General features: G+C 40.8%; 96 protein-coding genes (1 of these 96 running past the window's edge). 48 read left to right on the plus strand and 48 right to left on the minus strand.

Translation table 11 applies throughout. The annotated features are described in order from the left end of the window. Window positions 1-35: 35 nt before the first annotated feature. On the plus strand, window positions 36-764 hold the full coding sequence (locus U2718_RS13225; RefSeq protein ID WP_342000261.1) for an HAD family hydrolase: 729 nt from the start codon (window positions 36-38) through the stop codon (window positions 762-764). Window positions 765-807: 43 nt separating this feature from the next. Here U2718_RS13225 and U2718_RS13230 read toward each other — a convergent pair whose 3' ends face one another. Further along, window positions 808-1215, minus strand: coding sequence for a DUF4112 domain-containing protein (locus tag U2718_RS13230; protein WP_342000263.1), 408 nt, complete (start codon window positions 1213-1215; stop codon window positions 808-810). A gap of 259 nt (window positions 1216-1474) precedes the next feature. Continuing rightward, window positions 1475-1870, minus strand: coding sequence for an arsenate reductase, glutathione/glutaredoxin type (gene arsC / locus U2718_RS13235; protein WP_342000265.1), 396 nt, complete (start codon window positions 1868-1870; stop codon window positions 1475-1477). A gap of 240 nt (window positions 1871-2110) precedes the next feature. Here arsC and U2718_RS13240 point away from each other — a divergent pair, with 240 nt between their 5' ends. Next, complete coding sequence (locus U2718_RS13240; RefSeq protein ID WP_342000266.1) at window positions 2111-3121, plus strand: ArsJ-associated glyceraldehyde-3-phosphate dehydrogenase; 1011 nt, start codon at window positions 2111-2113, stop codon at window positions 3119-3121. A 38-nt stretch (window positions 3122-3159) separates the two neighbouring features. Beyond that, a complete protein-coding gene (arsJ, locus tag U2718_RS13245) occupies window positions 3160-4422 on the plus strand; it encodes an organoarsenical effux MFS transporter ArsJ (protein WP_342000267.1) in 1263 nt (420 codons plus the stop codon). Between the two features lie 129 nt (window positions 4423-4551). Here arsJ and U2718_RS13250 read toward each other — a convergent pair whose 3' ends face one another. Next, complete coding sequence (locus U2718_RS13250; RefSeq protein ID WP_342000269.1) at window positions 4552-5016, minus strand: ArsI/CadI family heavy metal resistance metalloenzyme; 465 nt, start codon at window positions 5014-5016, stop codon at window positions 4552-4554. A 96-nt stretch (window positions 5017-5112) separates the two neighbouring features. On the opposite strand from U2718_RS13250, the gene U2718_RS13255 reads away from it, so the two are divergent. After that, entirely contained in the window at window positions 5113-5460 is a 348-nt protein-coding gene (locus U2718_RS13255; protein ID WP_342000270.1) for a metalloregulator ArsR/SmtB family transcription factor, read from the plus strand. A 211-nt stretch (window positions 5461-5671) separates the two neighbouring features. Here the strand turns inward: U2718_RS13255 and arsB are convergent, their stop codons facing one another. The 5 genes from arsB to U2718_RS13280 all read right to left on the minus strand — a co-directional run bounded on the left by arsB (window position 5672) and on the right by U2718_RS13280 (window position 10885). After that, a complete protein-coding gene (gene arsB, locus U2718_RS13260) occupies window positions 5672-6826 on the minus strand; it encodes an ACR3 family arsenite efflux transporter (protein WP_342000272.1) in 1155 nt (384 codons plus the stop codon). Between the two features lie 30 nt (window positions 6827-6856). After that, complete coding sequence (locus U2718_RS13265; RefSeq protein ID WP_342000273.1) at window positions 6857-7930, minus strand: PstS family phosphate ABC transporter substrate-binding protein; 1074 nt, start codon at window positions 7928-7930, stop codon at window positions 6857-6859. Window positions 7931-8039: 109 nt separating this feature from the next. Then, the gene (locus tag U2718_RS13270; RefSeq protein WP_342000274.1) at window positions 8040-8363 is read right to left on the minus strand and encodes a metalloregulator ArsR/SmtB family transcription factor; all 324 of its coding nucleotides are present in this window, start codon (window positions 8361-8363) and stop codon (window positions 8040-8042) included. A 31-nt stretch (window positions 8364-8394) separates the two neighbouring features. After that, the gene (locus tag U2718_RS13275) at window positions 8395-9606 is read right to left on the minus strand and encodes an aspartate aminotransferase (protein ID WP_342000275.1); all 1212 of its coding nucleotides are present in this window, start codon (window positions 9604-9606) and stop codon (window positions 8395-8397) included. A 94-nt stretch (window positions 9607-9700) separates the two neighbouring features. After that, window positions 9701-10885 carry an iron-containing alcohol dehydrogenase family protein gene (locus U2718_RS13280; RefSeq protein ID WP_342000277.1) on the minus strand — a complete coding sequence of 395 codons (1185 nt, stop codon included), beginning with the start codon at window positions 10883-10885 and terminating at the stop codon, window positions 9701-9703. A 271-nt stretch (window positions 10886-11156) separates the two neighbouring features. Between U2718_RS13280 and U2718_RS13285 the strand changes: the two genes are divergently transcribed. Continuing rightward, entirely contained in the window at window positions 11157-11645 is a 489-nt protein-coding gene (locus U2718_RS13285) for a peptidoglycan-binding protein (protein WP_342000278.1), read from the plus strand. A 147-nt stretch (window positions 11646-11792) separates the two neighbouring features. On the opposite strand, the gene U2718_RS13290 is transcribed toward U2718_RS13285, so the two are convergent. The 7 genes from U2718_RS13290 to U2718_RS13320 all read right to left on the minus strand — a co-directional run bounded on the left by U2718_RS13290 (window position 11793) and on the right by U2718_RS13320 (window position 20665). After that, entirely contained in the window at window positions 11793-12314 is a 522-nt protein-coding gene (locus U2718_RS13290; RefSeq protein WP_342000279.1) for a Ycf51 family protein, read from the minus strand. Window positions 12315-12518: 204 nt separating this feature from the next. Continuing rightward, window positions 12519-13640 (minus strand): saccharopine dehydrogenase family protein, encoded by a 1122-nt coding sequence (locus tag U2718_RS13295; RefSeq protein WP_342000280.1) that lies wholly within the window; start codon window positions 13638-13640, stop codon window positions 12519-12521. A gap of 186 nt (window positions 13641-13826) precedes the next feature. Continuing rightward, entirely contained in the window at window positions 13827-15521 is a 1695-nt protein-coding gene (crtO, locus tag U2718_RS13300) for a beta-carotene ketolase CrtO (protein ID WP_342000528.1), read from the minus strand. A 270-nt stretch (window positions 15522-15791) separates the two neighbouring features. Then, window positions 15792-17522 (minus strand): beta-carotene ketolase CrtO, encoded by a 1731-nt coding sequence (gene crtO / locus U2718_RS13305; protein WP_342000531.1) that lies wholly within the window; start codon window positions 17520-17522, stop codon window positions 15792-15794. 399 nt (window positions 17523-17921) lie between these two features. After that, window positions 17922-18659 (minus strand): DUF2993 domain-containing protein, encoded by a 738-nt coding sequence (locus tag U2718_RS13310; protein WP_342000281.1) that lies wholly within the window; start codon window positions 18657-18659, stop codon window positions 17922-17924. Between the two features lie 126 nt (window positions 18660-18785). Then, window positions 18786-19892, minus strand: coding sequence for a DNA topoisomerase IB (locus U2718_RS13315; RefSeq protein WP_342000282.1), 1107 nt, complete (start codon window positions 19890-19892; stop codon window positions 18786-18788). A gap of 146 nt (window positions 19893-20038) precedes the next feature. Beyond that, window positions 20039-20665 (minus strand): hypothetical protein, encoded by a 627-nt coding sequence (locus tag U2718_RS13320; RefSeq protein WP_342000283.1) that lies wholly within the window; start codon window positions 20663-20665, stop codon window positions 20039-20041. Between the two features lie 70 nt (window positions 20666-20735). Between U2718_RS13320 and psbP the strand changes: the two genes are divergently transcribed. Beyond that, window positions 20736-21281 carry a photosystem II reaction center PsbP gene (gene psbP / locus U2718_RS13325; protein ID WP_342000284.1) on the plus strand — a complete coding sequence of 182 codons (546 nt, stop codon included), beginning with the start codon at window positions 20736-20738 and terminating at the stop codon, window positions 21279-21281. A gap of 179 nt (window positions 21282-21460) precedes the next feature. Beyond that, a complete protein-coding gene (locus U2718_RS13330; RefSeq protein ID WP_342000285.1) occupies window positions 21461-22057 on the plus strand; it encodes a nucleoside triphosphate pyrophosphatase in 597 nt (198 codons plus the stop codon). Window positions 22058-22171: 114 nt separating this feature from the next. Here U2718_RS13330 and U2718_RS13335 read toward each other — a convergent pair whose 3' ends face one another. Then, the gene (locus U2718_RS13335) at window positions 22172-22477 is read right to left on the minus strand and encodes a DUF4090 family protein (RefSeq protein WP_342000286.1); all 306 of its coding nucleotides are present in this window, start codon (window positions 22475-22477) and stop codon (window positions 22172-22174) included. Window positions 22478-22701: 224 nt separating this feature from the next. Here U2718_RS13335 and U2718_RS13340 point away from each other — a divergent pair, with 224 nt between their 5' ends. Continuing rightward, complete coding sequence (locus tag U2718_RS13340) at window positions 22702-23085, plus strand: hypothetical protein (RefSeq protein WP_342000287.1); 384 nt, start codon at window positions 22702-22704, stop codon at window positions 23083-23085. 249 nt (window positions 23086-23334) lie between these two features. Here the strand turns inward: U2718_RS13340 and U2718_RS13345 are convergent, their stop codons facing one another. The 3 genes from U2718_RS13345 to U2718_RS13355 all read right to left on the minus strand — a co-directional run bounded on the left by U2718_RS13345 (window position 23335) and on the right by U2718_RS13355 (window position 27149). Then, window positions 23335-23589 carry a hypothetical protein gene (locus tag U2718_RS13345; protein ID WP_342000288.1) on the minus strand — a complete coding sequence of 85 codons (255 nt, stop codon included), beginning with the start codon at window positions 23587-23589 and terminating at the stop codon, window positions 23335-23337. Window positions 23590-23738: 149 nt separating this feature from the next. Next, a complete protein-coding gene (gene ppc / locus U2718_RS13350) occupies window positions 23739-26810 on the minus strand; it encodes a phosphoenolpyruvate carboxylase (RefSeq protein ID WP_342000290.1) in 3072 nt (1023 codons plus the stop codon). Window positions 26811-26912: 102 nt separating this feature from the next. Next, the gene (locus U2718_RS13355; protein WP_342000291.1) at window positions 26913-27149 is read right to left on the minus strand and encodes a hypothetical protein; all 237 of its coding nucleotides are present in this window, start codon (window positions 27147-27149) and stop codon (window positions 26913-26915) included. A gap of 208 nt (window positions 27150-27357) precedes the next feature. On the opposite strand from U2718_RS13355, the gene U2718_RS13360 reads away from it, so the two are divergent. From U2718_RS13360 to U2718_RS13400, 9 genes are all read left to right on the plus strand, one after another. After that, complete coding sequence (locus tag U2718_RS13360; RefSeq protein WP_342000293.1) at window positions 27358-30333, plus strand: DUF1574 family protein; 2976 nt, start codon at window positions 27358-27360, stop codon at window positions 30331-30333. A 119-nt stretch (window positions 30334-30452) separates the two neighbouring features. Further along, entirely contained in the window at window positions 30453-31955 is a 1503-nt protein-coding gene (locus tag U2718_RS13365; RefSeq protein ID WP_342000295.1) for an MBOAT family protein, read from the plus strand. Window positions 31956-32177: 222 nt separating this feature from the next. Continuing rightward, complete coding sequence (gene psbA, locus U2718_RS13370) at window positions 32178-33260, plus strand: photosystem II q(b) protein (protein ID WP_342000297.1); 1083 nt, start codon at window positions 32178-32180, stop codon at window positions 33258-33260. Between the two features lie 473 nt (window positions 33261-33733). Next, a complete protein-coding gene (psbA, locus tag U2718_RS13375; protein ID WP_342000299.1) occupies window positions 33734-34816 on the plus strand; it encodes a photosystem II q(b) protein in 1083 nt (360 codons plus the stop codon). Between the two features lie 277 nt (window positions 34817-35093). After that, on the plus strand, window positions 35094-35564 hold the full coding sequence (locus U2718_RS13380) for a hypothetical protein (protein WP_342000302.1): 471 nt from the start codon (window positions 35094-35096) through the stop codon (window positions 35562-35564). 429 nt (window positions 35565-35993) lie between these two features. Continuing rightward, entirely contained in the window at window positions 35994-37574 is a 1581-nt protein-coding gene (locus U2718_RS13385; RefSeq protein WP_342000303.1) for a type II CAAX endopeptidase family protein, read from the plus strand. 1097 nt (window positions 37575-38671) lie between these two features. After that, window positions 38672-38947 (plus strand): TM2 domain-containing protein, encoded by a 276-nt coding sequence (locus U2718_RS13390; protein WP_342000306.1) that lies wholly within the window; start codon window positions 38672-38674, stop codon window positions 38945-38947. Window positions 38948-39680: 733 nt separating this feature from the next. After that, window positions 39681-42095, plus strand: coding sequence for a heavy metal translocating P-type ATPase (locus tag U2718_RS13395; protein WP_342000308.1), 2415 nt, complete (start codon window positions 39681-39683; stop codon window positions 42093-42095). Between the two features lie 698 nt (window positions 42096-42793). Beyond that, on the plus strand, window positions 42794-43297 hold the full coding sequence (locus U2718_RS13400; RefSeq protein ID WP_342000310.1) for an FHA domain-containing protein: 504 nt from the start codon (window positions 42794-42796) through the stop codon (window positions 43295-43297). Window positions 43298-43401: 104 nt separating this feature from the next. Here the strand turns inward: U2718_RS13400 and U2718_RS13405 are convergent, their stop codons facing one another. Then, window positions 43402-43764 carry a hypothetical protein gene (locus U2718_RS13405; RefSeq protein WP_289793843.1) on the minus strand — a complete coding sequence of 121 codons (363 nt, stop codon included), beginning with the start codon at window positions 43762-43764 and terminating at the stop codon, window positions 43402-43404. Between the two features lie 176 nt (window positions 43765-43940). On the opposite strand from U2718_RS13405, the gene U2718_RS13410 reads away from it, so the two are divergent. Then, the gene (locus U2718_RS13410) at window positions 43941-44861 is read left to right on the plus strand and encodes a TIGR01777 family oxidoreductase (protein ID WP_342000313.1); all 921 of its coding nucleotides are present in this window, start codon (window positions 43941-43943) and stop codon (window positions 44859-44861) included. A 314-nt stretch (window positions 44862-45175) separates the two neighbouring features. Here the strand turns inward: U2718_RS13410 and U2718_RS13415 are convergent, their stop codons facing one another. The 3 genes from U2718_RS13415 to U2718_RS13425 form a co-directional block, all read right to left on the minus strand. Next, the gene (locus U2718_RS13415) at window positions 45176-45421 is read right to left on the minus strand and encodes a hypothetical protein (protein WP_342000315.1); all 246 of its coding nucleotides are present in this window, start codon (window positions 45419-45421) and stop codon (window positions 45176-45178) included. 102 nt (window positions 45422-45523) lie between these two features. Then, window positions 45524-45946 (minus strand): hypothetical protein, encoded by a 423-nt coding sequence (locus tag U2718_RS13420; protein ID WP_342000317.1) that lies wholly within the window; start codon window positions 45944-45946, stop codon window positions 45524-45526. Window positions 45947-46011: 65 nt separating this feature from the next. Further along, the gene (locus U2718_RS13425; RefSeq protein ID WP_342000319.1) at window positions 46012-46371 is read right to left on the minus strand and encodes an iron-sulfur cluster assembly accessory protein; all 360 of its coding nucleotides are present in this window, start codon (window positions 46369-46371) and stop codon (window positions 46012-46014) included. Window positions 46372-46726: 355 nt separating this feature from the next. Between U2718_RS13425 and U2718_RS13430 the strand changes: the two genes are divergently transcribed. From U2718_RS13430 to U2718_RS13445, 4 genes are all read left to right on the plus strand, one after another. Beyond that, the gene (locus tag U2718_RS13430; protein WP_342000321.1) at window positions 46727-48379 is read left to right on the plus strand and encodes a DUF6930 domain-containing protein; all 1653 of its coding nucleotides are present in this window, start codon (window positions 46727-46729) and stop codon (window positions 48377-48379) included. Window positions 48380-49967: 1588 nt separating this feature from the next. Then, entirely contained in the window at window positions 49968-50138 is a 171-nt protein-coding gene (locus U2718_RS13435; protein ID WP_289793836.1) for a CopG family transcriptional regulator, read from the plus strand. Window positions 50139-50356: 218 nt separating this feature from the next. Beyond that, the gene (gene zds / locus U2718_RS13440) at window positions 50357-51796 is read left to right on the plus strand and encodes a 9,9'-di-cis-zeta-carotene desaturase (protein WP_342000324.1); all 1440 of its coding nucleotides are present in this window, start codon (window positions 50357-50359) and stop codon (window positions 51794-51796) included. 37 nt (window positions 51797-51833) lie between these two features. Beyond that, the gene (locus U2718_RS13445; protein WP_342000326.1) at window positions 51834-52283 is read left to right on the plus strand and encodes an SRPBCC family protein; all 450 of its coding nucleotides are present in this window, start codon (window positions 51834-51836) and stop codon (window positions 52281-52283) included. A gap of 71 nt (window positions 52284-52354) precedes the next feature. Here the strand turns inward: U2718_RS13445 and U2718_RS13450 are convergent, their stop codons facing one another. The 3 genes from U2718_RS13450 to U2718_RS13460 all read right to left on the minus strand — a co-directional run bounded on the left by U2718_RS13450 (window position 52355) and on the right by U2718_RS13460 (window position 55158). Next, window positions 52355-52594 (minus strand): 2Fe-2S iron-sulfur cluster-binding protein, encoded by a 240-nt coding sequence (locus U2718_RS13450; RefSeq protein ID WP_342000327.1) that lies wholly within the window; start codon window positions 52592-52594, stop codon window positions 52355-52357. Window positions 52595-52606: 12 nt separating this feature from the next. Next, a complete protein-coding gene (gene cobQ / locus U2718_RS13455) occupies window positions 52607-54085 on the minus strand; it encodes a cobyric acid synthase CobQ (RefSeq protein WP_342000329.1) in 1479 nt (492 codons plus the stop codon). Between the two features lie 668 nt (window positions 54086-54753). After that, window positions 54754-55158: an Npun_F0494 family protein gene (locus tag U2718_RS13460; protein ID WP_342000331.1), complete on the minus strand. Its 405-nt coding sequence runs from the start codon at window positions 55156-55158 to the stop codon at window positions 54754-54756. A 179-nt stretch (window positions 55159-55337) separates the two neighbouring features. Between U2718_RS13460 and U2718_RS13465 the strand changes: the two genes are divergently transcribed. Continuing rightward, window positions 55338-55775, plus strand: coding sequence for a peroxiredoxin (locus tag U2718_RS13465; protein ID WP_342000333.1), 438 nt, complete (start codon window positions 55338-55340; stop codon window positions 55773-55775). 171 nt (window positions 55776-55946) lie between these two features. On the opposite strand, the gene U2718_RS13470 is transcribed toward U2718_RS13465, so the two are convergent. The 4 genes from U2718_RS13470 to U2718_RS13485 form a co-directional block, all read right to left on the minus strand. Further along, complete coding sequence (locus tag U2718_RS13470; RefSeq protein WP_342000335.1) at window positions 55947-56336, minus strand: hypothetical protein; 390 nt, start codon at window positions 56334-56336, stop codon at window positions 55947-55949. A gap of 46 nt (window positions 56337-56382) precedes the next feature. Then, entirely contained in the window at window positions 56383-57279 is an 897-nt protein-coding gene (locus U2718_RS13475; protein WP_342000336.1) for an ABC transporter permease, read from the minus strand. Window positions 57280-57406: 127 nt separating this feature from the next. After that, complete coding sequence (locus U2718_RS13480) at window positions 57407-58426, minus strand: ABC transporter ATP-binding protein (RefSeq protein WP_342000341.1); 1020 nt, start codon at window positions 58424-58426, stop codon at window positions 57407-57409. Between the two features lie 105 nt (window positions 58427-58531). Then, window positions 58532-59377, minus strand: coding sequence for an Rpn family recombination-promoting nuclease/putative transposase (locus tag U2718_RS13485; RefSeq protein ID WP_342000343.1), 846 nt, complete (start codon window positions 59375-59377; stop codon window positions 58532-58534). A 640-nt stretch (window positions 59378-60017) separates the two neighbouring features. Between U2718_RS13485 and U2718_RS13490 the strand changes: the two genes are divergently transcribed. The 5 genes from U2718_RS13490 to U2718_RS13510 all read left to right on the plus strand — a co-directional run bounded on the left by U2718_RS13490 (window position 60018) and on the right by U2718_RS13510 (window position 74882). Then, a complete protein-coding gene (locus U2718_RS13490) occupies window positions 60018-66677 on the plus strand; it encodes a HAMP domain-containing protein (RefSeq protein WP_342000345.1) in 6660 nt (2219 codons plus the stop codon). Window positions 66678-67003: 326 nt separating this feature from the next. Further along, a complete protein-coding gene (locus U2718_RS13495; protein ID WP_342000347.1) occupies window positions 67004-70663 on the plus strand; it encodes a response regulator in 3660 nt (1219 codons plus the stop codon). A gap of 330 nt (window positions 70664-70993) precedes the next feature. After that, the gene (locus tag U2718_RS13500; protein WP_342000533.1) at window positions 70994-71818 is read left to right on the plus strand and encodes a protein-glutamate O-methyltransferase CheR; all 825 of its coding nucleotides are present in this window, start codon (window positions 70994-70996) and stop codon (window positions 71816-71818) included. 106 nt (window positions 71819-71924) lie between these two features. Further along, window positions 71925-72509, plus strand: coding sequence for a chemotaxis protein CheB (locus tag U2718_RS13505; RefSeq protein ID WP_342000535.1), 585 nt, complete (start codon window positions 71925-71927; stop codon window positions 72507-72509). 171 nt (window positions 72510-72680) lie between these two features. Continuing rightward, entirely contained in the window at window positions 72681-74882 is a 2202-nt protein-coding gene (locus U2718_RS13510) for a response regulator (RefSeq protein ID WP_342000349.1), read from the plus strand. Between the two features lie 136 nt (window positions 74883-75018). On the opposite strand, the gene ald is transcribed toward U2718_RS13510, so the two are convergent. Then, complete coding sequence (gene ald, locus U2718_RS13515; RefSeq protein ID WP_342000351.1) at window positions 75019-76107, minus strand: alanine dehydrogenase; 1089 nt, start codon at window positions 76105-76107, stop codon at window positions 75019-75021. A gap of 397 nt (window positions 76108-76504) precedes the next feature. Here ald and U2718_RS13520 point away from each other — a divergent pair, with 397 nt between their 5' ends. The 5 genes from U2718_RS13520 to U2718_RS13540 all read left to right on the plus strand — a co-directional run bounded on the left by U2718_RS13520 (window position 76505) and on the right by U2718_RS13540 (window position 80788). After that, window positions 76505-76675 (plus strand): chlorophyll a/b-binding protein, encoded by a 171-nt coding sequence (locus tag U2718_RS13520; protein WP_289789473.1) that lies wholly within the window; start codon window positions 76505-76507, stop codon window positions 76673-76675. Between the two features lie 236 nt (window positions 76676-76911). Then, window positions 76912-77205, plus strand: a complete 294-nt coding sequence (locus U2718_RS13525; RefSeq protein ID WP_342000353.1) for a hypothetical protein — start codon at window positions 76912-76914, stop codon at window positions 77203-77205. 267 nt (window positions 77206-77472) lie between these two features. After that, window positions 77473-78432, plus strand: a complete 960-nt coding sequence (locus tag U2718_RS13530; RefSeq protein ID WP_411813280.1) for a WD40 repeat domain-containing protein — start codon at window positions 77473-77475, stop codon at window positions 78430-78432. Between the two features lie 246 nt (window positions 78433-78678). Next, on the plus strand, window positions 78679-79860 hold the full coding sequence (locus U2718_RS13535; RefSeq protein WP_342000358.1) for an aldo/keto reductase: 1182 nt from the start codon (window positions 78679-78681) through the stop codon (window positions 79858-79860). 142 nt (window positions 79861-80002) lie between these two features. Then, entirely contained in the window at window positions 80003-80788 is a 786-nt protein-coding gene (locus U2718_RS13540; RefSeq protein ID WP_342000359.1) for a superoxide dismutase, read from the plus strand. Window positions 80789-80871: 83 nt separating this feature from the next. On the opposite strand, the gene rsmG is transcribed toward U2718_RS13540, so the two are convergent. Together rsmG and U2718_RS13550 are read right to left on the minus strand one after the other, a co-directional pair. Further along, entirely contained in the window at window positions 80872-81624 is a 753-nt protein-coding gene (rsmG, locus tag U2718_RS13545) for a 16S rRNA (guanine(527)-N(7))-methyltransferase RsmG (RefSeq protein WP_342000361.1), read from the minus strand. 32 nt (window positions 81625-81656) lie between these two features. Then, window positions 81657-81869 (minus strand): hypothetical protein, encoded by a 213-nt coding sequence (locus U2718_RS13550; protein WP_342000362.1) that lies wholly within the window; start codon window positions 81867-81869, stop codon window positions 81657-81659. Between the two features lie 144 nt (window positions 81870-82013). On the opposite strand from U2718_RS13550, the gene U2718_RS13555 reads away from it, so the two are divergent. Further along, entirely contained in the window at window positions 82014-83657 is a 1644-nt protein-coding gene (locus U2718_RS13555; protein WP_342000364.1) for a glycosyltransferase family 39 protein, read from the plus strand. A gap of 106 nt (window positions 83658-83763) precedes the next feature. On the opposite strand, the gene U2718_RS13560 is transcribed toward U2718_RS13555, so the two are convergent. Continuing rightward, window positions 83764-84879, minus strand: coding sequence for an LptF/LptG family permease (locus U2718_RS13560; RefSeq protein WP_342000538.1), 1116 nt, complete (start codon window positions 84877-84879; stop codon window positions 83764-83766). A 724-nt stretch (window positions 84880-85603) separates the two neighbouring features. Here U2718_RS13560 and U2718_RS13565 point away from each other — a divergent pair. Further along, a complete protein-coding gene (locus tag U2718_RS13565; RefSeq protein WP_342000366.1) occupies window positions 85604-88345 on the plus strand; it encodes a glycosyltransferase family 39 protein in 2742 nt (913 codons plus the stop codon). Here the strand turns inward: U2718_RS13565 and U2718_RS13570 are convergent. Continuing rightward, a complete protein-coding gene (locus U2718_RS13570; protein WP_342000368.1) occupies window positions 88335-88607 on the minus strand; it encodes a hypothetical protein in 273 nt (90 codons plus the stop codon). The two genes, U2718_RS13565 and U2718_RS13570, sit on opposite strands and share 11 nt — an antisense overlap. A gap of 32 nt (window positions 88608-88639) precedes the next feature. Next, the gene (locus tag U2718_RS13575) at window positions 88640-88804 is read right to left on the minus strand and encodes a hypothetical protein (RefSeq protein WP_342000370.1); all 165 of its coding nucleotides are present in this window, start codon (window positions 88802-88804) and stop codon (window positions 88640-88642) included. A gap of 110 nt (window positions 88805-88914) precedes the next feature. On the opposite strand from U2718_RS13575, the gene U2718_RS13580 reads away from it, so the two are divergent. From U2718_RS13580 to U2718_RS13590, 3 genes are all read left to right on the plus strand, one after another. Continuing rightward, the gene (locus tag U2718_RS13580; protein WP_342000372.1) at window positions 88915-90132 is read left to right on the plus strand and encodes a lipid-A-disaccharide synthase-related protein; all 1218 of its coding nucleotides are present in this window, start codon (window positions 88915-88917) and stop codon (window positions 90130-90132) included. Window positions 90133-90311: 179 nt separating this feature from the next. Next, entirely contained in the window at window positions 90312-92048 is a 1737-nt protein-coding gene (locus U2718_RS13585; RefSeq protein ID WP_342000374.1) for an ABC transporter ATP-binding protein, read from the plus strand. Between the two features lie 185 nt (window positions 92049-92233). Next, window positions 92234-92554 carry a hypothetical protein gene (locus U2718_RS13590; protein ID WP_342000376.1) on the plus strand — a complete coding sequence of 107 codons (321 nt, stop codon included), beginning with the start codon at window positions 92234-92236 and terminating at the stop codon, window positions 92552-92554. A gap of 236 nt (window positions 92555-92790) precedes the next feature. Here U2718_RS13590 and U2718_RS13595 read toward each other — a convergent pair whose 3' ends face one another. From U2718_RS13595 to U2718_RS13605, 3 genes are all read right to left on the minus strand, one after another. Then, window positions 92791-93219 carry an NUDIX hydrolase gene (locus U2718_RS13595; protein ID WP_342000377.1) on the minus strand — a complete coding sequence of 143 codons (429 nt, stop codon included), beginning with the start codon at window positions 93217-93219 and terminating at the stop codon, window positions 92791-92793. Window positions 93220-93227: 8 nt separating this feature from the next. Next, entirely contained in the window at window positions 93228-93680 is a 453-nt protein-coding gene (locus U2718_RS13600) for a DUF3531 family protein (protein ID WP_342000379.1), read from the minus strand. A 184-nt stretch (window positions 93681-93864) separates the two neighbouring features. Continuing rightward, on the minus strand, window positions 93865-94803 hold the full coding sequence (locus U2718_RS13605; RefSeq protein ID WP_342000382.1) for a Sll0314/Alr1548 family TPR repeat-containing protein: 939 nt from the start codon (window positions 94801-94803) through the stop codon (window positions 93865-93867). A 311-nt stretch (window positions 94804-95114) separates the two neighbouring features. Here U2718_RS13605 and U2718_RS13610 point away from each other — a divergent pair, with 311 nt between their 5' ends. From U2718_RS13610 to U2718_RS13635, 6 genes are all read left to right on the plus strand, one after another. Then, entirely contained in the window at window positions 95115-95798 is a 684-nt protein-coding gene (locus U2718_RS13610; protein WP_342000384.1) for an energy-coupling factor ABC transporter ATP-binding protein, read from the plus strand. 99 nt (window positions 95799-95897) lie between these two features. Continuing rightward, window positions 95898-96035, plus strand: coding sequence for a hypothetical protein (locus tag U2718_RS13615; RefSeq protein WP_342000386.1), 138 nt, complete (start codon window positions 95898-95900; stop codon window positions 96033-96035). A 110-nt stretch (window positions 96036-96145) separates the two neighbouring features. Further along, window positions 96146-96880, plus strand: coding sequence for a phycocyanobilin:ferredoxin oxidoreductase (locus tag U2718_RS13620; protein WP_342000388.1), 735 nt, complete (start codon window positions 96146-96148; stop codon window positions 96878-96880). 993 nt (window positions 96881-97873) lie between these two features. Next, the gene (locus U2718_RS13625; protein ID WP_342000389.1) at window positions 97874-99169 is read left to right on the plus strand and encodes an HlyD family efflux transporter periplasmic adaptor subunit; all 1296 of its coding nucleotides are present in this window, start codon (window positions 97874-97876) and stop codon (window positions 99167-99169) included. 85 nt (window positions 99170-99254) lie between these two features. Beyond that, entirely contained in the window at window positions 99255-100412 is a 1158-nt protein-coding gene (gene devC / locus U2718_RS13630) for an ABC transporter permease DevC (protein ID WP_342000391.1), read from the plus strand. A gap of 252 nt (window positions 100413-100664) precedes the next feature. After that, window positions 100665-101396: a DevA family ABC transporter ATP-binding protein gene (locus U2718_RS13635; RefSeq protein ID WP_342000393.1), complete on the plus strand. Its 732-nt coding sequence runs from the start codon at window positions 100665-100667 to the stop codon at window positions 101394-101396. Window positions 101397-101485: 89 nt separating this feature from the next. Here U2718_RS13635 and U2718_RS13640 read toward each other — a convergent pair whose 3' ends face one another. Continuing rightward, on the minus strand, window positions 101486-102262 hold the full coding sequence (locus U2718_RS13640) for a hypothetical protein (protein WP_342000395.1): 777 nt from the start codon (window positions 102260-102262) through the stop codon (window positions 101486-101488). Window positions 102263-102656: 394 nt separating this feature from the next. After that, complete coding sequence (locus tag U2718_RS13645) at window positions 102657-103490, minus strand: photosystem II manganese-stabilizing polypeptide (RefSeq protein ID WP_342000397.1); 834 nt, start codon at window positions 103488-103490, stop codon at window positions 102657-102659. 543 nt (window positions 103491-104033) lie between these two features. Here U2718_RS13645 and U2718_RS13650 point away from each other — a divergent pair. From U2718_RS13650 to ftsZ, 3 genes are all read left to right on the plus strand, one after another. Then, the gene (locus U2718_RS13650) at window positions 104034-104372 is read left to right on the plus strand and encodes a hypothetical protein (RefSeq protein WP_342000399.1); all 339 of its coding nucleotides are present in this window, start codon (window positions 104034-104036) and stop codon (window positions 104370-104372) included. 1087 nt (window positions 104373-105459) lie between these two features. Beyond that, entirely contained in the window at window positions 105460-106305 is an 846-nt protein-coding gene (locus U2718_RS13655) for a cell division protein FtsQ/DivIB (protein ID WP_342000401.1), read from the plus strand. Window positions 106306-107360: 1055 nt separating this feature from the next. After that, complete coding sequence (gene ftsZ, locus U2718_RS13660) at window positions 107361-108650, plus strand: cell division protein FtsZ (protein WP_342000403.1); 1290 nt, start codon at window positions 107361-107363, stop codon at window positions 108648-108650. 708 nt (window positions 108651-109358) lie between these two features. Here the strand turns inward: ftsZ and gshB are convergent. From gshB to hflX, 4 genes are all read right to left on the minus strand, one after another. After that, a complete protein-coding gene (gene gshB / locus U2718_RS13665; RefSeq protein ID WP_342000405.1) occupies window positions 109359-110339 on the minus strand; it encodes a glutathione synthase in 981 nt (326 codons plus the stop codon). Between the two features lie 112 nt (window positions 110340-110451). Continuing rightward, window positions 110452-110724 (minus strand): glutaredoxin 3, encoded by a 273-nt coding sequence (gene grxC / locus U2718_RS13670; protein WP_342000407.1) that lies wholly within the window; start codon window positions 110722-110724, stop codon window positions 110452-110454. Window positions 110725-110895: 171 nt separating this feature from the next. Beyond that, window positions 110896-111624 (minus strand): hypothetical protein, encoded by a 729-nt coding sequence (locus tag U2718_RS13675; protein WP_342000409.1) that lies wholly within the window; start codon window positions 111622-111624, stop codon window positions 110896-110898. Between the two features lie 252 nt (window positions 111625-111876). Then, entirely contained in the window at window positions 111877-113622 is a 1746-nt protein-coding gene (hflX, locus tag U2718_RS13680; protein ID WP_342000540.1) for a GTPase HflX, read from the minus strand. A 165-nt stretch (window positions 113623-113787) separates the two neighbouring features. Here hflX and U2718_RS13685 point away from each other — a divergent pair, with 165 nt between their 5' ends. After that, a complete protein-coding gene (locus U2718_RS13685) occupies window positions 113788-114417 on the plus strand; it encodes a Uma2 family endonuclease (RefSeq protein ID WP_342000411.1) in 630 nt (209 codons plus the stop codon). A 40-nt stretch (window positions 114418-114457) separates the two neighbouring features. On the opposite strand, the gene U2718_RS13690 is transcribed toward U2718_RS13685, so the two are convergent. The 3 genes in view from U2718_RS13690 to U2718_RS13700 are tightly spaced (at most 15 nt apart) and all read right to left on the minus strand, a layout consistent with a single transcriptional unit that may run on beyond the window. Beyond that, entirely contained in the window at window positions 114458-114811 is a 354-nt protein-coding gene (locus tag U2718_RS13690) for a type II toxin-antitoxin system PemK/MazF family toxin (RefSeq protein ID WP_342000413.1), read from the minus strand. Next, window positions 114804-115130, minus strand: a complete 327-nt coding sequence (locus U2718_RS13695) for a DUF2281 domain-containing protein (RefSeq protein ID WP_342000415.1) — start codon at window positions 115128-115130, stop codon at window positions 114804-114806. The genes U2718_RS13690 and U2718_RS13695 overlap by 8 nt, the downstream gene beginning before the upstream one ends. A 15-nt stretch (window positions 115131-115145) precedes the next feature. Further along, window positions 115146-115343, minus strand: the 3' end of a protein-coding gene (locus tag U2718_RS13700; RefSeq protein ID WP_342000417.1) for a tetratricopeptide repeat protein. Its footprint extends 1176 nt past the window's final position; 198 of the gene's 1374 nt are visible here — the last part of the coding sequence; the start codon falls outside the window, past its right edge — the gene reads right to left on this strand; its stop codon occupies window positions 115146-115148.

The raw sequence follows: 115343 nt of genomic DNA on the forward strand, positions 1-115343 counted from the left end.
AACTAATCCAAAATAAATTTATAAGGAGTAATATCTTGGTATCTATTAAGTGCAGAAACGTAACATTCTCAAATATTCAAGCTATTTTGTTTGACAAAAACGGTACTTTAGAAGACTCTGAGGCTTATTTGCGATCGCTTGCCCAAAAAGCAGCACGACTTTTAGATGCACAAGTTCCCGGAATTGGAGAACCATTGTTAATGGCTTTTGGCGTTAATGGTAATAACCTCGATCCTGCGGGTTTGATCGCGGTAGCAAGTCGTCGCGAAACAGAAGTTGCTGCTGCTGCATATATTGCCGAAACAGGAAAGAGTTGGTTCGAGTCATTACAAATGTCGCGTCAAGCCCTAGAAGAAGCAGAAAAGTATATTGGCAAAACCCCTTCACCTCTTTTTGTCGGTAGTTTGGAAGTCTTGAAGAACTTGTCGGAAGCTGGGCTTAAACTTGGTATTCTTTCGGCAGCAACGACTACTGAAGTACGTGAATTTGTAGCAACTCACCAATTGAGTAATTATATTCAACTAGAAATGGGAGTAGATGAAGGCCCAAGTAAACCAGATCCAATACTATTTTTGCAGGCTTGTGAAAGACTGGGAGTTGAGCCATTAGCCACACTCATGGTAGGAGACTCAGTGGGTGATATGCAAATGGCACGTAAGGCCAAAGCTGCTGGTTGTATTGGTATAACTTGGACAGGTAAGTCAGATAACGTTTCAGGTGCTAATGTGATAATTAACCAACTTGATGAAATTCAAATTTGTTAAACAAGTAAATTAAGTTAATATTGCTTTTGTTTTCTTTTAATTTTTAAGAAACACTAACAGGAGTAGCAACCTCAGATACTTCTGTTTGCTCGGATATCTCTGGCTCAACTACCACCAAATGCTTCTCCAAAATAGCCAAATTGCGAATATTAGATTTATAAAACGCATCAAACAAATCACCTACAAAAGGTACCGCACCAACTGCTGTTTCTAAAGCAACGTTAAATATCATTTGCTTTAAGTCTTGGCGCGGTATACCAAGACGAGTAGCTAAATAAATAATATAAGCTGAAAAGCCTGTACTGATTAAATCGCCAGCACCTGGAATTAAACCAATAATTGGATCTAGTCCAAAGCGAAAACCAATTACTGGAATACGTATAGATGTATCCATCAAGCGGCTAAGTTTGCGAATGCGGTTAAGAGTAGCAAGACGTTCAGCAGTATTCATAATTCATAATTGCTCTACTACTTTATAAATTGCACTATTGTTAGGCTTTCGTCTTGTACCGCAAGAAAGACTGACCAAAGAGGTATATTTAGACTCGTACCATTCTTAATAACCTTAGGGTGGACACTGCTAGTAACTTAAAAATAAAGGTTTGAACAAAAGCTTAAAAGTACCCATCTTACACAATTAAGGTCGTCATTAGTTATTGGTCATTAGTCATTAGTAAGAGTTCAGTAAGAGTTCCATTAAAATCTTTAACTTAACTAAGTGATGCGATTAATTTCACAACTCGTTCTTTGACTTGATCGCGAACACGACGAAATATTTCAATTGATTCTCCCTTTGGATCTTCAAGTTGCCAATCTTCAAATACTTCTCTGATTACCCATTCTTCTGGTAAATTCACTCCACAACCACATAAAGAAATTACTGCATCAAAATCTTCTGGTTGAAAATTGCTTAAAGGCTTAGAAGTTTGATTACTGATATCAATACCCACTTCTGACATCACCTGAACGGCAAGCTGATCTACTTGAGAAGCTTCTAAACCAGAACTCACAACAGCAATTTTTCCCTCACCCAATATTTTTGCAAATCCCTCTGCTATTTGGGAGCGGCCGGAGTTTCTCTTACAAACAAACATGACTCTTTTCATAATTTTATTTAATGTTAGTAATTGAATACTTGTGACTTTCAATTATTAATTTATTATCTGAATCAATAATTTGCAATCAAAAATTGCATACCAAAAACACTTTACCGCCAGAAATCTAGCAGCAACTAAATAATTTGTTACGGGTGATAGTGATTATCTTAGCCGTGATTGGGTTGACAAATCAAGTTTTTTTGAAATGATAGATTTATACACCTACAAATTTTGAGCGGAAGTATAAATATGAGGATTCGCGTAGGTATTAATGGCTTTGGCAGAATGGGGCGCTTGGGTTTGCGAGCTGCTTGGGGATGGCCAGAAATAGAATTTGTTCACATCAACGAAATTAAAGGCGGGCCAGTCACAGCAGCGCATCTGCTCAAGTTTGATTCGGTTCATGGGCGTTGGGGAATGGATGTAGAAGCTGAAGGAGATCAGATTTGTATCGAAGGAAAATATCTGAGTTTCAGTGAATATTCCAATCCTGGTGAAGTACCTTGGGAAGAATTCGGCGTTGATGTGGTCTTAGAATGCTCCGGTAAATTCCGAACTCCGGAATCACTTGCTCCTTACTTCAAGCAAGGTGTACGTAAAGTAATTGTGGCTGCGCCAGTCAAACAAGGTGCTTTGAATGTTGTCATGGGTGTAAACGATTATCTCTATAACCCACAAGAACACCATCTTTTGACAGCAGCTTCTTGTACCACTAATTGCCTTGCTCCGATAGTCAAAGTAATTCATGAAGGATTGGGTATTCGTCATGGGTTAATTACTACAATTCATGATGCAACGAACACTCAAACTGTTGTAGATGCACCTCACAAAGACTTACGACGAGCTAGGGCTAATAGTTTATCTTTGATTCCAACAACAACAGGCTCTGCAACAGCAATTGGGCTGATTTACCCAGAACTCAACGGCAAGTTAAATGGATTAGCTGTGAGAGTACCCTTACTAAATGCTTCCTTGACTGACTGTGTATTTGAGGTAGCAAAACCTACTTCTGTAGAAGAAATCAATAGTCTTTTCAAGACAGCTGCACAAACTTCACTTCAAGGCATTTTAGGCTACGAAGAACTTCCTTTAGTTTCTGTGGACTATAAAGACGATCCTCGCTCTTCTATTGTCGATGCGCTTTCCACTATGGTGATAGACCAAACCCAAGTGAAAATCCTGGCTTGGTATGACAATGAGTGGGGTTATGTCAATCGCATGATGGAATTAGCTCGTAAGGTTGCTCTGAGCTTGAATTGAATCTAAATCTTTACTCTTCACTGTAAATATTCTCAATTATGGCTATTTCTACTGCCTCAAGCGCGAATTTCAAGAATTACGTGCTGGTAACGCTTGCTTATTGGGGGTTCACCATCACTGATGGTGCTCTGCGAATGCTAGTGTTGCTTTATTTCAACAACATTGGTTATACACCTCTGCAAATCGCTTTTCTGTTCTTGTTTTACGAGATTTTTGGAGTTGTCACTAACTTTTTAGGTGGCTGGATTGGTTCCCAATTGGGGTTGAAGGTAACACTCTATTCAGGAATAGGATTGCAAGTTTTTGCTCTAGTAATGCTGGCGCTGCTCAATCCAAATTGGGCGCAGTGGTTTGCAGTTTTGTATGTGATGGTGGCACAGGCTTTCTCAGGTATTGCGAAAGACTTAACTAAAATGAGTTCCAAGAGTGCCATTCGGTTAGTTGTACCTCAAAATGCTCAGTCTTCTTTGTTCAAGTGGGTAGCAATACTGACAGGATCTAAGAATGCTCTCAAAGGAGTTGGCTTCTTTATTGGTAGCGCATTGTTAGCTTCTGTTGGTTTTGTGAATTCTTTGTTGATTATGGCAGGTGGATTATTCCTGCTGATGTTCTCAGGGTTAATGCTGCCAAAGGGTATGGGCAAAATCAAAGCTAAGGTTAAGTTTACCCAACTCTTTTCTAAGAGTAGAGAAATCAATATTCTTTCTGCTGCTCGTTTCTTTCTATTCGGTTCTAGGGATGTTTGGTTTGTCGTGGGATTACCTGTTTTTCTGCGGAGTGTTTTAAACTGGTCTTTCTATGAGGTAGGAGGATTTCTGGCTTGCTGGGTGATTGGCTATGGTGTTATTCAATTTTTGGCTCCAACTTTAATCCAACGTTTTGGTTCTAATCGTCCTCCTCAAGCGAAAACGATTCAGTTTTGGACATTTACTTTAACTGTAGTTCCAGCAGCGATCGCTCTGGCTTTGCAGTTAGGCGCACCCCCTAATACCGTGATTGTTGTTGGGTTAATTATCTTTGGTATTGTCTTTGCTTTCAATTCTGCCGTTCATTCTTATTTGGTGCTTGCCTTTACGGATGACGACAAAGTGGCACTCAATGTAGGCTTTTACTACATGGCTAACTCTGGCGGAAGATTAATCGGCACAGTCTTATCAGGATTGGTTTATCAGCTATTTGGGCTTATTGGCTGTCTGTGGACTTCTATGTTTTTTGTATTGGCAGCAGGATTAGTATCGCTCAAGCTACCCGATCCTCAACCAACAAAAGCGATCGCATGGAAAGGTGGAGACGGAGATTGAGATTGGGACACAAAGACGCGGAGATTCAAAATTTGCCAATTAAAAAAGCCTGCGAATATGTAAAGCAGGCTTTTATGTTCAGCGTTTCACAAAACCACCGAAAAGTCGCCATGTCGAGCTAAGGGTAGTTTACGCGCAACACGGTTTTTTCAAAGCTGTGGCAACTGCACTAGCATCATCAGAATTAACTGTAGTACTCAGATTTTGCTCAGGTGTTGTATCTGCAACTTTCACTACAAACACTTCCCATTGATTCCCATCTGGATCGGTTACCCATACCTTGTCTTGCAAGGCATAACAGCAATCGGTATTTTCCTCTGTAAATAAATTCAAGCCTGCATCCCCAAACCGCTTAATTGCAGCTTTTACATCTTCTGTGCTCTCAACCTGCACCCCTAAGTGAGACAATGCACCTCCAGAAACCACGCTCGTAGCCAAGTTGAGCGTCAGATTTAACGGTGGGCTGGCAATATCAAACTTGGCATAGTCAACTTTATGTTTCATCGGTTCTACGCCAAACATCGCTTGATAGAATTCAATCGACTTTTCTAGATTTGTAACTTTCAAAGCCACATGAGTTTTCAGAGTAGCCATATCATTTTGCTCCTTTTTGACTTATATTGATTAACATCAATATTTACCTATATCAATATATTGCCAGAACATATTGATGAATGTCAATATATAAATATGAAATTAACTCAACAAATTTCCAGTTGTTGTCCGTCGCTGCTTTCAGGAGCAATTGATTCCGAGCAAGCAGCGCAAATGGCAGCGATATTTAAAGTTTTGGGAGAGCCTGCCCGATTGCAGGTGCTCAGTTTAATCGCTGCTCAACCCGCAAAAGAAGCCTGCGTTTGTCAGTTAACAGAACCTTTAGGACTATCTCAGCCTACTGTTAGTCATCATTTGAAGGTGCTGTACGAAGCGGGTTTATTACAAAAAGAACGACGTGGCACCTGGATTTTCTATCGTTTGGTGCCTGAGCGAATAGAAGCTTTGCGAAATGCTTTGGCTCTCCCTATGCAGACGCATTAATTTGCTGTTCTGACAAAGCGCGATCGGTAAAAAAATCCGCTCGGAAGATGGTGTTACACGAGCGGTAGAAATTTTGCAGCAGTAACGAAAAGTAAACCACAAAGGACACAAAGAATATAAAGAAATAAGAGTTTGAGAGAGTTTTTGCGTAAGTCCTGGAGCGGTAGAAATTTTGCAGTAAACAATGAATACGGGATAATCTTAGATAATATTATTTGAATGGACTAATACAGCGCGGATCTCTTAAAGTCGCTTTTTCTGGTTCTCGTGGAAACCAAGCTGCCGTGCGCTTACAATACTCTACCAGCATCAACATGACTGGCACTTCGATTAAAACCCCTACTACTGTGGCAAGTGCTGCACCCGAATTTAAACCAAACAGCATGACAGCGGTGGCAATTGCAACTTCAAAATGATTGCTAGCCCCAATTAATGCAGCAGGTGCGGCATCTTCATAAGACAGATTTAGCTCTAATGCTGCTACATAACTAATCAAGAAAATAAAATTAGTTTGGATAAACAACGGCACAGCAATTAACAAGATGTGCAAGGGATTGTTAACTATTAGTTCACCTTTAAATGCAAATAGCAGTACCAAAGTTAACAATAGAGCGGTAATGGCAACCGGACTTAGATACTTCAAAAATCGTCTTTCAAACCACTCTCTACCTTTGTGTTTGAAAATCCAGTAACGGCTGTACATTCCCGCCACCAAAGGTAAACCGACATAAATCAGAACTGACAAAACAATTGTTTGCCAAGGTACTGTTAAATCATTCGCTGCTAATAACCATCTACCCAACGGAGCATACAAAAACAGCATCGCCAGAGAATTCACTGCTACCATGACCAAAGTGTGTCCTTGGTTGCCATAGGAAAGATACCCCCACATCAGCACCATTGCAGTACAGGGTGCAATTCCCAGCAAAATAGTACCAGCAATGTAGGAATTAGCTAGTGTCACTTCAGTACCGCGAATGATTTCACTACCAGCAATTAAAGGACGAAATAACCATCCTAAGAAAAACTGGGCAAATGCCACCATCGTAAATGGCTTAATTAACCAGTTCACTACTAAAGTGAGAATGACGGGTTTGGGGGCGCGGATCGCGTTCGCAGCTTGGGTGAAGTCAATCTTTACCATAATGGGGTACATCATGAAAAACAAACAGACTGCGATCGGAATGGATACTTGATACACACTCATTGCATCCAGTGCCACCGCTACTCCAGGGAAGAATCTACCCAGGGCAATGCCTACCAAAATACACAAAAACACCCACAGGGTAAGATATTTTTCAAAAAAACTCAGCTTACTCCCAGCTTGCACCCGATCTGTATTGGTTTGCGAATGATTTTTTGGCATCGATATAGTTCTGATTTCAAAAGTCAATCGCTAAAACTTTGCTTGTTTGCGTAACAACTCTCCAAGAGTCAGGTTTATCTGTGCTTCTCCTTCAAAAACTGTTCCTACTTTGCCTCTATTGAAGTGAACTTTAGTGAGGTGATACCCTTCTTCCGATAAAGGTACGTAGCCTATGGAACTTACTATCGTTGGTGCTTTTTCAATGTAGAAATCAACGAAATTTTTGACTGCTGCTTTATTTTGAGCAGATTGAGCATTTACATAGATAAATAATGGTCGAGAAAAAGGCTGATACGTATTTTTTTCTACTGTTTGCCGCGATGGCGAGACAGCTCCTTGTCCGTTGTTAACAGCTAATGCTTTTAATTTATTTTGGTTTTCTTCAAAGTAAGCGAAACCGAAGTAACCCAAAGCATTTGGGTCTTTACTGATACCATTTACTAATACTTCATCATCTTCACTAGCTGTATAGTCAGTGCGACTATCTCCAGGTTTACCAACTACTGCTTCTGTAAAGTAGTCAAATGTACCAGATTTATCTCCAGCCCCATACAATTTTAATGGACGATCAGGCCAAGATGAACGTACTTGGTTCCAACGGGTAATTTTATTTTGGGCTGCGGGTTCCCACATTTTTTTCAATTCGACGACGGTAATATCCTGCGCCCAATTGTTTTGTGGGTGAACAGCGATGGTAAGAGCATCAAAGGCAACTGGAAGTTCAATAAATCTAACGTTATTTTTGTTACATTTATCCATCTCCGCCTTTAAAATCGGTCGTGAGGCATTACTAATATCGGTTTGCCCGGTACAGAATTTTTCAAATCCACCACTAGTACCAGAAAAGTTAACTTTAACTTGGGCTTGGTTAGATTTATTTTGAGAATTTGTTTGAAATTCTTTAGCGATCGCCTGCGTAATGGGATAAACAGTACTAGAGCCATCAACATTTACAGTCTTAACTGTTTCGGCATTACTGACTTCAGTTACCTTTTGCGGCTGCTGAGTTTGTGTAGATGTGTTGGAGTTTGTTGTGCAACTCGTTGCCAATACCAACACCCCAAGCGCAAGAGCTAATTTCTTTGGTGCTGCGCTCACTGACATTACCTCATGGTGTGTATAGTAGTTATGCTTCTATCATTTCAAAAAAAGTTGATTTGTCAAATACAAATAAACTAAATTTTTACAAAAAGTATCAAAAAAAATTGATATATTATGAATCTTGACAAGAGCAGGCTGGTAGAATGTGGCTCAAGCGACGATATTCTGCCAAATACTGCTCAAGCACAACAAACTGAGGTGCATTCAGGCTGTAATAAATCCAACGTCCTTCCTGACGGGCGATGACTAAACCAGCTTCTTTCAAGGTTTTGAGGTGAAAAGATAGTTTTGATTGACTTACCCCCAATGTCTCGCACAAATCACATACACACAGTTCGCGTTCTCGCAGCAATTCTAATACCTTAATCCGTAATGGTTCAGATAAGGCATGAAAGCCAGCGGCGATCGCATTGGGGATAACAGAGAAGGTTTGCATCAAAGACAAGCAGATAATAGAGACGTCTTCTCTATTGTGAACCAGAGACAACAGCTTCTGCTTGATAGCGAATACCAGCTTGTTTAAATCTGTGCAGAACTTCCCCCAAGCGATCGCAATCTGCAATTAAACTAATGCGCACGTATCCTTCACCACCAACACCAAAAGCATTACCTGGAGTAACAACTACACCCGTTTGCTGCAATACCCAAAGGGCAAAATCTGTGGAACTCATACCTACAGAACAAGGAACCCATAAATACATCGTTGCCTTAGTTGTGGGAATATTCCAACCCAACTGCGCCAGCCCTTGAATGAGAAAATCGCGGCGAGTGCAGTAGCGAGTTTGCACTTCTTGTAAATAAGAATCTGGCAATTGCAAAGCAGTTTCTGCTGCTGCTTGTAAGGCTGCAAAAATACCGTAATCTAGATTTGTTTTCAGTGTCCGTAAACCTTGAATGACATGGCGGTTGCCAACTACAAACCCAACCCGCCAACCAGCCATGTTATAGGTTTTGGACATGGTATGAAACTCAACGCCAATATCTTTAGCACCAGGAATTTCCAGTAAGCTTGTCGGTTGATAGCCATCAAAAGCTAATTCGGCGTAACATAAATCATGTACAAGCAATATTTCATATTTTTTAGCAAAAGCGACAATTTCTTCAAAAAATTCGCGAGGTGCAGTAGCGGCAGTGGGATTGCTGGGATAGTTAAAATAAAGAATTTTTGCTTGTTCAGCAACAGCATCAGGAATTTGTGCTAAATCAATTAACCAGTTATTTTCTGGTTTTAAAATTAAACTGTAGACATTTCCTCCCGCAATCAAGGGGCCGCGAAAATGAACAGGATAGGATGGAGAAGGTACTAAAACCACATCACCAGGATTAATATATGCCAGTGCTAAATGTCCTAATCCTTCCTTAGAACCCAATAGTGGCAGAGCTTCGCTATCTGGATCTAAAACTACTTCATAGCGGCGATGATACCAACTGGTAACGGCATGGCGGAAACTAGCTGTACCTTCAAAGGGAGGATAACCGTGGTTAGCAGGATTTTGTAAAGCTTTGATTGCGGCTTCAATCACTGGTTGTGGTGTCGCCCCATCGGGGTTACCCATACCCAAATCTATTAAATCTAGTCCTTGCTCCTGCGCCTTGTGTTTAAGTTCATCCAAGCGGGCAAATGGATAGGCAGGTAGTTTTTTTATGCGTTCAGCCGGGGCGATCCAATCCAAGTTCATCGGAAAATTATGAATTATAAAATGGCAAAAATTACGAATTATTCAGATTTTGATAAATGATGAAAATACTTCATCATTTAGCATTCATAATTCATCATTGATCTATTTCTTCTTTGACAGCGGGTGTTAAACCCAACTGATTGCGATTTCCTTCTACTGGTGCAGTTGTAGAAACCATTGCTGCCATCAACTGTTCCATAACCACCTGAAACGGTAGTCTGTGGAGATCAGAGTTAGGAGCCAGAGCAATTTCCGCGGCGGTTTGCAGTTCACTTAAAGTGACATTACCTAGTCCTAAATCGCCTAGTTTTTGTGGTAATCCAATTTCTGAGTAGAATTTCAACAACTGTTGTCTAGCAGATGCTGCTAGCTGATTGCCTTGAATCATTTCTTCTAAACGCAGTTGTACCAAGATCCCATAGGCAACTTTTTCACCATGAATGCTGCCACTTCCACAAATGTGCGTTAAACCATTGTGTACAGCATGAGCAGCAACGGTACGACATTGAGCACCACCGATACCACCAATCACTCCTGCTAGTAACACAGTAGCGTCTACAACTTCTCGCCAAACTTCGCTTCCTGGTTGTTGCAGGGCAGCAGCAGATTTTTGGAAAAGGATATCGCGCAAGACTCGCGCTTGTTGCACGGCGGCAATAATTAAAGTTTGTTCCGAATGTCCGCTGCTAACGGAGGCTTCGTACCATTTGGCGATCGCATCTCCAATACCTGCAACTAAAGTCCGCTGTGGTGCAGTTTGAATCAAATCATAATCGAGGATAAGTAAATCGGGGCAGCGAGCCAATGCTACATCATACAAAAATGCTCCCTCATCAGAATACACATTTGAGAGAGCAGTCCAAGCAGCACAGGTAGCTGCTGAAGTTGGAATTGTCACCACTGGTATTTGCAATTGCTGCGCGAGTAATTTTGCTGTATCCAGTGCTTTCCCGCCACCTACACCGATAATCACATCGGCTTTATGTTCTTTTGCCGCCTTCTGTAAAGCTTTGAGGCTAGCCTCACTACAATTAGGAGTATAAGATGCTTGGGCTGATTGTAACTGCTGCCGTTCCAAAACTGGCTGTAAATAGGATTGGGTGACTTTTAATGTGCGATCGCCTCCCACAATTAGAGGACGGTTACCCAAGCGAGCAATTGCATCAGATACCTGCGTTAAAATCTGAGAGCCACGGATAACTTTTGCTGGTGCTACCGTGAGCGGAAGTAAACTAGTAAGAGTTTGAGTAGACAACTTTTCCGTAAATTGATTAGGCATATAACTAATTAATTAACGTATCATTTCCAGGTATTTTGGCAAACTTTTTCCTAATAAACCTCACAACTGCTCAGTTTGATTTTAATAGTTGCATAACTAGACTAATATCTTAACCAAAAAATAATAAATAATGTATTGCCTAACACAAAATAAATTATAGAATCTTGATATCAGGGACTTTACTTATTAAATCATTCTGCTTGCTGATGTCAGATTCAGTATTTCAAAACTAGACTAGAAGCAATAAACACCGCTCCTAAGGAGTAGGAATATGCAATGGACAAGTGATAGCAGCAACACCGTGCCTGAGATAGCACAGGCACAGTTTAACAAACCAGAGCTGCGGCTAGGTTCCAAGGGTGAGGTGGTGGAGGAGTTACAAAAGCTTTTAACTAGGTGGGGTATTTACACAGGAGTTATTGACGGCAACTTTGATAAAGTTACAGAAGGAAGCGTAAAAGAATACCAACGCCGGGTTTTTTTAGCAGAAGATGGTATTGTTTCAGAAAAAACTTGGCACGCTTTGTATATGGGTATGCCTGTGGGGCTACCAGAATTAGGAAAAGGCTGCAAAGGAGACTTAGTTAAGAGGTTGCAGCGTTTATTGAAATCAATGCAAGATTATGTCGGATATGTTGACGGTGACTTTGGAGAGCTAACAGAAGCAGCGTTGCAAAGCTGGCAAAGACGTCATAACTTACCTAATACAGGTATTGTTGATGAGAGTACTTGGCGTGCCTTGAGTAGAATTCCGCGTTAAGCGCTAGTGAAGACGCGGAGAGTACCAGAGGCGGGGACGCGGAGAGTGGCAGAGGGGTAGAGTGGGAGAGTGAAAGATTAGAAAAATCCTTGTCTGGTGTGTCTGGTGTGTCCTTTTTCCCCATATTCCCGTGTCCCCGTTTCCTCCTCAAGCGCTAGCTTTCAGCAGTTGGGCAAATTTATCTTGGTAAATTTCAATTGCCATCTGCTCATCCTCGCGATTAGCAAGCGATCGCTTCACTTGTCCCAAGTAGAAGGGTACAGAAGTTCCTGGCTGTGGATGGAGAACAGTACGGGCGCGAATTGTCAAAAAGTTTTCTCCTGGTTTACCCAAGCGTCCATAAGAATATAAATCGCTGGCTGCTTGGCGTAAAGTTGCTTCTAGTTCTGTTGGGGTAATTTGGGGAGAGATGGTAATTACTGCTTGTGTTGCTCCATTGTCATAAACTAAGCTGTATCGCACTGCACCGGGGATGACAGTACGAGTCAAAGGAGCTAGTGAAAGGGCAAATAAACCGGCTGTCAGTACCAACATAAAACCCGTCGTACCTACTAACCGAAAGCGGATACCCCATTTTAAAATAAAACCCAAGACAGCCACAGCAGCAAATACCAACGTAGCAATACCCGACCATAGAGCGTATTGAAGAAAGTCAGCTTGCGAGAACATAATAGTTGACTACCTAGCTATCTTCTTATTCTTTACAGATATTTATTTTACTTGTGCGACCGCCCTAATTTGAGAGAGAAATCAGGATATAAGTTAATTACAACCACAGATGGACACAGATGGACACAGATTTTATCGGTGTTTATCAGTGTTTATCTGTGGTCGATTAGTTTGAAATATAGAATGAGTGCTAGAGTTTTAATATTATTCGGTAAACTTTTCTATCCATCCTTGCTGAATTTTTATCCCTCGGCTTTGCATCGCTTCTGCAAATAAATCTGTTGACAGCGCTTCTTCAACCGGCCAAACTCCTGGTTTTTTAAGTTTACCTTCTAGTAGCAATTGACCGATAGTACCAGTACCGCAACCAGCAGCAGCAGCAGTATTTTTATGTACTAAAGTTGAACAATAAGCAAATTTTTTACCGTCTTTTTGTCCTGTAACTTCCGAACGGACTGCTACCCCAATACCTGTGAAGCGATCGCTAACATCTGTCATAAAATGGCTGACATGAGACAAAAATTCTACACCCTTAGGATTTTTGATCCACGATTTAGGAAAGACATGAGCCGCTATCCAAGTGAGATGATTGTAAAAATCAGGAACAGAACCAAATTTGGTAATAACGGTTTTGATTCCTGGGAAGGCATGGGGTAGGGTGAAGGTTTCGGGCATATCAAACCAGTAAACTCCACTACGTCCATAGGGTGGTGGAAAGTCAACAGCTTCGCGTTCACTATAAGGCTTTACTGTTTCCCATTTACCATTTATCCAAGCTTCAAAAGGATTTTGCAAACCTAAAAATGTTGTCCGCATGACTGTAATGCCAGCGCCACCAGAGCCAGACACTAAATAACTCAAATGAATCTTTTCTGGTGCATCAAATTGCTCAACATCATGACGAACCATACTATTAGAAATACCGGGGAAAATACCCGTATTAACCACAGCTGTTACACCCGCAGCAGTAGCTTGCTCATGATATTCTAGAGCCTTGCTAGTAAACGAACGATGGTCACTGACATCTATGTAATTAACGCCTTTTTCTATGCAGATTTTTAAAACATTAGCATCTCGGTGATGAAAAGGCCCCGCACAGTGAACGACTAAATTAGAAGAAGCGATCGCCTCCTCTAATTTTTCCACATCAGCCAAATCCAATATTAAAAACTCGACTCGCGAACTGAGTTGCAAGCCTGCTTGCAGACCAGTTGTAGGAGTGCGTCCAGTTATAATTACTTGTGCTTGTGTATGGGTAACTAAATCCTGAGCAACACTACTACCGATCCGCCCCCTTCCTCCAAGAATTAAAACCCTATCTGTCATTTCTCCAGCATTGCCAACAGCAGCTTTATTACATCAATTTTCCCTTATGAGTGTCATCGCTAGTAGGTATGACGTAGTTTATTTAGAAAATAAGACTTTTGGGGTTGCACATTTGGTAGATAGTAGTTTCAGGCGTAGAGACTTAGGAGTTCGATGCAATTACCACTTCCATATCAGGCTTAGACATCATTCACCTTGAAAAATAGATCCAATAGTAGATTTAATGGAACTGCCTGCTTCTTTCAATGTCTGTGCTAAAGGTTTCTGGTGATGCAAAAATACCCGCGCACAATTGCGCCCTGGCATTCCAGAAATTGAGCCACCCGGATGAGTTCCTGCACCAGTCAGATATAAATTTTCAATCGGAGTTGTATAGTTAGCCAATTCTGGCAAAGGACGAAAGCACATCATTTGTTCTAAAGTCATGTCGATGTGGTAGTAATTACCCTTATAACTTCCCAAACGTTCTCCTAATTCAGCAGGGCTTTCAACATGGCGGGCAATAATTGAATGTTTGACATTGGGCGAATACTGGGCTAGCTTATCTAATACTCTGTCTGCAACTTTGTTTTTCAGCTCATCTGTCCAACCTGTACTATTTAATCCTGTACCTTCTGCACCAGCGATTTGATAAGGGGCAAAAAACTCTATCCATAATGTATGCTTACCTTGAGGAGCCATTGAGGGGTCGAGTCCAGTAGGCATTACTAAGTACATTGAAGGATTATCATCAGGAATTTTTCCTAAAGTAATTTCACTGTGAGCTTGCTCTACATGATTGACAGAATCGGCAATCAGAATAGAACCAATTAAGTATTCATCTTTATGTTGATGATATTCAAAGTGCAATGGTTCAGATAAGGCACAATCAATTTTAAGAATTGTTTCGTTATTGTTGACAATGCGGCGTTCTAATCTTTCTCGTAAATTGCGATCGCTGCTATCCACATCATCACTATTTATTAGTTGCAAAAACAATCGTTTAGCATCAATGTTAGAAATTACACCTTTTGTGGTGCGATATTCTTTTCCACCAGTAACTCTTACACCGACAGCTTTACCATCATCAACTAATATTTTCTCTACATTTTGGTTAGTTAGGATTGTACCACCTTTACTTTTCACACAATTTACTAAAGCATCGGTGAGTGCGCCAGAACCACCACGAGGACGTGCCATACCAGGGGAATGGCGCAATGCCAACATCATCGCTCCAAAGGACATGGCTTTTTGTGAGGGAGGCGAACTTAGTTCTGCTGATAATCGAGCCAGAGGTGCTTTGAGAAATTCAGAATCAAAATACTCGTTGATATGATCAGTAGCACTGCTTAGTAAGGTACGAATTAAATCTAAAGTTGTGTTAGTACCCCCCAATATCGAAAACAAATCTTGAAGATTTTTGAGGTTGTAATTTCCAGCAGCATCAACGATAGATTTAGGTGGTGCATTGAAAAAGGGAGTGACTGACGTCACAAAGCGCTGCCAAAAGTCGATATATTCAGCATATTTTTGAGCATCACGTTGATGATAACGGGCAATTTCTGCACAAGTTTTTTCAACCGATTTATGAGCTAAGAAATACTTCCCATCTGGGTGAGGACAAAAAACAACCGGATCGCAGACAAGATATTCCAAGCCGTACTTGTGTAATTCTAATTCTTGAATGACTGAACCCAGGAAAATAAACAAGTGATTAATTGCGCAGGGGTTGAATTTAAACCCAGGTGCTTCTTGAGGCAAAAGTTCTTCAGTAGTGGCACCACCACCGGGAAGCGATCGCGCTTCTAAAAGCAAGACACTATAACCAGCATTGAGGAGATAGGCAGCACAAACTAAGCCATTATGTCCAGCGCCAATAATTACAACATCATACGCTTCCATAATTACAAATTGGGAAATGGGCATATCTTTCCCGATGTTAAAAACAAAGTAGGGAATAAAACTCTTTCGCTAGTTATAATCACATATTCGGCATTTCTTTAATTTAATTATTATCTGTGATCAGTCTGTAGCAGGATGCTAAGATACTTAGTTCCCAGTCTCTAGACTGGGAACTAGTTATAAAGCTGCATAGGCAGGCTATGCGAACAAGAAGCCTTCTTTGGCGTCTATGTTTGTATAGCCACAGACTATCAGTCTGTGGACAACTCCTTATTTATTCATCCCAAATACAGACTCAACTGTCGACTTAATTGAATCACGTGCATCTTTCAAAGTCTGAGCAATAGGATGCTTACTCTGTAAAAATACCCGCGCACAATTACGCCCTGGCATTCCAGAAATGGAACCACCCGGATGTGTCCCTGCACCAGTCAAGAATAAATTCTCAATCGGTGTTTTGTAGTTGGCAATTTCTGGTAGGGGACGGAAAAAGACCATCTGATCCAGAGTCATGTCAACATGGTAGTAATTTCCCTTATATGCACCCAGTCTTTCTCCCAATTCTGCCGGGCTTTCGACGCGACGGGCAATAATTGAATTTTTTAAATTTGGTGCATACTCTGCCAACTTATCTACTACCCTATCAGCAACTTTGTTTTTCAGTTCGTCTGTCCAACCTGTACCGTTTAATCCTGTACCTTCTGCACCAGCTATTTGATAAGGAGAGAAAAATTCAATCCACACTGTATGTTTGCCTGGAGGTGCCATCGACGGATCTAACACAGTTGGCACTACCACGTACATTGACGGATCAGAATCGGGAATCTCTCCTAAGGTACATTTGCTATGAGCTTGTTCTACGTGAGCAACCGAGTCTGCAATTAAAACAGAGCCGATCAAATACTCATTTCTATGTTCGTAGCGTTCAAAACGCGGTACTTCGTCTAAAGCCAAGTCTATCTTGAGAATAGTTTCGTTGTTGTTAACAATGCGGCGTTCTAATCTTTCCCGTAACTCTGTATCAACTGCATCTATATCACCTTTATCTATCAATTGCAAGAATACCCGCTTGGCATCAATATTAGAAATAACACCATATTTAGCTCTGTATTCTTTACCATTTGCCACCCGCACACCAACAGCACGCCCACTATCAATCAAAACTTTACTTACGTGCTGATCGGTTAAGATTACACCACCTTTACTTGTCACTAAATTTACCAAAGCTTGAACTAAAGCCCCAGTACCACCACGAGGTCTTGCCATACCGGGGTTGTGACGCATCGCCATCATTATCGCACCAATAGCGATGGTTTTTTGCGAAGGTGGCGCACCAAGTTCGGAAGCCAGTCTTGCTAGGGGGGCTTTAAGGAATTCTTCATCAAACCACTCGTTCAGAAGATCCTCAGCGCTAGTTAACATATTGCGAACAAAGTCTAGTGTCTTGTTAGGAGAACCTATTACCGAGAACAAGTCTTTGATTTTGGTGACGTCATAATTACCTAAGATGTCTAAAACTGACTTTGGTGGTGCGTTGAACATAGGAATCATTGCGCCCAATGCCCGTTGCCAATAATCAGTAAATTCTGCATATTTTTTAGCATCACGCTCATTGTAACGGGCGATTCCAGCACAAGTCTTTTCCAAAGACTTATAACCTAAGAAATATTTACCATCGGGATGGGGACAAAATACTACTGGATCACATTCGAGATATTCCAGACCATATTTTTCCAATTCTAACTCTTGGACTACTGGCCCAAGGTGAATAAATTCGTGGTCAATGGCACACAAGTTAAATTGAAATCCTGGTGCTTCTTGAGGTAAGCATTCTTCGGTAGTTGCCGCACCTCCAGGAACAGAACGCTTTTCCAATAGGAGAACACTATATCCTGCTTTTAGTAAGTAGGCAGCACAAACTAATCCATTGTGTCCTGCACCAATAATTACAACATCGTACTCTTGCATAGTGGCAATTGTGGAAATAAATGCTTTTCTAATATTAGAAGTCCGTTAAAATTACAACATCACTCATCAGTTATAAAAACTTAATAACTCTTTTAATAAACTAAAAGCAGAGGATAGATGACAGTAGACGCACAGTAACTATCTATCCTGTAGGAAGTACCAACAAGAAGGGCTTTGTCTAAGCAAGAGCGGAATTTGAAAAAATCTAAGTATATGTAGTATAGTTAGGGTGCGTCACGAACTCTGTTCTAACGCACAAAGACATCGGAAGGTTGGTTACGCTTCGCTAACACACCCTACGTCTATGTTATATATTGGAGTTTGATAATTAGTAAACTCCAAACTATCAGTAAAAAGCTAACTAAATTGCTGACTAAATTTTTAAACTGTATATTTTATTCCGTTGTTGTCACAGCAGTCAATAAATACTTGTTATAGCGTAGGAATTTGTTTCACATTAGCTTCTACCAAAAGTATCATATTACCCTTTTTTACTTCCATATTTCTCAAACTGAATTTCGTATTATCAAACTCAAAATATGGTAAGTTAACCAGTTCTTTGACTTTGTTCATTAAGGACACAATCATATCTAGAGAAATACCTTCTCCCTGGTCGCAATTGAAACTTTCCATGAGGATAGGTTTGTCTATAGTACGTGGGCTAACCACTGCTGTAAAACCTATTTGGCGAGTATTATCCTTTTCATGTATGACTACCGTTCCATTAAATTTAATTTTGTTATTATCAGGTAAATAAATTTGTATCTTTTGTGGTTTTAAACTGACAATTTCACCGTCTACATTTAAATCAAAGCTTTGTATTTTACTGCGGATATAGTCTGATATAAGCGCACGATTAATGTCTGCTTCTGTGAGTATTATACGAGCAGCAGTCTTGACAGGTTGATTAAGTTCAATTTGACCGAAAATCGCGCTGAGAGGATTGATAGCAATTTTATCTGTTTGTACCTCTATTTCTTGTATACGAACACCTTGTATTTCCAGCCCTTCTCCAGATAAAGAAACAGTATCTGCTTGCCCTTGAATTATTTTTAGCAAATCTGTTTGTACATCTACTTCTATTGTTTCTGCTCCATCTAACTGACTGAATAGTGTGTTTTCTGCTGCTTGAGATAGTAAATTTTCCTCAAGATTTCTTTCTTGTGACATGAGTTTATTTTCTTTTATATCTTCTGTTTAATTTAAGTGCTAAAAAGCTATAAGTGTATCTGTAATAAGGTATAGAATAAGATACCTTTAGAAATAGATACTATAAAATTAGTCCTTAAAAAATAACTATTTATTTTCCATTAATAAATTATGTTTTATTATTTTGCAGACTGCCCGTTCTTCTGGACGCAATTCTAATTTTGATGTGTCTTGTTTTTTCTCTAATTCTTGTTCCATCATAGCCAAAAAAAAGCCGTCTATATATGCTTCCATAATAGCTGGATGAACATAATATTTTCGACAAGTTGCCGGACGATTGCCTAGTTCTTGGGCTACATTTTTAATTGCTTGGCTGATATTTTTCTTGACTGCGGTTTGTGAGGTAACTTGCCCTAAATCATATAATTCTTGTGCTGCTAAAACAGTACCAAACCACGTACGAAAATCTTTAGCAGTGAAATCTAAACCTGTGATTTCGCGTAGGTAATCATTCACATCACTAGAGCCAATCACTTGTCGATGTCCGTCATCATCAAGATACTGAAATAATTCTTGTCCGGGAAGATATTGACAATTTTTGACAATTCTTGCCAAACAGTGATCGCTCACATCAATATCATGCTCTACACCACTTTTCCCCCGGAATTTAAATCTTAGCTTAGAACCAGAGATTTCGACGTGGCGGTCTCTCATTGTCGTCAAACCAAAAGATTTATTCGTTTGGGCATATTCTTCATTTCCCACCCGAATTTTGGTAATTTCCATCAGCCTCACTACCGTTGCCAATACTTTTTCCTTCGGCAATCCCCGCAGTGCCAAATCTTCTTGCGCCCGTTGGCGAATCTTCGGTAGTGCTTGCCCAAAGGCAATCATCCGCGTAAATTTAGTTTGACTACGAATTTTTTGCCAATGAGAATGATAGCGGTACTGCTTCCGCCCCTTTGCATCTCTCCCCGTAGCTTGTAAATGTCCTTGCGAATGAGGACAAATCCAAACCTCACTCCAAGCAGGTGGAATTACAAGAGCTTTAATCCTAGTTAATTCCGTTTCATCGCAGATTTTTTTGCCTTTGACATCGAAATAACAAAACTCTTCATCCACAAGCTGTCGCCAAATGCCTGGGCTAGTATCGTTAACATAATGTAGTCCTACTAATTCCGCTGATTCAATCGGATCGATAACGAGTGCCGCTTTAACTTCTTTGATAATTTCCTTGTGAAGCTTTAGCTGCATAGACGGGAAAATACATAGATAAATAAGTCTTATACCTGCAAATGTAGCTAATTTCCACCTCTGGAAAATCTGTATAAAAGCAGAGATAGGCGATCGCAATCTCGTCTAAAAGTCATATAGCCTAATTCTTGATGATGCTGTAAATACTATTCACCATAAACCCGCGTTAACCAACTTGGATAAGCATAGGAATCAACAGCAAGAAACTTGAAGCCGCATTCAGTATTAAATGCTTTGTTGGCTGTAATTTGTAGATTATCCATTAAACGGCTATTATCACCAAACGCTTCAAACCCTAAGCTCCACCAAGCGCTCTCTTGTATCGTTAGATGAGTAAGTTCAACCTTGCAACCGTTATCAATATTTTCATCGTCGCACATAGGCTGTAGCGAAAACTCAGGTAAGACTTGGTAAAGTTGAGAGTAACGAACTTTTTGAACGCTTACCCAGACAGGGTTATTCACAACTTGATCCAACTCAAAACTTTCTTGTTTTGAATCGCAACACAACCACTTACCCCATTTTTCCACTTTGCCTTCTACCGAGCCACTAAAATTTAGAGTGCCTAATTCTGCTTTACGCCATTTGACTTCTAATCTTTCTTGCCGCAGTTTAATGCCCAAGAACTTAGATTCGGGAGAGTAAAGATATATATCCTCCCTTGTTTCTGGAGCTTGTAACGGCTGAACAAGACAATTTTGCTCAAACCACAATTGAATTTCTTCTGGTGCTTTGCGAGGGTAAAACCACCGCAGTTCGTAAGTTGTCAGCATCCGTGGGACAATGATAAACGAAAAATTACGCTTGTCTTGTATTGCTTCCAGCCTAAAGGAATTAAAACCAATGTGGAAAAAAATTGCAATTATTTTTTTATTAGTGTTAACTTTTAGCTTAACTAATTACAGTACTGCTGCTGCGGCAGGGCTTAGAGACTACGTAGACACTACTGATGGCTATCAATTCTCATATCCTAACGGCTGGGTTCAAGTTAAAGTTGCCAACGGGCCTGATGTAGTTTTTCACGATTTAATAGAGTTTAGTGAGAATGCCTCTGTTGTCATTAGTCCAGTACCAGAAGGTAAAACTTTGGTAGAGTTGGGGACGCCCACAGAAGTAGGATATAAATTGGGGAAAAATGCCCTTGCTCCTGAAGGTTCTGGTCGTCAAGCCGAATTAGTCAATGCCGAGCAAAGAGAGTTAAACGGTAATACTTACTACATATTAGAATATCTGATCACCCTCCCCAACAAACAACAACGGCATAATCTAGCTAGCGTCACCACTAGTAGAGGAAAACTCTTTACTTTCAATGCCTCTATTCCAGAAAAACGCTGGCGGAAAGTTAAAGGCATGATTCAAGAATCTGTAGATTCTTTTTCAGTGTATTAGTTAAGAGTTAGTGGTTAGTCATTGGTTATTAGTCATTTGTTAGTGGTTGGTGGGTAGTGGTTTTGTTGATAACTTTGCCGTTCAATAACTGATGATTTATTTTCTAAACCCGCCCGTACACTGGCTAGTGGTTTATTACTCTCCTTGTCCCCTTGTCTCCCCTCTTTCCCTCCTAGCATATGGGCATGACAACATTCGTTCTCGCCTCAGCTTCTCCAGCGCGACGACGCTTGCTGCAAACTGTTGGGATTGAACCGATAGTTTGCCCTAGTGATTTTGATGAGTCGCAAGTACAACTTAACGATCCGGCACAATTAGTGCAAACTTTAGCCCAACGTAAAGCCCAGACTGTAGCACCTCAATTTAATTCTGTTTTGATAATGGGTTGTGACTCCGTTTTAGCTCTTAATGGTGAGATTCACGGTAAACCAAAAGACACTGCCGAAGCTCGTCAGCGCTGGCAGTTGATGCGAAATCATTTTGGCGATTTATATACAGGTCATACTTTAATTGATCTATCTCAAAATCGCACTCTGGTTAGATGCCAAGTTACAAGAGTTTACTTTGCTCCAATGAGCGATCGCGCTATTGATGCCTACATTGCTACGGGCGAACCACTCAAATGTGCCGGAGCTTTTGCTCTTGAAGGTTACGGTAGTTTATTTGTAGAAAAAATAGAAGGTTGTCACAGTAATGTGATTGGACTGAGTTTACCTTTACTGCGGCAAATGCTGGCAGAATTGGGGTACGATGTCACAGATTTCTGGAATAACTAGTCAAAAAGGCGAAAGGAAACTCCGTCAACAGATAAAATATATGTAATAGCCGAATTAACCGTAAATCACTACGGTTAATTCGTCCTCTACAAAACCGACTGCTGAATTCGTTGCCTACTTGCCGCCATAGAAAAAGGCAGCTTCTTTATCTTTTAAAGGCGCAAACCCAGCATCTATCAGCATTTTGTCAAGTTCTGCTTGAGGAATATGTTTTGCTCCAATCCGTACGATCCGCGATCGCATGGTATTGCTGACACCACTGCGTTGTCTGTTTGCTTCTAGTGCCATGACTTTGTGATAAAGCTCCAGTTTGGCAGGGGGAATCGGAGAACCGTCAAAATCAATTCCCTGTGCGATCGCTTCATCAACAGCATCAGCACCCTTGGTTGTTTGCTTCACTTCGTTTGTTTCAGCAGTCATGGCTAATGTATTTTGATCGTCAATGCTGCATTCTACCAAGGTTCAGGATACAAAATAGCAACTATTTTTTCCGTGTAGCGAATTATCTAGCAAGCTCCCATTAAGGAATTCCTGTGCGGCGAAAAGGGCTAAACTCAAATATTACCGTATTGTTGCTTACACGCTTGTATATTTAAAACTTTTAGATTAATCTCAATCCAACGGTATAGCCATTAGGTGGTGCAATGTTTGAACCCCACACTCCTCAAAGAAAAGACCGTGCCTTAGAAAAAGCTCTGACTAACAAAATCATCGACGATTATTTTGAACACTCAGAAAGCTGGTTGCGAGCAATTTTGCGGATGTGCATCTTCTCTTTGGCTCATTTAGATGAACAACCTGTATTCATGGTGGAATGCCCCAATCAAGCAGTAGCCAAGCGTTTAAGCCGTAAAACCTATCCTTTTCGAGGTATTATCTACTTCTTAACAGATAATTTATATATTGACGATCGCAGTTTATTTTGCTACCAGGAAGAGGAGGGAAACTGGCGCTGCTTTGATACTAGCACCAATTCTTGGACTACTTTAAGCAATCCTTCAAAGCCCACAGCCTCAACAGACGGATGAGAAATTAAAAAATCGACCACAGATGGACACAGATAAACACAGATAAATCATCCGTGTGCATCTGTGTTTATCTGTGGTCGCTATTATCATAATATTTGGATTATTCAAGTGAGTTTAGCTAATTCACATTAGACGTAGTTAGTTAGTAGTTAATTGTGAAAAAGCACCACTAACCATTGTACGGGAGGGTTTTACTGATTATCTTTGGGTTTAAACAGATAATTTATTTTTATAAACCCGCCCCCACATCTACTCTCTTCTTTGTCGCGTTAATAATCCTCCGAAAAATGCTCCTAAAATAGTACCAGTCCACAGCCCTGTAGTGCTGCCTTGCCAAATTGCTCCTGGTGTTTCCCAAGCATTGCACATCTGCTGTAAACCCCAAGCTTGATTTTGGCACTTTTGGCTGCGCAAAGTTAAGCTAATTTGCCCACCGATGTAAGCACTTAAAAAGCCTGATAGCAATGCTAAAAAGGTGCAAATGAAAATTCGGTTTTTAGTCATTAATCATTGGTTATTAGTCATTAGGGGCGGGTTTATATAGATATCTCATCATCTTGGAAAGATTGCTTTGAAAACCCGCCCGTGCATTGGTTATTGGGTAGTTATTTACTACTATCTACTATCCACTGACTACTATCCACCAACAATAATCAACCTGTATTTCTCATCCCGGCAGCAATACCATTAATTGTCAACAATGCCCCACGCAGCAGTTCTCCCTTACTATATCGAGAGTGAATAACTCCAGAAGTGGGTATATTTTTTGACTGGCGCAATCGCTTGAGCAGAGCAACTTGGATAAAGCCTAGCGGTACAATTGTGCCATTGCGTAGCTGCACAGAACGCTGCAAAACAGGATCGCCATCTAAAAGTCGTTGGTGATCGGTGATTTTGAGAACTAAATCTCGTGTGAGATAGTATTCATTGGCTATTTGCTCAAATAGTCTCTTAAAACGGGGTATATCTTGCGGATTAGACAATTCTTCCACGTAGCGCCGTGCCATTTGCAAGTCTACTTTTGCTAAAGTCATTTCTGCTTTGGAAATAACCATCTTAAAGAATGGCCATTTAATGTAAAAATAACGCAGCAATTTTAGGTGTTCTTCCGGCTCTTCGTTCAAAAATTCTTGTAATGCCGTGCCAACACCATACCAAGAAGGTAGCAAAAACCGTGTTTGCGTCCAGCTAAATACCCAAGGAATTGCCCGCAAACCACTTAAATCTTTTTTACCTGATGGACGACGCGCTGGGCGAGAGCTAATTTGTAGGAGGCTAATCTCTTCTATCGGAGTCACTTGGTGGAAGAAATCAATAAAATCTGGTTCTTCGTAGATGAGAGCGCGATAATGAGTACGCGATCGCACTGCCAACTCTTCCATAATTTCATTCCAAGGTTCAATATCATCAAACCCAGTTCGCAATAAGCTAGCCTGAATTACAGCAGTGGTAATAGTTTCCAAATTGAACAGGGCTAAATCTCGTAAGGAATATTTAGAAGCTAACACTTCCCCTTGTTCGGTAATTTTGATGCGCCCGTTGATACTGTGACCAGGCTGTGCCAAAATAGCCTCATAAGCTGGGCCACCACCGCGTCCAACAGAGCCACCACGTCCGTGGAATATCCTCAAATTGACACCATAATTTTCAGCAATTTGCTGTAGTGATTTTTGGGCTTTATGAATTTCCCAGTTACTGCTTAAAAAGCCAGAGTCTTTATTACTATCAGAATACCCCAGCATTACTTCTTGCAAATTGGGAGTCAGAGTAGATTTAGACGCACAGAAAGATTCATTCTTCCTGTCACCTGTCCCCTGTCCCCTGTCCCCTTCAATTGCTGCGTATCCACCTGCCAGTAAAGCCCGATATAAAGGCAATTCAAACAACTGCCGCATGACGCTACGCGATCGCTGCAAGTCTTCTACTGTTTCAAATAGGGGTACTACTTGAATGGTGCCAACAGCAGTACCAGGATCGTAAAGCCCTGCTTCTTTGGCTAAAAGCAATACTTCTAGCACATCACTGACTTGGCGGCACATACTGATAATGTAAGTTTTGCAGATGTCGCCACCAAATTCTTGTTGGAGCGATCGCACTACTCGCAAGGTTTCAATAACATCGTTAGTCTTTGCTGAAAATGGTAATTGTGCTGGAATTAAAGGACGGCGAGTTTGGAGTTCGCTCACCAACCAAGCAACTCTTTCTTCCTCGCTCAATTCGTCGTAAGGCTGCTTTAAAACACCTAAATACTCCAAAATTTCATTTAAAGCATCGGAATGGCGCGAGGATTCTTGACGAATATCTAAACAAGTCAAGTTAAAACCAAAAATTTCTACCTGACAAATCAAATTTTCTAGTTCGCGACAAGTTAATCCTGTTTCATTTAAATTACGTTCAATGAGGCGTAATTCTGCTAAAAATTCATCTCCAGAGCGATATATCGGCGTGTTATCGTTTTTGATTATTTCCCGTTTTGAGAGAGCTAAATTGCGATCGCGAGTATTTTCTAAACGTTTCAATACATATGACATTTTCAGCCGATACGGTTCTTGGCGATAACGCAATGCCAACTCGTCATATACTTCACTCAGCTGCGATTGCTCTATCTCTAAAGATTCCAGTAAATCTGGCAGAACATCACTCCAGTGTAGCGACACGCTTAATAAATTAATCAAGCGTTTAATTGATTGAATATACCTTTCTAAAACAATATTGCGCTGATAGCAAGCTGTCTGCCAGGTGATTTCTGGTGTTACCGATGGGTTGCCATCTCTGTCTGCCCCTACCCAAGAACCAAATTTGCAAAAGTTCTTCCTCGGTGGTTCCAGCCAAGGAAAAGTGCTAGCTAAAGAGCGCTGTAAATGCTTGTATAGTTGGGGAATAGTCTCAAACAAAACTTCTTGGAAGTAGTGCAAAGCATAGTCTACTTCATCTAGTACTGAAGGTTTAAACTGGTGCAACTCATCAGTTCGCCACCACAAACGTATTTCTTCTATTAATTGTTCCCGAATTTCTGTTGCTTCCCAAGAACCAGAATTACCAACACGCTTTTCAACTACATCTAGCTGTTGTAGTAGTTTGACTACTCGTCTTTGTTTGTCGCGAATTGTGTGACGGACGATTTCTGTTGGGTGAGCGGTAAACACCAGTTGTACATCTAACTGTGCAATTAGGCGTTGAATTTGTTGAGGTGGTACGTTTAGCTGATATAAATGGGGAAACAAGGCAGCAAAAGTGCCTTTGCGTTTACCACTCAAGTCCGCTTGCCAACTTTTTGTTAGCAAATCTGCTCCTAGTCCGTTGTTGAGAGGTTTTTCTTCTGTATGAGAAACTGGTGAAGCAGCAATATTTGGTAGAGTTTCCTGAGTTCCTGGTTCTTTTCCTTCCTCATAACGATTCATTTGCTGCCGTTGTTCGTAATCCTGCTCTATGATATTGATCAGCTGAAAATACAAAGCAAAAGCACGAGCCGCTCGAATGGCTTCGTTAATGTTCAGCTGCTCAATCAATTTAAATACAGAGGAAGCTTGATCGTTAGTTGCTTGTCCTTCTGGCGAACACAAGTCGCGTAATTGCCGCAACAGATCTACCATTTTTTGGCCACATTCCTGCCGAAGAACGGACTCCCATAATTCCTCTACTATTTGTAGACGATGGCGTAAAAATAAATCGGAGGCAGGGTAGACATTCACATCCTGAGAGAAAAAGTATAAAAGGGAACTCATATCCTCTGTTCTGTTAAAGCTAGTTATTTTTATGATTTCAGGTTTTGGACTCTACAGTCATGGAGTTTGCCACGATCATTTTCAGAAAAAATAGTATAATAACTAACTTTCGTTTTCTAGCTTGTTTTCTGGAAAGTCAAGGATGGGTAAGCGATCGCCACGAAATATTTCTTCAGTGGCTTCTCCGATCGCTTGTAAAGTTTGTGCGGTGGCTTTCTCCGCTAACAGCAACATGAGAACAGACGTCGTACCAACTTGTAAGAGGAAAGATTGGGGAATGGAAAACAAAACTAAATTGAGATCGGAATTTGTTGAAGATTTAGAGTTAAAAGATGACATAGGTTATTCTCTGTGGTGTGAGGATGAATGGAGACGGGCAAAATTCGACAAATGGCGGACTTGCAAGCTAAAACTGTGCTTTGCTCGATTGGTAAATTTATAATGCAGAAAAAATGTTAAAAAACTTCATATCGTGATGATTCTCATGGTTCTAGTTTACAAGTCAAGATACTATCCCCAATACTAGCTCCTGCATACTCAACTTCCCATGAAAACAGCATTACCACCGAGCCAACAAACACTAATACAATGGGTAAGCCAAGCAACAGGAATTAACACTTTAGGAGTGAAAATTCGGTTGCGGGGAAACGATCTATACATCCTTTGTGAAAGTCAAGAATGCCCCCGGCGTTGGCGTACTCTGTCTGATTTGCTGCACGCACTACAGCATACAAATTTGGATGTTTTGACAAGTAGCGAACAACCCTCAATATACCAAGTTTTCGTCTACGGTCGAAAGAAGGGTGAAACCAAGCCGCAATGGTGCCATCAAGTTTTCTTAAATCAATTGGAGCGGCACTTGGAACAGGTAGAACAAGCCTTACTCCAAGATGCAGAAAAATCCTCTCACACTGGTGGAGCGCTGGTTCTCTCTAACGAAAGCTTGGCGCGTCAAGGCAATCCAGATGCGATCGCTCGCTATTTAAGCGAAACACTAAGTTCTTTGGGTGTGGCGGTAGAAGTTAAAGTCAAGCAGCAACAGGGAACTCCACAAAATCCGATCGCTCAAAATCGATTGTGGATATATTGCCAGTCTAGTTATGTCCCCGATCCTTCATTAATTGCCGAGCCAGTGGCGCGGAAATTGCGTAATCTGAAGCTTTCTGGTTATGAAGATGCAGTTATTGCCACAACAGTAGCAGGTGAAACAGGCTTTGGTTGGGTGCTGCGGGTAGATCTCACTCCAACCGAAGTAATGCTGAAAGAATGGGCGCGTTGGGGAGATGTACAGGCGATCGCCCGCTTAGTCAACGAGAAATTATCTGAGTTCAATCTCAAGGTGGGGATAACTCTCAAAGAATCTACACTACATATGTTTTGCAGCCCCGCTGCTTTGGAGCCAGCAACATTCCAAATACCGGAAAAAGCCCTGTGCTTAAGAGTGATCATGTCTCAGTTGGAAGTTATTGCTCCCCAAGGTATTGTTGCAGCTACTATATACGGACACACACACGCTGATAAGCAACCAGCTTGGATAGATTGGCAAACTTTGCCTGCCTCAGAACATCAAGCTTTAGCAACGTCAGTAATGGAATTAGCGGCTGGAGGCGATCAACCTGCTCTTGTTTTCTTACTAGAGCGAATGCTTAATCCGGATCTAGATCTTCGCCTCAAAACAGGTGGGACTCGTGTTCTGTTGGTAAGCAAAGGCGATTTGTTACATATTATGTGCGATGCACCAGTTTGCCCTGCACGCAAAAGAGTGGCAGAAAAAGTTACTCAATTTGTATCGCAATTGAATATTCCTGGTTTAGCAGGAGTACGTGTCTATGGTCGTCGTGCAGGTAACAAGGAACCTTTATGGCATTATGGCGTCGATTTTGTCAACCGTCAACGTTTAGTACCAGAAGCTACTCCAGAATTCGCCGCTACCGCTGCTTACGTTGGCGATCTGATTCCATCTGAAGATAGCGAGTCTGTGCTGCGCCCTGATTTGACTAGACAAGAAGTACAAAGTATTTTTGCGGAAGTTGCTTGTTATTGGGGTACAAAACTTAGACAATGGCTTTTGGCAACACAGCTATTGACTGAAACCAACCAGCCACAAGAGCAAGCAGCAGACGAACACGCCAACTATCGAGTAGCGATTGTTTGGGGTACTTTGGGATTACTGTTGACTTTGCAGTCAGATTGGATATTAGCTCAGATTGTTTTGAACTCTACACCTCCAACACCGACAACTGTTAGCACTCCAGCTCCAACAGCTGTAGCTAATTCTCTAGAAAACAACGAAAGTACAATCTTTTTTGCCAATACATCAAAAGAAAAATCTCCCGGCAAGCAAACTGAGGTATTCAATGCTTCTGGATTCACGAGTATAGAAGATACCAAACCAAGAGAAAAAGCAACTGCAACTGCAATTTTGCTGGCAGCGCGATCACAGTTTCCCAGTTTTAACGCTCGGCAATTAGATGAGCAGCTAGCACTTTACAGGCAGCGACTTATGAAGGCTGGCAAACCGCCTGATGTATTAATTCTCGGCTCCTCGCGCGCGCTGAGGGGAATAGATCCCTCAGCGCTTTCTAAAGCCCTAACTACTCATGGATATCCTCACGTTGAGGTGTTTAACTTTGGTATAAATGGAGCCACAGCACAAGTTGTAGATTTTGTCTTACGCCGAGTTTTAGAGCCATCAGAACTACCAAAACTGATTATTTGGGCAGATGGTGCGCGTGCCTTTAATAGTGGTAGAGAGGATATAACCTTTAATGCGATCGCAGCATCTCCAGGTTACCAAAAAGTCTTGCAAAAAGAATTAGTAACCCAAAATTCTAATGATTATCTCAGCAGTTCTCAGTCTACACAAATAGAGCAGACAGTAAAAACAAAAACTCAACTAGAGAATAATTATAAATCTTTAGATAAACTTTTAAATCAAACTTTATCTTCTATTTCTAGAACACATCAACAACGCGAAGAACTCAAAAAACTACTCAATAAAAAGTTGAAAGCTGTACCATTTATGCAAGAAAGCTCGGCAAAAGTTAGTACAAATAATACAACTTTAGATACTGAGCAGTATTTGGTTGAGCAAGCAGTTGATTTTGATGGTTTTTTACCATTATCTATTCGTTTTAATCCATCCACATATTATCAAAAACATCCTAAAGTTACTGGTAACTATGATAATGACTATACTGCTTTTAAATTAGAAGGTAAGCAAGAAATTGCCTTACAAGCAGTACTGCGATTCACCGAATCTCAAAAAATTAATTTAGTCTTTGTGAATATGCCACTAACAGCAGAATACTTAGATCCTATTCGTCAGCAATATGAGCAGGAATTTCAACAATATATGCTAACTTTAGCCGAACGTTCAAACTTAATTTACCGTGATTTTAGAGTTCTTTGGCCAACAGCGAATGACTATTTTTCTGATCCTAGTCATCTCAATCGTTACGGTGCATACGAAGTCTCGCAAAAACTTGCTATTGATCCGATGATTCCTTGGCCTGCAAAATAGGTCAATCTTAGTACAAGTTCAGATAGCAAATGGAAGGACAAAGAGACACAGGGACAAGGGGAATAGTAACTACTAACTACTAACTACTAACCAATGACTAATAACTGATGATTAACTAAATGAATTTCATATCAATTTTATACGGAATTTTCTTGCTAGTAGTACTTGCATTCTATTGGTCTGTAGCAAAGCAGAGATTGCGTTTATGGATACTCTTAATAGCCAGTATTGCATTTTATGCAACTCTACAGCTTCAGTACATTCCCTTGTTGCTAGTACTAATTTTTATTAACTTTCGGATAGGAATAGCAATCGGGCAAAACCAATTACCAGAGCAACATTCTTTAAATGAGGATATTACTGACGAAGAATCTAGATTTGCACAAGCTGATTGGAACAGCAAAAGTGTAAAACTATTATACCTGGGCGTGAGCATTAATATTTTGCTTTTGCTAGGTTTTAAATATTTATCCCCATTATTAAACTTTATCGGCAATAACAACTCAACAAATTTACCATTTGCATATTCCAAAATTATTGCACCTTTAGGAATTTCATTTTTTGTATTTGAGTGTATTGCTTATTTAGTAGATGTTTATCGGGGAGCACCTGCTACCTATCAATTTATTAAATTTGCAGCCTATAAATTTTTCTTTGCTAAATTAATTTCTGGCCCAATTACTCGGTTTCATAATTTAGCAAATCAATTTAGTAACTTGCGATCGCTTACTGCCGAAAACCTATCAGAAGCCTTATGGTTGATTGCTATTGGAGCAGCGAAAAAAGGTTTAATAGCAGATCATATAGGTATCTATGTAGATTTATGCTTTGGTAATTTACAACGGGCGAGTAGTGCTGATTTATGGTTAGCAACATTTGCTTATGGTTTTCAGTTATATCTCGATTTCAGTGGTTACGTAGATATCGCCCGTGGTACTGCTCTACTGTTTGGTTTAGTTTTACCAGAAAATTTTGATTTCCCTTACTTCAGTACTAGTATTGCTGAGTTTTGGCGACGTTGGCATATGACACTAGGAGACTGGCTGCGTAACTACCTCTACTTTCCGTTAGGCGGTTCTCGTAAAGGTTTAGATCGTACCTGTTTAAATTTGATGATTGTAATGATTATTGCGGGTATTTGGCATGGAGCAGCCTTGGGATTTTTAGTTTGGGGTGCATACCACGGTTTGGCTTTAGTAGTGCATAGACTTACTGATGCCCTTAGCGATAGCTTTGAGGAGCTAGAAAGTTTCTGGCAACAGCCTTTAGGTATTTTTATCAGTTGGTTACTGACGCAACTGATGGTTTTTACTTCTTGGATTTGGTTCCGCCTACCAAATTTGCAAGACTCATCTTTGGTATTTCAGCGGTTATGGGGTTATCGGGGTGATGCTCAATTTGCTCAAAAGGTTTATGTAGAAGCACTGAACATCAGTCAATATCAGTTAACTATACTTTTGCTATCTCTAACTACTTTTATGACTGTAGTTTACTTTTTCAATCGTCAACTGAAACTACAACTTAATTGGTATATAAAACTTTTGTTTGTAATTCCTTGTTTCTACGCCGTTTGGGTATTAGCTCCCGAAGGAAGCCTGCCATATATCTACTTTGATTTCTAACTATCCACTTAACTCTAAATAAATCTAAATAAAACTATAATTTTTTGTAACATTACTAAATATATTTCCATTTATTTTAACAAAAGTTAATATTATGAATTAAATAATATTTTTAGTGAGTAAATACTTGCACAAAATAAAAATTTGTGTAAACCTTTTTAATATAGGTAGAAATTACATCTGCCTAATTCATTGTCAAGAATTTATTGCACTTATAAAATAATGACCACAACCCTACAAAGACGCACAAGCGCCAACGCATGGGAGCGGTTTTGTGAGTGGATCACCAGCACGGACAACCGTTTATACATCGGTTGGTTCGGCGTGTTGATGATCCCAACCCTGTTAGCCGCTACAACTTGCTTCATCATCGCCTTCATCGCCGCACCCCCCGTAGACATCGATGGCATCCGTGAACCAGTAGCAGGTTCCTTGATGTACGGAAACAACATCATCTCTGGTGCAGTAGTACCTTCTTCCAACGCCATTGGTTTGCACTTCTACCCAATCTGGGAAGCAGCATCCTTAGATGAATGGCTCTACAACGGTGGCCCTTACCAATTGGTAATTTTCCACTTCTTGATCGGTTGCTTCTGCTACCTCGGTCGTCAGTGGGAATTGTCCTACCGCTTAGGTATGCGCCCCTGGATTTGTGTAGCTTACTCTGCTCCATTGGCATCTGCAACCGCAGTTTTCTTGATCTACCCCTTAGGTCAAGGTTCCTTCTCTGACGGAATGCCTTTGGGAATCAGTGGAACCTTCAACTTCATGTTGGTGTTCCAAGCCGAGCACAACATCCTCATGCACCCCTTCCACCAACTCGGTGTCGCAGGTGTCTTCGGCGGTAGCTTGTTCTGTGCAATGCATGGAAGTTTGGTAACCTCTTCTCTGGTACGTGAAACCACCGAAACCGAATCTCAAAACTACGGTTACAAGTTCGGTCAAGAAGAAGAAACCTACAACATCGTTGCTGCTCACGGTTACTTCGGTCGCTTGATTTTCCAATACGCTTCTTTCAACAACAGCCGCTCGTTGCACTTCTTCTTGGCAGCTTGGCCGGTTGTATGTATCTGGTTCACTGCTCTGGGCATCAGCACGATGGCGTTCAACCTGAATGGTTTCAACTTCAACCAGTCTGTGATTGATTCTCAAGGTCGTGTCATCAACACCTGGGCTGACATCATCAACCGCGCTAACTTGGGTATGGAAGTGATGCACGAGCGTAATGCTCACAACTTCCCTCTCGACTTGGCTAGTAGCGAAGCTGCTCCTGTTGCTCTCAGCGCTCCTGCTATCAACGGTTAATATTTCTTAATAGATGTGAGATTTCACGTCTAGGTAAAAAATAAAAAGCGTCCTCAAAAAAGAGGGCGCTTTTTTATATTAGGTGAACAATAATTCAATATATAAGCTACTTTTGCTTGTTGTATATCACCTCAACAGCCTAAAACAAATTAATGTAAATAAGTATTGATCATAAACAGAGTATTCGTATCATAAATTAACAAAATAATATTGAAAAATATAAAAAATTTATGTAAAAACTGAATTTAAGAGCCGGGAAAATTTCCCTCTAATTTAACCGTCTCCCTGGGGAAGGTTAGTAAGATTTTTGTTTTTTTATTTGGTGTGAGGCAACTGACAACAGATTCAAAGTTTGAATCTGAACGTTCCGGCGATGGGGAGAAGGTTTTTGGTAAAAATCCATGAAAACAGTGAATTTCTCAATTTTTGCTAATTGAGAAACTTGCGTTCAACAGTTTATAAACAAAACAGCCATGACCACAATTTTAAGAAGAGGCGAAAGAGAGAGCCTGTGGGATCGGTTCTGTGAATGGATTACCAGCACCAATAACAGACTTTATATCGGCTGGTTCGGCGTTTTGATGATCCCAACGCTGTTAACAGCTACCATCTGTTTCATCATTGCCTTTATTGCTGCACCGCCAGTCGATATTGACGGCATCCGCGAACCAGTTTCTGGTTCTTTGTTATACGGCAATAACATCATCACAGGTGCTATTGTTCCAACATCCAATGCTATTGGATTGCACTTTTACCCGATTTGGGAAGCAGCTTCCCTTGATGAATGGCTCTATAATGGCGGGCCTTATGAATTAATTGTTTTCCATTTTCTCATTGGTATCTTCTGTTGGTTGGGACGGCAATGGGAGTTAAGCTATCGCCTGGGTATGCGTCCTTGGATTTGTGTAGCTTACTCTGCTCCTGTAGCAGCAGCAACTTCTGTTTTCCTAATTTATCCAATTGGGCAAGGTAGTTTTTCTGACGGAATGCCTCTCGGTATTAGCGGCACATTCAACTTTATGCTTGTGTTCCAAGCCGAGCATAACATCTTGATGCATCCCTTCCATCAACTGGGTGTAGCAGGTGTATTTGGTGGTAGCTTGTTCTGCGCGATGCACGGTTCTTTGGTAACTTCTTCGCTTGTACGGGAAACAACTGAAACCGAATCTCAAAACTACGGTTACAAGTTCGGACAAGAACAGGAAACATACAGTATCGTGGCTGCTCACGGCTACTTTGGACGATTAATTTGGCAATATGCCAGCTTTAATAACTCTCGTTCCTTACACTTCTTCTTGGCAGCTTGGCCTGTAGTATGTATTTGGTTCACGGCATTAGGCATCAGTACTATGGCGTTCAACCTGAATGGGTTTAACTTTAACCAATCAATTCTTGACTCTCAAGGACATGTAGTGAATACATGGGCAGATGTATTGAACCGTGCCAACTTAGGTATAGAAGTAATGCATGAGCGCAATGCTCACAACTTCCCGCTAGACTTAGCAGCTGGTGAAGCTGTACCTGTGGCGATGAGCGCTCCTGTAATCAATGGTTAATTACTGATGTGTAGAGCAATGGCTTTCTAATTTCTCTGCATATTTTGGAGATATAAAGAGCGTTCTCAATCTTGAGAGCGCTTTTTATTAAGTTAATAGTAAAGTAACTATTTTGGTGAGATTGAAAAAGTCAAATGTATGGGAAAATAAGGTTTTTGACGTATACGCTCACACTTTAGATCAATAAATTTAAACTGATTAATTTGCTGATTTGAGTCTGGGCAGTATCAGTTCTATATGCTACATTCATGGCGAAATTATCCAAAAAATGAAAGCTATGAATTCAGAACTGACTACACTTGTCGCTCAGGAAGTATTTATTTGCCATCAAAAAGAGCAACACAAATATTTATCTCCTGATTGCTTGTCAAAGCATATATTATCTATTTTTGAGAGTTTAAAGATTGCATATAACTCTAAAAATGCTGTTGAAATAGAGCGTATATTCTCTGATTATTATTTGGGTTCTTTTTATTCCCTGAAAAATAAAACTGCTTTAATTAACTTTTTTCAAGAAACTTTTCGCTCACTACCAATAGGTGTAAGTTTGGACTTAACCATTAATATCTATCAAATTATCGAAGATAACACAGAAGTTTGTCGAGCAATCATTGATTTTTCTAGTAAGCTTAAGTTATTTATGATGCCTTTTCAAACATTTGATTCTGAACGAGTTTATATCGAATTACATCCAGAAATCTCTCATGGTATATGGAAAATTACGAAAATTGACACTACTAAAGACTAAAATTAGTTCTCTATACCATCTGTAATACACATTTTTCTTCGCAAAGCGTATAGATTGAGAACCAATCTTCACTTCAAAATCTATCAAGGATGATGGTGAGTTATTCAGCATGATTACAAACTCCCATGTCAAGAAAAAGGGCATGGGATGTCGGGTGTAAGGATAATTAGTGTTTGCTCTGTAGACGCAACAGCGGCAACAGTCGGTACCCTCCACCGACTTAAAGCCTAGCAGTTCATCTAATTAAATCCTCCCCAAAGGGCAAGCAATGCAAAGAATTGTACTCTAGCATGGAAAAGTTGCTTACAAATTCTTAAGTTGATGAGATCTACTATTCGCTTATTCTGAAATCTATACTGTTCCTGCTTTTCTTGCGATAATTCCCAACAGGTACAGGCACTTGACACTGGTTAATCAAGGGGAGGATAGATGACACTTAAGCGGTTGGGTTTATTTTTTTTGACGCTGGTAGCTATTTTTGTTTCAGGTACGTCTCTAGTTAATAGTTGGCAAGAACCTCAGTTTCAAAATCGTTTGGAACTCTACCAAACAAATATTGTGCTACAAGCCTCGCAATGGCAACCGCCAGATAGTAAGGACAGTAATTTCAAGGTAGCGAAGGAAGCGATCGTAGGCGAAAAACCCCTAGAAACAGCTATTAAGCAGTATCAGCAGGCACGTAAATCAGCTCAACTGAATCTAGAAAAAGCCGAAAAACAGCTGGCACGGCTGACATCGGAAGCAGCCACTACTCCTGCAACTCCCAAATCTCAATCAGAAATTCCTCCTGTTAGCAATGTCTCTCCTTCGTTACAGGAAAAACAGTTGCAGCAAACTCTCAACCAATTGCAAAAATCAATTGCTGAAATAGATTTACAGTTAGGAATCTTACAAATACAGCAAGGGAAAAATGATACTGCCTTTAAAACATGGAATGAATTACAGCAAAATTTAGACATGGATTCGCCATTGCGCGAAACAGCCGCCACACTGATTGGGCTGTGGAGTAATCCTCCTCGTCTTCTCCCAGATGCGCAACAAGTGATCCAAGATAACTTAGAAGGTTGGTTCCGATATACCACCCTTACCAAACTGTACGAATCCCAGCAACGTCAAGAAGCCTTGGAAAATATTAAAGTCGAGGCACAAGAAGCTGCTATGGATGCTTTATGGAAATTAGCAATTATAGGTACTATTCCAGCACTAGGGGCTTTTATTGGAATTGGACTACTGATATTTTTGATTGGACAGCGTCTAGTTAAAGGTAAAACAGCTTTACTAGAGCAAAATGCTGATGTAGGTTGGACAACACCCTGGGATGGAGAAACGATTTTACAAGTCTTCGTTGTCGGTTTTTTCTTTATGGGGCAACTTTTAATTCCTTTGGTGTTAGCCCTTCTCCCTATTCCACGTCCAGTTCTAAATGTACGTATTCAAGCATTTTACGTATTCTTGAGCTACATTTTGGTAGCGTCGGGCGCACTATTGGTGCTGTATTTATCTATCAAACGTTTTTTACCGCTACCATCTGATTGGTTTCGCTTTCGCTGGCAAAGTAATTGGTTTTTGTGGGGATTTGGTGGTTATTGTGCCGCGCTACCGATTGTGGTGGTAGTGTCCCTAATTAATCAACAACTATGGCAAGGACAAGGCGGTAGTAATCCTTTGTTACAACTGGCATTGGAAAGTCAAGATTCTGTTGCACTGGGACTATTTTTTGTCACCGCTGCGATCGCTGCCCCGTTGTTTGAAGAATTTCTATTTCGCGGCTTTTTGTTACCCTCGCTCACGCGTTATATGTCTGTGTGGTGGGCAATTCTTGCTAGTGGCTTTTTCTTTGCTATTGCTCACCTCAGCTTGTCAGAAGTTCTACCACTGTTTTCTTTGGGGGTAGTTTTAGGAGTAGTGTACACGCGATCGCGCAATCTCCTTGCTCCCATGCTTCTCCATAGCCTTTGGAATAGTGGCACTCTCATCAGTCTATTTATCCTCGGCAGTAGCAGTCACTAAATTTTAGTCATGCTTTACCAAAATTTCATGAAATACCAAGATAATATGTCATAAAAATCTACTAATTATAGTTGGTACTTAGCCTAGAAAAATGTTAGTTTGAGAAAAAATATGCTGCTAGTATAAAAAGGCAAAAAGTGGGGTAGTCAGCTGGTACTGAATCGGAAATTTCCGAACGGTAAACTGCTTCTCTCCATTGGCAACGGTGTATATTCTCTAACTTGCAGACGCCTAAAAAGTACGCGGTAGACGCCTCTAGAGCAGCTTCTCGTAGGATGTATAACTTCAAGCGAAGATGAGTTGCTCTTTAGAGTACCAACTATTAGTAGGCTTTGCGGACTTGATAAGTGTCTGTAAAGTTTTTTCCCAGTAGCACCGATATGACAGAAGGTAGAAAGTAAGAAACTTATAATATGGTTTTTTTGTCTATTCTTAACTGTTAGATTATTTTCACCAGGACATACTAGCCTTCAAAATGGCAGCAGTTAGTAAAGTAGATGACAAATTAGTCTAAGAATGATAACACTGTCAGTTGTCAGCCTTCTACTAAAGCAAATTGTCTGTAGTTTCTGTCTGAGTTTAACTTAATGACGGAATGACAATACAAATTTTGCTCTGGTGGTTTACCTGACTTAATTTGGGAAATATTCCTTAAACTGTGGTGTCTAAGGTTTAATGTTATTCAGTGTCACAATTGAGTCCGTAAATCTTAAAAAATCCGGAAGTGACATTGTTGAAATTGTAATCATTATCCTGATTTGGTTGTTTTGCGCTCGTGATAGTAACTCTTTAACTGAGAATCTGCTGTTACAAAAATAATGCAAAACGCTATTTTACATTTTTTTAAGTTCAAAATCTTTTGATTAGGGGAAGCAGCTTCAGGATATTTCTGAATCACTGCTTACTCTATTGATGATTGCGTTGCCTATAAAATTAGGTTGCGCTAGTTTTGTGATCTATCAATTTATATGATGAATTTGACCAAAATTGAGGTATAAATTCATCTACTTCTTAAATTAAGATATTCAGTAAATTTATCTTTTTGATAGATAGTTAGAGTTTTAATTTTACACATCACCCTTGAAGGAGCAGCACCCGTGGCAAATCTCAACCCTAGTCATGCTACCAAACAACTTTTGGCTGGATACTGCGGCATTATTTTAGGAGGACTTGGCGTTCATAAATTTATTCTTGGTTATTCTACAGAAGGCTTCATCATGCTTGTAATCTCTTTAGTTGGAGGTTATTTCACCTACGGCTTTACCTTACTAATTATGCAACTAATTGGTTTGATAGAAGGAATGATTTACTTAAATAAATCCCATAACGAATTTGTTGATACTTATTTTGTAAACAGACAGGGATGGTTTTAAATTCATATTACTAAGGCTTTAATCACTATCTCAGATTTACTTACATTTAGCTAATCAGTGAAATTAAGAATCAGTGAAGTATTTTTGATGCTTCTGTAGATTGTACGTTTAAACTAATAAGCTATTTCCTAGCTGACTTGCTCTAATACTTGAAAAATCAGCAAGTTACTAGGAGGTTTATTAGTTGCATATTATTTAAGAATTTAAAATTTCTTATCCAAAAATATATGAATTTAAAAATATCTATGTTTGATTAAATAATTAAAGTTTTTATGACCAAATAAATTTGAAATAAGACTATATGAAACTAATTTAGTATTACCAACAATTGACTTTATGTTAAACAAAAACACTGTGTATCCTGTATAGCGTTTTTACTAATTAAAAAATATTATCTTTAGATCAATATGCTAACCATCAATCGTAAAAACATATCCTTAGCTACATTTGCCCTATTGAGTTTAGTGTATTTCTGCACTATATCTAATCTGGACATTAATCCTTTTTTAAGAGGTGAGGCTGTTCTGATGCCAATACAGTTACTAGCTGTTATTTACGTGAGTTATTGGCGCTGGAGCCGCAAAGAGTCAACAGAATCATAAGCCTTAATAAAACTTCATGTAATTGACATTCTATCGTCGTTACGAATTTCGCCTACTCTCAAAGTAGGGGTGGGCATTACTCCACCTTGGCTAAAAGCCTTGACGTTTCGTAGCACATTCAAAATCTTTCCATGCAACTTGTCCCGAAAACTAACCTCTCCCCAGAACTAACCCCAACCACAGAAAAAATTATTCTGGATGTAGGGGGTATGAAGTGTGCTGGCTGTGTGAAGGCTGTAGAGCGGCAGCTAGCTCAATATCCAGGAGTCAAGAATGCTAGTGTGAACTTGGCGACGGAGGTGGCAGTCATAGAATCAGAAACTGGTGTTGTAGAACCAGATGCATTAGCAAAGCAATTGACAGCGGCTGGATTCCCATCTCAACCCAGACAATCTTATGGAAAATTGGCAGAGAAAACACAAGCATTACAAGATCCGGCACAACAGCAACGCCAAGAAATGCAATCTGCACGAAGGCAGTTGGTAATTGCTACCGTACTGCTGATATTATCGGGGGTGGGTCATTTGGGGAGCTTTAGTGGTGAACTGTTGCCAGGTTTACATAACATCTGGTTCCACTTTGGATTAGCAACAGCAGCATTACTAATTCCAGGGCGCTCAATTTTTATTGATGGTTGGCTTGGTTGGCGGCGAAATGCACCCAATATGAATACCTTGGTAGGTTTGGGAACACTAACTGCCTACATAGCAAGTGTAGTAGCTTTGCTATTTCCCCAGCTTGGTTGGGAGTGTTTCTTTGATGAGCCTGTAATGATGTTGGGTTTCATCTTATTAGGACGGACATTAGAAAAACAAGCCAGAGGAAGTGCCGCTGCTGCATTTAAGCAATTATTGAATCTGCAACCCCAGATAGCAAGATTACTCACCAAACCGAAGATAGGCGGGGAAGTAGGGGAAATTTTAGAAATTCCGGCAGATCAGGTACGTGTCGGTGAATGGTTGCAAGTTCTACCAGGAGATAAAATTCCAGTCGATGGGATGGTGGTGGATGGACAAACAACCATTAATGAATCTATGCTGACTGGTGAATCAGTGCCTGTACTCAAGCAAAACGGAGATGCAGTTACAGCAGGAACACTCAATCAGTCAGGAGCGATCGCGATTGAGGCAACTCGTACTGGCAACGATACAACTTTGGCGCAAATTGTTGCCCTGGTGGAAGCGGCGCAAGTCAGAAAAGCACCCGTACAAAAATTAGCAGATACAGTAGCCGGGTATTTTACCTATGGAGTGCTGACAGCGGCTTTATTCACATTTTTATTTTGGTACTTTATCGGCACCAATATTTGGGCTGATGTCGCCACCTCAACGCGCATGGAGATGTCTCATCACTCTCCACAGGTAATACATCACCTCTACTCACCACTTTTACTGAGCTTAAAGCTCGCAATTTCAGTTATGGTTGTAGCTTGTCCCTGTGCTTTAGGATTGGCTACACCGACAGCTATTCTCGTTGGTACAGCGATCGCTGCCGAACAAGGTATATTAATTAAAGGTGGCGATGTTTTGGAAAAAGCACATCAGCTAAATACCATAGTTTTTGATAAAACTGGCACGTTAACAACTGGTAATCCGATTGTCACAGATTGCCTTGTACTAGAAGAACTCGATTCAGTCCCCAATTCTCAGCACCTGTTACAACTTGCTGCTGCTGTTGAAAGCGGCACCTGCCATCCCTTAGCCACAGCAATTCGCAAAGAAGCACAGCGGCAACAGTTATTTGTTCCATCGGGCGATCGCTTTCACACAGAACCAGGATTGGGTGTTTCTGCTGTTGTGGAAGGTAATTTAGTGTTATTAGGAAACTGGGATTGGCTTCTGGCACACGGAATTTCCATTTATGAAGCTGCACAAAAGCAAGCTCAAGCCTTGGCAGTAGATGGCAAAACAGTTGTCGGAGTAGCAGTTGGAGAAAAATTTGCTGGATTAATTGCCGTTCAAGATACCCTTAGATCAGATGCAAAACTAGCTGTAGAAAATTTGCATCAAATGGGAGTGCGAGTCATGCTTTTAAGCGGTGATACACCAGCAGCCGCTTTTGCCATTGCCGAACAACTGGGATTAAATCCTACTGATGTGATGGCAGGTGTTCCTCCAGCCAAGAAAGCAGACGTAATTAAATCTCTTCAAACACCAGAAATAGGAATATCCAACTCCCAATCTGTTGTTGCTATGGTGGGTGATGGTATCAATGACGCTCCAGCTTTATCTCAAGCAGATATTGGTATTGCCTTACACGCAGGCACAGATGTTGCAATGGAAACTGCTGATATTGTCTTAATGCGAAATTCTCTAACTGACGTAACCAAATCAATTCAATTGAGTCGTGCTACCTTCAACAAAATTCGCCAAAACCTATTCTGGGCTTTTGCATATAATACGTTGGGAATTCCCCTTGCAGCAGGTATTTTATTGCCTAGTCTACATTTTGTTCTTAACCCTGCTGGTGCAGCAGCCCTAATGGCTTTTAGTTCGGTGAGTGTAGTTACTAATTCTTTGCTATTACGGCGCTTTGCTCATGGCTAGGAGAATTTTCTGACGTAAATGTGGAGACAGAAGTCGCTAATCTAAGATAGCCGCTAGCGACCTGCCTCCCTTTGCCCTTATACTAAAATTTAGTGTAGGAAAGCGTAAATTTGCCTTGATCGCTATATTCGTTTTCTTGTTAGAGATGAAATGAAAGCGAAATATAGCAAATAGTGTGGTAAACAACCTAATACGTCAAAAATTTTCAAGCCCTGTATCATCAGCGAATACCAGATTGTAGACACCTTCTGGGCTACTTGCAATACACTATAAAGTGTTCCCAAAATCTTTAAGGTGTAGCTAAAAGTTGGTTCCCTGGATGTGAGAATCCGCACGTTTTGAAGTGTCGCAGGGTAAAACAGATGACCGTACGTAGTACATATGTCAATCCTACTGCTGTATCGGGCGGTAGATACAATAAAATCCTTATGATTTGGTAGACTTATCTGATGAGTTATCGTACTATTGCTGTCACTCCATCGCTTTGGGTGTGGTTTAACTACCTTATGCGTGCGATCGCAACCTGAACTTTTTCATGATAGTTTGTTCAGAACTAAGCTTTATTGATTGCTTTGACCATCAAAATATCCTAGTTCCTGTCTGGATAATTCTTAAAACAAACTGAGCAAGTAACTTGAAGAGTTTTACCATTTTACTTATTTCATCACTTTGCTTGACCACAGGTTCTAGATGACGGAATGGCAAACAATAATTTTAAACAAATCTTGATTAACGACAGTTCAACTGATTTTAGCAATGATTTGGCAATGGCAGCAGAAACCCGTGAAAGTCATCTACTGATCTTAGAAGATGATCAGGGACGCAAAGAATTTATTTTAGAACATTCCATTTATTCTATTGGTCGAGATAGAGAGTGCGATATTCGTTTAGTCTCGCAATTTGTCTCGCGTCGCCATGCTACTTTACTGAAACTGCCTCGAAAAGATAATAGTAATAACCATTACTATAGAATTGTTGATGGTGATGCAAAAGGTAGACCCAGTTCTAATGGCTTAATGATTAATGGACGCAAGATCCAGACTCACAATCTCAAAAATGAAGACGAAATTATTTTTGGCCCGCAAGTACGTGCCATTTATTACCTATTACAGCATGAGACCACGCCACCTGGTCAGACTGATGCTAGTGAATATGATATAACGCTCATTAACCCTGGCATGACTGAGGATTTTGAGGACTGAAAAACTGCATATACAGATAATTTTGCGAAGATTTTAGTGGAAATTTCAAGGGTGTTCTGCCAAAAGCTAGCCTCAGTCAAAGCTAGCTGTAACAGACACCTCTACTATAAGCGTTCATAGCTATCTGCCAGACTTTCTATCAAATGCCAATAGTGATTATTTTCTATCGACTGCTTAATGAATTCAAACACTTGCCGACAGTGGTTATCAAGTTGCAGTGGTAATTCTTCATTTTTGATGACAATACTCATTCGGGTTTCTGTTTCGGTAGCTGTGCTGATATCAATAAATACCTCTGCTTTTACCATTTTAGAGAAGGAAACAGTACCAGGAATTTCACGTGCCATAATATAATCCGACGTACAGTACTGCACAACCAAATTACAATTTTGCAGTAGTTCTGTAACTAACGTCTGGAGATCATGAATAGGAACAGAAAGAAGAAACGAACAGGTATAGCGAGCCATAATAGCCCCAAGCCTTGCAACACTCCGTCCATCCTATAATATCGAACCATATAAAACGCAAGTCACTCATATTCATTGTCTGAGTACCAAAGCCTATATTGCTTCCATCATTAAAAAAATTCCTACCGCTGAAAATTTGATAAAAAACTTTAAAATAAGTTTGGCGGAGGTAAAAAATGAAAGTAGCAATCACCGGAGCAACAGGATTTGTTGGAAGTCACTTAGTAAAGCGACTTCACAAAGAAGGTCATAGGGTATTAGTGTTAACTCGCAACACTGCTCATGCCCAAAAGTTTTTTCCAAAGCAAGCTTTTAACAATGTAGAAATTATTACTTATACTCCTACAGCATCAGGTTCTTGGCAACAGGCGATCGCCGATTGTGATGGTGTAGTCAATCTTACTGGTGAACCCATTGGAGAGGGGCGCTGGACACCAGCACGCAAACAGGAAATCCTCAATAGCCGCAAACTCAGCACACAAAAAATCGTTGAAGCAATAGCCAATGCTGATTCAAAACCTAGTGTTTTAGTTAACGCATCAGCTATCGGTTATTACGGTACAAGCGAAACTACTACATTTGATGAGACTAGCTCACCGGGTAACGATTTTCTTGCCCAAGTCTGTCAAGCTTGGGAAGCAGAAGCGCAAAAAGTCACAGATTATAGTGTTAGATTAGTCATTTTGCGATTTGGCATTGTTTTGGGCTTGGGTGGTGCTTTGGGTAAAATGATAACTCCCTTTAAGCTTTTCGCGGGTGGCCCTATTGGTAGTGGTAGACAGTGGTTTTCTTGGATTCACATTGATGATTTAGTTGACTTAATTGTGCAAGCTTTAACAAAACCAGATATGACAGGCGTATACAATGCTACCGCTCCCCATCCTGTCCGCATGGCAGAGTTATCTCAAACTATGGGCAAAGTCATGCATCGCCCTTCTTGGTTGCCAGTTCCAAGCTTTGCAATCGAAGCCCTGTTAGGGGATGGAGCAATAGTAGTTCTGGAAGGCCAACAAGTTTTACCTAAACGTACTCTAGACAGTGGCTTTAAGTTTCAATATCCTGATTTGCAGCCAGCCCTAGAAGAAGTTTTGAAATGAAGTTAATTGGATAGTAGTTGGTAGGGTTAGTAGATAGTAGTTAGTAGAAGTAGGGGCATTATTTTTCGGCTGAAACAGACAATTTATCTTCTAAACCCGCACGGCAGTCGCACTCGACGCGCTTAACCCGCAAGGGCGCTTACGCTCCTTTATGCCGGGAAAACCCGCCCACTGGACTGGCTCACCGCCTCCGGCGTCTACGTGACGAGAACCACCAAGACGGGGGCTGCTTCACCGCACTGGCTCCGCAAAGCGTTGCCTGCCGTACAGTAGTTGATTGTCAACCCCTAACCACTATCCACTATCCACTAAAACTATTGATTTGACTGAAATTTCCGGGAAACCCAATTGATGACACCGCTGAGAATAGCACCACCCATCAGAATACCAATTGCTGGGTTAAACAGAGGTTGCCAGAGTTGATGCCATAAATCTAAGCCCAAGGGTACGCCAGTGGCTTGACCGATAACTGCGATCGCGAACCAGCCAAAGCCAAACAAAACTAGGAATACATCAACCACTAAAATCAGATTTAGCCAATTCAAAATTTTATCTTTCATCAGTTGTCGCGTTTTCAACTGTAACTATCAATGGCAAATCGCTAATGGCTAATAGTATCAGAAGCCATCAGCGATTTGCAATTAACAACTAGCAATTAGTAATTACTCTTCAAATAGCCATTTTTTGACTTTCGCTAAACTTTGCCAATCTGGTTTTCTAGCGAAACCATCCGCAATGCTGTTTTCAATTTCCTCTCGCCATTCGGAATTAAGCAAGATTAGCTGGCTTGCAGCATCAATATGTTCGCGCAAACCTTTTTGCCCAGTTTCCAGCATAGCGATAGCGAGATTGATCCTGGCTTGGGGATCTTGTGGATTTAGCTTCACTGCTTTTTGTGCGGCTTTATAAGCAAAACTAGATTTGTTATCCAGTAGATAAAGCCACGCCAAACACGTCCATGCCGAGCTACTTTTAGGAGCGCGATCGCAAATTTCTTTAAACACAGGAATCAAAGCATCTGCTGATTCTCCAGCTTTATACCTTTCCAAACCTGTATCAAACAGGGATTCAACTGTATTAGTCATTAGTCATTAGTGATTAGTCGTGATTCATTCATCCTTTGCCAAGTGACAAAGAACAAATGACTATATTACACTCCAAATGACTTACCACAGCCGCAAGTTTGGGAGGCATTGGGATTAGTAAACTGGAAACCACCGCCAATCATAGCATCACTATAATCAAGCATTAAGCCATAGAGATATAATAAACTCTTGCGATCGCATACAATTTTGAAGCCGTCATAATCAAAAACTTCATCATTAGAGGTAATCTTGCTAGGGTCTTCAAAATCCATTATGTAAGACATTCCGGAGCATCCACCTTGACGCACTCCTACCCGCAAGCATAAATCTTTGCCAGCCTGTTTCTCCTGCAAAAGTTTCACTTGCCGCAATGCTGCTTCGCTCAACTGAATTCCTTTTTGCGATGATTGAGTTGCTTGTGTCATTTGCGTTTTAACTCCTAAAGCTGATAATTTTCAACCTATAGTGAATAAGGAAGGAACTTTTAACTCCAAACTTTCGTCACCAGGTTGCCTAAAAGTTAAAGTTTTTCTCTCTATTCTAGCGACATTGCTGTCTCAAGTTGCCAAATTGTAAATACTCCGTCCAAAGCACGCAAAGATTTTTATTCTAGAATTGAGAGACTCAATATGTTTTGAGATTCAATATTTTTGAAGTTTTAGCCTTTGGCAGCCAAAAACCGCGATCGCCCTTCAATCATCAGCTGAGGGAATTTTTATCCGAGGCTAGCCCTGACTCAAAAATTTACTTGCAAATCGCTTGTTTTGATTCACTTACTCTATGACAAGTTTTAATCGCTCTACCAGCCGCCGTTTGCGGAAATTAACTCAAATTCCTTCTGTATGGGAGGGCGATCGCCGTCCATTGTCATCATCACAAACCCAGCACTTAGACTCAGAGACAAAAGGCGAATGCATTCTTTGGGTAGATGGTACGCAAGGTATTGTCCGAGGAATGGACGTAGTACCTCCAGAAAGCGGCCCAGAGGCAATTGTTCGTACTTTAATGCGAGCAATGGAAAATCCCCACAGCCCCGCCAAGGCAGCTCGTCCTCAAAGAATAGTAGTCAGAGATCGTGAAATTCAATTTTATTTGCGCGGTGTCCTGCAAGACTTGGATATTGCAATTGACTATTCACCGGAATTGCCCTTAATTGACGAATTGTTTCGAGGGTTTTCGGAAATTCTAGACTCTCAAGTTCCCGAATTACCACCACAGTATGCACAAGCCCTAAGAGAAAAGGCATTAGCAATGTGGCAGATAGCGCCTTGGGAATTATTGGAAGAACAGCAAATCTTGTCAATAGAGATTAATAAGTGGGATGTAGGTACACTCTATGCCTCAGTGATGGGAATGTTGGGCATGGAGTATGGAGTATTGTTATATCGTTCGGAAGAATCCCTCAAGCAGTTTCGCGCCACTATTTTAAGAGAAGATGAATCACAAGGGCATCTAGAAGAAGCCTTTCTCAAGCAAGATTGTCTGTTTTTAACTTTTGAGCACGCTGATGAAAGTGAAGACACAGAGGATGAAGAGTTTGAAGATTTGGCAGAGCTACCCTTATCGGAAATTCAACCCACTTTCGGCAATATTCATCCTTTAGAAGGACTGCGATCAGTTTTGTATGACGAAGAAGCATTGATAGTATATGTTGCCTTAGAAGGGTTGTGCCGCTTTCTTCGAGATCACCGTCGCCAACTGGGGGGCGATTCTTTTCCCTGTGCTAGTCGTCGCTACCGAATTTCACTACCTGTTGCTAGCGATGAATCTACGAAATCAGTATCTATCACCGTTGCGACGATGCCTCAGTTGGCAACAGAACTAGAGGAAATGGCAGGTTACGAACTTGAGGAAGACGACGAGATTGAATCGCACATTGATCCGATTTTCCGTTCTTTGCGAGATGACTTAATACCAGAAGACTCCTTTCTGAGCTTGGGTGTTGTTTCTTGGGAGATGTTGGAGTACCTGCATCAGGGAGTTAAATATTACCAAGCTGGAGAAATTAAACCAGCAGGTGACGGTTTGCCCGTGATTTTAATTCAAACCTCCCGCCCTAAGGCTAAAATCGTGATTGAAAATATTGAAAAAGCTGGTGGACTGAAAGCTATTTGCTTTAATCCGGGTTCTGATCCCTTAGGCGGCGATCGCTATGACCTTGGTTTACTGCAAACTCAAAATGGTGAACTGTTCCTTTTTGGTGAGTTTTTAGATGATGATCCAATTCACGTAGAAGCTCGAAAAAAATGGAATCAGCGGTGTAAACACACTAAAGGCTACTGTGGTTTAATCATTGCTAGAGGGTTAACAGGTTCTGCCCGTGGTAATCCCCAGCTGCGAGATATGATGGCTTTGTTTGAGGCGCGATCGCTTTCACCTCAAGATCTAGGAATAGGTACTCTTCAATTAATGCCCCAACTACAATTTGAATAGTTGTTTACCCTATCACTACAAAAAACACTCTGTAGGTATTGTCCAGCGGGGAGCATAATTGTTTGGTTGAAGGATAATTTTTAGTTTATTTATAGCAACAGTATAGATACTGACTGGAGAACCCTGAATCCTTAATTTCAGGGTTTTTCGGTGCGGTAGCTGTGTTTAAAGAAGAGTGTAAGACTACTTGCACAAGCCATTACTCTAAGTGAATCCAGGCTAAATCCATCTTATATCAATCCACAGGTTAAGGTATCTACATAGTTTTCTATTTATACCGCTAATCGAATTAATTGTATTGAGTAATAAATACTTAACTTCAAGAAGAAAAATTCAGTAATATCGGAATCTTTTAAAAAAAATATTTTAAATTGCACATTGTTTGCGACCGATAAATACATTTTAGTACAAAGAAACTGTTTTAAATCTTCTTAGAGTTAACTTATAATGCTAAGTTTATTAATTTTTGATTAAGAGTATACTCTCCTTCTTTTTCTAAGTACTTCTTTAAGATAAATAATCAGTAACAACAAAGTAATATATAAAACTAGTAATATACTTAATTACTTTTATTATTAATCGAGATAAATCACTTAATTTCATAAATCATATATTCATTCCAGTGGGTCGGAAGAAAATACTCACCCTACTATTATTGAAAAATTTACATTTTAGATATAAAAACTTTATAACCTAATGTTAAAAATAGTACTGATTTTAAAAAGAACAACTTAAGTATAAATTCGGTAAAGTTTGAGTAAAGGTAAAGTTATCTTAGAAAAAAGAGATACAATTAAAACAGAAATACAGAGGAGTTTATACTTTTTTGAAAAATCATCTATGTTGAATAACAAATATGTTTACAACTCAAACTCTTGTTTAGACATAAATGAACAAATAGCTTCTACCCTATTAGTAATAGCAATGATTGCAAATGTTCGAGAAGAAGAAAGACATATACATTTGCATTCAAAATTTAGAGGTATTGCAAGTTTACCTATAAGTGTATGTACTTTGTAAGCAAGTATCAACACTATTCAACAAAAGTTATTTCCCATGTAGATAATGCTCTGTCCGAGATGATAAAGCTAATGGGAAATAATTATTTGTATACTGAGTTTTCCATAACCAAAAATATCTCAGCATTTATCTATATAGTAAACTCACACCTTCATGTAATATCTGCAAGCACTATGGCATATATTTCCCCCAAAAGTGCTTCGTGAAATTATGCTAGAGAGATAGTGAGATGTGTTAGTAATAGCAGACTGGAGAAACAGTTATGTAAAAAAATGGTCATTTGTACTCAATTTGAAAAATTACTAGTTCAATCTGTTCCATACTCACTCTTGCTAACTTATTGACGTACAAAGGCGAGTATACGCTAGTGTTCCTGTCAAAAGAACAATCAAAAAATTCAAATTCTGTAGTTTGTTAGAAAAATGAAGAACATATTTACCAAATTCAGCTTTTAGCACCTATGACATTGCTTGTTACCTGACAAAAACTCTGATATTCTTATCTATTTCATCCTCACTTAATCGATGATTATTTAGTGATGTTAGTATCTAGCAAATAACACAATCAAATGACTAATAAGAAGTGGGCTGTAAAACGTATTACTGTGAATTTAGCAACACAGGAGGCAGAAAAACTGGAAAAGTATTGTCAACAGACTGGTAGACCGGCAACTGATGTAATTCGAGAACTAATCCGAGGATTACCAACAAACGAAGAAAGCAAAGATGCCAATCAATAAAATAGAGAAACAACTAACAACAGAATAATCATCTAAGAACAAGAAAGACTGCAACTATTTATACCTTTTGTCTTTTTGTTTTTTACCTGATTCCTGTTTTACTTTTGTGTAAGTACGCAGGGTAGTGTCTACTCCCTTAACCCTTGATTCAATATGAATAGCCAATTTCGACGCCAACGCAGTTACAATTTGTAAAGAAACTGAAAAGGACGGACGGAATGCGTGTTGTGATCGTGGGTGCGGGGCTAGCTGGACTATCAACAGCTGTAGATTTAGCTGATGCAGGTTGTGAAGTCCAGATTTTGGAGTCTCGTCCATTTGTTGGTGGTAAAGTTGGTAGTTGGATAGATGGCGATGGTAACCATATTGAAATGGGGTTGCACGTCTTCTTTGGAAATTACTATCAGTTGTTGGAATTGATGAACAAAGTGGGAGCGTTTGGAAACCTCCTACCTAAACAACACACCCATACCTTCATTAATCAAGGAGGGCGAATTGGCACCCTTGATTTTCGCTTTTTAATGGGTGCACCTTTCAATGGTCTCAAGGCATTTTTCACTTGCTCTCAAATATCATTACTGGATAAATTGCAGAATGCAGTAGCACTTTCAACAAGTCCAATAGTGCGGGGTTTAATAGATTACAACGGTGCAATGCAAAATATCCGTAATTTGGATAACATTAGTTTTGCCGATTGGTTCCGCAGTCATGGAGGTAGCCAAGCCAGCATTGAGCGAATGTGGAACCCGATCGCCTACGCTTTAGGCTTTATTGATTGTGAAAATATTTCTGCCCGCTGTATGCTGACAATCTTTCAGTTATTTGCCGTTAGAACTGAGGCATCAAAACTGCGGATGTTGTCAGGTTCACCCTATGAATACCTGCACAAGCCAATCTTGGAATACTTAGAAGCAAGGGGAACAAAAATTTACACTCGCCGGGGAGTGCGGGAAATCCAGTTTGTTGAAGAAGGGGAACAAACCCACGTTACTGGTATAGTAGTAGCCAACGGTGATACAGAAGAAATTCTTACCGCCGATGCCTACGTAGCTGCTTGTGATGTGCCAGGCATTCAACGCCTCTTACCCCAACAATGGCGCAAGTGGTCAGAATTTGAAAATATCTATAAATTAGAAGCGGTGCCTGTAGCTACGGTGCAGTTGCGGTTTGATGGTTGGGTAACGGAACTGCAAGATGCTAAAGCGCGTAAACAACTAGATCGTGCAGCCGGAATTGATAATTTGTTATATACTCCCGATGCAGACTTTTCCTGTTTTGCTGATTTAGCTTTAACTAGCCCTGCTGATTATTATCGCCAAAGGCAGGGGTCATTGTTGCAACTAGTGCTGACACCGGGAGATCCATTTATTAAACAAAGTAATGAGGAAATAGCCCAGCACGTTCTGGCGCAAGTACATCAGTTGTTTCCCTCATCACGAGAACTGAATATGACTTGGTACAGTGTGGTAAAACTGGCTCAGTCTCTTTATAGGGAAGCACCAGGAATGGATATTTATCGTCCCAATCAACAGACACCTGTGGCTAATTTCTTTCTAGCGGGGAGTTATACGCAACAAGACTATATTGATAGCATGGAAGGAGCAACAATTTCGGGAAGGCGAGCAGCGAAAGCTATTTTAGAGACTGTGAAAAAGTAGAGGTTACAAACAACCCGCAAAGGAAGAAAAAAAGAGAATGTCTGATTGGCTAGAGCATAGCGTGCAAGTAGAAGTAGAGGCTCCCATAGATGTAGTATGGGGTCTTTGGTCTGATTTAGAGCAGATGCCTCGTTGGATGAAGTGGATTGATTCAGTCAAAGTTCCTGAAGATAATCCAGATATATCTATATGGAAGCTCAAAACTGGCGGTTTGGAATTTACTTGGAAATCTCGCATTCTCAAAGTTATTCCCAATCAAATTATTCAATGGGAATCGGTGGATGGTTTACCAAATCGAGGTGCTATTCGCTTTTATGATCGCCATAACAGCAGTATTGTCAAACTTACTGTTGGCTATGCTATCCCTGGTATTATTGGCAAAATAATGGATAATTTGTTTTTGGGAAGGGTTGTAGAATCAACGCTTCTAGCAGATATGGAACGGTTTAAAGAATACGTCTTAAAAGTAAAACAACAAAGTAGATAGTGGTTAGTGGATAGTCGTTAGTAGTAATTTTTGACTACCTACTACTAACTACTAACTACTAACAATATAAATTACCACGTTGGATCACTAAACAGATTGATTGTTAGTTTTTCGCGCCCAGGTGGAACTGCGTTGATGCAAGCGCGGATTGTTTCTCCATCCTCTAATTCTACTGCACAAGCATAACAAGAACCCATTAGACACCCAGTAGGAATTAATACTCCAGCTCGTTCTGCAACATCTAGCAGGGGTTCTCCCACTTCGGCATCAACAGTAACATCGTCTGGTAAGAAATGGACGCGAACACTCATAGTTTCCAAGCACTACGACAAAAATGGAGTTAAATCTAAATGTCGTTCAATCTCTCTAGCAAGGTAGTCTAAGAGATTGTCTCGCTGATCTCGATAGTTGGCAACTCCTGTAGGCAGAGATTTTAAACCCCGTTGCTGACGCAGTCTATTTAACCAAGCACGACGCCAAGGGCCATTATCAAATATACCGTGGAGGTAAGTACCCCAGACTGATTGACAACGATCTACTAATCCTAAATTAGCATCGTCGAATAAAGGATGGTAGGCTTGGGGATCTACTCCTTGAGTTTCTGTGCGCGATCGCCCTTGATGAATTTCAAATCCACTCACCGGTAAACCCATTTGCGGATAATTTGAGGTGACTTGCCGCTGACGGGCAATTTTTTGTCCTGTAATTACTGTTTTGATGGGTAATAGTCCTAAGCCCTGGTATCTGCCAGCTTGTCCTTCTATGCCTTCTGGATCGGCGATAATTTGACCAAGAATTTGGAAACCTCCACAGATACCTAATACTGTACCTCCAGCCGCTGCGTAATTTTGAATTGCTTCTGCCATACCGGTTTTTTGCAGTAGTAGCAAATCAGGAATTGTTGCTTTTGTACCTGGGATAATTACTGCATCTGGACGTCCTAATTCATGCTTGGGGCTTAAGTATTTAATTGTAACCGTCGGCTCTGATTCTAACGGATCGAAGTCGGTAAAGTTGGAAATTCTCGGTAGGCGGATAACGCTAATATTCAGTTCAGTTGAAGATTTGTAAGATTTACGTTCCAATAAATCAAGGGAATCCTCTGCGGGGAACATAGTATCTAAGTAAGGAATAACGCCAACTACGGGAATACCTGTACGTTCTTCCAACCATTTGATACCCGGTTCTAGGAGCGATCGCTGCCCCCGAAACTTATTAATAACGACACCGCGAATTAGGGTGCGTTCCTCCGGCTCTAGTAGTTCTAGCGTTCCGACTACATGGGCAAAAGCACCACCTCTGTCAATATCAACAACTAATAAAGTTGGAGCATTTAAGTGTTTTGCTACCCGCATATTAGTTAAGTCGCGGAGCTTGAGGTTAATTTCCGCTGGGCTACCAGCACCTTCACAAATCAGTACATCAAATTCTGTTGCTAAATGTTGTAGAGATTCTTCAATTGCTCGCCATCCAAGTTCAAAATACTGCTCATAGTAATCTTGAGCATTAACTCTGCCTACAGGTTTACCTTTAATAATTAATTGAGAAGTCATGTCACCCTGGGGTTTGAGTAAAATGGGATTCATTTCTACCCAAGGAATAACTCCCGCAGCCCAAGCTTGTACAGCTTGTGCATAACCCATTTCTCCACCGTTGACAGTGACATAGGCGTTTAAAGCCATATTTTGACCTTTAAAGGGAGCCACTCGCCAGCCACGTTGCGACAGAATGCGACAAATAGCCGCAGTTATCAGTGATTTACCTGCATGGGATGTTGTTCCCACTACCATAATTGCTTTCATAATTTAGCTTTTTTTCCCAAGTTGGTACAATCTTAAAAGTTGAAATGTAATATAGCTCACCCTAGTAGTGAAAGAGTAATAGAAGGCAGAGGGTATAAGGAAATTAGGACAAGGGAACAAGGAGACACGAGGATGCGGAGAATCGTGAATCACGTTCTTGCTCCTTGTCTCCCCCTCTCCCCTGCTCCTTGTCGTCTTCCTTCACCTTGTCTCCCAATTCCCCCTCTGTTTGTCCTCTTGTGTATGCAGTTTATGGCAGCTAGTCAGTGATAGTAATAATTTATGGTTTACTATTCTCTATTTACTTAATTCAGTTTAGAAAGCCACAAAACAAACTTCATAAAATGAGTAGTAACTTCCGTAAATATTGTTCCCGCTTTAGTGCCACTCCTAACTTTTGACTTTAAATTATCAAAAATACTGATAGTAGTGAGTGGATAGTGGATAGTCGTTAGTAGTCAATGGGCAATAGGCGGTGGGCATCGACAATAAAACCTGTTCCCACCCAACTACTACCTACTGTACGGGCGGGTTTTAACAACTATTTCTCCAAAATAACGAAATATTTAAATAAACCCGCCTGGCGGGTTTAAAAGATCAATTATCAGTTTGAACGACAAGATTATCAAATAAACCCACTCCTACTAACTACTAACTAAACCCAAATTCTAAAAAGGTAGTCTAAACCAACGAATCATAGCATCGGATAGGCGATCGCTCCAATTAGGAGTAGGGCAAGGTTGGCTTTGACATTCTTTTATGACTTGACGACCAACAGGTGTGAGGCGGAAACTATCTGTTATTCCCTGTCCGTCAACTTCGCGTCGCAACACACCTACTTGGATCAACCACACCAAATTGTTTTCTGCTGCTAATTCTGATAGAGGACGTTTGGTGTAACCATTGCGGACACCCGAATTACCTATAATTTCCTTCAAAGCCACCCTCTCGGACACCATAGCTGCAAATAAATTAAGATTGAAGGGAGAACATAACAGCGATCGCTTGGCTCGTTCTATAGTGTTACGTGGATATATCAGGGTTTCCTGGCTTTGGGAATCAAAAGCTGGCATTTTTATTTCCTGAGAATGTTTTGGATGATTAAATAAAAGACAAAGATATCTGTTTTAACTTGTAGCTGACAGCTACGTATTGATGCTGGGTAATAACTTTTTTGAGCTATTTATTTAATCATTGTAAATTATTGTAAAATTTCAAATGCATCAAATTTTTCACACAGGAAAGGTAAATTATGCCTCTAGCAGTTGGAACAGATGCGCCTGCATTTACCGCTAAAGATACTAACGGTAACACCGTTTCATTGTCTGATTTCAAAGGCAAAACAGTAGTTCTGTATTTTTATCCCAAAGATGACACTCCAGGCTGCACTAAACAAGCTTGTAGCTTCCGTGATGCCACTGAAGAATATAAAAGTAAAGATATTGTGGTGTTAGGAGTAAGTGCAGACGATGAAGCCTCCCATCAGGCATTTACTCAAAAATATAATCTCAATTTCCCCTTACTAGCTGATACCGATAAGACTTTAATCAAAGCATATGATGTTGATGGCGGTGGCTATGCTAAACGCGTTACCTACGTAATTGATGGTAACGGCAAAATTACTCACGTTGACTCCAATGTCAACACTCCTACCCACGCCAGCGATATTCTAGCTGCAGTAGGATTGTAAAAAACTTTGAGCCATTTTGTAGGGTGGGCGCTGCCTAATTTTCCTCAAACCCTTATTTTTCCGTTGTGTTAAGTGCCACCTGACAATTTGTACAGACGCAATCAATCGCGTCTTAAGGTTAACATTGAGGGCAACCACAAGGGTTGCCCCATCTTTTTGATTGAAGTCAATTCACTGACTCTGCTGGGGTGTAGCCGTTGGCAGCGTAATCACTGGCGAGCTTGCACTTGGTTGTGTCTGCGGTTGCCCTTGCTGTTGTTGAAAGCGTAGTTTTTGCCTTTCTTTAAAATCTCTGGCAACATCATTAATGTCTGAGTTCTGTTGAGTAGAATCCCAACTGCGCCCTCTCAGATTAGCGCAATGAATTAAGTTGAATACATTAAAAGAACTATCTTGACTATTACCAGAACAGAAATCGGTATTCTGTGGATCGTAAGTTGTTTGGTCGTACTGATTGGTAAGTTGAGCTAAACTGGGTTGCGGCACGAGCAAAGAGGCAAAGCCAAGACTTGCAAAAGTGGCAACAGTAAGCCGAGTTAGTGGTAAAAAAAAGATTTTCATGCAGATTTACCCCTCGTGTTCCTCCGAGTATAACGATGCTTCTATTTTATGAGAGAGTTTGCCGTAGTCGGGGTTGGATAATTAGCAAAGCAAAGACAGCAAACCCTAGTAACACGAGAATTGAACTGCCAAAAGTAACATCACCCCAAAAAGCGTGCATGACTACACTATTTAATCCCCAATCTTTGTGGAGATAAAGATAGCGAATTGGCTCAATAGCATAGCTGAGAGGATTGAGGGTGGCGATAATTTGCAACCACTTGGGCATAAAAGATAAAGGAGCCAAAGCAGTGCTGGCGAATAATAGTGGCAAGTTAGAGACAAAAATGACTGCTATTAATTCTATGTGTCCCGGTAAGGCAAAAGCCAATCCTAAGCTCAACGCAGTCACACCCAAAGCGAGTAGAAAGACTATCAAAGCGATCGCACCCAAGCCAGCTGCATCTGGTAAACCTGCACCCAAAAAAGCGGCTGCTGCCACAATGACTGCTGCTTGCAGCAAACTCTGACTAATAATAAAAATTGCCGAAGCTAAGACAATCGAATACCGTGATGCAAGAGGAGCCACTAGTAAGCGATTCAAAAAACCAAACTCTCGATCAAACATCACAGGTAAGCCAGCATTAAGCGCTCCACCAAAGGCTGTAAAAACAATGATGCCTGCGCTTAAAAATTGAGCATAGTTTGGAGTATCACCAAATATACCTTTTGGTGCATTTTGAAATAAAGCGCCAAATAGTACCAACCACATTACAGGCTGAATAATTCCTGCAATTAAAGTCGAAGGACGTCTCTGCAATTGAATAAACAAGCGACGAGTCAACGCTAACGTCTCTTGAACTAACTCACCAAAAAAATTGGGAGTAGTTTCTACGTAAGCTTTTGGTGCAGCAACTTGCTGCCAGTTAAGATCCGGTTTTGGAGGTATGACAGTACCACTCATGTCAATTTTTGGTAATTGTTAGTAGGTAGTAGGTAGTACTTAGTAGGGGCAGGTTTTGTTGATTAACTTTCGGTTACTACTGATAACTTATCTTCTAAACCCACCCGTACAGTAGTTGGTTATTTCCCTATCTCATATTTTGCTTTTTTTCCGCTTTTGGATCGCGATTTCCCAGTGCAGCGAGTTCCGCATCCATCAGTGTACGTCCTGTCGCTGCCAGGTAAACATCATCTAGGCTAGGACGAGATTGGGAAATGCCAAATATAGGCAATCCAGCATGATTCAAAGCTTGCTGAATGTTTATCAAAGTGTCATTTTGCGGTGTTACCACCAAGTTAAGGGAATTACCTTGAGCGCTATTGATAATTACTTCTTGGACAAATGGTAACGGTGCAAGTAATTCTTTGGCTTTTTCGGCTTCTTCTAGTGGTGTAAACTCTTGGATACGTAAAGTAATGCGATCGCCTCCCACTTTATCTTTCAGTTGAGAAGGTGTACCAGTCGCAATTACAACTCCACGGTCAATAATTGCCACGCGATCGGCTAAAGCGTCAACTTCTTCCAGATAATGACTGGTAATCACTACCGTGGTTCCTGCTTCTCGCAGCTTTCGTAAGAATTCCCAGACGATAAAACGACTTTCAATGTCAAGCCCAACGGTTGGCTCATCTAAAACTAGTACATCCGGTGCGTGCAGTAATCCAGCAGCCAAGTCAAGGCGCTTGCGCAAACCACCTGAATAAGTACCAGTTTTTTTGTTGGCGTATTCCTGCAAACCAAGCAAACTCAGTACTGTGTCAACACGTTGTTTTGCCACTGCTGCTGGTAAGTGATAAAGTGCCGCTTGTAGTTGCAGCAGTTCGCGTCCAGTTAGAACCTTATCTGGAGCCACTTCTTGTGCTACATAACCAAGCCGTTGTCTTGCTGCTTTGGGATTATCTAACACCGAAATTCCAGATACTTCTATTTTGCCAGCATCTGGTGTGGTAAGGGTACACAAAGCACGTAAAGTAGTAGTTTTACCTGCTCCATTTGGCCCTAATAAACCAAAAATTTCTCCTGGTTCAACCTGAAAGGAAACATCCTTAACAGCTTCTATTGAACCGTAACGCTTTTTTAGATTTTCAATTAAAACGGCGGGAGCCATGACAGCTTATCCCTAACAACTATACAAATCTCAACAATTTCTACTTCTATTGTAGTTGAGTAGTGTTAGGTGAAGCGATCGCTTGGATACTGCTTTTCAATCTTATTAACTGGTTTGAGGAGGAGAGATATTTGTAAGGTAATTTATTAAATCACTTTGGCTATTGAAATCCAACAGCGCCTCAGCTAATTCCTCTAGTTGAGTAATAGAGAATGTGCGGATCTGCTGTTCTATCTCTGGCTCAATTACACCAAACCGACGTGTCAACTGACGTAGAATCAGCGCTAAAGCCTCTTGTTTCTTTCCTCGTTCTTCTCCCTTCTGCAAAATATCTTGATAAATTACAGATTCTTGCATAATTTCCTCTCTGAAAAGCTGTTTAATCAGATTTTTCTCAAACCGCAAACCAGCCAAAACCTGCACGCAAGCTGATATGTTTTGTCGTTCGTCTGTTTCTTCAATCATATCGACAGCAGCAGCGACTTGCTCTAATAAAGCTTGAGGTGAGTTGGTTTGGGCTAGCGTCGCCAGTGGTAAGAGTGCGGGGTTAGCTAGTAGTGGTGTGGGATCTTCTTCCCATAAACGAATGATTCGATATCGGTGTGTGGTGTTTGTGTCTATATACTGATTTTGAAAAACGATTTCAGAAGATGTAGCTTGAAGGAAAATTAACACCTGCTGAATATCACACCAGTATTGTCGTTTTAATCTGGTGTAATAATCCAGCATCCGAAAGTCTAATGGGGGTGTGGATGCTGGGGAAGTTTGAAACTCTAAATGTAGGATTTGGTTGGAGATTTGTAAAAACGTTACCGAATCAGCGCGTATTGGTTCAAGGTTTAGTTCAGTTTTGAGTACCTGTATATCAGAAGTGTCAGATGCAAGTAACCATCTGGCAAAATCAGCAGGGTAGTGTTCGGCAAGGTATTTGCAGGTGTTGTCGTAACTCAAGAGGAATCGCTTTCTAAGTGACTATATCCATATACTAATTAGCATGAGTTATTTAATATACCATTTGACTCAAGAAGCGATCGCTACAACAAAACTTAGTATGGTAACCACACAACTGCTGTAGTAACGACACAGCTTGCGATCGCTACCACAAAACTTAGTGTGGTAACCACAGGATTTGCATTCCTAACCACACAATTGCTGTGGTAACCACACGATTTGTATTTGTAGCGATCGCAATTGCATTTGTAGAGCAACCAATTTAAACGTAAGAACCCGACTTCTGGTGAAAAGTCGGGGATTTATTTTTTTAGTTTATTTATGACAAATCAAGTCGAGGTATTGTAGAAACACAGCCAGCAATGGAGCGATCGCTCTGTTATAATTGCCTTCTAAATTTTATGTTTGCGTATTTTAATAAATTTTAATCATACTTGTAGATAGAGTTATTTATATAGCTAGATCGTAATTTTTTAAATTCGTTATAGTCTATACATCATAACTTGCACAGCCAACTGACAAAAAGCAAAGTTTCTTCTGGCGTAACTAGATAGGTTGGTATACCTTGTTGTCAGAAAAGCGCAATAAAAACTAGTAGTCGGCTTTAGCACTAAGTGTATAATTTTTTGCATTCAATCGTATGCCCACTGAACAGTTAACCAAAGAAAGCGATAATTTAGATTTAAAACAATTACTAAGAACCCTATCAGCTGTCAAAAAAGGCGATTTTTCAGCGCGGATGCCCATAGATCAAACTGGCATAGCAGGAAAAATTGCCGATGCACTCAACGATATTATTGAGCAAAATGAGCGGCTGGCAGCAGAGCTACAGCGAATTGGTAATGTTGTTGGTAAAGAAGGCAAAATCTCCGAACGTGCTTCTTTGGGAAATGTACGCGGTTCTTGGTCTGCTTGTGTTAATTCTGTCAATACACTGATTACAGATTTAGTGCAACCGACAGCGGAAACAGCACGAGTAATCCGGGCAGTGGCAAATGGCGATTTATCCCAAAGAATCGCACCAGAAATTGAAGGCAGACCCCTCAAAGGAGAATTTTACCAAACTGCCCAAATGGTAAACACGATGGTGGATCAGCTCAATGGGTTTGCCAGTGAAGTCACGCGGGTTGCTCGTGAAGTGGGAACTGAAGGAAAACTTGGTGTGCAAGCCCAAGTGCCGGGTGTGGCTGGGACTTGGAAGGATTTAACTGATAGCGTCAACTTGATGGCAGGTAACTTGACTGCCCAAGTTCGCAATATTGCTGAAGTAACAACAGCAGTGGCAAATGGTGACCTTTCCAAGAAAATCACCGTTGATGTCAAAGGCGAAATTTTAGAGTTGAAGGATACCATTAACACGATGGTGGATCAGCTCAATTCTTTTGCTTCTGAAGTCACGCGAGTTGCCCGTGAGGTAGGTATAGAAGGGAAACTCGGCGTACAAGCGGAAGTGAGGGGTGTTGCTGGAACTTGGCGAGACTTAACAGAATCAGTAAATATGATGGCGGGAAATTTAACCGCTCAAGTCCGTAATATTGCTGAAGTAACAACAGCAGTAGCAAATGGTGACCTTTCCAAGAAAATCACCGTCAATGTCAAAGGCGAGATTTTAGAGTTGAAAAACACCGTGAACATCATGGTGGATCAGCTCAATTCCTTTGCGTCTGAGGTAACGCGGGTAGCACGCGAAGTCGGTGCAGAAGGAAAACTCGGCGGTCAAGCAGAAGTCAAGGGTGTAGCTGGTACATGGAAAGACTTGACTGACAGCGTGAACTTTATGGCGGGTTCTTTGACGGCACAGGTACGCAACATTGCCGAAGTGACAACAGCAGTAGCAAATGGTGATCTCTCGAAAAAAATCACTGTCGATGTTAAAGGTGAAATTTTAGAGTTGAAGAACACCATTAATACAATGGTGGATCAGCTCAACTCCTTTGCTTCTGAGGTAACGCGGGTAGCCCGTGAAGTGGGAACTGAAGGAAAACTTGGTGTGCAAGCCCAAGTACCGGGTGTTGCTGGTACTTGGAAAGACTTGACCGACAGTGTGAACATGATGGCAGGAAATTTGACAGGGCAAGTTCGTAATATTGCGGAAGTTGCCACAGCCATTGCCAACGGCGATCTCTCCAAAAAAATTACTGTCGATGTCAAAGGCGAAATTTTTGAACTCAAAAACACCATTAATATTATGGTGGATCAGCTTGGTTCTTTTGCTTCTGAAGTCACGCGGGTAGCTCGTGAGGTAGGTTCTGAAGGGAAATTGGGCGTACAAGCAGATGTCAGAGGTGTAGCAGGTACTTGGAAGGACTTGACTGATAGTGTGAACTTCATGGCGGGTTCTTTGACTGCACAAGTGCGCAACATTGCCGAAGTGACAACAGCAGTAGCAAATGGTGACCTTTCCAAGAAAATCACCGTTGATGTTAAAGGTGAAATTTTAGAACTCAAAAACACCATTAACACAATGGTGGATCAGCTCAACTCCTTTGCAGGTGAAGTAACGCGGGTTGCCCGCGAAGTCGGTGCAGAAGGAAAGTTGGGCGTGCAAGCAGAAGTGAAAGGGGTTGCAGGTACGTGGAAGGACTTGACTGATAGTGTGAACTTCATGGCGGGTTCTCTAACAGCACAAGTGCGCAACATTGCCGAAGTAACAACAGCAGTGGCAAATGGTGACCTTTCCAAGAAAATCACCGTTGATGTCAAAGGCGAAATTTTAGAACTCAAGAACACCATTAACACAATGGTAGATCAGCTTAGTTCTTTCGCGAGTGAAGTAACGCGGGTTGCGCGGGAGGTGGGAACCGAAGGTAAACTCGGTGTGCAAGCTGAGGTTAAAGGCGTTGCAGGTACTTGGAAAGACTTGACCGGTGCAGTAAATATGATGGCGGGTAACCTCACCGATCAAGTGCGGAGTATTGCAGAAGTTGCTACAGCCATTGCTAACGGTGACCTTTCCAAGAAAATTACGGTACAGGTGAAAGGCGAAATTCTGGAGTTAAAAAGCACCATTAATATCATGGTGGATCAGCTCAATTCGTTTGCTTCTGAAGTAACGCGAGTAGCTCGTGAGGTAGGTTCTGAAGGAAAACTTGGCGTACAAGCAGATGTCAGGGGTGTAGCTGGCACTTGGAAAGATTTAACCGATAGCGTTAACTTTATGGCTGGTTCTCTGACAGCACAGGTGCGCAATATTGCCGCAGTGACAACAGCAGTGGCAAATGGTGACCTTTCCAAGAAAATCACCGTCGATGTTAAAGGTGAAATTTTGGAACTTAAAAACACTATCAACACGATGGTGGATCAGCTTAACTCCTTTGCTTCTGAGGTAACGCGGGTTGCCCGTGAGGTGGGAACTGAAGGAAAACTTGGCGTGCAAGCAGAAGTCAGAGGTGTTGCTGGCACGTGGAAGGACTTGACCGATAGTGTGAATATGATGGCTGGAAATTTGACATCACAAGTCCGTAATATTGCTGAAGTTGCTACAGCAGTGGCAAATGGTGACCTTTCCAAGAAAATCACTGTTGATGTCAAGGGTGAAATTTTGGAGTTGAAGAACACTATCAACACGATGGTGGATCAGCTTAACTCCTTTGCTTCTGAGGTAACGCGGGTTGCCCGTGAGGTGGGAACCGAAGGTAAACTTGGCGTGCAAGCTTATGTGCGGGGTGTGGCTGGCACGTGGAAAGATTTAACCGATAACGTTAACTCGATGGCAGGCAACCTAACAGCGCAGGTGCGCAACATTGCCGAAGTGACGAAGGCAGTGGCAAATGGTGATCTCTCAAAGAAAATCACTGTTGATGTCAAAGGCGAAATTTTCGAGTTGAAAAATACTATCAACGTGATGGTAGATCAACTTAGTTCTTTTGCATCAGAAGTAACACGAGTTGCACGGGAGGTGGGAACCGAAGGTAAACTTGGCGGTCAAGCCCAGGTTCAAGGTGTTGCTGGTACCTGGAAAGATTTGACCGACAATGTGAACTCGATGGCGAGCAATTTGACGGCACAGGTACGGGGCATTGCGAAGGTGGTAACAGCAGTTGCCAACGGTGATTTGAAGCGGAAACTGATGCTGGATGCCAAGGGTGAAATCGAGGCATTAGCAGAAACAATCAATGAAATGATTGATACACTGGCAACTTTTGCTAATCAAGTCACTACTGTGGCGCGGGAAGTAGGAATTGAAGGTAAGTTAGGCGGGCAAGCCAAAGTACCGGGAGCTGCTGGTACCTGGAAAGATTTGACTGATAATGTGAACGAACTAGCTGCCACACTGACTACTCAGTTGCGGACGATCGCCGAAGTGGCAACTGCTGTTACTAAGGGTGACTTGACACGTTCAATTTCCGTTGAAGCTCAAGGTGAAGTAGCTATTCTTAAAGACAACATTAACCAGATGATTGCCAACCTGCGAGAAACAACGCAGAAAAATACCGAACAAGACTGGTTGAAAACTAATCTGGCTAAGTTCACTCGAATGCTACAAGGGCAGCGGGATTTAGAAACTGTATCCAAACTCATTCTCTCGGAGTTGGCTCCACTGGTAGGCGCATCTCATGGCGTTTTCTACATTGTAGAAGCTGCGGAAACTCAGGCATTTTTAAAACTACTCAGCAGCTATGCTTACCGCGAACGCAAACATCTTGCCAACCGCTTTTACTTGGGTGAAGGCTTAGTCGGACAATGTGCTTTAGAAAAAGAACGGATTTTGCTCACAGAAGTACCGCACGACTATATCAAGATCAGTTCTGGTTTAGGCGAGGCTACTCCTCTCAATGTTGTGGTGCTACCTGTACTATTTGAAGGACAGGTAACAGCGGTAATTGAGCTTGCTTCCTTCCAACGCTTTAGCGAAATTCACCTGACATTCTTCGACCAATTGACAGAAAGTATAGCGATCGTGTTAAACACCATCGCTGCCAGTATGCGTACAGAAGAACTACTCAAACAGTCCCAGTCTTTGGCAGAAGAATTACAAATTCAGCAAAACGAACTTCGGGAAACAAACAAGCGCTTAGAACAACAAGCTCATACGCTCAAGTCATCCGAGGATTTACTGAGAAACCAGCAAGAAGAATTACAAAAAACCAATGCCGAACTCGAAGAAAAGGCAGAGTTATTAGCACAGCAAAATCAAGAGGTTGAACGCAAAAATCAAGAAATTGAGCAGGCAAGGCTGTCTTTGGAAGAAAAAGCTGAACAACTAGCACTTTCGTCCAAGTATAAGTCCGAGTTTCTGGCGAATATGTCGCACGAATTGCGGACACCGCTCAATAGTTTGTTGATTTTAGCTAAATTACTAGCGGACAACGTTGATGCGAACCTCACAGATAAGCAAGTTGAATATAGCCGCACGATTTACTCTGCTGGTAATGATTTGTTGTCATTAATCAACGATATTTTGGATTTGGCAAAAATTGAATCTGGAACCATGTCAATTGACATGGAGCAGATGCGGTTATCTGACTTACAAGAGCATATAGAACGTAATTTTAGGCAGTTTGCTCAAGACAAAGGACTTAACTTTACTATCGAACTAGCTCCTGATTTACCTAAGACAATTTATACCGATGCCAAACGTTTACAACAAGTTCTCAAAAATCTGTTAGCAAACGCATTTAAATTCACAGAGCGCGGCGAGGTAAACTTACGGATCTTTGAGGCAAAGCAAGGCTGGAGTTCTGATCGCAAAACTTTGACTAACGCCCCTTGGGTGATAGCTTTGGCAGTCAGGGATACAGGTATTGGCATTGCTCCAGAAAAGCAAAAAATTATTTTCGAGGCGTTTCAGCAGGCAGATGGTACCACCAGTCGTAAATATGGTGGTACAGGATTGGGTTTGTCTATTAGTAGGGAAATTACCTACCTGCTCGGTGGTGAAATTAAACTTACTAGTTCGTTGGGAGAAGGTAGTACATTTACGCTATATCTGCCGCAACCAGGAGGACAAGAGGACAAGGGGACAAGGAGACAAGGGGATACGGGAAAACAAGAGGAGACTCTGACACGGGGACGCGGGGATACGGAGAATATTTTTAATAATCTTTCCGCGTCACCGCGTCTCATGCTCTCCGCGTCTTCTTCCCCCACTCCCTTGATTGACGACAGAGACAATATCGCCGAAGGCGATCGCCTACTTTTAATTGTTGAAGATGATGTGAAATTTGCCCGCATCTTATTGGAGATGGCACGAGAACACCAATTCAAGGGTATTATCGCCCAAAGTGGGAATGCAGGTTTAGCTTTAGCGGGAGAATATCAGCCTGCTGCCATTATCCTTGATATTCGCCTGCCAGGAATGGATGGTTGGACAGTACTTGATCGGCTCAAGCACGATCCAAATACCCGCCACATCCCAGTACATATCATGACAGTTGAAGAAGGAAGACAGCGCAGTTTGCAACAAGGAGCGATCGCTTACTTACAAAAACCGATTAATAGTGAAGTGCTCCATCAAGCATTAACCAAAATCAAGGGTTTTGTGGAACGGCGAGTCAAGAATTTGCTGATTGTCGAAGATGACGAGAATCAACGCCAAAGCATTATAGAACTAATTGGTAACAGCGATGTAGCTACTACTGCTGTAAGTAATGGTAGTGAAGCCCTAGCAGCCATTGCTTCCCAGACTTATGATTGCCTAGTTCTTGATTTAGGACTACCAGATATGGATGGATTTGAGTTGATTGAACAAATCAAATCCTCTCCCAATGGTGAAGCACTCCCGATAGTGATTTACACCGGTAGAGAAATTACCAAAGCTCAAGAAACGCAATTGCGGCGTTTGGCAGAGACAATCATCGTTAAGGATGTGCGCTCTCCCGAACGTCTTTTCGATGAAACGGCTTTGTTTTTGCACCGCGTACAAGCTCAACTGCCTGCACCGAAACGCTTAATGCTCGAACAATTGCAAAACTCTGATTCTCTACTTGCAGGTAAAAAAGTGCTGATTGTTGATGATGATGTGCGTAACATCTTTGCTCTTACCAGCGTGCTTGAGCGTTATCAAATGCAGATTTTGTATGCGGAAAACGGTAATGATGGCATCGAAGTTCTACAGAACAATCCAGATATTAATGTTGTTCTGATGGATATCATGATGCCAGAAATGGATGGTTACGAAACTACTCGTCGCATTCGCCAACAGTCTGAGTTTAAATCCCTACCGATTATTGCTCTGACTGCTAAAGCGATGCAAGGCGATCGCGAAAAATGTATTTCCGCTGGTGCATCCGATTACATCACAAAGCCTGTTGATACCGAACAGTTGCTTTCGCTGCTACGTGTTTGGTTATATCGATAGCCACATAGTCTATCGTTCATAGTTCATAATTGTGAACTATGAACGATATAATCAATTAAAAATATAGGATTACTATTTAATTTTTGAATAATATGTAGGGTGTGTGATTGCAAAGCGTAATGCACCAAATCCTTGGAAATGGTGCGTTATACTAAAGTTTTAACGCAACGTTAGTGTTGCGGCAAGAAAATCTACACCACAAACTGCCTCTCCTACAAATACTAATTCTTATATTTATTAATCGACATTATTGTAGTTATTACCATTGATTATAAATAAATTACTTAAAACATCATATAAATATATTTAAAGCTAACTAATCATAAATGCTCAAAAATTTGAAAATTGGTACTAAAATAGGTGCCAGCTTTGCATTAGGATTATCAATTCTTGCAACTCTGGGAATAATTGCATATCGTACTACCAATGACTTAATTGAAACTGCGCGATGGCAAAGCCACACCTATCAAGTAATCGGAGAATTAGATGAGTTAATTGCTAACATCAAAGATGCTGAAGCTGCGCAGAGAGGTTACTTAATTACGGGAGAAAATATTTATTTAGAACCTTATAAAAATGCGCTTCCAGGAATAGAAAAAAATTATAATTATCTCCTCAAGTTAACAGTAGATAACCCCAGGCAACAACAGAGAATTAAGTCTCTAAAACCAATAGTTGACCAAAGGATAAATAGACTACAACAGGGAATTACATTAAGAAATAATCAAGGCTTTGAAGCTGTAAGACAATTCACGCTGACGAATCAGGGTAGAGAATTGATGGAGCAAATTCGTCAGCAAATTGCAGAAATGGAAAGTGATGAACTTCAATTATTGCAACAACGTACTAAGCAGACTCAATTCGCTTCACAACAAGCAATAGCTACTATTACCTATGGTGTTCCTATTGCTTTCGTGCTACTAGCTTTAATTGGTATTTATCTCACTAGAAATATTTCTCTACCCCTGCAAGAAATCTCCAAAGCAGCGGAAAAGTTAGCAGAGGGGGATTTGTCTGTGCATATTTCTGCTGGCAAGCGCCAAGATGAAATTGGGATTTTGGCGCAGGCTTTTAACGAGATGATTGCTAATTTACGCTCGTCAAATCTCAAAAGTAATGAGCAAAACTGGCTCAATTCAAACCTTGCTAAAGTTAGCCAGATGTTGCAAGGACAGAGAAATCTGGAAACTGTAGCAAGAATGATTCTACAACAGCTAGCACCACTAGTAAGCGCACAACAAGGCGTTTTCTACTTAATGGATTCTGAAGGAGAACAACCTGTACTGAAGCTTTTGAGTAGCTATGCTTACCAAGAGCGTAAACAACTATCGAATAGATTCCGTATTGGGGAAGGGCTAGTAGGACAATGCGCCCTTGAAAAACAAAAAATTATACTTACAGATGTTCCTAGCAACTATATTCGTATCAGTTCTGGATTGGGGGAAGCTAAACCACTAAATATTATTGTTTTACCTGTCCTATTTGAAAACCAGGTAATCGCCGTCATTGAACTAGCATCTTTTCAAAAATTTAGCGATCTACATTTAAATTTTTTAGAGCAAGTCAGCGAAACTATTGGCATAGTCTTGAATGCGATCGCTGCCGATATCCGCACTCAACAACTACTGCAAGAATCCCAAATTTTGGCACAACAGCTACAACTTCGTCAACAAGAACTTCAAGACACTAACGAGCGCTTGGAACAACAAGCCCAACAATTGCAAGCATCGGAAGAAATCTTAAGACAGCAACAGCAAGAACTGCAACAATCCAACGAAGAATTGGAGCAGCTCAATGCAGAGTTAGAAGAAAAGGCAGAATTGCTGTCTACGAAAAACGAAGAAGTAGAGCGCAAAAATCAGGAAGTTGAGCAGGCAAAGCAATCTTTGGAAGAACAAGCCGAACAACTAGCACTTTCGTCCAAGTATAAGTCCGAGTTTCTGGCGAATATGTCGCACGAATTGCGGACACCGCTCAATAGTTTGTTAATTTTGGCAAAAATGCTAGCGGATAACGTTGATGCCAACCTCACAGATAAGCAAGTTGAATATAGCCGCACGATTTATGCTGCTGGCAATGATTTATTGTCATTAATCAACGACATTTTAGATTTGGCAAAAATCGAATCTGGAACTATGTCGATTGACATAAATCAAATCCAATTTTTTGACTTGCGCGATTATCTAGAACGTAATTTTAGGCAACTTGCTCAAAACAAAGGACTTAATTTTACTATTGAACTAGCTCCAGAATTACCTCAAACAATCAATACCGATGCCAAACGGTTGCAACAAATTCTGAAAAACTTACTCTCTAATGCAATTAAATTTACAGAACGCGGAGAGGTACGGTTACGAGTCTTTGTTGCAAAACAAGGATGGAGTCCAAACCACGAAAGTTTAAATCGTGCTCAAACTGTAATAGCTTTTACAGTCAAGGATACAGGTATTGGCATTGCTCCAGAAAAGCAGAAACTTATTTTTGAGGCGTTTCAACAGGCTGATGGTACCACCAGTCGCAAATATGGTGGTACAGGATTGGGTTTGTCCATTAGCCGTGAGATTTCTCGGCTTTTGGATGGAGAAATTACGTTAACAAGTAATCCAGGAGAAGGTAGTACCTTCACTCTGTATTTGCCGCAGTCGAGAAGAAATGGGAAACAAAACGACACAGAACACGACAGGAAATTAACAGGACATCGTCAGGTAGAAATGTGGGCAAAAAAAGAACAATTGCCGCCAATCTCCCCTTCTGTTAGTCTTCCCCTCTCCCATTCTGTCATCATTGACGACAGAGACAATATTGCCGAAGGCGATCGCCTACTTTTAATTGTTGAAGATGATGTGAAATTTGCCCGCATCTTATTGGAGATGGCACGAGAACACCAATTCAAGGCTATTGTTGCCCAAAGTGGGAATGCAGGTTTAGCTTTAGCGGGAGAATATCAGCCTGCTGCCATTATCCTTGATATTCGCTTGCCAGAAATGGACGGTTGGACAGTACTTGATCGGCTCAAACACGATCAAAATACCCGTCACATCCCAGTACATATCATGACAGTTGAAGAAGGAAGACAGCGCAGTTTGCAACAAGGAGCGATCGCTTACTTACAAAAACCGATTAATAGTGAAGTGCTCCATCAAGCATTAACCAAAATCAAGGGTTTTGTGGAACGGCGAGTCAAGAATTTGCTGATTGTCGAAGATGACGAGAATCAACGCAAAAGTATTGTGGAGTTGATAGGTGAAGGTGATGTAGCTATTACTGCTGTAAGTAATGGTAGTGAAGCCCTAGCAGCCATTGCTTCCCAGACTTATGATTGCCTAGTTCTTGATTTAGGACTACCAGATATGGATGGATTTGAGTTGATTGAACAAATCAAATCCTCTCCCAATGGTGAAGCACTCCCGATAGTGATTTACACCGGTAGAGAAATTACCAAAGCTCAAGAAACGCAATTGCGGCGTTTGGCAGAGACAATCATCGTTAAGGATGTGCGCTCTCCCGAACGTCTTTTCGATGAAACGGCTTTGTTTTTGCACCGCGTACAAGCTCAACTGCCTGCACCGAAACGCTTAATGCTCGAACAATTGCAAAACTCTGATTCTCTACTTGCAGGTAAAAAAGTGCTGATTGTTGATGATGATGTGCGTAACATCTTTGCTCTTACCAGCGTGCTTGAGCGTTATCAAATGCAGATTTTGTATGCGGAAAACGGTAATGATGGCATCGAAGTTCTACAGAACAATCCAGATATTAATGTTGTTCTGATGGATATCATGATGCCAGAAATGGATGGTTACGAAACTACTCGTCGCATTCGCCAACAGCCTGAGTTTAAATCCCTACCGATTATTGCTCTGACTGCTAAAGCGATGCAAGGCGATCGCGAAAAATGTATTTCCGCTGGTGCATCCGATTACATCACAAAGCCTGTTGATACCGAACAGTTGCTTTCGCTGCTACGTGTTTGGTTATATCGATAAGTTTAAATCCTCAGGCAGAGATGTTAGTTATAATTTCTTATTTTTAGATGGATGCGTCTTTAACGCTTTAACTCTATAAAAATAATAGTTAACACAATTTTTCCAAATACTTGCATTTAATATTCCTCTTTTTGGGAAAAAGGTTTTAAGCCTCCTTGCACAAAAAGGGATGTTAAAAGCTGCAAATTCAAGGAGAATGGTCATATCACTCTTTAATTTTATTACTTTAAATTTGGTTAAAAGAGGTAGAGCCTCTATGTGTTGATTAATTTCTTAAATAGATTTGCAATAAAAATAATGAGGCGTCTTCCTGTGGATTTGAGAAATATGATGGAGAGAGAACAACTTGAAGATATAGAAATTCAATTACTTTTAGAAGGTGTATATCGCTATCACGGATTCGATTTTAGAAATTATGCCTTGGCTTCACTAAAACGCCGGATCTGGAATATGATTCATGCCGAAGGCTTAACTACAGTATCTGGATTGCAAGAAAAAATTCTTCACAATCGCGAATGTCTGGAAAGATTTTTATTTAATCTTTCAGTCAATGTTACAACAATGTTTCGCGATCCTGACTTTTTTCTAACATTTAGACAAAAAGTTGTACCAGTACTGAGAACTTATCCTTTTATTCGCATTTGGCACGCTGGCTGCTCTACAGGTGAAGAAGTTTATTCTATGGCAATTTTGCTTAAAGAAGAAGGTCTTTATCACCGTTCGCGATTATACGCCACTGATATTAATGATGCTGTTTTACGTAAAGCAAAATCTGGGATTTTTTCTCTAAAATTAATGCAAGAATATACTGCTAACTATATAAAAGCAGGAGGAAAAACTTCTTTTTCTGAATATTATACTGCTGCATATGGTAATGCTATTTTTTCGTCAGAACTGAAGGAAAATATTATTTTTTCACTACACAATTTAGCAACCGACAATTCTTTTAATGAATTTAATGTAATTTTTTGCCGGAATGTTTTAATATATTTTAACAAAGCATTACAAAGTAGAGTTCATACACTTTTATACGATAGCTTAATCAGATTAGGAGTTTTAGGCTTAGGACGTCAAGAATCAATCAAGTTTACACCCCACGAAAAAGACTATGAGCAAATAGTAGGTAGTGAAAAGCTTTATCGCAGAATTAGTTAGTGGTTACACCATTTTAATCTTGCCACGCCAGTATTGGCGTGACACGACTACTAATGCACAGATGCGAGGAATATCGCGTCTCTATCTATCAACCAGTAACAACATTATGAAGTTTAAACTGATTGCGATCGGTACTTCTTTGGGTGGATTAAACGCTTTACAAGTAATACTATCGGGCTTGCCCAAAAACTTTCCAGTACCTATTGCTGTTGTCCAACATCGTCACAAAGATTCCGATCAGACATTAAGAGCTTTATTGCAGAATTACACTCCGCTAAGTGTCAAAGAGGCAGAAGATAAAGAAGAAATTTTACCTGGTTCAGTATATTTAGCACCAGCCGATTATCATTTGCTGATCGAAAATAAGGATAAAACCGTAAACTATGATTATTTTACTTTGTCTACTGATGCTCCTGTCACCTACGCACGACCATCAATAGATGTGCTTTTTGAAACAGCCGCAGATGCATACGCAAAAAATGTTATCGGTGTGCTGTTAACAGGAGCCAATCAAGATGGTGTTCAAGGGCTTACCAAAATCAAAGTACGAGGTGGCTTAACTATAGTAGAAGACCCGTCCACAGCTTCTTGTCCGATTATGCCTGCTGCTGCCATTACTACTGGAATGGTGGACAAAATTATACCCCTAGAGGATATTGCATTTTTCTTAGTGAATATCTGCAAACTTTAATGGTAATATTTTTACCTCAATATTTATCTTCCAATAACCTATAAACTATTGATATTAGCAAACAGGCAAATCTATAACTTAAGATAGTGTGAACAGAGCCAGCTAACACGTCAAAGTCAATAACAAAGATACCAAAACCGCTTGGTCTATTTCTAAAAGTGTACAGTCGAAATGTCATTTGAACCGAAAGTCAATGTTCTGTTGGTAGACGACCATCCAGAAAACTTGTTAGCCCTAGAGGCAATTTTAGATAGCCTCGGTCAAAATTTAGTCAGGGCTACCTCAGGTGCAGAAGCCTTACGACATTTGCTCAATCAGGATTTTGCCGTAATACTGTTGGATGTGCAGATGCCAGATATGGACGGGTTCGAGACAGCAGCTCTAATTCGACAGCGAGAGCGATCGCGTCATACACCAATTATTTTTGTAACGGCGTTCAACACCAGTGATACTATGGTGTACAAAGGCTATTCACTTGGAGCAGTAGATTACTTATTCAAGCCAATTGAGCCAGAAATATTGAAATCTAAGGTAGCAGCATTTATTGATTTATTTCAGAAAACTGCTGAAGTGAAGCGACAAGCCTTACAACTAGCAGCAATGAATGCCGAACTCAGAAAACGCGAAGAAATGTTTCGCTCTTTGAGTGCTTGCTCGCCTGTAGGTATTTTTCTTGCAGATAAATTAGGTAAATGCACTTATGTTAATCCCTGCTACCAAGCTATCTTTGGTTTGACAACCCAGGATAATTTAGACGAGGCTTGGATAAAAAGAATTCATTTGCAAGATAAAAAACAGATTGTTGCTGATTGGTATACTGCAACCGGAGAAGGTCGAGAATATAAAGGTGAATTTCGCATCCTCACTCCGGAAGAAAATGAGCGTTGGGTTTACCTCTCTTCATCCCCAATGCTTTCAGAAGAAGGTAACGTCATCGGATTTGTCGGTACAGTAGAAGATTCTACAGATCGTAAAAAAGCTGAAGAAGAACACATCAAACTAATTCGTGAACAGGCTGCACGGCAAGAAGCAGAAACAGCAAATCGCCTCAAAGATGAATTTTTAGCCACCCTCTCCCACGAACTCCGCACACCCTTAACTTCCATACTCGGTTGGGCAAGACTACTGCGTCAGCGCAAATTAGACGAAAAAGCGATTACCCGTGCGATCGAAACAATTGAACGCAATGCAACTTTGCAAGCACAATTAATAGAGGATATTTTAGATGTTTCGCGGATTATGCGAGGCAAACTAAATCTTAATGTCTGCCCGGTGAATCTGGAAACAATTATTTCAACAGTTACCAACGGCGCACATCTAGAAGCAGAAGCGAAAAATATTCAACTCAAGTACTTGATTGAATCTAGTCAAGTAGACAGTGAGACAGAGCAACAGGAAAAAATGGAGGAAGAAAATAATTCTTCTGCCTCACCCTCACCCTCTTCTCTTTTTCCTCCCTCCTCTTTGCTCGTTTCAGGAGATTCCAACCGTCTACAGCAAGTTGTATGGAATTTGCTTAACAATGCAATTAAATTCACACCTAGTGGCGGCAAAATAGAGGTGCGATTATCAAAGGAAAAAAATACTAGAGACAGGGAAACACTCACCTCCCAATCCTCAATTACTGACTATGCTCTAATTACTGTAAAAGATACAGGTATTGGTATTAGCCCAGATTTTCTTCCCCATGTTTTTGATCGCTTTCGTCAAGCAGATGGCAGTATAACTAGAAACCACGGTGGATTGGGGCTAGGTTTGGCGATCGTGCGTTATTTAGTGGAAATGCATGGTGGGAGTGTTCATGCTGATAGTGCAGGAGTAGGGCAGGGAGCCACATTTACTGTCAAATTACCTTTGTTAGAAACAGAGGAGCAGCAACAAACGGAAGAAGATAGAGAGGAAGAGGAATGGGGCGATCGCCTAAAAAAGTCTAATCTATCTCCTCACCAGCTCACATCTTTCTCTTCGCCAGAGTCCCCTCTTTGCGGTTTGCAGGTATTACTAGTAGATGATGATACAAAGACGCGAGAGTATATCTTGTCCTTACTGCAAGAATCTGGAGCAAAAGTAACAGCTGTCGCTTCAGTTAGCTTGGCAATTTCAGCCATAGAAAAATCCCAACCAGATATCTTGATTGGTGACATTTGCTTACTAGAAGAAGACGGTTATACCCTGCTTCAAAAACTAAGAAATTTACAACCACAAAAACAAGGACAAATACCAGCCATAGCACTATTCACCGATTCCAAACCGCAAGAAGATTCTAAGAATTCCCAGGAATCAGTCTTCCAAATATATATATCCAAACCAGTCGAACCAATGAATTTGATTAGTTCGGTTGCAAAATTGGTACAAGCCAATTGTATTGTCTGAGAAAATTAGTTAGTGAATAGTTAATAGTAGTTAGTGGTCAAAAACTTAACCACTAACCACTGTATGGACGGGTTTTGTTGATAATCTTACCGTTCAATCAGATAATTTATCTTCTAAACTCGCCCCTACTAACTGCCTAAACTAAATCAGGAAATACCTCAGCTACAGCAGGATGTACTAAGCGATGATTCTGCACATTCACACCTTTAGCCAGTGGTGGATTATTATTTAATGCTTCCAAACCCTGATTTGCTAATTGCAATACATATGGTAAAGTACTGTTGTTCAACGCCTGAGTTGCTGTCCAAGGAACTGCCCCTGGCATATTGGGAACACCGTAATGTACAACACCCTCTTCAATGTAGACTGGTTGAGTATGAGATGTAGCATGTAAGGTTTCCACACAACCACCTTGATCTACTGCCACATCAACAATTACTGAACCAGAACGCATTTGTTTTACCAAATTGCGATTGACGAGGATCGGTGCTCTACGTCCTGGCAATAAAACTGCACCAATCAATAAATCTGCTTGGGTAACAGTTGCCTCAATATTGGCAGAGTTGCTATAGAGCAGTTCTACTCTCGAACCAAATAAGGTTTCCAAATAACCCAAACGTTCTACATTCACATCTAAAATCTGAACACTGGCTCCCATTCCGACAGCAATTTTTGCTGCTTCTGTACCAACTACTCCTCCACCTAAGATAACCACTTTACCGGAACTAACTCCAGGAACACCTCCTAAAAGAACACCTCTACCACCTTGTTGACGTTCTAAAAATCTTGCACCAAACTGCACTGCCAACCGCCCAGCAACAATGCTCATCGGTGTTAGCAAGGGTAATTTGTTAGTTCCATCTTGTTCAACCGTTTCGTAGGCGATCGCACACACACCACAATCAATTAAATGCTCTGTCAATTTTCTGTCAGCAGCTAAGTGTAAATATGTAAAAAGTATTTGCCCTTTTTGCAAAAATTTATACTCTTTTATCTGTGGTTCTTTAACTTTGATCACTAAATCTCGATTCCAAGCTGCTTCCGGAGTCAGGACAATTTCTGCGCCAACACTTCTGTAATCATCATCTGTAAATCCAGCACCAACACCCGCTTGCGTTTCCACAAAAATGGTATGTCCATTTTCTTTTAAAACTCTGGCGCTAGAAGGACTTAACCCAACCCGAAACTCTTGATCCTTGGTTTCTTTGGGAACACCTATTTCCATTTACGGCCTCTAAATAATATTTGTTTAGCTTTAGTTTGTCAGTCTCATCTGTTGGATTTTGAATCAGAGACTACGAAAATTACTCGATATCCAGTTCTACAAATAATTAGCAATTAATAACTTCAGCATAACTGTCCAATCACTTTTTTGCCCTCTACCTCATGCCTTCTATCTTTTGGTACAACTGTGTATCGTGTCTCTCAAATTAGGTGTGGGCTAATCCTGACATTGCCAAATATACTTCCGACAATTACTCTTGACGATTTTCAGAGTCTTTCTAAAATATATTAAGAATAGTAAATAATTGTAAAAGCGGCAATCAAGCTGCATAGCTTAAAATGTATTGCCGTCAAAGCGCTAATAAATTTTCACATACCTGATAGAGGTTTTTGAAATGATGACACAACCACAGCCAAGCGTAACTCCTAAACTAGAGGAGCCAAAATTCGGATTTAACGAATATGCCGAGCGTTTGAATGGTCGAGCAGCTATGGTCGGCTTTATTCTCATGGTAGTAATTGAATATGTCACTGACCAAGGTGTTCTATCCTGGCTGGGTCTAAAATAGGATTAGTGATTAGCATCAGCCAACTTATGCCGACCGTTAACTAATTAGACACAAAGAATATAAGCCAGCTGGATTTTCCGGCTGGTTATCAAGCTGATTAAGAAAGCTGCATCAGTGTATCGTTCAGACAATAAAATTATAATATGATAGAGGCTCTTCTAAAAGAGTGCCAATTGCGGATAAGAGAATCTCGATAAATTTAAACAATAAGGTGAACTAAAATAAACCAAGCTGTGATGAATGCTGTATTGCCTCGTTTTTTAAAGTCAGCCTACCGAAAAGAACCAGTAATTAGTGTTTTGATTACGATGGGCTTAGTAGATGCGATAATTGGTGGATTCGACGATAGCTGGTCATTGTTCGCTTTTGGTTTGGGAACAGCAGGAGTAACACTATTATTGAAAGTATGGCGCACTCAACAGCGTCGTCCAATTGCTGAGGAGCCTGTCGTGCAACATTACCTGCCCTCCCGCTCTTCTAGTAAAAATTTACCAATGCTAACCATTACTAAGAAAAAACCGCCCCAGTAAGTATTAGATTTGAGATTTTAGATTAGAGATTGGGGAATTATAGATACATAGTAAATATCTACATCACTTGTTGTAGGTAGATTTTCTTGTCTTTAGTAACCGTTCGCACTTTATTCGAGGATAGCTGCAACAGCACTCCTATTTTTTGTCCCCGTTGTGCGTGCTATGCGATCGCCCCCAATCCTAAAATTTATGAATAATTGCCAATATAAATTCTTTTACTACAGCACAATGAGCTTAGTAATCGGCATAGTCAGTACTCTCAGCATCTCCATGCCGATTGCAACCCATGCAGCGATTGAAGTTCAAACTAATCTTAAAACAACCAAAAATTTTGCCAATTATCAGTTAGCTTACACCCTCAAAGGACATTCTGGGACAGTTAAATCTCTCACCTTCAGTCCTAATAGCCAAATTCTTGTTAGTGGTGGTGCGGAAAACGATGGTGTAATTCGTCTGTGGAGTACAAAAACTGGTAAGCGAATTGGCATTATTCGCAAAGCCCATAAAACAACTGTAGAATCATTAGCAATTTCCCCCGATGGCAAAACCCTTGTCAGCTGTAGTAATGACAACACAATAAATCTTTGGAATCTCAAAACTCATAACTTTAATCGTTCTTTGTTAGGACACACCAGCAATGTTTTATCTCTAGCTATTACCCCTGATGGCAAAGTTCTTGCTAGTGCGGGCTTAGACGGCATTAAGCTGTGGGATTTTATCCAACAGCGTCCACTAGCTACTCTAGTACGCTTTGATAACCTCATCTCTGGAATGGCGATTAGTCCTGATGGTCAAATATTGGTAAGTGGTGACAATCAGGGTGTAATTAAAATGTGGGATTTGAATTCTGGCAAAGTCATCCGTAAAGTTGTAGCTCACACTGATATAGTTAGTGCCGTTGCCTTTACACCAGATAGTCAAACTCTAGTCACTGCTAGCCGCGATCGCACCATCAAAATTTGGAAAATTAATACAGGAGAGATCATCCATTTCCTCACAGATCATAATAACTGGGTAAACGCCATTGCCATCAACCCAGATGGACGTACCCTAGCTAGCGCTGGTAGGGATGGTATTAAACTGTGGGATTTAACGACAGGAAAGTTGTTAAATACACTCAACGAACATTCCGATTGGGTGAGTGCGATCACCTTTAGCCCCGATGGAAAAGTACTTGCTAGTGGTAGTTACGACAAAAAAATTAAGCTTTGGCGCAGTCTCTGAAACATCCACACCTAAGTCATAAAACTTTAACAAAACTCTGCTAGTTACATCGAATTGCTAAGGTTTCTTAACATTTAACACTTTCTTAAGATTTAGCCGATAAGATTCTACATTAACCGACAATGCTAATGATGCCCCAGCTGGAATTCTAGCCGGGGCTTTGCTTTGTCAATAGGAGTTAAAATTTATAAGTATTGAGTGAACAGTTAAAAACTCGTCATCGATAACTTATAACTTGTGTAGTGGATGCTATACAGAAGATTTGGTCGCACAGAATTACAGATGCCTGTGTTTTCCTGCGGTGGGATGAGATACCAATATCAATGGCAAGATGTACCGCAGTGGCAAATTCCCAAACATAACCAGGAAAATCTGGAAAAAACTATTAGACGTGCCATTGAAGTAGGTATTAATCATATCGAAACTGCCCGTGGCTATGGAACTTCTGAGATGCAGTTAGGGCGAATTTTGCCTAAGTTCCCCCGTGAGAAATTGATTGTACAGACTAAAGTTAGTCCGAAAGTGGATGCCAAAGAATTTCAACGTGACTTTGAAAAATCACTACGGAATCTGCGGCTAGATTATGTGGATTTACTAGGAATACATGGTATCAATAATACTGAATTATTAAACTCTAGTATTGGTTCTGGTGGCTGCCTGGAAGTGGCAAGAAAACTTCAAGCACAGGGAAAAGTTAGGTTTATTGGTTTTTCTACCCACGGGCCGACAGATACTATTATTGAAACCATTAATACTAACCAATTTGATTATATTAATTTGCATTGGTATTACATTAATCAAAATAATTGGCCTGCCATTGAAGCTGCAACCCGCCATGATATGGGAGTATTTATCATTAGTCCATCAGATAAAGGTGGGAAGTTATATGAGCCGCCACAAAAGTTAGTTAAACTTTGTGCTCCCTTGAGTCCGATGGTATTTAACGATCTATTTTGCTTAAGCCATTCTCAAGTGCATACTCTCAGTTTAGGTGCAGCAAAACCAACAGACTTCGATGAACATCTGAAAACTTTAGAGTTGTTGGATCATGCCTCAAGTATTTTGGTACCTATATTGGCACGATTAGAGCAACAAGCCATAGCAACTTTGGGAGAAGACTGGGTTAAAACTTGGCACGTTAATTTGCCCACCTATAAAGAAACACCCGGACAAGTTAATATTCCTGTAATTTTGTGGTTGAGGAATTTAGCGATCGCCTACGATCTGGTTGATTATGCTAAGATGCGCTACAACTTGCTTGGTAATGGCGGTCACTGGCTTCCTGGTAATAAAGCAGACAAAATAGATCAACTAGACTTGCGAAAATGTCTTGCTCACAGTCCTCATGCTGACAAAATTCCTCACTTCCTTGCGGAAGCACATCAGCTTTTGAGCGGTGAAGCAGTAAAACGTTTGTCACAGAGCTAATTAATATATTAAATTTTGTAAAGTTTAAAGATGTGATTAATTAATCGCGTCTGTGTCCGAAATCTCTATGAATCGGGGAGTTTATCTAAGAAAATAAAAACTGCAAACAAATTTCAGCGATTTATTGATTTCATTGGCTAACATGACTCTTAATCGTCGGCATTTCTTATTGTTAATCGGAGCTAGTGCTAGTGCTGCTGCCTTCTATGGTTGTACTTCAACTGAAGATGATCTGGCTGCCACCTCAACAACTACTGCTACTTCTAACTTAGCTACTGCCACTACTGAATCAACTATTGCAAGCAGTGTAGGAGAGATTAAACTTCCACCATTACCATATACACACACGGCTTTAGAACCGTATGTAGATGCAGCTACAATGCGGATTCATCATGGTAAACACCATGCTACTTACGTCAAAAATTTGAATGCAGCATTAGAGAAGTATCCACAACTCAAAAGTAGAAGTGTTGAAGATTTATTACGTAACCTAAATAGCGTGCCAGAAGATATTCGCACATCAGTACGCAATAATGGTGGTGGTCATGTGAACCACTCGATGTTTTGGAGAATTATGAAACAAAAGGGTGGCGGAGAACCAACAGGAGCGATCGCCTCTGCAATTCAACAAAACTTTGGCAGTTTTGAGAATTTTAAAAAGCAGTTTAATGAAGCTGGTACGAAACGTTTTGGCAGTGGTTGGGTTTGGCTTGTCCGCAATCAAAATGGCAGACTTGAGATCACGAGTACAGGTAATCAAGATACTCCCCTGAGTGAAGGCAAATATCCGATTATGGGTAATGACTTGTGGGAACACGCCTATTATCTCAAGTATCAAAACCGCCGTGCTGACTATTTAAATGCTTGGTGGAATGTAGTCAATTGGGATGAGATTAACAGGCGTTTTGCAGATTCCCAGAAAGCTTAGAAAAATATTTAACCAGTAAAAAGGTTTTCGTCTTTTGTCCTGTTTTATTTGTGAAAGCACAAGAAAAAGGACAAAAGATGACATTACAAGGGTTTATTTGTAGGTATACCAGCAGCACGGGGAAATTGAGCTGGTGTAGTTGCAACTTTGCGCAAGTAAAGACAGTGACGGATGCTATTACTCAAAGGAGTTGTGAACTTTTCGATTGATTCAATCACGCCACCTAATTGCTGAACTGCATTTTCCATTGCAGTGTTTTCATCCTCCGTCCAGTTACCTCTATAAATTACTGCTAATCCATTCTGTTTAAGCAATGGTAAAGTATATTCTGCACAAACAGAAGCTGCCCCAACAGCGCGAACCAATGCCATATCGTATTTTTGGCGGTGTTGAGATTGTTGTCCTATTTCCTCAGCTCTGCCTATTAGAGTTTTGACATTATTAAGCTCAAGTGTAGACACCACTTGCTCCAGAAAAGCCATTTTTTTTCGAGTAGAGTCCAAAAGTGTAATCGTGCAGTCGGGTATAGCAACAGCTACAGGGATACCCGGAAAACCAGCACCTGTGCCAATATCAACGCAAGTAGAAGAACTAGCTCCCCCTAATTTCTCATCTTTCAACAAAGGGGCGATTCCCCGTAAAGAATCCCAAAGATGCTTTTCCCAAAATTCCTCTGGGGCAGTGATGCGAGTTAGGTTCAATTTTTGATTACCCTCTAAGATGAATTCATACAATCTTTGAAATTGTTCTTGCTGCTGGGCTGTTGGTTGCCAATTGAGAGTAGATTGCCAAATTTCTGGCATTTGAGGCAAAGAAGGCAAACTCAAGTTGTTCACAATTAAAAAATAGTTTTATTTAAAAATACTAATTAATTTTCTTGAATAAATAACTGACTCAGTCGTTTTAAAATTCTTAAAACCGTGTACAAATCATGACTGCGTTTGAGGGTATATTCATCAGATAATTCATAAATAGGTTGTTCTTGCTGAACCATTTTCATAAAAATAAAATTACTACCATTTGTCACCAATCCAAAAAAAGGCCCAAATGATGTGAGAGAAGCAAGTAGAAATGGTAGCATAAATGACCTACCTTAACGTAAAAAACTTAAAAACGGAAGATTTCAAACGCTTGTGTGGCATATGACCACCAGATGTTTAAGCAAATAGTGGATTTAGTGCAAGCACACAGCCAGCCAAAATATTTTGGGTAAGAATTCAAGTAAATGCAAATAGCTCAGAAATTGTTAGCGCAAAAAACTAATTTGTCAGTATTTTTTTTGCTGTTTGGGGGACTGCTGTTTCGAGGTTTCCTTGCTTTCTGGCTTTACCCTACCTTTGATGAAGCTTACTACTATCTTTACAGCCTGCATCTGGACTGGAGTTATTTCGATCATCCAGTTTTGGTTGCACTTACAACTGGTTTTGGGCCGTGGTTGACTGGAGATGTATCCCAATTCACGATTCGCCTGGGAGCGCTGATTTTGTACACAGGCAGTTTGGTGCTATTGTATCTAGCTAGCAAAAGACTATTTTCTGCCAAGGCTGCCAACCTAACCTTGGCGATCGCTACCATAAGCCCAATTTTTCTAATTGGCTTTGGCATCCTCAGCCTACCTGACAGCCCACTGATGTTTTTTTGGTCAGCCAGTTTATATTGTGCAGCCAATGAATTTTTTCGGCAGCCTCGAACTCAAAAGCAAAGCCTTGTGAAGTATGTCCCTAGTTACCGCTTGAGCTACCTTGGTATCTTAGTTGGATTAGCCTGCCTAAGCAAATATCACGGTTTTGTTTTGGGTCTGGGGCTAATTGGTTTTTGTTTAACAAGTCCACCTCATCGCTGTGTAGTCCGCTCTCCTTGGGCATGGTTAGGATTAGGTTTATTTGTCATAACTATCTTGCCAATATTGTTTTGGAATATGCAGCATAATTGGGTGTCCTTTAGTTTTCAATCACAGCGAGCGGTACCTAAAAGCGGCTACAATCTGCTGAGTGTAGGAGCCGTCAGTTTAGCTGGAGTAGTTTACCTGTTCCCAACCATTGGATTACCGCTGTGGTGGGTGAGTTTGCAATCAGCCCTGGCTCGAATAACTCAACTTTTTTCTAGGAAATCACCAAGTTATGGGAGAGATTTAGAGGCTTGTGAGCTATTGATTTTATGGGTTTCCCTGCCCCTGATTTTGGGATTTACTCTCCTGGGGGGATATCGGCAAATTTTGCCAGCTTGGCCGATGCCAGGATTTTGGGGAATTACTTTACTCTTAGGACAACGGGCAGTCATCTGGGAGCAGCAATCCCGACTTCGGGTGCGGCGATGGCTTTTAGGTTCAGGGATTATGGTTGCCAGCATTTTATTTATTCTTCTGCTCCAAGTGACAGCAGGAATACTACAAAAGCCCAGCCAATACGCTTTGATGGGAGGGTTTTTGCCCCCCAAGGATGATCCCTCTACAGAATTAATTGATATTCAGCAACTACGGCGCGGCTTTGCGGAATCTCCTGTCCTGCGTGCGGCGCTAGAGAACTCTAACTTTATATTCACCAATCGCTATTATCTAGGTGGGCCGATTGCTATGTCCCTTAGACCTCTAGCTCAAATACCGATTACTTGTTTTGACATTGGTAAAGATTTACGTGGCTTTGCTTTTTGGTCAAGGGCCGATCAATGGTTGGGAAAAGATGCTCTGTATATCACTACTGCCTCTTTTAATAACAGAAAAGACTTGATGGCTAGCTATCGAACTTACTTTAGCAGTCTAATTGAGCTCGAAACAGTATCGATTCGACGAGGTGGTGTGGTTACCAACGTCATTTATATTTATCAGGCTAAGACACTCCTCAAGCCCTATCCCCGTTCCTACGGGATTTGACGAGGAGTTGATTGTGATTTGTTTATCAACTGTTAGGAAGTTGGATTAGCGATTCAACTTCTGCTTACCCACACCTTTGGGTTATTATCTCTACCTCAGTTTCTAGTTAAGATCGCGTTACCCGCCTCAATAAAAATATACCTACTCCCAAAAACACAAAGTTGGGCAACCAAGCTCCCATGAAGGGAGAAAGGATTTCTGCCTGTGCCATAGCTCCAGTAATAAAATAGAACAGATAATAAGTAAATATTACTATAACGCTGACACCGAAACTTGTACCTCGCCCAGTCCGCTGGGGTATGGCTCCCATCGCCGCACCAACTAAACCAAAAACCACACAGATAAAAGGCAAAGAAAATTTTTGTTGAATCCGCACTTGGAGTTTGCGAATCTTTTGCTCATCACCACCGAGACGTTCTAATTCCAATTGTTCTAGCGATTGGATAATGTTCATCTCACCGTAGTCACGGCTTCTTTGTGCCACATCTAATGCTGTGCGGGGTAGTTTAAGCTGTTGTTTTTCAAACCTGACAATATTGCGATAAGAGCGATCGGGGGCGATTAAATAGATGGTACCGTTGTAAAAATCCCAGGCACTTTGAGTTGGATTCCATTGAGCTGATTCTGCCACAACAATTTGATTGAGCCCTTGTTGCGAGCGATCAATAATAGTCAAGCCTTTCATCTGTTTACCATCAAACTTGTCGGCGTAAAACAAGCGTGTCAAAATCTTTTCTTTGTCACCATCATTCTGCTGAACGTACCGATATTCTGGATAAAAAATATTTTCCTGCTTAAATGTTGGCTTATCTGACTTCAACACTTTGTCCAGAGTTAGAGATGCTTGATAATTAGCTGCTGGTACAATCTGCTCGTTAAATACAAACGTTAATACTGTCACTAAAAAGCTCATGATTACAGCAGTCAACACCATGCGATAAATGCTGACCCCACAACCACGTAGGGCAATCAACTCACTCTCGCTAGATAGACGACTGTAAGTCATCAAAGTAGCAAGAAGCGTGGACATAGGCAAAGCTAAAACAGTAAACTCAGGAAATTTCAATAAAAAAACTTTCAAGGCAATACCTATTGGTAGCCCTGATTCTATTATTTTCCTGACTAGATCAAAAGCAGTGTCGATTGTAACACCGATGGAAGAAAAAGCCCCAACACCAAATAAGAATGGTGGCAATAGTTCGCTAGCCAGGTAGCGATCCATGATGGAAAATGGCAGCAGCGAATTGAGGGTATAGAAAAATTTGTATTTAGCCATTAGTTAATAATTTTTCTCCAGGCTAATCATCGAGATTTTGGAATAAAAAGTTCCCCCTCATCAGCAAACAAGTAATCCGTGTTTTTTGTCGTTCACCTTAGCAATCACTATCTTTTTTAGGAAATACTATCTTTTCTACTTGATAAAATTTATGGTTAACAAAATCACATTGACAAATTTAAATTATTTCGTGACTGCGCTGACCATTATAAATAAATATATTCTCCAAGCAGTCTAAATAGCGAAGATAAGTTAATTATGCTTGAATTTATTCTTGCAACTCGTAGTTGCGGGCTTCTAAACTAAATTAGTCATAAAATTTATCAATGGTTAAGTAAGTATATGAGTAGGGAAACATGGTAATTTGTTGGCCCAATTGTGGATGCGATTTGTAGAGCCACAAAAACTACCTGCCTACGGTTGTGTTTCTACTGGTACTTTGTAAGTAAAATTCACCCTTTGAGGGAACAATATCTGATTTTGAAGCGATCGCGTTTGATAGCGGTTTATTTATTTCCCTTCCGGCAGTAGATAATAGGTATTTGCCAGTAGGTAACTTCTTGTGCCAATGCTGCCAAATGGAACTGGGTTAATCCTCTAGGCGTTGCGAATGCGCTCTTGCGTTATTGCTAGCAGGCGTCGCCAATTTTGAAACACAACCTCCTAGCTTATGAGTCATCGAAAATATACAAGCAAAGGCTTTAAAAATTTACTGATACTAAGCATCATTTGGCTATTCGGTGCAGTATGCGATCGCATCTGGTTCGCCTTAGATCGCTCCATTCCGGCTTGGGATCAGGCAGATTATTTAACTGGTACATTGAATTATTGGCAAGCGCTGCAAAACCCCCAATGGGGGGATAGCGAGTGGTGGCAAGGTTTTTGGACGATTTCTTCTAAAATACCGCCTTTAACTTACATTATTGGAGCCGTTGTACAGAATATATTTGGCACTGGGCCCGATCAAGCTGCATTAATAATGTTGTTATTCAGTGCAATTTTGCTAGGCTCAGTCTATGGATTAGGTACAGTCCTATTTAGCAGCACTGTAGGCTTATGGGCAGCAGCACTATGCCAAGTCATCCCCGCTCTTTATGTATTACGTCTCAATTTTCTCCTTGATTATCCTCTGACATCTGCTGTCACCTTCAGTTTTTTTTGCTTCACACTTTGGCAAGTCCGAATAAAAGACACTGAGATGGAGAGACGCGGGAACGCGGGGAATTTTTCTTTCTCCGCGTCCCTGCGTCACCGTGTCCCCGCGTCCTCTTCCCCCACTTCTCTCCTCCTGGCAGCAGTCTTTGGTTTATCTTTGGGTTTGGCCTTATTAGTGAAGCAAACGGCGTTATTCTTTCTATTCACACCGATCGCATGGGTTGGATTTACCTCACTTCGTCAACGCCGTTGGGGACAACTGGCGCAGTTGCTTGGCGCTTTATTATTATCAACCTTGGTATTTGCTCCTTGGTATCGTGCCAATTGGTTACTTATTCTCACTTCTGGCAAACGGGCAACGATAGATTCCGCTATTGCTGAAGACGATCCACCTTTAAATACGCTGGAAGCCTGGACTTATTACTGGCATCAATTGCCCGCTCAAGTTTCTTGGTTGTTATTAATTATACCAATACTTGCATTACTACTTTATTGGGGACTGACTGCGGTAGATGACGCAAAGACTTGGAGAGGGGGAATGAGACGCAAAGACGCAAACAGAAATGAGGACAATAAGACCAGCAGACAAAAAGACAAGAGGATAGAACCTGATTCACAATTCCCCGCGTCCCCGTGTCCTCTTCCTTCCCCCCGTCCCCGTGTCCCCATATCCCCTGCCTGGAGCCTGAAATGGTTGGCAATATTTTGGATAGGCGCTTATTTACTGTCATCACTAAACCCAAATAAAGATGACCGTTATGTGTTGCCTTATTTACCAGCACTAACAGTATTTTTAGCATATGGGTTAACTCGTCTTCGTAGTTTGTGGGGACAGCGGATTCGTTGGGGTACTTTTGGTTTAGCAGTGCTTTTAATGTTGTTCAACCTATTTCCCATTGGAGGATTTATTGGTAATGGTATAACACTTGCTTTGAGTCCAAATGCCCGGCAGTTCCCTAATATGAAAGAAGAGTTACCACTGCCCCAAGTAATAGCCCAAATCGTTGAAACAGAACCATATTTGCGTTCTACTTTGGGAGTGTTGCCATCAACGAAAAAAATTAATCAACACAATTTGAATTATTATGGAAGGCTGGCAAATTTCCAAGTTTACGGACGACAAGTAGGAGTCAAAAAGAAGTTTGTCCAACAGGACGCGCGATCGCTTTCGTGGTTTCTAAGCAAAGCTGGCAAACAAGGTTCAGTCCCGAAAGCTCAAGCTCTGATGGTTAAAACTGTCGAGGAAGATGGTAATTTTCAACTTCACAAAACTTGGAATTCCGGTGGCACCACTCTCAAGCTTTATCATCAAAAAACACCAGCAATAGAAGTCAAACAGATTTCTCAACAACCACAAGCTCAGATTGCTTTGTTACAAGTCACGGTACCGGAAAAAGCCCCGCCACAAGTGCCAGTACCTGTAACTTATGAGTGGAATGGTTCTTGGGAAGAATTGCAAAACGGTATTGTGCTGTTAACTTGGCGAAATTTCACCCCTCAGGAGAGTGGGGAGAAGGCTGCCTCTGCATTGACAGGAGAGAAACTATGGATACACGATCACGGTATTGGCATGGGAAATTTATATGCAGGTGCAAACAAACCTCAAGGTACATTCCAAGTGACTGAAAGACTGGCAATGCTACCGCCTGCTGATCTGACGCCGGGAAATTACACTTTAGAAGCGATTTACCTTAACCGTGTTTCTGGAGAAACTTATCCAATTCCTGTACCAAAAGTTACACTGCAAATTGATCCGCAAGCAGCCCCTACAACCGCACCAGAGTTGGATTTACTTACACAGTTGCGGGTGTTAGCAGCAAATTTACCACAAGGAACAAAGGCATTAGAGCAATTGTTTGCAGAAATTGGACGTATCAATCAATACGACCCCATCCAAGATTATTTAGAACAAGCGCGATTGAGTTTAGAATATCGCTTGCAACAAGATTCGCAAAATCGTGATTGGGCTTATGCTTTGGCTTTAGCAAACGTGTTGCAAAAAAGAGTGAGTGGTGCGATCGCTGCCCTTGAACAAGTAACTCAATTAGACTCAGACAATCCTTACGTTTGGGCATATCTAGCATTTGTCCAACTTTATAACTGGCAACCAAGAGCAGCGGAAAAATCTCTGCAACCAAGTTTGACTCAAAATCCTGACTCTCAAGAAATTCAAGCATTGAATGGAGTAGCTGCGCTCATGCAAGGAAAATTAATTCAAGCATGGCAGATATATCAGAAATTAGGGGCTAGGGACTAGGAAAGAAGCACCAGGAGCAGAGGAGTAGAGGGGCAGAGGGGCGGAGTGGAAGATTGAAAAACTGGAACTTCGAGATTAGAAGCTCGACTTTCACCTTCAGAAGTTCAATTTTCAGCTTCAAAAGCTCGACTTTCATCTTCAGAAGCTCAAACTTCACCTTCAGAAGCTCAACTTTCACCTTCAGAAGCTCAACTTTCACCCTCAGAAGTTCAACTTTCACCTTCAGAAGTTCAACTTTCACCTTCAGAAGCTCAACTTTCACCCTCAGAAGTTCAAACTCCTTTTCCGTTGCCCCTAATCCCCACTCTGTGGCGGTCGTGGGGGGCCCTGAGTTCCCAGTGTCTCCTTATCACCGCGTCTTCCCATTCCCCAACCTCGCGGCACATTTTCGATAATTCCAGCGACTATACCACAGTGGTCAATATCTTGTACTCTGATTTGTGGGGCTGGTGGTGTCATGAGTAAAAATACCATGAATTTCTTCGCCGATCTGCGGAATGGCTCAAAGTCTCACAATAAAGCATTTTAAATTTAGCAACCATTTTTTCTTTTGCTATTCAAACTCCAAAATGCCTTCTTCTAAGCGAATCTTATTTATTAGTAACGGTCATGGAGAGGATAATCACACCTCTCATGTTATTCAAACTCTACGCCAATTGTCTCCGTCTGTTGACATGGCAGCAATGCCAATTGTGGGAGAAGGAAAAGCTTACCGCAGCTTGAACATTCCCATTATTGGCCCAACCCAAAGAATGCCCTCAGGGGGATTCTTCTATATGAGACGCCTCTATTTGCTCAAAGATTTTCAATCGGGTTTAATAGGGTTAACATGGCGGCAGTTACAAGCGGTATTGCAGTATGCTCCTAACTGCGATCTGATTATGGCTACTGGGGATGTCGTCTCTCAGACATTCGCTTACTTAACGAAACGCCCCTTTGTTTCTTTTATCTCTTGTCTTTCTGCCCTTTATGAAGGGCGGTTGCGTCTCAATCCGCTTCTGTGGCACGACCTCAATTCTTCTCGTTGTCTGGCAGTTGTAACCAGAGATTCTTATACAGCCCAAGATTTGAACAAACAAGGTTTAACTAAAGCTCAATTTGGTGGCATCCCTGCTTTAGATCGGCTTGTGCCTACTGGCAAAAACTTGTACCTAAAACCAGATATTCCCACGATCGCTCTCTTGCCAGGCTCGCGCATCCCAGAAGCCGTGCGAAATTTCTGTTTGCAGTTACAACTGGTGTTAGAAATTGCCAAGATCATGCCTGAGCCAGGAGTACAATTTCGGGCAGCTTTAGTACCAGATTTGATGGCACAACTAGACGATATTGCAAAAAGTCAAGGTTGGCAGCTAAATCAAGGCATACTCACTTATTCTCCTGTGGGAAGTTCTCCTGATGCACCACCGCTTGCAGAAGTTAGATGTTACTCAGATGCCTTCAGCGATATCGTCTGTGAATCTACCCTCGTCATTGGTATGGCAGGGTTGGCAGTGGATCTAGCGGTAGCGATCGGCAAACCTGTGATCCAAATTCCCGGCGAAGGGCCTCAATTCACTTATCAATTTGCAGAGGCACAAACACGGCTATTAGGCATTTCTGCCCAAACCATCGGTACCAAGCCCGCAACTCCTGAGATTCTCAAACAAGCGGCTCGACGAGTAGTCGAGACTTTACAAGATGCAGATTACCTTGCCAAGTGTCAAGAAAATGGCCGTGAACGATTTGGGTCGCCTGGTGCATCTGAGAGAATTGCCCGCCTTCTGCTAACTTATCTAGGAGAAACTTAGTAGAAATTGCTGCTCAACAGAGATATTGCACTATTCTCAATAACCGTAGGGTGGGCAATGCTCACAAGGTAAAAATAAGGGTTTGAGCCAATCAATAGTATTGCCCACTCTACAAAAATCTAAAAAACATAGTAAAAATTAATACTCAGTCTAGCGAATCTCAATCAAGTAAGGAGAAAATGAAAGTCCGCTCTAGCTACTGGCAATTGTTGCCTTATCTGTGGCCCCAATGGCCGCTGTTAGTTCGGGGAGTAGCTTGTATCTTGGGATACGTGCTGTTCACCTTATCACTGCCCTACCTAGCAGGTCAGGTCGCTTTTTTTATTGGTCAGGGGAATGTGAACCAGATTGCCTACTGGCTCGGACTAGCCACTCTGGTATTTTTGGTGCGGGGACTTTTTCAGTACGGGCAGAATATCTTTATGATCGACGCTGCTCTGGAAATGGCTTTAAACGTACGCAAGCGAGTCTACGCTCACCTGCACAAACTCGGATTGGATTACTTTGAAACGACACAAACAGGCGACCTTACTTATCGCTTGACTGAAGATGTTGATCGGGTAGGCGAGATTGTTGATAAGTTATCCCATCAGTTTCTTTCCAATATCTTGCAGCTAATTGCTATTCCCGCTTACATGCTCTATCTAAATTGGCCGCTCACACTTGCGGGTTTGATTTTGGCTCCCTTAATGGCTTGGTTAATTGGACAATTTGGTCAGCGATTACTCGTGTTATCTCGCCAAAGTCAAAATCAAGTATCCAATCTATCTGCGTTATTAACAGAAGTCTTTGGCGGCATTCGCGTTGTTCAGGCATTTGCAGCACAAGGTTACGAAGTGAAGCGATTCAATCGGGAAGCAGAACACAATCGCCTCGCTAAGTATCGCACTCAACAACTCAAAGCGATTCAGTTTCCGGTGGTAGGTTTTTTGGAAGCAGTCAGTATTATGCTGCTGTTTTTATTGGGAGGATGGCAGATTTCTCAAGGCAACCTCACAGGTCAAGAATTTATCAGCTTCTTAACTGCTGTAGCTTTACTGATTCAGCCCATTGACTTAACGATTAGCAATTACAACGAGTTTAAACAGACTGAAGCCTCTGTCGAACGCATATTTGAATTAATGGCCGAGCAGCCTAGTCTGAGTGAAAAATTGAATGCAAAAGAACTGCCGCGAGTCATGGGTAAGGTAGAGTATCGTCATGTCAGTTTTGCCTACAATTCCAGTCAGCCAGTCCTCAAGGATCTCTGCTTGCACGCTTCTCCTGGTGATGTTATCGCCTTGGTTGGTGCTTCTGGAGCAGGTAAATCGACTCTAATTAGCCTTTTACTTCGCTTCTACGACCCTCAGGCAGGTCAAATTTTGATTGATGATATTGACATTCGCGATGTGACAATAACTAGTTTGCGCCATCAAATTGGGATTGTTCCTCAGGATATTACCCTATTTTCAGGAACGATCGCCGAAAATATCGGTTACGGTCAAGAAGAATTAGATTTGGAAGCAATTCAGGAAGCGGCAAAGATTGCCAACGCTCACTCTTTTATCACCCAATTTTCCCAGGGCTACCATAGCTGGGTAGGCGAACGTGGAGTTAACTTATCTGGAGGACAACGCCAAAGATTAGCGATCGCCAGAGCAATTGTCAACGATCCTCGAATTCTGATCTTGGATGAGGCTACCTCTGCCCTAGATTCTGAATCAGAAGCATTAGTTCAAGAGGCACTTGAGCGAGTTATGCAAAACCGTACCGTGTTTATTATTGCTCATCGCCTGAGCAGCGTCCGTCGTGCTGACTGCATTCTCGTACTAGAACAAGGACAAGTGGTAGAATCTGGTACGCACGATTCCCTCCTTTCCCAGGGAGGACGGTATGCCCGTTTTTACGCTCAACAGTTCTACTCTACAAATGAGTAGTAGTCTATAAATCAATATGGTTCAGTTAACGGTAGCCGACACCTTAAAAGGTGTGTCTACACAGACAAAGCCTGCCTTTGCAGGCTTGGTTCGTGTAGCCTCAGGCTTTAGCCTGTAGGCTTAAGTAAACCGTATTAGTCTATTTGAACTGGCAAAAGCTTTATGCCCATGAATAATTTAATATTATGCCTCCAATAGATGTTCAATCGGGGTTAATAATTCTCATAACGATAATTACAGTATCTTTGTCTGGAGGAGCTTTGGCTGGAATAATTACTCTAACCTTCATAAGGAAAAATAATTTTTTTATCAATATATTTAGTCTATTAGCTGGGGCTATAGGAGGGTATGAAGCTATAGTAATACTCAATATTTTTCTTCTTAAAGATTCATGCAAAAATCTAGATGAAATTCTTAAATTAATTATTGATTTTCATAAAGATTTAACTGGATTTTTCATTCCGAGTATGTTTGGGGTAATAGGTGCAAGTATAGCTATTTTTTGATGAGAAAAGTATTTCACTGGCGTTCATAAATTACTGAACTATAGTGGAACCTTTTTCTGTATTTTTTTATAAAAGTAATTACATAGTGGACTGACACGACTAAAAGATGTAATAAATTGTTTTGTGGTGCGGGCATCCTACCCGCCTATGAGGACGGGCTAGAAGCCCATCCCACAAGAAAGCTGTAGTGCATCATTTTAGCCTTGCAACGCCACTACAATTTCTGCCTTATAAATTTATAGAAATTCAAAAATCTGCTCTGGCACTAACTTTAGTTCTCCCGATTTGAAGCGACTAATATCTACCCACAAAGCTGTTTTTTGTCGTTCACCTTCAGCAAATACTATATTTTCCAATTGATAAAAATTGGGGTCAACAAAATCGCATCCATAAAGTTGAATGATTTCGTGTCCAGGTTGACCATTATAAAGAAATATATTCTCCAAACAGCCTAAATAGCGAATATTAGTTAATTCTGCTTGAATTTCTTCTTGAAACTCTCGCTTGAGGGCTTCTAAACTGGTTTCACCAAAGTCTACACCACCGCCCAAGGCACGGTAAAAAGTTTGCTGTGTAAACTTATCGTAGCCTTGGGAGATGAAAAGGCGTTCGCCATCACGAATTAATCCCAAGGCTAAGACACGAATTTCTCCTGATTTACCCATTGCGATCGCTAGTTATCGTAGATAAACGAAGGACGACTTTCACTTTCCTCGACAGGCCAATCTGGGTTCTCGCCGCCGATGTAAACTTCATCAATAGTGACGTATTCTACACCCAATTGCTGAATAGCGTTAATCAGAATATCTAAAGCGATCGCATCAGAAGTTCCCAAGTCAAACCAGCAACGCGCCCATTCTCCTTGATATTCAAAATCACCCTTATTGTGCATCAGTGCTAGCAAGCTTCTGTCGTATCCTTCTGAATCATAATTCATGTAGCTAATATCTAATCCCGTCTCTTGTACCTGGAGATTTTCCGCATTAAATGCGCCTAATTTACCCAAGTAAAACCAAGAATCAAAAAGCTCTTCTACATACTCTCTTTCACGTGCAGAAGGTACAGTGCTGAATTTCAGCCAAATCCACAAATCAAAAGGATTAAATTCGCGAAACTGTATTTTCATTACTTTGACATCTCTAAGTAATTATTGCTCAAGACTAATTGTAGAAGAGCAAAGGGGAGTAAGGGAGTATAGGGGTGTAGGTAAAGTCAAGAGAATAAAATCCCTAAACCCTTACACTCTTATCCCCTTACACCCCCCTAATCTTTACCCTGTCACCTGTCCCCTGTCCCCTTTGCCCTCTCCCCTACCTTTGGGCTTTAGCAATATCTCTAACTGTAAGGCGGCGTTCGCGTTGAATTTGTTTCACCAAACCTGCTGGCAATTGAGCTTGTTTCGTCAGCGCTTTGTCAAAGTTATTTATCGCTTCCTGCATCATTTGTTGATTTTTATCTTTTTTCGCCATCCCCCGTTGAATTTGGGCTTTGAGATAATATAACTCAGGGTTGTCTGGGGTCATTTTCAAGGCACGCTCTGCATATTCGAGTGCGCGATCGTACCGTTTTAAATCTCGATAAGCAAGGGCAATACCTCGATCCACCAAATACTGAGGGCCAGCATTTTTTTCTAAACGTTCAATAGCTTGTTCTGGACTAGCAAATGGCAAATTTACAGCCAGCATCAAATCCATATACCCCTTGAGCAAATTCAGTTCTGCATCATTGGCAGCAACCGCTTCAGCTTGATCTAAATGTTTATAAATTTCCCGCAGTCTGCTTAAGGCTTTTGGTGCAGCACTAACTGTACCTTCGCGCTGCATAATAACTGCCCCTTCTAAAAAATGACCAACAGCAGTGTAAAGGTTTCCGCGTAAAGGATCGCTAGAAGTTAACTTTTGGGCGATTTCTAAAGTTTTCTTGCTGTATGTTTCTAATGAAGCCCAATCCTTATTGGTGTATGCTAATGATGCCTTCATTGCATAGGCTAAGGGTTCATTTGGTTCTTTAGATAGTGCCTGTTGTAGATAACTTTCGGCGGCTTTATAGTCACCTTTTTGGAAAATGGCGTTGAATGCTGCTTCAGTGTTGTTACCAATATTACGCGGTTCTTTGCTACGAAAAGGATCGGCAGCAACAGAGGGATTGCCCCAAACATTAAGAACTAGGGTTGCTGCAATAGCAACTTGGGCAAGCTTTGTCAACCTAGCAGGCACGGTTGCTTGCGCAGGGGGAAACCTTTTAATCATTGTTACGTTTCCTTCAGAAGAATTGCTGTTGAATTTGTTTAATGTGTTACTTAAAATGCAGAAAGTGAGTCAGGCTCGCTATTGTGTTAGGCTAAAATTTTATACTGTTTGACTGTGGTAATTTTTACAGGTTCCCATTCTCTTATAGCTATTATTTAAAGTTTCAACTCGCTGCAATGAGGCAGCAGTGTAATTCTAGCTGCTATATAGAAGATGTGAGCAGGGTATGCACCATAAAATTTTCGGGACTTTGCAACCGCTCGCAGTGTAGTTAATTAAGTAAGTCGCTGACTTTTTGGTACTTTTAGCAAATGCTCTATCTTAAAAATCTAATTTATCACCCCACAGCTTGCCCAACTTCAATTCTCAAATCTATTAATTTGAACTTAGCATCCCAACAGTTAGGTCTGATTATCGGGCCGAGTGGTTCTGGCAAAAGTACGTTACTAGAGATTTTGTCTGGGTTAGCCGAACCAACTTCTGGCTCTGTTTTCTGGCGCGAACAAAATCTAACTGCGGAAGAGCTACAACAATTAGCAGGACTAGTATTTCAATTCCCCGAACGCCATTTTTGTGGCGGTACGATTTTAGAAGAGTTGCGCTTGGGACATCCAGAATTGGGAACAGAGCGAGTTAGGCAAGCATTGCAAGAAGTGGGCTTAGAGCATTTATCGCTTTCGTCATCACCCCATGCTTTAAGTGGTGGTCAGCAACGACGTTTAGCTTTAGCCGTACAATTAATTCGCCAGCCAAATTTATTGTTGCTAGATGAACCTACAGCTGGCTTGGATTGGTCAATGCGTAGACAACTGGTAAATTTATTGGCGAAACTAAAACGAGATCGGACATTGCTGGTAGTAACCCATGATGCAGGAGATTTGTTAGCGATCGCAGACTATTGCTGGAGTATCAATCATGGCGAACTAGAAGCAATAGATCCATACACATTGGAAAAATTGGAAACCAATGTCCAAGAACCTCTGCCCGCAGCATGAGAAGAGGACAAAAAGACGCGGGGATGCGGGGACAAAAAGAGGAATAGACAACTAAACTCTAACTACTGTACGGGCAGGTTTAGAAGATAAATTATCCGTTTGAACGGCAAAATTATCAACAAAACCCGCACGCCAGTTGCTACAACGCGGGAAACCCGACGCCAGGTGACGCCAGGTGCTACAACGCGGGAAACCTGCAAGGGCGCACTGGCTCCCCTACTATCCACTAACAACTAACTACTAACTACTAACCACTTGGTTATTGTTTGGTTATGTTGCAAGCGACGTTAGCAAGCGCGTGGCGGGCTGTACACTGGCCACTAGATTAAGATTCCTTGATTATAAAGATGTTAACGATTAAGCCCTCACTACGCGAGCAACAACATCCTCTGATTCGTCAACTGGCTGATAGCATTGAAGCAGCTTGGCAACAGCACCTAGATTTGTCACCCTACAATTTGCCGGCAGATCTGGGGTATGTAGAAGGTAGGCTGGAAGGCGAGAAACTAACCATCGAAAATCGCTGCTATCAAACACCCCAATTTCGCAAATTGCATTTAGAACTAGCAAAAGTGGGAAATATGCTAGACATTCTGCACTGTGTGATGTTTCCCCGCCCAGAATACGATTTGCCGATGTTTGGTTGTGATTTAGTCGGAGGTAGAGGTCAAATTAGTGCAGCGATCGCGGATCTTTCACCAGTTAGTTCTGATCGCTCCTTACCAGAATCTTACATTTCTTTACTCTCAGAACTACCAACAGTCAATTTTTCCCAGCCGCGAGAATTACCTGAATGGGGACATATCTTTTCTGATTTTTGTGTCTTTGTCCGCCCGGCTTCGCTTGAAGAAGAAGCTATGTTTCTCAAACACGTGCAGGCATTTCTAGAGATTCACTGCCAAAATGCGATCGCCTCCACACCAGTTTCATCCGACAAAATGAGACAAATTATTGCTGGGCAACATAACTATTGCAGCAACCAGCAGCAAAATGACAAAACTCGTCGCGTTCTGGAAAAAGCTTTTGGTTCAGAATGGGCAGAAAATTATATGTCTACAGTTTTGTTTGATCTACCAAATTAAATAAGTAGACGGCAGAAGGAAAAAGGTTCTTTCTGTCTCTGTCTTGATGATGAATTTTACGTTTCATTCTGTCTACGTACTTGTTTCTCAAACTGCTTCCTTGAACAATAAATATAAATCCAGAGTATAAAGTGTGAAGTGTAAATTGTACAGTATGAACTAATTAAGTCATATTTTCACTTCAGTAAGCAGCATTTATATTTCATCCTTTATCCTCTCTTTTTCTTCCAAATTATTACCCATCATCTGTAGACTCTGTTACGTTTCCCAAAAAGTTATTAATGTAGAATTCATTTAACGAGAGTACAATGGAGTAAAACAATATAAGCAACCAGATGAGGAGATTGGAAGTACAGATCCAAAGAAAATCTGAGTAAGTGCAAGTAACTATCGATATCAGAAAACTCCACACTTAAAATTGACTTTCATTCAACTCCAATTAATTAAGTAGATGGTACTAAACCTATACAAACCTAGTAATTCAGCACAAATGCCCTCAAAGTCCACAGCATCTCTTCAATCAGCCAGGTGTGTCTAACGGGTACAAATTTTAGATTTTATATTTTGGCTTTTGCAATGAAAGAAACTGATAGCTTGATAGTGGTTATTACTTCTTTTGGAGTAGTTTTTTATGAACATTGTAATAAGTCAGTCTCAGTAAGCAGTAAATTTTGACAACAAACATAAGGTAGTTTAATTGACAAATAAAAGTGCTTCAAATAGCCTTTACCTCATTTGAAAGAGTTGTGAAAGCAGGATTTTTTGCATCTTTAATGAGCCTAAGCTATTGAATATTTATGAAATAAAAAACGCCATTGTGAAAACTGTGGCGTTGAATGTTCTGAAATCCTATGGTTTTCAACAATATACACTTTAAAGTTACTGTTATTTCTCCTTGACATTCAGTCGTTATTGGTAAAACTTTTTGACTAATTTAATGATGTTTAACTTGCTTTTTACTTTCGTTAGTAAACTTCAGACAACCAACACACCATGTCAAGGGCAAGAGAAGAGACAAGGTTAAACGAACAGCCCCAGGTTTTGTGGGCGATCGCTATAGTTCTACCGGTATCTGTTGCCGCTGGAGTGCTAACTATGGCTAAACTGGAGCAACTTCAAAAGCTCAACGAGCCTGTAACCAGCAAGCCTGTTGTGAATAGTATTCATGCAATGGGACGCTTAGAACCGCAAGGAGAAGTGATTAAGCTTTCTGCTCCAGCAGGAGTTCAGGGAGGCACACGAGTTGAGCAACTCTTTGTCAAAGAGGGAGAACGTGTTAAAAAAGGTCAAGTAATTGCTATTCTTGATAACTTTGCTACCAACACAGCAGTAGTAGAAGAAGCAAGAGCAAGACTCTTAGAAGCCAGAGCCAACTGGGCGCAAGTCAAAGCTGGTATGCCAAGGGACATTCAAGCTCAAAAAGCTGTGATTGCTCGCTTACAAGCTCAGTTACGCGGTGAAGCTGTTGCTCAACAAGCATTAATAAATCGTGTCGAAGCCGAATTGCGAGGGCAACAAGATGTTTTCAGAGCAACAGTGGCTCGCATCCAAGCTGAACAACGTAATGCCCTAGTTGATGCTCAACGCTACGAGTTTTTATACACAGAAGGTGCAATTTCTCAACAAGAACGCGACAGGAGACGTCTGAGTGCTACAACTACTACTCAACAATTAGCTGAAAGCCAAGCTAGCCGTAGACAGGTGATCGCTACTTTGCAACAGCAAGTTGCAGAAGCTAAAGTAAACCGGGACAAGACTATAGCCATTTTGCAACAACAAATCGACGAAGAAAGAACTAGATTGCAAAGAATTCAAGAAGTTAGTCCTAACAGTATGCAAATAGCACAAGCTCAGGTTGTGAATGCGATCGCAACTTTAAAAAAGGCTGAAGCACAGCTGCGGTTGAGCTATCTTAAAGCACCCATTGCCGGAGAAATTCTCAAAATTCACACCAAATCCGGAGAAACTATGAGTGTAGATGGCATTGCTGAGATCGGGCGAACAGATCAAATGATGGTTGTTGCGGAAGTTTCCGAAGACAGTATTGGTAAAGTGCGATTAGGTCAAGAAGTAACAATCACCAGTGACAATGGAGCTTTTAGCGGTGAATTGCAGGGAACTGTGGCAGAGATTGGTAGAAAAGTTGGCAAAAAAGACGTACTAAATACAGATCCAGCCGCAGATGTTGATGCCAGAGTCGTGGAAGTCAAAATTGCTTTATCTCCATCAGACAGTGCAAAGGTTGCAGGCTTAACTTATGCCAAGGTTGTTGTTGGTATCAAAATCTAAGTCACGACTTTTTCAAAAATCATTCGTGTCTAATTTAACTTGATAAATTTATAAATTTTTCTCAAAAACTTAGGAGATAAAGATAATGTTTGGCGGAAAACTTCCTCTAGCGTGGCTACAAATCAAACGTGAAAAAACACGTTTAGCTGTAGCTTTAGCAGGAATTGCCTTTGCCGATATTCTCATGTTTATGCAACTCGGTTTTCGAGATTCTTTGTATTACAGTAACGTTAGATTTCATAACAGCTTACAAGGTGATATAGTTCTGATTAGTCCTCAGTCTAGCGCTCTGCTATCGCTAAAACCTTTTTCCCAACGTCGGTTATATCGAGCTTTAGATTTACCAGCAGTACAATCGGTACATCCCATATATTTGGACTATACTAGTTGGAAAAATCCTGTTACGGGAATACCCCGTAATCTTCTTGTTGTTGGTATTAATCCAACAGCTAACATATTAAAAATACCTGGATTAGAGCAGAATTTAGATAATATAAAATTACCTGATGTAGTTTTATATGATAGAGCTTCTCGGCAAGAATATGGGCCAATTGTCGCTGACTTTACTCAAGGTAAAATTGTCACCGCAGAAGTTCAAAGAAGACTGATTAAAGTAGGAGGATTATTTACACTAGGTGCATCATTTGGTGCAGATGGAAACTTAATTACTAGTGATGTAAATTTTTTGAGAATCTTTCCCTTTCGGCAACAAGGATTAGTTAGTATTGGACTGATTAGATTAAAACCTGGAACAAATGTAGAAACAGTTGCTAAAGATTTGAGAAATTATTTACAATCAGATGTCAAGGTGTTAACTAAGCAAGAATTTATTGATCAAGAAAGGCAATTTTGGGCAAGCAGCACAGCAATAGGATTTATTTTCACTTTGGGGACAATCATGGGCTTTATCGTTGGAACTGTGATTGTTTATCAAATTCTCTATACCGAAGTAGCAGATCATCTAGTTGAGTACGCGACTCTCAAAGCTATCGGTTACGAACATAAATATTTTTTAGTTGTAATTTTACAAGAAGCCCTAATTTTGGCAATTTTAGGATATTTGCCAGGATTCGCTTTTGCACTATTTTTATATCAAAAGGCTAGAGAAGCAACTCTATTACCAGTTTTTATGAGTTTTGCACGAGCAATACAAGTACTAATTTTAACAATTATTATGTGTTTTATTTCTGGTGCAATTGCTGTCAGAAAACTACGTTCTGCCGACCCTGCGGATATTTTTTAAATGAATTATAAATCATGAAAAGCTCTATTATTAATCAAATTAATAATTTAAATTTTTATGAGATTAAGAACATCTAAATCTACTGTACGGCCAGGTTGGAACAAAAATCTTTATCATGATTATGAATACCTCTAAATAAACCACCTCTACTAATCACTGTCTGGGCGGGTTTAGAAGATAAATCCTTCGTTTGAACGGCAATATTATCAATAAAATCACTACCCACTAACTACTAACCACCAACTACTATCTATGAAAAAAGAACCTGTAATTTCCATTAAACATCTCAATCATTACTATGGTAAGGGTGCATTGAGAAGACAGATTTTATTTGATATAAATCTGGATATTTATTCAGGAGAAATTGTAATTATGACAGGACCATCAGGTTCAGGAAAGACAACTTTACTAAGCTTGATTGGTGGTTTAAGATCTGTACAAGAAGGTAGTTTAAAATTTCTAGGTGAAGAACTGTATAGAGCTAGTCAGGCCAAACTAGTTAGCCTGCGACGTAATATTGGTTATATTTTTCAAGCTCATAACTTATTAGAGTTTTTAACCGCTAGGCAAAACGTACAAATGGCGGTAGAACTAAATAAATATATTTCTCCACAAGAAGCTATTGCTAAAGCGGAAGCGATTTTGAGATCAGTTGGTTTGGGGCCACGGGTTAACTACTATCCTGACAGTCTTTCTGGCGGACAAAAGCAAAGAATTGCGATCGCTCGCGCTTTGGTAAATAATCCTCCATTGGTTTTAGCAGACGAACCGACAGCAGCTTTAGATAAACAATCAGGACGAGATGTTGTGGAAATAATGCAGCATCTTGCAAAAGAAAAGGGAACTTCTATCTTGTTGGTAACTCACGACAACCGAATTTTAGATATCGCTGATCGCATTGTAGAAATGGAAGATGGTATTTTAGTTCGTCAATCAAATAATACGATAGAAAGTTACGAGTCAAGAGTAAGAAAAAATAATTAATGAGTAGACATTGATTAGTACAGACGCGAAGAACCGAAGCGTCTGTACATTAGTAAGAGTTTGAGTCATTGTTTACATTGCAGCTTTTGCTATTTTAAAGAGTTTGGTTGACGGCTAGTGCGGAAAGTCACATTCACACCCTCATTCGATTGCTCTAGTACTAGCAGAGGAGTCGGTTTAGCTTTTTGATCCCAATGCATATAGGCAACTCTGCCTTGAATTGTCGGTTGCCAATTATCCTCCTCGTCTATAGGACTGAGGTAAGTTTCAATACAGTCTATAATTTGGCTAATTGTGGCAGAAGTAGGTTGGGTTGGTAACTTCATTAATCGGATTTGAACACGAAACAAAACTCGCTTCGTAATATTTGGTACATTGCCAGTCTCATACTCAACATCAAACATTTCATCCACCTGTCGTCCGGCATTACTGGCAATACCCACTACCCCTTGTTGAGCTTGATTGGGGCGCAGTGCTTGAGAAATTTTGTCTTTAATTTTGATTTTAATTTGATTAACAATAGCAAAATGAAATACCTCCTCTGACATCCGCATTCGCAGATAATCTAGGTTAAATTCCCGTGAGTTGATTAAATCAGGATTAGTCTCCATTTTGCGGATCGTTTCTAAAGCTAATTTAAACTTTTTCTCTATTTCCCGTGTCCGAAATTGTTCAAATTTAATTTTTTTCTTTAGCTTACTTATCTTGATATTGCCAAAGATGATCAAACCAATCACAAGCAAGGCTAAACCTCCACTAGTTGCTACCAATATTGGCGGCAATTGTAGTTCACTTGCGGCAACTTGCTGAGAAATATTTTTAGCCTTTGTTCCAGGATATTGGGCAATAAATTTAAAAGCTGACATGGTGAGTACATAAAAATACTTGGCTTCTGATTTTTAGGATGCCCAAATCTCCGATCTGTTTTTGCGGTATCACTGCTATTTTTACAGAGTTGTAGGTGGAGGGGACAGGGAACAAGAAGACAAGGAGAAGAATTTTTCTACAGTTTCACTCTCCCCTCCTCGAATTACCGAATGGCAATGTCCGAAACTAATACCAATTTAAAAAATGATTGCGACAGATGCATTCATCAAACCCAGACATAGAAGGCAATTTCCAATCAAATCGTATAAAAAACTACCCCTTGTCTTCCTTGCACGCAAAAGTTTGGAAGGAAAGATGAGGGGTAGGGAGCGATCACTCCTAAAGTGACAAATACAGTTTTGAGTGGCAGTAAGTTGCTGCACTCAAAGGAATTTAAGCACGAGCTGGTTCAACGCGAGCATAGAAAATGCCACGAACTTTGACTTCCTCTGGCTCGTCAGCACCTAAATCGGTATCAGAGGGCTGTTCGCTCTCAAAAGTACCTGCAATCTCACCAGTACCACTATCTACTTTGGCTATGGAAAGAGAAATCTTGCCTTCGAGCACATCAGCACGCTTAACATTGGCGCGAAGGAGTTCTTCTTCATCAGATTGGGCAGGAAGAGCCACAGCGTTGTCATAACCACTGGCAACACCACGTCCTTTGGGATCGAGGAAAGTAGCACCACGATAGGAAGGTACTCTGAAAGAGCCTTCAAAATCAGTGGAAGTATTAATGCTAGTCATACCAGGTTGTGATTGAGCAACCAAACCTTTGACTGTAAACAAGAAAGGCACCATTTCACCACCAGGTAGCTTGACGGTAGCAGCCTGGAAGTCAAAACCATCTTTTTCCACGAAGGTGAGGCTACCGTCTGAGTTCACTTTCAGATCACCTTGAATCTGATCGAGTGAGTAGGTTTTACGAGTCAATAGTTTGCCAGCAATATATTGTGGTTTTTGCCGTTTATTAGTAGGTTCTCCTTTTACAAAGAATTGGGTTGGTTCTAAACAAAGTTCTTTTATGATGTAAGACTGTCCGGCATCAATGGGAATGGAGCCGCGACTTGTTTCTGTTAGTTGAGGGCACTTGTTAGCCAAGCCAGTGCCTTTGATTTGGTCGTAAGTAAGTAAATCTGTACTACCAGCAGCAGGGCCTTCACTACAAGCAGTTAGTACTCCCAAGCACAAAGCCAAGAGTGCAACAATTACAGCGCGAAACCTCATGGTCAACCTCAATGTCAAAAATGAATATCTAATGGTTTTCGTTTGGGCGTATGAATGAGTACGCCCCAGCACACCAGGACGCGAACATATACCTCAAAGGAGGATACAAGCATAGACTTGCGAATGCTTTCCTGAAGCTGAGAACAGCTATAATTGCCGTTGCTGCAACTTTTTTGGACAGCTTCCAGATGTCCGTAAGTGCTGCTAATAGGTTTACCTTTGTGGTATAACCTTTGTCGTTATGCGTGACGTATGTGTCGCCACTATATACAACCCATTTTGTTATGGGGAGATCAGCCAGATCATACGATTTTTTTTAACTCAAAATCAAAGCGCTCTAATATTTGTCAAGAATGCTGGGATCGCATTGAGCTAATTAATAACTCTACCAAACATAATCCACTCTTGCTCATCAATCGGAGTAATGGGCTGTAGGTACAAATGCGGTTTTAGTCTGCTTTGACAAAAATAGGTTCAATGGTGAACAAAAGAAAGTAAAAAATCTTCGGTAAATTTATTTAGTCCTGATTTACATAAGGTGGCATGAAAAACGGCAGAATTTTTGAGCCAGAGAAATTATTTGGCAAGCTGCAAGATATTGCAACGGAAGTACATAATGCAGTGCTATTTTGTCAAGGGGATACTATAGCTCTTTTAGCTTTACTGCGGCAGTTAGAACAACTACACCGAGAGATTCGGGATGGAGCTTTTCAAGAAAGTTTACCTAACAATCGTCAGGCACTTTACTCACTGTTAAAGGATATTGAGTCTGAAGGTGGATGGCCCTATATCGAGCGAATGAAGCTGCAAGAATTTTTAACAAATTTGCCACAAGAAGTAGCCCAACAAGAGGAGTGGGGAAGCGACAGAATCAGCGAATAGTATAGTTTTTCTCATCTTTACTTTTTAATTTCGCGCTGGGTGGTAACACCATCACAAAGTATGCGATCGCGCTGTTCGATAATTGGGGTTGTGCTAAAAATTATTACTTACCTAGTTGCAACCACGTACTAGCAAGCTATTAAAAACAGGTAACTCTCAACAGAGAAATAAATATTTTCATTCTCTCTGTGGACAGTTACTTGTAAATGTCTAGTTAGGAATCTATGTGAGGAAAAATGTTGCAAATCTCATGTTACTCATCTAGTTAAAAGTACTTTTATATACATAAATTTTAATCAAGGCACGCAATCGTCAAAATAGTTTGTTGCAAAAAATACTCATTTTTTAAGTTAATTACCATAGGTTAAGTCTCGTACTGAGTCAAACAATGTATCATTTGACTAAATACAGTATATTTATATTTGATCTACTGCTTGGAATTTTATCAATCGCAAGCCTATGACTTCATTTTCAGTTTTAAGTGTAAGCTCAACAAAAACAACATTTTAGGTTGCTATTGCTACAAAAGTAGCTAAAAATGTATAATGACGTCTCGTTAAGTCATTTTTTTGATATAAAAGTAACTATTTTAAAAATCAAGTTGTATTATGAACTTTTATAAACCGATATAAATCTTTTATTGTAGAGCCGTAAATACAACATATAATATCTTGTTGTAATTTATACTTAGTAAGTTTCTACTAAGTGTTTTGTCGTGGTTAGCACTTACTTGACAAATTTTAAATCAGAGTATAATTGTGTCGCACTTCCTAAATTTTGCCTGTTAGAGGGTAGTCGTCATCATCGCATCTGATTTGTCAATACTTGAGGTACAGCCGTTCTGTGGAACGATGGCTATCGCCCCACAGCAATGAGGCTAAATTCAATTTAGAATAAACGCCGCAAACTTGAATAGTAAAGAATCTCAGTACCACAATCCTTGTTTGGTTGCTGTAAAGTGTTACTACATCAAAACAAATCTTGAGAAAGACATCTCTACCCTCAGCAGACAGGTTTGCTGCGATTACTGAATGACAGGAGCATAAGAACAATTTGGAATTTGGAATAAAGTGTGTAAGAGGTTTGAATGGCTGGTATAGTATCAGTTTCTCGTAAAGTTCTAGCCGGGCGACGTAAGAAGTTACGTCAAAAGCGACAGGCGAAAATTTTTCAAGCTATTTGGAGAACTCTCGCCGTTACGGGTTTAGCAAGTAGTTTGCTGTGGGTAACGCTTCAACCAATTTGGGTTCTCAAAAATTCCAACGACATAGTAATTTCAGGCAATCAATTACTTTCGGATGAGGCTGTAGAGTCTTTTTTGAAGCTCTCTTATCCTCAGTCTTTGTGGCGAATCCAACCATCTCGAATTGCATCTTCATTGCAGCAGCAACCGACTATTGCACAAGCGATCGTAAGTCGTCGTCTTTTTCCTCCCGGATTAGTAGTGCAAATTCACGAAAGAATACCTGTGGCAGTTGCTCAAGTGCATCGAGAACAGGCAAAAAGTACTAATGACAACAAAAAAGTATCTGTGAGTTTACTAGATGCCCATGGAGTAGTCATGCCTCTAGAACAATTTACTTCACTCAATTCCACAGTGAAAGTACCATCTTTAAAAGTAATTGGATCGCCAGAACACTACCGTCCTTACTGGGCTGAACTATATCTAGCTATAAGTCAATCTGCTGTAAAAGTAATAGAGATTGACTGGCAAGATCCAACAAATTTAATTTTGAAAACAGAAATAGGTAAGGTACATTTCGGTGTTCCTAGTTCCCGATTACCTGAACAAATCAAATTACTAGCTCAGATGCGCCATTTACCCTTACAACTCAGTCCCAATCAAATAGATTATATAGATCTGAAAAATCCAGATCATCCAATAGTACAAATGAACCAAAAGCCAAGAAAAATTAATTCCAGGACTCCCTAAAAACATTTGTATTTTTAATGTAAAAAAGACTTCTAATTAATAAAGAAGTTTTATGCTGATAAATATTATTTATTAATTTTGCTTGTATAGGACTCCATGCAATAATCAGCACCAACTTCTAATTAGAATAGTGAAGAATCATCACAAAACATCTCTACTTTTACAAAGAAAGCTCTTGTTGTTTATGCCCCAATACCTGATTAAAAGGTGCAAACTTTACGCGGTTGTTCAATTTATCTAGAGAACCTACAGGAGTATTTCAGGTATGTGTTTAGCTAAGTTTGGGTGTAAATAAAGCAAATCAAACCTCAATTAATCGGGTGATAAATACCAAATCGAATTAGTTTTTTTGTTTATTTAGTTGAAGGGTAGGTAAAAATAAAAAAAAATTGTATTTTTGAGTTGCTATCCCCCTCATTGAGGAATCCAATTGAACATATTATTAAGACAGGCAAGATGTACCTTGGCGTGTCTGAGCAAGTAATATATATTTACAAGTAATATAAGTAGTTATTACGTACTGAAATACTTTTTACTGTGAAAAGTGTATAAAGAGAAACGAAAATATTACGGGTAAAGTTTAAAAGCAATCACAAGCAATAAATAATTACTTTGTAATAGCTCTTAGTTTAGTGAATTTCTCATACTTTATACAAAAAACACTAGTAGTTATTGTGAGTAAAGAAAAAAACAAAATTAACAACTGTAAAATTAATAGGCCGTGTAAATTACCAGTAGCAACAAGGAGATGTTATTGGAATTACCAAAGGCATACCGAGCAAAATCAGCAAAAAAGCAGTGAAGATATTAATAGCCGACGGAAGTTATACAGGTCAATTTCAGGTAAATATGGGTATACTTCTCTAGAATTCGCTAGGCAAACAGGTGCCTTGCTCATTGATCTCATAGTAAATTTTCGCGCCTCCAATCCTGAAAGGGTTGGAATTAGTGAGAACAAGAAAGAACAATGCTACAGATTGTGGCAGCGTCAAACTATAGTTGACTCTTAGGTGAATAACACCTTAAAAAGTCGTTTATCTACCTTTGTGAATCCAATGACACTTGATAATATCCAAGGGCTTACCTATAGAAACTCTCAGTCTCCAGGACAGTCTGCTTTCTCGCTGGCAGTAAACTCTGCTAATCCCTTTAATCACTCAGGGTTGAACTTTGGGCAAAACAACGACAGCAAGAAGATTCCTAACGAGGATACTCGAATCGGTGACATTGTTCCAGGCCGGGTTGCCAACATCAAAGTGATTGGTGTTGGTGGTGGTGGTAGCAATGCCGTTAACCGCATGATCGCTTCTGATGTATCTGGGGTAGAATTTTGGTCAATTAACACCGATGCCCAAGCTTTAACTCTGGCAGCAGCTCCAAGTCGCTTACAAATTGGGCAGAAACTCACGCGTGGTTTGGGAGCAGGTGGCAATCCTGCTATCGGTCAAAAGGCTGCTGAGGAGTCGCGCGACGAGATTGCAACGGCTTTAGAAGGTGCAGACTTAGTTTTTATCACTGCTGGCATGGGGGGTGGAACTGGAACTGGTGCAGCACCAATTGTGGCGGAAGTAGCGAAAGAAATGGGCGCTCTCACTGTTGGTGTGGTAACACGTCCATTTATTTTTGAAGGACGTCGTCGCACTAGTCAGGCAGAGCAAGGTATTGAAGGGCTGAAAAGTCGTGTAGATACATTGATTATTATCCCTAACAACAAGCTTTTAGAAGTGATCCCAGAACAAACACCGATGCAGGAGGCTTTTCGTTACGCAGATGATGTGCTACGGCAAGGTGTACAAGGCATATCTGATATCATTACGATCCCCGGTTTAATCAACGTTGACTTTGCAGATGTACGAGCAGTGATGGCAGATGCGGGATCGGCTCTGATGGGGATCGGAATTGGTTCTGGAAAATCGAGAGCGAGAGAAGCAGCGATCGCTGCTATTTCTTCACCATTGCTTGAAAGTTCAATTGAGGGAGCCAGAGGCGTCGTCTTTAATATTACTGGTGGTAGTGACTTGACTCTTCACGAGGTAAACGCAGCAGCAGAAACTATCTATGAAGTCGTTGATCCAAACGCCAATATTATCTTTGGAGCAGTGATTGACGATAGGCTTCAAGGCGAAGTTAGACTTACTGTCATTGCTACTGGATTTACAGGCGAAGTACAAACAGCCCAACAACCAAACGTCACCCAAAACCGGGTAGTACAACCCCCACAATCAAGACGCCCAATGCCACAACCTCCAGCAGCTAATCCTCCTACCCAAGTTCCGGAGCCGAAAGAAAAATCGATATTGGATATTCCTGACTTCCTACGAAATCGACGACCACCACGCAATTAAGCTGTTAATAACTGCTTGTTTGATAGCTTATAGCCATTCTATTAAAATATCATTTTTTTACCAGGGGCAGGGATAAGCTACTTAGTGCCATCCCTTAGTTGTCAATCACTGGCAAAACTCATCTCTACCACAAACATACCAAAATTACTTGGACAAAGAGTTTTGACAATAAAGTTTCTCTTCTAGCCCCATGATCACTTGTCTGAGTAGGGGAAATTTACCCAACTATGAAGGCGAGATTCCTACATGTACATAGTCTATATTTTCAACGATGCCTGTATATGGTTGGAATCGGCACAGTTCTTAATCCGAATAGACATTCATTTTGTCATCTTTAAGGACTAAGTCATTTCCTACCAGATCGGGCGAAATTGCAGTGTTTGTTGACGCTGTAACTTTCAATCTGTTGTTAATGATTAACTATTGCTGGGTCAAAAGAAATTACGTAGATCTAACCCTAGCAAAACAAAGCCCACTTTTAGCAAAGTAGCTAAGGTGAACATGATTGTAATTTTGTGTCAAGGATTAAATAAAGAAGGCTGACCGTAGAAAACCAGGAAGTCAATCGACTATGAGTTGATAGTAATTTTCTGGTCAGCAATTTAGAGCAGCTAACTGATAGAGTTTGCGCAGGTAAGTTTTAGTTTTATACGTAAATTGTTATCCATACGCAAAGAATGGCAAGCAAGAATCAAATATAAATTATTTTTATTTTCTATTTTGACTGTGTAGAGCCTGCTCAATCCATTTAATCACTTCATGACCAAGACGAGTGCCATCTAGCCGATCAATTTCGCGCACTCCTGTAGGACTTGTAACGTTAACTTCGGTTAGATAGCCACCAATAACGTCGATTCCGACAAAAATTAAGCCATCTTGACGTAAAGTTGCGGCTAATTCCAAGCAAATCTCATGTTCTTTTTGAGTAATGACGGTTTTGGCGACTGTGCCACCAGTTGCCATGTTGTTGCGAAATTCACCAGCAGCTGAAAGACGGTTAACAGCACCAATCGGTTCGCCATTGAGTAGAATTATTCGCTTGTCTCCGGCTTTGGCATCTGGTATAAATTCTTGCACCATGACAGGCACACGACCTTGGAGGGTGCTAAGTTCGATGATAGAGTTGAAGTTGCGATCGCTCGGTTGCAAAATTAAAATTCCTTCGCCAGCTTTGTTACCCAGGGGTTTGAGAACCGCTGTCCCTTTGGCTTCCACAAATTGCCGAATAATTTGCTTATCTGCGGTAACAATAGTTTCTGGAATTACTTTACTAAACTGAAGGGCATACATTTTTTCGTTTGCCGCTCGAATCCCACTGGGATTATTAATTACCAGAGTTTTGTTTTGATCTATGTAGTCCAAAATATAAGTGGCATAGAGGTAGGGAACTGTAACTGGTGGATCTGTCCGCATAAATACGGCATCCATTGTTTCCAGACAAAGAAATGTGCGATCGCTCAACTTGTACCAAGGTTTTGCCGCCACCCAGCGTCCCTCCACCAGGTTTATAGGCACAAGCTCCACACGTTCTAAGACTGCCCAAGCTTTACCTTCTACTACACTTAATGAGTTAACTTGGGCAATCCAAACTTCATGTCCCATAATGTGCGCTGCTTCCATTAAGGCAACGCTGGTATCATGGCATGGATCAAGAGTAGAGATGGGATCGATAATAAAAGCGAGTTTCACACTTTCTGCCTCAATTGCCAGCAACTTCCAAAGTCACTTTTAATTATCCCTTGATGATTTAGCTTCTTGGCGATCGCTTTTGCAGAAAAACCCGATCAAAACTCTGGCAATTCTAAACGCTATTGCTAGGAGCAAGTAACTGATCCAGCTTGCCTTGAGCATCTAAAGCATAAATATCGTCACAGCCACCTACATGACGATCATTGATAAATATTTGTGGTAGAGAACGCCTTCCATTTGCCCTTTGAGCCATTTTATTCCGTGCCGCCTCGTTTCCATCAATCCCATATTCGATGAATTCAACTCCTTTTTTCTTCAACAAGCTTTTGGCACGGATACAAAACGGGCAAGTACTCCAAGTGTAAATTTCTACTTTAGCAGCCATAACTTCCTCAACTGAGCGTAATAATTCTTAATTTTAGAATGTTATTACTGGCTGTGGGTACTGGCGAGCAGCCCCCAGCCCCTATCAGCGGTTCTAAAAAAATAGACTTAAAAGTGCTGATACACTTCTAAGCCTCTGTGATTATGGTCAATAAAAATTGAATAGTGTTGTTTAAGTCTGAGAAATAAACTGTTTGTTTTTCTTGATCAGTTGCCAAGCACCTACGGCAGCAAATAAACCGAGAGCAACGGTTGTACTATGTTCGGGTACCTTCTTAGGAGGCGGTGGAGGAGGAGTGTAGTAAGGAGCCGTGCCTTTAAGCTTGCTACTTCCTTCACGACTATTTCCAGAGCCTACACTCATCAAACGCACTCCAAAATTTTGCTCAGAAAACTGAGCCAGAGTTAAAGCTTTTGAAATGTGAGATAAGGTAAAAGTGGTTGATTGAATGTCGCCTTTATTTCCCCCTATACCTTCCTTACCTATTTCTACTCCAGCATCAAAAAAATTCTTCTGGTTACCATTGCCGTTAAGGTTATTGCTACTACTGCCAACAGAGGTAACTGTCCCAGCAGGGCCAAATTTGCTGGCTGTTACATCTGTTCCAACGACTTGCATACCGCTTAGGAGCGAGTCGTCCAATATGTTGAAGAAAATTCCACGTATGTCAGCAATAGTGTTGCTGCCAGTCGCTAGATAATCTACTTTAAATTGAACCTTACCAGAACCTGCTATTTGATCGTCTAAGGTAAACTTCACTCTAGTATCAGAACCAGTGAAGTCATCGATAGTAAAAGACAGAGAAGCGGCGTTAGCAGGAGCAAAGATCGCGGCAGCTAATACAACGGTAGTAGCAGCCAAAAAGGATGGTACTGCCGACATTGAAAAGAAATGTTTCATGTTAATTCAGCACTTATAAAACAGATGGTGAGACTCAACAAGTCAAAAAGAGAATGTGATAAATTGCTACCCGATTGATGTTAAAAGTACCCGATGAATGAGTCTTATCCAATCCTAAGTACTGATATAGAAGTTGTCTATAATACAGTTTTATATTCAAAAACACTTTTTTTTTGGCTTCATAATATTAAAAAACTCAGTATTACTACTGAGTAGTTAAATTGAGAAATAGAATGAATATTGTTAATTTATTTACCTGTAGTCTACAGCATACTGAACTAGTTGACCTAAGCGCTGACGCAAAGTTTCTAAACCCAAACGTTGACGCGCAGAAAGAAACACCCCTAAGGGAAATTCTTCTCGTGCTTGAGCGAGGGTATCGCTATCTACTTGGTCAATTTTATTAAAAGCGACAACTGCGGGGCCTGGTGTTACCGGCATTTGCGCCAAAATTTCCCTGACAGAGCGAATGTGACTTAACCATGCTGGATGAGATAAATCCACTAAATGCAGTAGGGCATCAGCTTCTGTAACTTCCTCTAAAGTGGCGCGGAAGGCATCCATGAGAGATACAGGTAGCTCGTGGATGAACCCGACTGTGTCTGTTACCAGAATTTCTTGGGGTTCTTCAGTTACTGCGTGGGGAACCACTAAGCGGCGCGTGGTTGGATCGAGGGTAGCAAACAGCTGATCAGCTGTGTAAACCTCGGCGTTAGTTAGAGCATTTAGCAAAGTAGACTTGCCAGCATTGGTATAACCAACGATCGCCACTGAGGGAATTTCTCGATGTTGTCGCCGTTGGCGTAACCGATCTCGATGGGCTTGGAGTTGGTTGACTTCTTGCTGTAGGCGGGAAATACGACGTCCAATGGCACGTCGTTCGGTTTCTAGTTTAGTTTCACCAGGGCCACGAGTACCAATACCACCACCAAGTCGTGACATTGCCTGACCTCTACCAGCCAGTCGTGGCAGCATATATTCCAACTGTGCCAGTTCTACTTGCAGCTTACCTGCACGGGATTGAGCGCGTTGGGCAAAGATATCTAAAATTACTTCGGTGCGATCAACTACCCGGATACCAATTTGAGTTTCTAAATTGCGGGCTTGGGAAGGTGAAAGATCGCGATCAAAGACAACAAGATTAGCTCCCAAAGTTTGGGCGGTGAGGGCAATTTCTTGCACTTTTCCTTCCCCGACTACAGTTTGGGGATGAATGCGCGATCGCTTCTGCCAGAGAGTCTGCAACACCTCTCCGCCAGCAGTGTCTACTAATCGTGCCAATTCTGCTAAAGTGTCTTGGAATTGTTGGGCGCTCATGTCATCAGTCATTACCCCGATAATTACTACGCGATCGCGATCGCTACTTACTTCTTGGGCAACAAACTCTCGCTGAAATTCCTCTTCCAGCCCTTCCACCATTTCGATAAAATCCTGTTGTGTCAGCACATCCAAACTCATAGGTGGTGACACACTCCAGCTAGGCGATTGGACTTTGCTCGCCTCTAGCTTGGCAGAAGCTGGGCTGGTGATCAGAGCGCGAGATTCTTGAGGTATGAGGTGTGCCAAAAAAGCTTCTTTGACGTAACCTGTTACTCCACCACCCCGTTTTTGAAATCCTGTTCCCGTAACATTAAGCACAACCAGAGCATCAAGACGCTGTAGTGCCATCGCTGTCAGTGCTGCTTCACTGGGTGAATCTGGCTTGAGTTGAGTGGCGATACAACGGATACCGCTAAGTCTTTCTGCACCGTAACGGGGCAATTCTAGTGGTGGGATTTGCGTTTGACGCACAGTGCCTACCCCAACACGGATTACTTGTCCGCGACGATTGAGGTAGGCACATACAGGCTGATTGATTTCAGTACTGATTGCTGCCAAACGCTGGGCAAACTCAGGCGTTGTGATGCGATCGCCCGGAATGCGCTGGTGATACAGCCGCTGTAGTTGCTTAAGCTGGCTAGACTTTAAACCCTGAAGATTACCGAAGATAGTCTCGATAAGCGTCTTTTACCAGTAAACTGGTTCCTCGAATCCTACTTCTTATATTTTACAATACTGTTTTTGTGTCAAAACTCTTACTAATGACGGATGCGTTATGGATAATTGCTCTCGTCATCACGATTTAACGCTATTTTGTAATCAAGCCCTGCACCCTATAGAGCAATGGTAACTACACGCACTCCTTCGGCACAAAGGGTTGTATTGAGAAACATCAGCTGGCAGACCTTTGAAACCATGCTAGCTGAAATGGGAGAGGAGCGAGCCTCTCGACTTACCTATGACCAAGGTACGTTAGAAATCATGACTCCACTCTTGCCTCACGAATATTGGAAATGTTTAATTGAGCGCTTAATTTTTGTGCTGGGGGAAGAGTTAAATTTAGAAATTTTTCCTACAGGTTCGACAACTCTAAAACGGGAAGATTTGAGGCGTAGTGCGGAACCAGATAGCAGCTACTATATCCAGAATGAAGCACAGGTGAGGAATAAGTTTGAAATTGACTTGAACAGCGATCCACCACCTGATTTAGTAGTAGAAATAGACTTAACTAGTTCATCGCTGGATAAATTTCAGATATATGCTTCTTTAGGTGTTCCTGAACTTTGGCGCTATGAAGAAGGTGTACTGAAAATATATCAACTGCAACAAGGGCAGTATGTAGAGTGCAGTAATTCGCCCACTTTTGCACAATTGCCTTTAAATGGAATTCCGCGATTTTTGGAAGAAAGTCAAAGAGTTGGGGTGATGGGGATGACGCGAAATTTTCGGAATTGGGTGAAAGAACAGATTTAAGTAATAGCAAAAATATTGACTTTTAAGCAGGTAATTGAATTTAGGGAGAATAATCAATACAGATAACTAAACCTGCGAGTAATTCTTGCATAACCTCTTCAGCTAATTTTCCCAAACGCCGGACAAATCTCTCTGTCGTGACACTACGAACTTGTAAGACATTACCTGCTGAATCTGAATCTAAACCATTCTCATCAGTTCGTGGGATAGAAATCATGAAAGGGCGATTTTGGAATTTAGTTTGCCAAGTCGCTACAGGAATAATAATCCGTAAGGGTATAGAGCTAAACAGATCGGAACTAATCACAACCCCAGGACGAGTTTTCTGAATTTCTTGTCCTCTTGTTGGATCTAGTTGCACAAGCCAAATCTCTCCTCGTTGAGGATTAACCATCTTCAGTTTCCCAGTCTTCCCCATCCAAAACAGTAAATTCTGTTAATTCAGGGTCATTTAAAAAATCTTGGGCTGTTGCATCTATATAAGGTACTAGTACTTTGTGACGTTCCTCAACAGGAAGTCTAGCAATTTCTTGGAGAGATAATTTTTTTTTCTGTTGCGTTATTGATGAAATACTAGAATCTGAGGATTCGTTGCTCACCTGCTTCGGCTTTCTTATTTTTTGCACTAAAAATTCTATAAAATCTAGGACTTCCTGTTGTTTATCATTAGGAAGTACTCGTAAATTATCTAAGACTGCTTGCTCAATATTCATTATTCGTCGTAGTAACTACTCTTGAATCAATGCCTGAAACCGCTCATCTCCTCGAATGCTATCAAAATCAGAGTTAGTTTTTGCAATCTTTCGGTATTTTTCAGGATTCATATTAATTGCACTTTGTAGATTTTCAATTGCCAATTCAATTAAGTTTTGTAAGGCAAAACAGCAAGATTTATAGTAGTAAATACCAGCACAACATTCAGGTTT

It is taken from the genome of Chlorogloeopsis sp. ULAP02 (assembly GCF_038404745.2).
Taxonomy (GTDB): Bacteria; Cyanobacteriota; Cyanobacteriia; order Cyanobacteriales; family Nostocaceae; genus Chlorogloeopsis.

Bases quoted from the DNA above. Each gene is read 5' to 3' on its own strand.
- U2718_RS13405 (WP_289793843.1), bottom strand. From the start codon at position 43,764: ATGGCTCGCTATACCTGTTCGTTTCTTCTTTCTGTTCCTATTCATGAT.
- U2718_RS13330 (WP_342000285.1), top strand. From the start codon at position 21,461: ATGGGCATGACAACATTCGTTCTCGCCTCAGCTTCTCCAGCGCGACGA.
- U2718_RS13295 (WP_342000280.1), bottom strand. From the start codon at position 13,640: ATGACAGATAGGGTTTTAATTCTTGGAGGAAGGGGGCGGATCGGTAGT.
- U2718_RS13655 (WP_342000401.1), top strand. From the start codon at position 105,460: ATGGCTGGTATAGTATCAGTTTCTCGTAAAGTTCTAGCCGGGCGACGT.
- U2718_RS13310 (WP_342000281.1), bottom strand. From the start codon at position 18,659: ATGTCACAAGAAAGAAATCTTGAGGAAAATTTACTATCTCAAGCAGCA.
- U2718_RS13560 (WP_342000538.1), bottom strand. From the start codon at position 84,879: ATGGATCGCTACCTGGCTAGCGAACTATTGCCACCATTCTTATTTGGT.
- ppc (WP_342000290.1), bottom strand. From the start codon at position 26,810: ATGAGTTCCCTTTTATACTTTTTCTCTCAGGATGTGAATGTCTACCCT.
- U2718_RS13255 (WP_342000270.1), top strand. From the start codon at position 5,113: ATGAAATTAACTCAACAAATTTCCAGTTGTTGTCCGTCGCTGCTTTCA.
- U2718_RS13230 (WP_342000263.1), bottom strand. From the start codon at position 1,215: ATGAATACTGCTGAACGTCTTGCTACTCTTAACCGCATTCGCAAACTT.
- U2718_RS13475 (WP_342000336.1), bottom strand. From the start codon at position 57,279: ATGAGTGGTACTGTCATACCTCCAAAACCGGATCTTAACTGGCAGCAA.
- U2718_RS13250 (WP_342000269.1), bottom strand. From the start codon at position 5,016: ATGGCTACTCTGAAAACTCATGTGGCTTTGAAAGTTACAAATCTAGAA.
- U2718_RS13380 (WP_342000302.1), top strand. From the start codon at position 35,094: ATGAATTCAGAACTGACTACACTTGTCGCTCAGGAAGTATTTATTTGC.
- U2718_RS13605 (WP_342000382.1), bottom strand. From the start codon at position 94,803: ATGATTAAAAGGTTTCCCCCTGCGCAAGCAACCGTGCCTGCTAGGTTG.
- U2718_RS13505 (WP_342000535.1), top strand. From the start codon at position 71,925: ATGAAGTTTAAACTGATTGCGATCGGTACTTCTTTGGGTGGATTAAAC.
- U2718_RS13385 (WP_342000303.1), top strand. From the start codon at position 35,994: ATGACACTTAAGCGGTTGGGTTTATTTTTTTTGACGCTGGTAGCTATT.
- U2718_RS13640 (WP_342000395.1), bottom strand. From the start codon at position 102,262: ATGTCAGCTTTTAAATTTATTGCCCAATATCCTGGAACAAAGGCTAAA.
- psbP (WP_342000284.1), top strand. From the start codon at position 20,736: ATGTGGAAAAAAATTGCAATTATTTTTTTATTAGTGTTAACTTTTAGC.
- crtO (WP_342000528.1), bottom strand. From the start codon at position 15,521: ATGGAAGCGTATGATGTTGTAATTATTGGCGCTGGACATAATGGCTTA.
- cobQ (WP_342000329.1), bottom strand. From the start codon at position 54,085: ATGAAAGCAATTATGGTAGTGGGAACAACATCCCATGCAGGTAAATCA.
- U2718_RS13240 (WP_342000266.1), top strand. From the start codon at position 2,111: ATGAGGATTCGCGTAGGTATTAATGGCTTTGGCAGAATGGGGCGCTTG.
- U2718_RS13365 (WP_342000295.1), top strand. From the start codon at position 30,453: ATGAATTTCATATCAATTTTATACGGAATTTTCTTGCTAGTAGTACTT.
- U2718_RS13610 (WP_342000384.1), top strand. From the start codon at position 95,115: ATGCTCTATCTTAAAAATCTAATTTATCACCCCACAGCTTGCCCAACT.
- U2718_RS13445 (WP_342000326.1), top strand. From the start codon at position 51,834: ATGTCTGATTGGCTAGAGCATAGCGTGCAAGTAGAAGTAGAGGCTCCC.
- U2718_RS13600 (WP_342000379.1), bottom strand. From the start codon at position 93,680: ATGAAAATACAGTTTCGCGAATTTAATCCTTTTGATTTGTGGATTTGG.
- U2718_RS13450 (WP_342000327.1), bottom strand. From the start codon at position 52,594: ATGAGTGTTCGCGTCCATTTCTTACCAGACGATGTTACTGTTGATGCC.
- U2718_RS13685 (WP_342000411.1), top strand. From the start codon at position 113,788: ATGGTAACTACACGCACTCCTTCGGCACAAAGGGTTGTATTGAGAAAC.
- U2718_RS13280 (WP_342000277.1), bottom strand. From the start codon at position 10,885: ATGCCTAATCAATTTACGGAAAAGTTGTCTACTCAAACTCTTACTAGT.
- U2718_RS13645 (WP_342000397.1), bottom strand. From the start codon at position 103,490: ATGAGGTTTCGCGCTGTAATTGTTGCACTCTTGGCTTTGTGCTTGGGA.
- U2718_RS13410 (WP_342000313.1), top strand. From the start codon at position 43,941: ATGAAAGTAGCAATCACCGGAGCAACAGGATTTGTTGGAAGTCACTTA.
- U2718_RS13360 (WP_342000293.1), top strand. From the start codon at position 27,358: ATGAAAACAGCATTACCACCGAGCCAACAAACACTAATACAATGGGTA.
- grxC (WP_342000407.1), bottom strand. From the start codon at position 110,724: ATGGCTGCTAAAGTAGAAATTTACACTTGGAGTACTTGCCCGTTTTGT.
- arsB (WP_342000272.1), bottom strand. From the start codon at position 6,826: ATGCCAAAAAATCATTCGCAAACCAATACAGATCGGGTGCAAGCTGGG.
- psbA (WP_342000299.1), top strand. From the start codon at position 33,734: ATGACCACAATTTTAAGAAGAGGCGAAAGAGAGAGCCTGTGGGATCGG.
- U2718_RS13395 (WP_342000308.1), top strand. From the start codon at position 39,681: ATGCAACTTGTCCCGAAAACTAACCTCTCCCCAGAACTAACCCCAACC.
- U2718_RS13575 (WP_342000370.1), bottom strand. From the start codon at position 88,804: ATGACACCACCAGCCCCACAAATCAGAGTACAAGATATTGACCACTGT.
- U2718_RS13265 (WP_342000273.1), bottom strand. From the start codon at position 7,930: ATGTCAGTGAGCGCAGCACCAAAGAAATTAGCTCTTGCGCTTGGGGTG.
- U2718_RS13540 (WP_342000359.1), top strand. From the start codon at position 80,003: ATGACTCTTAATCGTCGGCATTTCTTATTGTTAATCGGAGCTAGTGCT.
- U2718_RS13425 (WP_342000319.1), bottom strand. From the start codon at position 46,371: ATGACACAAGCAACTCAATCATCGCAAAAAGGAATTCAGTTGAGCGAA.
- U2718_RS13590 (WP_342000376.1), top strand. From the start codon at position 92,234: ATGCCTCCAATAGATGTTCAATCGGGGTTAATAATTCTCATAACGATA.
- U2718_RS13550 (WP_342000362.1), bottom strand. From the start codon at position 81,869: ATGCTACCATTTCTACTTGCTTCTCTCACATCATTTGGGCCTTTTTTT.
- U2718_RS13525 (WP_342000353.1), top strand. From the start codon at position 76,912: ATGAATGCTGTATTGCCTCGTTTTTTAAAGTCAGCCTACCGAAAAGAA.
- U2718_RS13690 (WP_342000413.1), bottom strand. From the start codon at position 114,811: ATGGTTAATCCTCAACGAGGAGAGATTTGGCTTGTGCAACTAGATCCA.
- devC (WP_342000391.1), top strand. From the start codon at position 99,255: ATGTTTGGCGGAAAACTTCCTCTAGCGTGGCTACAAATCAAACGTGAA.
- U2718_RS13520 (WP_289789473.1), top strand. From the start codon at position 76,505: ATGACACAACCACAGCCAAGCGTAACTCCTAAACTAGAGGAGCCAAAA.
- U2718_RS13460 (WP_342000331.1), bottom strand. From the start codon at position 55,158: ATGCCAGCTTTTGATTCCCAAAGCCAGGAAACCCTGATATATCCACGT.
- U2718_RS13335 (WP_342000286.1), bottom strand. From the start codon at position 22,477: ATGACTGCTGAAACAAACGAAGTGAAGCAAACAACCAAGGGTGCTGAT.
- U2718_RS13565 (WP_342000366.1), top strand. From the start codon at position 85,604: ATGAGTCATCGAAAATATACAAGCAAAGGCTTTAAAAATTTACTGATA.
- ftsZ (WP_342000403.1), top strand. From the start codon at position 107,361: ATGACACTTGATAATATCCAAGGGCTTACCTATAGAAACTCTCAGTCT.
- U2718_RS13285 (WP_342000278.1), top strand. From the start codon at position 11,157: ATGCAATGGACAAGTGATAGCAGCAACACCGTGCCTGAGATAGCACAG.
- U2718_RS13580 (WP_342000372.1), top strand. From the start codon at position 88,915: ATGCCTTCTTCTAAGCGAATCTTATTTATTAGTAACGGTCATGGAGAG.
- U2718_RS13500 (WP_342000533.1), top strand. From the start codon at position 70,994: ATGGAGAGAGAACAACTTGAAGATATAGAAATTCAATTACTTTTAGAA.
- U2718_RS13555 (WP_342000364.1), top strand. From the start codon at position 82,014: ATGCAAATAGCTCAGAAATTGTTAGCGCAAAAAACTAATTTGTCAGTA.
- U2718_RS13420 (WP_342000317.1), bottom strand. From the start codon at position 45,946: ATGACTAATACAGTTGAATCCCTGTTTGATACAGGTTTGGAAAGGTAT.
- arsJ (WP_342000267.1), top strand. From the start codon at position 3,160: ATGGCTATTTCTACTGCCTCAAGCGCGAATTTCAAGAATTACGTGCTG.
- ald (WP_342000351.1), bottom strand. From the start codon at position 76,107: ATGGAAATAGGTGTTCCCAAAGAAACCAAGGATCAAGAGTTTCGGGTT.
- U2718_RS13490 (WP_342000345.1), top strand. From the start codon at position 60,018: ATGCCCACTGAACAGTTAACCAAAGAAAGCGATAATTTAGATTTAAAA.
- U2718_RS13355 (WP_342000291.1), bottom strand. From the start codon at position 27,149: ATGTCATCTTTTAACTCTAAATCTTCAACAAATTCCGATCTCAATTTA.
- U2718_RS13695 (WP_342000415.1), bottom strand. From the start codon at position 115,130: ATGAATATTGAGCAAGCAGTCTTAGATAATTTACGAGTACTTCCTAAT.
- U2718_RS13400 (WP_342000310.1), top strand. From the start codon at position 42,794: ATGGCAAACAATAATTTTAAACAAATCTTGATTAACGACAGTTCAACT.
- U2718_RS13650 (WP_342000399.1), top strand. From the start codon at position 104,034: ATGAAAAACGGCAGAATTTTTGAGCCAGAGAAATTATTTGGCAAGCTG.
- U2718_RS13320 (WP_342000283.1), bottom strand. From the start codon at position 20,665: ATGCTGACAACTTACGAACTGCGGTGGTTTTACCCTCGCAAAGCACCA.
- U2718_RS13415 (WP_342000315.1), bottom strand. From the start codon at position 45,421: ATGAAAGATAAAATTTTGAATTGGCTAAATCTGATTTTAGTGGTTGAT.
- U2718_RS13675 (WP_342000409.1), bottom strand. From the start codon at position 111,624: ATGAAACATTTCTTTTCAATGTCGGCAGTACCATCCTTTTTGGCTGCT.
- U2718_RS13345 (WP_342000288.1), bottom strand. From the start codon at position 23,589: ATGACTAAAAACCGAATTTTCATTTGCACCTTTTTAGCATTGCTATCA.
- U2718_RS13535 (WP_342000358.1), top strand. From the start codon at position 78,679: ATGCTATACAGAAGATTTGGTCGCACAGAATTACAGATGCCTGTGTTT.
- U2718_RS13435 (WP_289793836.1), top strand. From the start codon at position 49,968: ATGACTAATAAGAAGTGGGCTGTAAAACGTATTACTGTGAATTTAGCA.
- U2718_RS13290 (WP_342000279.1), bottom strand. From the start codon at position 12,314: ATGTTCTCGCAAGCTGACTTTCTTCAATACGCTCTATGGTCGGGTATT.
- U2718_RS13470 (WP_342000335.1), bottom strand. From the start codon at position 56,336: ATGAAAATCTTTTTTTTACCACTAACTCGGCTTACTGTTGCCACTTTT.
- U2718_RS13430 (WP_342000321.1), top strand. From the start codon at position 46,727: ATGACAAGTTTTAATCGCTCTACCAGCCGCCGTTTGCGGAAATTAACT.
- U2718_RS13315 (WP_342000282.1), bottom strand. From the start codon at position 19,892: ATGCAGCTAAAGCTTCACAAGGAAATTATCAAAGAAGTTAAAGCGGCA.
- U2718_RS13275 (WP_342000275.1), bottom strand. From the start codon at position 9,606: ATGAACTTGGATTGGATCGCCCCGGCTGAACGCATAAAAAAACTACCT.
- U2718_RS13585 (WP_342000374.1), top strand. From the start codon at position 90,312: ATGAAAGTCCGCTCTAGCTACTGGCAATTGTTGCCTTATCTGTGGCCC.
- U2718_RS13270 (WP_342000274.1), bottom strand. From the start codon at position 8,363: ATGCAAACCTTCTCTGTTATCCCCAATGCGATCGCCGCTGGCTTTCAT.
- U2718_RS13465 (WP_342000333.1), top strand. From the start codon at position 55,338: ATGCCTCTAGCAGTTGGAACAGATGCGCCTGCATTTACCGCTAAAGAT.
- U2718_RS13620 (WP_342000388.1), top strand. From the start codon at position 96,146: ATGTTAACGATTAAGCCCTCACTACGCGAGCAACAACATCCTCTGATT.
- U2718_RS13635 (WP_342000393.1), top strand. From the start codon at position 100,665: ATGAAAAAAGAACCTGTAATTTCCATTAAACATCTCAATCATTACTAT.
- zds (WP_342000324.1), top strand. From the start codon at position 50,357: ATGCGTGTTGTGATCGTGGGTGCGGGGCTAGCTGGACTATCAACAGCT.
- U2718_RS13480 (WP_342000341.1), bottom strand. From the start codon at position 58,426: ATGGCTCCCGCCGTTTTAATTGAAAATCTAAAAAAGCGTTACGGTTCA.
- U2718_RS13625 (WP_342000389.1), top strand. From the start codon at position 97,874: ATGTCAAGGGCAAGAGAAGAGACAAGGTTAAACGAACAGCCCCAGGTT.
- U2718_RS13595 (WP_342000377.1), bottom strand. From the start codon at position 93,219: ATGGGTAAATCAGGAGAAATTCGTGTCTTAGCCTTGGGATTAATTCGT.
- U2718_RS13495 (WP_342000347.1), top strand. From the start codon at position 67,004: ATGCTCAAAAATTTGAAAATTGGTACTAAAATAGGTGCCAGCTTTGCA.
- U2718_RS13340 (WP_342000287.1), top strand. From the start codon at position 22,702: ATGTTTGAACCCCACACTCCTCAAAGAAAAGACCGTGCCTTAGAAAAA.
- arsC (WP_342000265.1), bottom strand. From the start codon at position 1,870: ATGAAAAGAGTCATGTTTGTTTGTAAGAGAAACTCCGGCCGCTCCCAA.
- psbA (WP_342000297.1), top strand. From the start codon at position 32,178: ATGACCACAACCCTACAAAGACGCACAAGCGCCAACGCATGGGAGCGG.
- U2718_RS13510 (WP_342000349.1), top strand. From the start codon at position 72,681: ATGTCATTTGAACCGAAAGTCAATGTTCTGTTGGTAGACGACCATCCA.